This window comes from Mycobacterium sp. 050134 (assembly GCF_036409085.1).
Taxonomy (GTDB): domain Bacteria; phylum Actinomycetota; class Actinomycetes; order Mycobacteriales; family Mycobacteriaceae; genus Mycobacterium.
On the sequence record NZ_JAZGLV010000005.1, the window covers coordinates 168,305 to 281,852 of the forward strand.

General features: G+C 70.1%; 112 protein-coding genes and 5 pseudogenes (2 of these 117 cut by a window edge). 39 read left to right on the plus strand and 78 right to left on the minus strand.

Features of this window, described 5'->3' with window-relative positions:
- The 7 genes from SKC42_RS07965 to mqo form a co-directional block, all read right to left on the minus strand.
- Positions 1–1,279, minus strand: the 5' portion of a protein-coding gene (locus tag SKC42_RS07965) for an MFS transporter (RefSeq protein ID WP_330963759.1). The gene continues 314 nt to the left of window position 1, outside the view; the window shows 1,279 of its 1,593 coding nt (coding positions 1–1,279); the start codon lies at positions 1,277–1,279; its stop codon lies beyond the left edge, outside the window.
- A gap of 22 nt (positions 1,280–1,301) precedes the next feature.
- On the minus strand, positions 1,302–2,546 hold the full coding sequence (cobA, locus tag SKC42_RS07970; RefSeq protein ID WP_330963760.1) for a uroporphyrinogen-III C-methyltransferase: 1,245 nt from the start codon (positions 2,544–2,546) through the stop codon (positions 1,302–1,304).
- A gap of 81 nt (positions 2,547–2,627) precedes the next feature.
- Positions 2,628–4,013 carry a cobyrinate a,c-diamide synthase gene (locus SKC42_RS07975; protein WP_330963761.1) on the minus strand — a complete coding sequence of 462 codons (1,386 nt, stop codon included), beginning with the start codon at positions 4,011–4,013 and terminating at the stop codon, positions 2,628–2,630.
- Entirely contained in the window at positions 4,007–4,621 is a 615-nt protein-coding gene (gene cobO / locus SKC42_RS07980) for a cob(I)yrinic acid a,c-diamide adenosyltransferase (RefSeq protein ID WP_330963762.1), read from the minus strand. The genes SKC42_RS07975 and cobO overlap by 7 nt, the downstream gene beginning before the upstream one ends.
- A 14-nt stretch (positions 4,622–4,635) precedes the next feature.
- Entirely contained in the window at positions 4,636–6,459 is a 1,824-nt protein-coding gene (locus tag SKC42_RS07985) for a magnesium chelatase subunit D family protein (RefSeq protein ID WP_330963763.1), read from the minus strand.
- Complete coding sequence (locus tag SKC42_RS07990) at positions 6,456–6,983, minus strand: GNAT family N-acetyltransferase (protein WP_330963764.1); 528 nt, start codon at positions 6,981–6,983, stop codon at positions 6,456–6,458. Before SKC42_RS07990 ends, SKC42_RS07985 begins: the two co-directional genes overlap by 4 nt.
- Positions 6,980–8,470: a malate dehydrogenase (quinone) gene (mqo, locus tag SKC42_RS07995; RefSeq protein ID WP_442932049.1), complete on the minus strand. Its 1,491-nt coding sequence runs from the start codon at positions 8,468–8,470 to the stop codon at positions 6,980–6,982. The genes SKC42_RS07990 and mqo overlap by 4 nt, the downstream gene beginning before the upstream one ends.
- Positions 8,471–8,605: 135 nt before the next feature.
- Here mqo and SKC42_RS08000 point away from each other — a divergent pair, with 135 nt between their 5' ends.
- Positions 8,606–9,619 (plus strand): alpha/beta hydrolase, encoded by a 1,014-nt coding sequence (locus tag SKC42_RS08000; RefSeq protein ID WP_330963894.1) that lies wholly within the window; start codon positions 8,606–8,608, stop codon positions 9,617–9,619.
- A 9-nt stretch (positions 9,620–9,628) separates the two neighbouring features.
- Entirely contained in the window at positions 9,629–11,011 is a 1,383-nt protein-coding gene (gene mtr, locus SKC42_RS08005; protein WP_330963765.1) for a mycothione reductase, read from the plus strand.
- A gap of 7 nt (positions 11,012–11,018) precedes the next feature.
- Here the strand turns inward: mtr and SKC42_RS08010 are convergent, their stop codons facing one another.
- On the minus strand, positions 11,019–11,480 hold the full coding sequence (locus SKC42_RS08010) for a Fur family transcriptional regulator (protein WP_330963766.1): 462 nt from the start codon (positions 11,478–11,480) through the stop codon (positions 11,019–11,021).
- A gap of 174 nt (positions 11,481–11,654) precedes the next feature.
- Between SKC42_RS08010 and SKC42_RS08015 the strand changes: the two genes are divergently transcribed.
- The 22 genes and pseudogenes from SKC42_RS08015 to SKC42_RS08115 all read left to right on the plus strand — a co-directional run bounded on the left by SKC42_RS08015 (position 11,655) and on the right by SKC42_RS08115 (position 31,758).
- Entirely contained in the window at positions 11,655–12,734 is a 1,080-nt protein-coding gene (locus tag SKC42_RS08015) for a HoxN/HupN/NixA family nickel/cobalt transporter (protein WP_442932050.1), read from the plus strand.
- A 99-nt stretch (positions 12,735–12,833) separates the two neighbouring features.
- Positions 12,834–13,169 carry a hydrogenase maturation nickel metallochaperone HypA gene (locus SKC42_RS08020; protein WP_330963768.1) on the plus strand — a complete coding sequence of 112 codons (336 nt, stop codon included), beginning with the start codon at positions 12,834–12,836 and terminating at the stop codon, positions 13,167–13,169.
- A 29-nt stretch (positions 13,170–13,198) separates the two neighbouring features.
- Positions 13,199–13,729: pseudogene (locus tag SKC42_RS08025) on the plus strand (hypothetical protein).
- Between the two features lie 235 nt (positions 13,730–13,964).
- On the plus strand, positions 13,965–15,020 hold the full coding sequence (locus SKC42_RS08030; RefSeq protein ID WP_330963769.1) for a hydrogenase expression protein HypE: 1,056 nt from the start codon (positions 13,965–13,967) through the stop codon (positions 15,018–15,020).
- Between the two features lie 66 nt (positions 15,021–15,086).
- Positions 15,087–16,886, plus strand: coding sequence for a nickel-dependent hydrogenase large subunit (locus tag SKC42_RS08035; protein ID WP_330963770.1), 1,800 nt, complete (start codon positions 15,087–15,089; stop codon positions 16,884–16,886).
- 11 nt (positions 16,887–16,897) lie between these two features.
- Positions 16,898–17,812: a NifU family protein gene (locus SKC42_RS08040; RefSeq protein WP_330963771.1), complete on the plus strand. Its 915-nt coding sequence runs from the start codon at positions 16,898–16,900 to the stop codon at positions 17,810–17,812.
- A complete protein-coding gene (locus SKC42_RS08045) occupies positions 17,809–18,447 on the plus strand; it encodes a DUF5947 family protein (protein WP_330963772.1) in 639 nt (212 codons plus the stop codon). The genes SKC42_RS08040 and SKC42_RS08045 overlap by 4 nt, the downstream gene beginning before the upstream one ends.
- On the plus strand, positions 18,444–19,085 hold the full coding sequence (locus SKC42_RS08050) for a DUF6084 family protein (RefSeq protein WP_330963773.1): 642 nt from the start codon (positions 18,444–18,446) through the stop codon (positions 19,083–19,085). Before SKC42_RS08045 ends, SKC42_RS08050 begins: the two co-directional genes overlap by 4 nt.
- A pseudogene (locus tag SKC42_RS08055) lies at positions 19,082–20,444 on the plus strand (hypothetical protein); the annotation flags it as partial. The gene SKC42_RS08050 and the pseudogene SKC42_RS08055, both read left to right, overlap by 4 nt.
- The gene (locus SKC42_RS27695) at positions 20,435–20,554 is read left to right on the plus strand and encodes a DUF6893 family small protein (RefSeq protein ID WP_442932038.1); all 120 of its coding nucleotides are present in this window, start codon (positions 20,435–20,437) and stop codon (positions 20,552–20,554) included. The pseudogene SKC42_RS08055 and the gene SKC42_RS27695, both read left to right, overlap by 10 nt.
- A 17-nt stretch (positions 20,555–20,571) precedes the next feature.
- Positions 20,572–21,057 carry a hydrogenase maturation protease gene (locus tag SKC42_RS08060; protein WP_330963774.1) on the plus strand — a complete coding sequence of 162 codons (486 nt, stop codon included), beginning with the start codon at positions 20,572–20,574 and terminating at the stop codon, positions 21,055–21,057.
- Between the two features lie 2 nt (positions 21,058–21,059).
- Complete coding sequence (locus SKC42_RS08065; protein ID WP_330963775.1) at positions 21,060–21,326, plus strand: HypC/HybG/HupF family hydrogenase formation chaperone; 267 nt, start codon at positions 21,060–21,062, stop codon at positions 21,324–21,326.
- Position 21,327: 1 nt separating this feature from the next.
- Positions 21,328–23,664 (plus strand): carbamoyltransferase HypF, encoded by a 2,337-nt coding sequence (gene hypF, locus SKC42_RS08070; protein ID WP_330963776.1) that lies wholly within the window; start codon positions 21,328–21,330, stop codon positions 23,662–23,664.
- Positions 23,661–24,374 (plus strand): HypC/HybG/HupF family hydrogenase formation chaperone, encoded by a 714-nt coding sequence (locus SKC42_RS08075; RefSeq protein ID WP_330963777.1) that lies wholly within the window; start codon positions 23,661–23,663, stop codon positions 24,372–24,374. The genes hypF and SKC42_RS08075 overlap by 4 nt, the downstream gene beginning before the upstream one ends.
- Positions 24,374–25,042, plus strand: a complete 669-nt coding sequence (locus SKC42_RS08080; RefSeq protein WP_330963778.1) for a D-sedoheptulose-7-phosphate isomerase — start codon at positions 24,374–24,376, stop codon at positions 25,040–25,042. Before SKC42_RS08075 ends, SKC42_RS08080 begins: the two co-directional genes overlap by 1 nt.
- A complete protein-coding gene (hypE, locus tag SKC42_RS08085; protein WP_330963779.1) occupies positions 25,039–26,151 on the plus strand; it encodes a hydrogenase expression/formation protein HypE in 1,113 nt (370 codons plus the stop codon). The genes SKC42_RS08080 and hypE overlap by 4 nt, the downstream gene beginning before the upstream one ends.
- Positions 26,152–26,273: 122 nt before the next feature.
- Positions 26,274–26,546 (plus strand): HypC/HybG/HupF family hydrogenase formation chaperone, encoded by a 273-nt coding sequence (locus SKC42_RS08090; RefSeq protein WP_330963780.1) that lies wholly within the window; start codon positions 26,274–26,276, stop codon positions 26,544–26,546.
- Positions 26,547–26,561: 15 nt separating this feature from the next.
- Complete coding sequence (gene hypD, locus SKC42_RS08095) at positions 26,562–27,692, plus strand: hydrogenase formation protein HypD (RefSeq protein WP_330963781.1); 1,131 nt, start codon at positions 26,562–26,564, stop codon at positions 27,690–27,692.
- Positions 27,689–28,432, plus strand: a complete 744-nt coding sequence (locus tag SKC42_RS08100) for a DUF6390 family protein (RefSeq protein WP_330963782.1) — start codon at positions 27,689–27,691, stop codon at positions 28,430–28,432. Before hypD ends, SKC42_RS08100 begins: the two co-directional genes overlap by 4 nt.
- Positions 28,433–28,453: 21 nt before the next feature.
- Positions 28,454–29,572 carry an alkaline phosphatase family protein gene (locus tag SKC42_RS08105; protein WP_330963783.1) on the plus strand — a complete coding sequence of 373 codons (1,119 nt, stop codon included), beginning with the start codon at positions 28,454–28,456 and terminating at the stop codon, positions 29,570–29,572.
- Positions 29,573–30,319: 747 nt separating this feature from the next.
- Entirely contained in the window at positions 30,320–30,748 is a 429-nt protein-coding gene (locus tag SKC42_RS08110; protein WP_330963784.1) for a hypothetical protein, read from the plus strand.
- Positions 30,749–30,876: 128 nt separating this feature from the next.
- Positions 30,877–31,758: a PPE domain-containing protein gene (locus tag SKC42_RS08115; RefSeq protein ID WP_330963785.1), complete on the plus strand. Its 882-nt coding sequence runs from the start codon at positions 30,877–30,879 to the stop codon at positions 31,756–31,758.
- A gap of 6 nt (positions 31,759–31,764) precedes the next feature.
- On the opposite strand, the gene SKC42_RS08120 is transcribed toward SKC42_RS08115, so the two are convergent.
- The 13 genes from SKC42_RS08120 to dxr all read right to left on the minus strand — a co-directional run bounded on the left by SKC42_RS08120 (position 31,765) and on the right by dxr (position 46,450).
- Positions 31,765–32,541 carry a 3-oxoacyl-ACP reductase gene (locus SKC42_RS08120; RefSeq protein ID WP_330963786.1) on the minus strand — a complete coding sequence of 259 codons (777 nt, stop codon included), beginning with the start codon at positions 32,539–32,541 and terminating at the stop codon, positions 31,765–31,767.
- Entirely contained in the window at positions 32,538–33,902 is a 1,365-nt protein-coding gene (locus SKC42_RS08125; RefSeq protein ID WP_330963787.1) for an aldehyde dehydrogenase family protein, read from the minus strand. Before SKC42_RS08125 ends, SKC42_RS08120 begins: the two co-directional genes overlap by 4 nt.
- Positions 33,899–34,780: a gamma-glutamyl-gamma-aminobutyrate hydrolase family protein gene (locus SKC42_RS08130; RefSeq protein ID WP_330963788.1), complete on the minus strand. Its 882-nt coding sequence runs from the start codon at positions 34,778–34,780 to the stop codon at positions 33,899–33,901. Before SKC42_RS08130 ends, SKC42_RS08125 begins: the two co-directional genes overlap by 4 nt.
- Positions 34,767–36,092, minus strand: a complete 1,326-nt coding sequence (locus SKC42_RS08135) for a glutamine synthetase family protein (RefSeq protein WP_442932051.1) — start codon at positions 36,090–36,092, stop codon at positions 34,767–34,769. The genes SKC42_RS08130 and SKC42_RS08135 overlap by 14 nt, the downstream gene beginning before the upstream one ends.
- Before the next feature lie 74 nt (positions 36,093–36,166).
- Positions 36,167–36,718 carry an alpha/beta fold hydrolase gene (locus tag SKC42_RS08140; protein ID WP_330963895.1) on the minus strand — a complete coding sequence of 184 codons (552 nt, stop codon included), beginning with the start codon at positions 36,716–36,718 and terminating at the stop codon, positions 36,167–36,169.
- Positions 36,719–36,820: 102 nt separating this feature from the next.
- On the minus strand, positions 36,821–38,323 hold the full coding sequence (locus tag SKC42_RS08145; protein WP_330963790.1) for a cobyric acid synthase: 1,503 nt from the start codon (positions 38,321–38,323) through the stop codon (positions 36,821–36,823).
- Between the two features lie 25 nt (positions 38,324–38,348).
- Positions 38,349–39,206 carry a type I methionyl aminopeptidase gene (gene map / locus SKC42_RS08150; RefSeq protein WP_330963791.1) on the minus strand — a complete coding sequence of 286 codons (858 nt, stop codon included), beginning with the start codon at positions 39,204–39,206 and terminating at the stop codon, positions 38,349–38,351.
- Positions 39,207–39,252: 46 nt separating this feature from the next.
- Positions 39,253–39,837 (minus strand): DUF1707 SHOCT-like domain-containing protein, encoded by a 585-nt coding sequence (locus SKC42_RS08155; protein WP_330963792.1) that lies wholly within the window; start codon positions 39,835–39,837, stop codon positions 39,253–39,255.
- A gap of 38 nt (positions 39,838–39,875) precedes the next feature.
- Positions 39,876–41,705: a penicillin-binding transpeptidase domain-containing protein gene (locus SKC42_RS08160; RefSeq protein WP_330963793.1), complete on the minus strand. Its 1,830-nt coding sequence runs from the start codon at positions 41,703–41,705 to the stop codon at positions 39,876–39,878.
- 206 nt (positions 41,706–41,911) lie between these two features.
- Positions 41,912–42,766, minus strand: coding sequence for a GNAT family N-acetyltransferase (locus SKC42_RS08165; protein ID WP_330963794.1), 855 nt, complete (start codon positions 42,764–42,766; stop codon positions 41,912–41,914).
- Positions 42,767–42,821: 55 nt separating this feature from the next.
- The gene (ispG, locus tag SKC42_RS08170; RefSeq protein WP_330963795.1) at positions 42,822–43,982 is read right to left on the minus strand and encodes a flavodoxin-dependent (E)-4-hydroxy-3-methylbut-2-enyl-diphosphate synthase; all 1,161 of its coding nucleotides are present in this window, start codon (positions 43,980–43,982) and stop codon (positions 42,822–42,824) included.
- A 22-nt stretch (positions 43,983–44,004) separates the two neighbouring features.
- The gene (locus tag SKC42_RS08175) at positions 44,005–45,219 is read right to left on the minus strand and encodes a M50 family metallopeptidase (protein WP_330963796.1); all 1,215 of its coding nucleotides are present in this window, start codon (positions 45,217–45,219) and stop codon (positions 44,005–44,007) included.
- A gap of 7 nt (positions 45,220–45,226) precedes the next feature.
- Entirely contained in the window at positions 45,227–46,450 is a 1,224-nt protein-coding gene (gene dxr / locus SKC42_RS08180) for a 1-deoxy-D-xylulose-5-phosphate reductoisomerase (protein ID WP_330963797.1), read from the minus strand.
- A 117-nt stretch (positions 46,451–46,567) separates the two neighbouring features.
- Here dxr and SKC42_RS08185 point away from each other — a divergent pair, with 117 nt between their 5' ends.
- Positions 46,568–46,831, plus strand: a complete 264-nt coding sequence (locus SKC42_RS08185) for a DUF2631 domain-containing protein (protein WP_330963798.1) — start codon at positions 46,568–46,570, stop codon at positions 46,829–46,831.
- On the opposite strand, the gene SKC42_RS08190 is transcribed toward SKC42_RS08185, so the two are convergent.
- From SKC42_RS08190 to pyrH, 6 genes are all read right to left on the minus strand, one after another.
- Entirely contained in the window at positions 46,824–47,705 is an 882-nt protein-coding gene (locus tag SKC42_RS08190; RefSeq protein WP_330963799.1) for a cytochrome c biogenesis CcdA family protein, read from the minus strand. The genes SKC42_RS08185 and SKC42_RS08190 overlap by 8 nt on opposite strands.
- 4 nt (positions 47,706–47,709) lie before the next feature.
- Positions 47,710–48,219 (minus strand): protein disulfide oxidoreductase, encoded by a 510-nt coding sequence (locus SKC42_RS08195; protein WP_330963800.1) that lies wholly within the window; start codon positions 48,217–48,219, stop codon positions 47,710–47,712.
- Between the two features lie 88 nt (positions 48,220–48,307).
- Entirely contained in the window at positions 48,308–49,402 is a 1,095-nt protein-coding gene (gene rlmN / locus SKC42_RS08200) for a 23S rRNA (adenine(2503)-C(2))-methyltransferase RlmN (RefSeq protein WP_330963801.1), read from the minus strand.
- Positions 49,403–49,423: 21 nt separating this feature from the next.
- A complete protein-coding gene (locus tag SKC42_RS08205; RefSeq protein ID WP_330963802.1) occupies positions 49,424–50,353 on the minus strand; it encodes a phosphatidate cytidylyltransferase in 930 nt (309 codons plus the stop codon).
- A 32-nt stretch (positions 50,354–50,385) separates the two neighbouring features.
- Positions 50,386–50,943 (minus strand): ribosome recycling factor, encoded by a 558-nt coding sequence (frr, locus tag SKC42_RS08210; RefSeq protein WP_330963803.1) that lies wholly within the window; start codon positions 50,941–50,943, stop codon positions 50,386–50,388.
- Between the two features lie 66 nt (positions 50,944–51,009).
- Positions 51,010–51,798 (minus strand): UMP kinase, encoded by a 789-nt coding sequence (gene pyrH, locus SKC42_RS08215; protein WP_330963804.1) that lies wholly within the window; start codon positions 51,796–51,798, stop codon positions 51,010–51,012.
- 342 nt (positions 51,799–52,140) lie between these two features.
- Here pyrH and mbp1 point away from each other — a divergent pair, with 342 nt between their 5' ends.
- Both mbp1 and SKC42_RS08225 read left to right on the plus strand, forming a co-directional pair.
- Positions 52,141–52,380, plus strand: a complete 240-nt coding sequence (mbp1, locus tag SKC42_RS08220) for a microaggregate-binding protein 1 (RefSeq protein WP_330963805.1) — start codon at positions 52,141–52,143, stop codon at positions 52,378–52,380.
- 230 nt (positions 52,381–52,610) lie between these two features.
- Complete coding sequence (locus tag SKC42_RS08225; protein WP_330963806.1) at positions 52,611–53,357, plus strand: winged helix-turn-helix domain-containing protein; 747 nt, start codon at positions 52,611–52,613, stop codon at positions 53,355–53,357.
- A 32-nt stretch (positions 53,358–53,389) separates the two neighbouring features.
- On the opposite strand, the gene SKC42_RS08230 is transcribed toward SKC42_RS08225, so the two are convergent.
- The 4 genes from SKC42_RS08230 to SKC42_RS08245 all read right to left on the minus strand — a co-directional run bounded on the left by SKC42_RS08230 (position 53,390) and on the right by SKC42_RS08245 (position 55,994).
- Complete coding sequence (locus tag SKC42_RS08230) at positions 53,390–54,325, minus strand: lysophospholipid acyltransferase family protein (RefSeq protein WP_330963807.1); 936 nt, start codon at positions 54,323–54,325, stop codon at positions 53,390–53,392.
- Between the two features lie 111 nt (positions 54,326–54,436).
- Positions 54,437–54,919, minus strand: a complete 483-nt coding sequence (locus tag SKC42_RS08235; protein ID WP_330963808.1) for an MPT63 family protein — start codon at positions 54,917–54,919, stop codon at positions 54,437–54,439.
- 430 nt (positions 54,920–55,349) lie between these two features.
- Positions 55,350–55,529 (minus strand): hypothetical protein, encoded by a 180-nt coding sequence (locus tag SKC42_RS08240; RefSeq protein ID WP_330963809.1) that lies wholly within the window; start codon positions 55,527–55,529, stop codon positions 55,350–55,352.
- Positions 55,530–55,580: 51 nt separating this feature from the next.
- On the minus strand, positions 55,581–55,994 hold the full coding sequence (locus SKC42_RS08245; RefSeq protein ID WP_330963810.1) for a ChaB family protein: 414 nt from the start codon (positions 55,992–55,994) through the stop codon (positions 55,581–55,583).
- A 114-nt stretch (positions 55,995–56,108) separates the two neighbouring features.
- On the opposite strand from SKC42_RS08245, the gene SKC42_RS08250 reads away from it, so the two are divergent.
- Positions 56,109–56,531 carry a MarR family winged helix-turn-helix transcriptional regulator gene (locus tag SKC42_RS08250; protein WP_330963896.1) on the plus strand — a complete coding sequence of 141 codons (423 nt, stop codon included), beginning with the start codon at positions 56,109–56,111 and terminating at the stop codon, positions 56,529–56,531.
- Here the strand turns inward: SKC42_RS08250 and SKC42_RS08255 are convergent, their stop codons facing one another.
- Genes SKC42_RS08255 through rpsB form a run of 3 tightly spaced genes read right to left on the minus strand, consistent with a single transcriptional unit; the run spans position 56,532 to position 59,643 of the window.
- A complete protein-coding gene (locus SKC42_RS08255; RefSeq protein ID WP_330963811.1) occupies positions 56,532–57,938 on the minus strand; it encodes an amidase in 1,407 nt (468 codons plus the stop codon).
- 31 nt (positions 57,939–57,969) lie between these two features.
- The gene (gene tsf, locus SKC42_RS08260; RefSeq protein ID WP_330963812.1) at positions 57,970–58,785 is read right to left on the minus strand and encodes a translation elongation factor Ts; all 816 of its coding nucleotides are present in this window, start codon (positions 58,783–58,785) and stop codon (positions 57,970–57,972) included.
- Between the two features lie 3 nt (positions 58,786–58,788).
- Positions 58,789–59,643 (minus strand): 30S ribosomal protein S2, encoded by an 855-nt coding sequence (gene rpsB, locus SKC42_RS08265; RefSeq protein WP_330963813.1) that lies wholly within the window; start codon positions 59,641–59,643, stop codon positions 58,789–58,791.
- A 238-nt stretch (positions 59,644–59,881) separates the two neighbouring features.
- Between rpsB and SKC42_RS08270 the strand changes: the two are divergent.
- Positions 59,882–60,412 (plus strand): annotated as a pseudogene (locus SKC42_RS08270) (M23 family metallopeptidase); the annotation flags it as partial.
- Positions 60,413–60,658: 246 nt separating this feature from the next.
- Here the strand turns inward: SKC42_RS08270 and SKC42_RS08275 are convergent.
- The 8 genes from SKC42_RS08275 to SKC42_RS08310 form a co-directional block, all read right to left on the minus strand.
- Positions 60,659–61,555 carry a tyrosine recombinase XerC gene (locus tag SKC42_RS08275; RefSeq protein WP_330963814.1) on the minus strand — a complete coding sequence of 299 codons (897 nt, stop codon included), beginning with the start codon at positions 61,553–61,555 and terminating at the stop codon, positions 60,659–60,661.
- A 33-nt stretch (positions 61,556–61,588) separates the two neighbouring features.
- Positions 61,589–62,749: a lactate 2-monooxygenase gene (locus SKC42_RS08280; protein WP_330963815.1), complete on the minus strand. Its 1,161-nt coding sequence runs from the start codon at positions 62,747–62,749 to the stop codon at positions 61,589–61,591.
- A 24-nt stretch (positions 62,750–62,773) separates the two neighbouring features.
- Positions 62,774–63,631, minus strand: a complete 858-nt coding sequence (locus SKC42_RS08285) for a siderophore-interacting protein (RefSeq protein WP_330963816.1) — start codon at positions 63,629–63,631, stop codon at positions 62,774–62,776.
- 34 nt (positions 63,632–63,665) lie between these two features.
- Complete coding sequence (dprA, locus tag SKC42_RS08290; RefSeq protein WP_330963817.1) at positions 63,666–64,811, minus strand: DNA-processing protein DprA; 1,146 nt, start codon at positions 64,809–64,811, stop codon at positions 63,666–63,668.
- Positions 64,808–66,319 carry a YifB family Mg chelatase-like AAA ATPase gene (locus SKC42_RS08295; RefSeq protein WP_330963818.1) on the minus strand — a complete coding sequence of 504 codons (1,512 nt, stop codon included), beginning with the start codon at positions 66,317–66,319 and terminating at the stop codon, positions 64,808–64,810. Before SKC42_RS08295 ends, dprA begins: the two co-directional genes overlap by 4 nt.
- On the minus strand, positions 66,319–66,696 hold the full coding sequence (locus SKC42_RS08300) for a YraN family protein (RefSeq protein ID WP_330963819.1): 378 nt from the start codon (positions 66,694–66,696) through the stop codon (positions 66,319–66,321). The genes SKC42_RS08295 and SKC42_RS08300 overlap by 1 nt, the downstream gene beginning before the upstream one ends.
- Positions 66,697–66,799: 103 nt before the next feature.
- The gene (fdhD, locus tag SKC42_RS08305; protein ID WP_330963897.1) at positions 66,800–67,621 is read right to left on the minus strand and encodes a formate dehydrogenase accessory sulfurtransferase FdhD; all 822 of its coding nucleotides are present in this window, start codon (positions 67,619–67,621) and stop codon (positions 66,800–66,802) included.
- 88 nt (positions 67,622–67,709) lie between these two features.
- A complete protein-coding gene (locus SKC42_RS08310; RefSeq protein WP_330963820.1) occupies positions 67,710–68,690 on the minus strand; it encodes an SDR family oxidoreductase in 981 nt (326 codons plus the stop codon).
- Positions 68,691–68,891: 201 nt separating this feature from the next.
- Between SKC42_RS08310 and SKC42_RS08315 the strand changes: the two genes are divergently transcribed.
- The gene (locus SKC42_RS08315; protein ID WP_330963821.1) at positions 68,892–69,656 is read left to right on the plus strand and encodes a GAF and ANTAR domain-containing protein; all 765 of its coding nucleotides are present in this window, start codon (positions 68,892–68,894) and stop codon (positions 69,654–69,656) included.
- A 9-nt stretch (positions 69,657–69,665) separates the two neighbouring features.
- Here the strand turns inward: SKC42_RS08315 and SKC42_RS08320 are convergent, their stop codons facing one another.
- The 4 genes and pseudogenes from SKC42_RS08320 to rplS form a co-directional block, all read right to left on the minus strand.
- The gene (locus SKC42_RS08320) at positions 69,666–69,971 is read right to left on the minus strand and encodes a DUF2469 domain-containing protein (RefSeq protein WP_085256242.1); all 306 of its coding nucleotides are present in this window, start codon (positions 69,969–69,971) and stop codon (positions 69,666–69,668) included.
- A gap of 48 nt (positions 69,972–70,019) precedes the next feature.
- Positions 70,020–70,791 (minus strand): annotated as a pseudogene (locus SKC42_RS08325) (ribonuclease HII); the annotation flags it as partial.
- 13 nt (positions 70,792–70,804) lie between these two features.
- Positions 70,805–71,668 (minus strand): signal peptidase I, encoded by an 864-nt coding sequence (lepB, locus tag SKC42_RS08330; protein WP_330963822.1) that lies wholly within the window; start codon positions 71,666–71,668, stop codon positions 70,805–70,807.
- Positions 71,669–71,736: 68 nt separating this feature from the next.
- Entirely contained in the window at positions 71,737–72,078 is a 342-nt protein-coding gene (gene rplS / locus SKC42_RS08335) for a 50S ribosomal protein L19 (RefSeq protein WP_330963823.1), read from the minus strand.
- A gap of 334 nt (positions 72,079–72,412) precedes the next feature.
- Between rplS and SKC42_RS08340 the strand changes: the two genes are divergently transcribed.
- Positions 72,413–73,357: a hypothetical protein gene (locus tag SKC42_RS08340; protein ID WP_330963824.1), complete on the plus strand. Its 945-nt coding sequence runs from the start codon at positions 72,413–72,415 to the stop codon at positions 73,355–73,357.
- Positions 73,358–73,367: 10 nt separating this feature from the next.
- On the opposite strand, the gene trmD is transcribed toward SKC42_RS08340, so the two are convergent.
- The 5 genes from trmD to SKC42_RS08365 all read right to left on the minus strand — a co-directional run bounded on the left by trmD (position 73,368) and on the right by SKC42_RS08365 (position 76,125).
- The gene (gene trmD / locus SKC42_RS08345) at positions 73,368–74,057 is read right to left on the minus strand and encodes a tRNA (guanosine(37)-N1)-methyltransferase TrmD (protein WP_330963825.1); all 690 of its coding nucleotides are present in this window, start codon (positions 74,055–74,057) and stop codon (positions 73,368–73,370) included.
- 2 nt (positions 74,058–74,059) lie between these two features.
- Positions 74,060–74,590, minus strand: coding sequence for a ribosome maturation factor RimM (gene rimM, locus SKC42_RS08350; protein ID WP_330963826.1), 531 nt, complete (start codon positions 74,588–74,590; stop codon positions 74,060–74,062).
- A gap of 25 nt (positions 74,591–74,615) precedes the next feature.
- Positions 74,616–74,858, minus strand: coding sequence for an RNA-binding protein (locus SKC42_RS08355; protein ID WP_036354608.1), 243 nt, complete (start codon positions 74,856–74,858; stop codon positions 74,616–74,618).
- A 5-nt stretch (positions 74,859–74,863) separates the two neighbouring features.
- On the minus strand, positions 74,864–75,352 hold the full coding sequence (gene rpsP / locus SKC42_RS08360; RefSeq protein WP_330963827.1) for a 30S ribosomal protein S16: 489 nt from the start codon (positions 75,350–75,352) through the stop codon (positions 74,864–74,866).
- Positions 75,353–75,705: 353 nt separating this feature from the next.
- Positions 75,706–76,125 carry a nuclear transport factor 2 family protein gene (locus tag SKC42_RS08365; protein ID WP_330963828.1) on the minus strand — a complete coding sequence of 140 codons (420 nt, stop codon included), beginning with the start codon at positions 76,123–76,125 and terminating at the stop codon, positions 75,706–75,708.
- Between the two features lie 212 nt (positions 76,126–76,337).
- Here SKC42_RS08365 and SKC42_RS08370 point away from each other — a divergent pair, with 212 nt between their 5' ends.
- On the plus strand, positions 76,338–76,574 hold the full coding sequence (locus tag SKC42_RS08370) for a hypothetical protein (RefSeq protein WP_330963829.1): 237 nt from the start codon (positions 76,338–76,340) through the stop codon (positions 76,572–76,574).
- A gap of 46 nt (positions 76,575–76,620) precedes the next feature.
- The gene (locus SKC42_RS08375; RefSeq protein WP_330963830.1) at positions 76,621–77,508 is read left to right on the plus strand and encodes a D-alanyl-D-alanine carboxypeptidase family protein; all 888 of its coding nucleotides are present in this window, start codon (positions 76,621–76,623) and stop codon (positions 77,506–77,508) included.
- A gap of 9 nt (positions 77,509–77,517) precedes the next feature.
- Here SKC42_RS08375 and SKC42_RS08380 read toward each other — a convergent pair whose 3' ends face one another.
- The 5 genes from SKC42_RS08380 to ffh form a co-directional block, all read right to left on the minus strand.
- Positions 77,518–78,114 carry a TetR/AcrR family transcriptional regulator gene (locus SKC42_RS08380; RefSeq protein WP_330963831.1) on the minus strand — a complete coding sequence of 199 codons (597 nt, stop codon included), beginning with the start codon at positions 78,112–78,114 and terminating at the stop codon, positions 77,518–77,520.
- Between the two features lies 1 nt (position 78,115).
- A complete protein-coding gene (locus tag SKC42_RS08385; protein WP_330963832.1) occupies positions 78,116–79,936 on the minus strand; it encodes an N-acyl-D-amino-acid deacylase family protein in 1,821 nt (606 codons plus the stop codon).
- Positions 79,937–80,037: 101 nt separating this feature from the next.
- Positions 80,038–81,735 carry a serine/threonine-protein kinase gene (locus SKC42_RS08390; protein ID WP_330963833.1) on the minus strand — a complete coding sequence of 566 codons (1,698 nt, stop codon included), beginning with the start codon at positions 81,733–81,735 and terminating at the stop codon, positions 80,038–80,040.
- 53 nt (positions 81,736–81,788) lie between these two features.
- Positions 81,789–82,859, minus strand: a complete 1,071-nt coding sequence (locus tag SKC42_RS08395) for an amidohydrolase family protein (protein WP_330963898.1) — start codon at positions 82,857–82,859, stop codon at positions 81,789–81,791.
- A gap of 13 nt (positions 82,860–82,872) precedes the next feature.
- Positions 82,873–84,429 (minus strand): signal recognition particle protein, encoded by a 1,557-nt coding sequence (gene ffh / locus SKC42_RS08400; protein ID WP_330963834.1) that lies wholly within the window; start codon positions 84,427–84,429, stop codon positions 82,873–82,875.
- A gap of 683 nt (positions 84,430–85,112) precedes the next feature.
- Between ffh and SKC42_RS08405 the strand changes: the two genes are divergently transcribed.
- Positions 85,113–85,853 (plus strand): alpha/beta fold hydrolase, encoded by a 741-nt coding sequence (locus SKC42_RS08405; RefSeq protein WP_442932052.1) that lies wholly within the window; start codon positions 85,113–85,115, stop codon positions 85,851–85,853.
- Positions 85,854–85,892: 39 nt separating this feature from the next.
- Complete coding sequence (locus SKC42_RS08410) at positions 85,893–87,611, plus strand: DEAD/DEAH box helicase (protein ID WP_330963835.1); 1,719 nt, start codon at positions 85,893–85,895, stop codon at positions 87,609–87,611.
- 15 nt (positions 87,612–87,626) lie between these two features.
- On the opposite strand, the gene SKC42_RS08415 is transcribed toward SKC42_RS08410, so the two are convergent.
- From SKC42_RS08415 to SKC42_RS08475, 13 genes are all read right to left on the minus strand, one after another.
- The gene (locus SKC42_RS08415; RefSeq protein ID WP_330963899.1) at positions 87,627–90,059 is read right to left on the minus strand and encodes a [protein-PII] uridylyltransferase; all 2,433 of its coding nucleotides are present in this window, start codon (positions 90,057–90,059) and stop codon (positions 87,627–87,629) included.
- 78 nt (positions 90,060–90,137) lie between these two features.
- Entirely contained in the window at positions 90,138–90,476 is a 339-nt protein-coding gene (gene glnB, locus SKC42_RS08420; RefSeq protein WP_085256223.1) for a nitrogen regulatory protein P-II, read from the minus strand.
- Positions 90,473–91,861, minus strand: coding sequence for an ammonium transporter (locus SKC42_RS08425; RefSeq protein WP_330963836.1), 1,389 nt, complete (start codon positions 91,859–91,861; stop codon positions 90,473–90,475). Before SKC42_RS08425 ends, glnB begins: the two co-directional genes overlap by 4 nt.
- 189 nt (positions 91,862–92,050) lie before the next feature.
- Positions 92,051–93,367 carry a signal recognition particle-docking protein FtsY gene (gene ftsY / locus SKC42_RS08430; protein WP_330963837.1) on the minus strand — a complete coding sequence of 439 codons (1,317 nt, stop codon included), beginning with the start codon at positions 93,365–93,367 and terminating at the stop codon, positions 92,051–92,053.
- A gap of 123 nt (positions 93,368–93,490) precedes the next feature.
- Positions 93,491–97,102 carry a chromosome segregation protein SMC gene (smc, locus tag SKC42_RS08435; RefSeq protein ID WP_330963838.1) on the minus strand — a complete coding sequence of 1,204 codons (3,612 nt, stop codon included), beginning with the start codon at positions 97,100–97,102 and terminating at the stop codon, positions 93,491–93,493.
- Between the two features lie 207 nt (positions 97,103–97,309).
- Entirely contained in the window at positions 97,310–97,603 is a 294-nt protein-coding gene (locus tag SKC42_RS08440; protein ID WP_330963839.1) for an acylphosphatase, read from the minus strand.
- Positions 97,590–98,003, minus strand: coding sequence for an OsmC family protein (locus SKC42_RS08445; protein WP_330963840.1), 414 nt, complete (start codon positions 98,001–98,003; stop codon positions 97,590–97,592). The genes SKC42_RS08440 and SKC42_RS08445 overlap by 14 nt, the downstream gene beginning before the upstream one ends.
- 55 nt (positions 98,004–98,058) lie before the next feature.
- On the minus strand, positions 98,059–98,919 hold the full coding sequence (mutM, locus tag SKC42_RS08450; RefSeq protein ID WP_330963841.1) for a DNA-formamidopyrimidine glycosylase: 861 nt from the start codon (positions 98,917–98,919) through the stop codon (positions 98,059–98,061).
- A gap of 106 nt (positions 98,920–99,025) precedes the next feature.
- Complete coding sequence (gene rnc / locus SKC42_RS08455) at positions 99,026–99,739, minus strand: ribonuclease III (protein ID WP_330963842.1); 714 nt, start codon at positions 99,737–99,739, stop codon at positions 99,026–99,028.
- Positions 99,736–100,335: a YceD family protein gene (locus tag SKC42_RS08460; protein ID WP_330963843.1), complete on the minus strand. Its 600-nt coding sequence runs from the start codon at positions 100,333–100,335 to the stop codon at positions 99,736–99,738. Before SKC42_RS08460 ends, rnc begins: the two co-directional genes overlap by 4 nt.
- 59 nt (positions 100,336–100,394) lie before the next feature.
- On the minus strand, positions 100,395–101,132 hold the full coding sequence (gene sepIVA / locus SKC42_RS08465; protein WP_330963844.1) for a cell division protein SepIVA: 738 nt from the start codon (positions 101,130–101,132) through the stop codon (positions 100,395–100,397).
- Between the two features lie 244 nt (positions 101,133–101,376).
- Complete coding sequence (locus tag SKC42_RS08470) at positions 101,377–101,646, minus strand: hypothetical protein (RefSeq protein WP_330963845.1); 270 nt, start codon at positions 101,644–101,646, stop codon at positions 101,377–101,379.
- Positions 101,647–101,657: 11 nt separating this feature from the next.
- Complete coding sequence (locus SKC42_RS08475; RefSeq protein ID WP_330963846.1) at positions 101,658–102,851, minus strand: hypothetical protein; 1,194 nt, start codon at positions 102,849–102,851, stop codon at positions 101,658–101,660.
- A 296-nt stretch (positions 102,852–103,147) separates the two neighbouring features.
- Between SKC42_RS08475 and SKC42_RS08480 the strand changes: the two genes are divergently transcribed.
- On the plus strand, positions 103,148–104,365 hold the full coding sequence (locus SKC42_RS08480; protein WP_330963847.1) for a permease: 1,218 nt from the start codon (positions 103,148–103,150) through the stop codon (positions 104,363–104,365).
- Between the two features lie 75 nt (positions 104,366–104,440).
- On the opposite strand, the gene SKC42_RS08485 is transcribed toward SKC42_RS08480, so the two are convergent.
- The 6 genes from SKC42_RS08485 to SKC42_RS08510 form a co-directional block, all read right to left on the minus strand.
- The gene (locus tag SKC42_RS08485; RefSeq protein WP_330963848.1) at positions 104,441–104,569 is read right to left on the minus strand and encodes a hypothetical protein; all 129 of its coding nucleotides are present in this window, start codon (positions 104,567–104,569) and stop codon (positions 104,441–104,443) included.
- Between the two features lie 160 nt (positions 104,570–104,729).
- Complete coding sequence (gene coaD / locus SKC42_RS08490; RefSeq protein ID WP_330963849.1) at positions 104,730–105,206, minus strand: pantetheine-phosphate adenylyltransferase; 477 nt, start codon at positions 105,204–105,206, stop codon at positions 104,730–104,732.
- Between the two features lie 24 nt (positions 105,207–105,230).
- Positions 105,231–105,785, minus strand: coding sequence for a 16S rRNA (guanine(966)-N(2))-methyltransferase RsmD (gene rsmD / locus SKC42_RS08495; RefSeq protein WP_330963850.1), 555 nt, complete (start codon positions 105,783–105,785; stop codon positions 105,231–105,233).
- A 10-nt stretch (positions 105,786–105,795) separates the two neighbouring features.
- Positions 105,796–106,443 (minus strand): vitamin K epoxide reductase family protein, encoded by a 648-nt coding sequence (locus tag SKC42_RS08500; protein WP_442932044.1) that lies wholly within the window; start codon positions 106,441–106,443, stop codon positions 105,796–105,798.
- Entirely contained in the window at positions 106,440–107,207 is a 768-nt protein-coding gene (locus SKC42_RS08505) for a DsbA family protein (protein WP_330963851.1), read from the minus strand. Before SKC42_RS08505 ends, SKC42_RS08500 begins: the two co-directional genes overlap by 4 nt.
- A 93-nt stretch (positions 107,208–107,300) precedes the next feature.
- Positions 107,301–108,419, minus strand: coding sequence for an alpha/beta hydrolase (locus SKC42_RS08510; protein WP_330963852.1), 1,119 nt, complete (start codon positions 108,417–108,419; stop codon positions 107,301–107,303).
- Here SKC42_RS08510 and SKC42_RS08515 point away from each other — a divergent pair.
- From SKC42_RS08515 to SKC42_RS08525, 3 genes and pseudogenes are all read left to right on the plus strand, one after another.
- Positions 108,418–108,771 carry an aldo/keto reductase gene (locus SKC42_RS08515; RefSeq protein ID WP_330963853.1) on the plus strand — a complete coding sequence of 118 codons (354 nt, stop codon included), beginning with the start codon at positions 108,418–108,420 and terminating at the stop codon, positions 108,769–108,771. The genes SKC42_RS08510 and SKC42_RS08515 overlap by 2 nt on opposite strands.
- A pseudogene (locus tag SKC42_RS08520) lies at positions 108,708–109,263 on the plus strand (aldo/keto reductase). The gene SKC42_RS08515 and the pseudogene SKC42_RS08520 overlap by 64 nt, the downstream one beginning before the upstream one ends.
- Before the next feature lie 6 nt (positions 109,264–109,269).
- The gene (locus tag SKC42_RS08525) at positions 109,270–110,151 is read left to right on the plus strand and encodes an aldo/keto reductase (RefSeq protein WP_330963854.1); all 882 of its coding nucleotides are present in this window, start codon (positions 109,270–109,272) and stop codon (positions 110,149–110,151) included.
- On the opposite strand, the gene SKC42_RS08530 is transcribed toward SKC42_RS08525, so the two are convergent.
- The 3 genes in view from SKC42_RS08530 to SKC42_RS08540 are tightly spaced (at most 2 nt apart) and all read right to left on the minus strand, a layout consistent with a single transcriptional unit that may run on beyond the window.
- On the minus strand, positions 110,132–110,845 hold the full coding sequence (locus SKC42_RS08530; protein WP_330963855.1) for an HNH endonuclease family protein: 714 nt from the start codon (positions 110,843–110,845) through the stop codon (positions 110,132–110,134). The genes SKC42_RS08525 and SKC42_RS08530 overlap by 20 nt on opposite strands.
- Complete coding sequence (gene recG / locus SKC42_RS08535) at positions 110,842–113,067, minus strand: ATP-dependent DNA helicase RecG (protein ID WP_330963856.1); 2,226 nt, start codon at positions 113,065–113,067, stop codon at positions 110,842–110,844. Before recG ends, SKC42_RS08530 begins: the two co-directional genes overlap by 4 nt.
- 2 nt (positions 113,068–113,069) lie before the next feature.
- Positions 113,070–113,548, minus strand: partial view of a DAK2 domain-containing protein gene (locus tag SKC42_RS08540; RefSeq protein WP_330963901.1) — the 3' end only. Its footprint extends 1,204 nt past the window's final position; only the last 479 of its 1,683 coding nucleotides appear in the window; the start codon falls outside the window, past its right edge; it ends in the stop codon at positions 113,070–113,072.

Consider the following 113,548-nt stretch of genomic DNA (forward strand, 5'->3'; position numbering starts at 1 on the left):
CACCCGCGATCGCCGACAGGGTCAGCGGAACCACACAGATGCCGATGCCGATGCCGCCGACGATGACGGGCAGCACCAGGTTCGGGAAGTACGGGACGCCGCGGTGCATGAAGGCCCAGCCGGAGATCATCGCCCAGAACAGCAGGAGCCCGCCGCCGATGGTCAGCACCCTCGGCGAGAACCGCGACACCAGCTGCGAGGAGATGCCCAGGCCGATGCCCATCGCGATGACGAACGGGATGAAGCCGACGCCCGCCCGCAGCGCGCTGTAGCCGAGGATGTCCTGGACATACAGGCCTATGCACACCGTCAGGCTGAACATGAGCCCGCCGGCCAGGAAGATCGCGGTGAACGTCACCAGCCGGTTGCGGTCGCGGAACAGATCAAACGGGACGACGGGGTTCTCGGCGGTGCGCTCCACGATGATGAAGGCCAGGGCGGCGGCCATCGCGACCGCGCCCGACCCGACGGTGGTGAGCGAGACCCAGCCCTTTTCGGGCCCCATCGAGAAGGCATAGACGGCGGCGGTGCAGGCCAGCGTGGCGAGCATGGCCCCGGTGGCGTCGAGCTTCATCCGCTCGCGGTTGGTCTCCCGCAGCGCGGTGCGGGCGAGGTAGATCATCACCAGCCCGATCGGCACGTTGACCAGGAACGCCAGCCGCCACGACAGCTCGGTCAGGGCGCCGCCGACCACCAGGCCCATCACCGAGCCGACACCGGTCATCGCGGCGAACACCGCCGTCGCGAAGTTACGCGCCGGCCCCTTGGGGAACGTGGTCGCCACCAGGGCCAGTCCGGTCGGCGACGCGATCGCCGACCCGATGCCCTGCAGCAGCCGGGCGATCACCAAGGTCACCTCGTCCCAGGCCACCGCGCACAGCACCGACGAGATGGTGAACAGCGCCACGCCGACGATGAAGGTGCGCTTGCGCCCGATGGTGTCGCCGAGCCGGCCGCCGAGCAGCATCAGGCCGCCGAAGGTCAGCACGTATGCGGTAATCACCCAGCTGCGACCGGCGTCGGACAGGCTCAGGTCGTTCTGGATCTTCGGGAGCGCCACGATGGCGACGGTGCTGTCCATGGTCGCCAGCAGCTGCATGCCCCCGATGGCGATGACGGCCGCAATGAAGCGTCGCGACGGCAACCAGGCCGGGTAGTACTTACTGACGCGCGCTGAGGCGGTCTCCGCCGGCGGCGAGGAGCGCACCGGGGCCGGACGATCGGGGCGCGCGGACGTCCAGTTCTGGGCAGCGCGCTCTGCGTCGTTGAGAGCCGTCATAATGGGTTACCTTACAGTAATCTTAAGAATCGTTTAAAGCCCGAACTTCGCTGAGCCCCACAACGGGGCCGATCACGATGATCGCGGGAGGTCGGATACCCTCTTCGCGGATCTTCTCCGGCGTGTCGGCCAGAGTCGCCCGCAAAGTGTGCTGCGCCGGCGTCGTTCCGTGCTGAACGACCATCACCGCCGTATCCGCAGGTCGGCCCCCCTTCAGGAGCGCATCGACGAAGAGTTCGATCCGTTCGACGGCCATCAGCAAAACGATCGTGCCCGTCATTGCAGCCAATGCGTTCCAATTCACTAACGATTCGGGATGGTCGGGTGCCAGATGGCCGCTGACCACCACGAACTCGTGATTCATCGCCCGGTGGGTGACCGGAACGCCCGCGAGCGCGGGCACTCCTATGGCGCTGGTCACGCCCGGCACGACCGTCACCGGGATGCCCGCGTCGACGCACGCTAAAACTTCCTCGTACCCCCGGGCGAACACGAAGGGGTCACCGCCCTTGAGGCGGACCACGAAGCTGCCGGACCGGGCGCGTTCGATCATCACGTCGTTGATGGCGTCCTGCGCCATGGCCCGGCCGTACGGGATCTTGGCGGCGTCGATCACCTCGACGTGCGGCGGCAGCTCGGCGAGCAGCTCGGGTGGCGCGAGCCGGTCGGCGACCACCACGTCGGCATGGGCGAGGAGCCGACGACCCCGCACGGTGATCAGCTCGGGGTCACCGGGTCCGCCGCCCACCAGCGCCACCCCGCCGCGCACGACGTCGGAGGCCACCGGGGCGCCCGGGCCCGCCGCGCTCTCGGGAGTGATGAGCCCGGTCTGCAACGCCTCACGGATCGCCGAGCGGATCGCCGCGGACCGGCGGTGATCCCCGCCGGCCAGGACCCCGACCGATAATCCGGCGTAGCCGAACGAAGCCGGCGTGACCGCGGTGCCCTCGACCGCGATGTCGGCACGCACGCAGAACAGGTGACGCCGTTCGGCCTCGGCGACCACCGCCGCGTTCACGTGCGGGTCGTTGGTGGCGGCGATCGCATACCAGGCTCCCTGCAGGTCGCCGTCGCGGTATTCGCGCAGCGCCAAGGTGATTCCGGTCATCGCCTCGACCGCCGGGGTGGCGCTGCGGGAGATCACCTGGACATCGGCGCCGCTGGCGATGAGCAGGGGCAGGCGGCGCTGCGCGACATTTCCCCCGCCGACCACGACGACCTTCTTGCCTGCCAGCCGCAATCCGACTAGGTAAGGGCTCTCGGTCACCCGGCAAGCCTAGTGGCTGGCCGTCCCGGCGCCGCGAGCGTAACGCCACGGCGAAATTCCCGGCCGAAATCCGCCGTGGCGTTACGCCCGCGGCACTCGCCGGGCTGCGGCGTGGGCGACGAACCGCGTAATCGCCCCGGGCGCCGCGGCCGGATGGGTGTGCAGGTACGAGGCGTGGACGCGGCCGTGCACGGCGCCGTCCCGGATGGTTTTCCCGTCGTTGGCCCGGTAGGCCCAGGCGGGCTCGTAGGCATCGGCGAATTCCACCGCGGTGCGGTGGAATTCGTGTCCGACCGCCCGCTCGCCGGCGGCGTACAGCGTCGACCCCGTCACCGCGACGGCCTCACGATACGCCAGCGTCAGGTGTGGGGTGAATCGCGCGGAACCGGAGAGCACCCCGCACATCGGGTGGCCGTCGAGCTCCGAGACTAGGTAGATCAGCCCGGCGCATTCGGCGTGCACCGGCCCACCGCCGGCGGCCAGCTCCCGGATCTGGTTGCGGACCACGCCGTTGGCCGCCAGCTCGGCGGTGAACTGTTCGGGAAACCCGCCCGGCAACACGACCGCGTCGGTGCCGTCGGGCAGCGGGTCCACGAGCGGGTCGAACTCGACCACGTCGGCCCCGGCGGCGCCCAGCAGCTCGGCGTGCTCGGCATAGCCGAAGCTGAACGCCCTGCCCGCCGCGACCGCCACGGTGACCGGGATGCCATGTGCGCCCACCGCCTCCGCCGGATCCCACGCGGGGGCCGTCACGCGGCTCGCGGCGACGGCCACGACGGCGGCCAGGTCGACGTGGCGCGCGACCAAGTCGGTCATCGCGTCGACCGCGGCGCGCGCCCGACGGCCGTACTCCACGGCCGTGACCAGACCGAGATACCTTGAGGGAAGCTCTAATTCGGCGGCGCGCGGGACGGCACCCAGCACCGGGACGCCGGCCTGTTCGCAGGCCTGCCGGAGCACCTGCTCGTGCCGGGCGGAGCCGACCCGGTTCAGGATGACCCCGGCGATCCGGGTCGCCGCGTCGAACGTGGAAAAGCCGTGCAGCAGGGCGCCGATGCTTTGGCTTTGGCCGCGGGCGTCCACCACCAGCACCACCGGCGCGCCCAGCAGCCCCGCGACGTGCGCGGTGGAGCCGGGCGCCGGTGTGATCGGCGGGGACTCGGGGGACGCGATGCACCCGTCGAACAGACCCATGACGCCCTCGATGACGGCGATGTCGGTCCCGCCCGCGCCGTGGGCGTAGAGCGGCCCGATCAGCCGCTCCCCCACCAGGACCGGGTCGAGGTTGCGTCCGGGCCGCCCGGCCGCCAGGCCGTGGTAACCGGGATCGATGAAGTCCGGGCCGACCTTGAACGGTGCGACGGCGTGGCCCACCCGCCGCAGCGCGCCGATCAAACCCGTTGCCACCGTGGTCTTTCCACTTCCCGACGCGGGCGCGGCAACGACGACGCAGGGGACGCTCACCATTCGATGCCCTTCTGGCCCTTGCGGCCGGCGTCCATGGGGTGCTTGACCTTTGTCATCTCGGTCACCAGGTCGGCGGCGTCGATCAACCGCTGCGGGGCGTCCCGCCCGGTGATCACGACGTGCTGGTGACCGGGCCGCGCCGCCAGCGCGTCCACCACCTCGCCAACGTCGACCCAGCCCCACTTCAGTGGGTAGGTGAACTCGTCGAGGACATAGAAGTCGTGGCGCTGCTCGGCCAGCCGGCGCGCGATCTCCGCCCAGCCATCGGCCGCGGCGGCGGCGTGGTCGAGGTCGCTGCCGGCTTTGCGCGTCCAGGACCAGCCGGCACCCATCTTGTGCCATTCGACGGGCCCGCCGAGGTGGTGTTCCTGGTGCATGCGACCGAGCGCGGCGAAGGCCGCCTCCTCGCCCACCTTCCACTTGGCGCTCTTGACGAACTGAAACACCGCGACGTCCAGCCCGGTGTTCCACGCCCGCAACGCCATTCCGAACGCCGCCGTCGACTTACCCTTGCCCGGCCCGGTGTGCACCGCCAGCACGGGGGCGTTGCGCCGGGCCTTGGTGCTCAGCCCGTCGTCGGGGACCTGCAGTGGACGGCCCTGTGGCATCGCGGTTACCTCTCTCAGGCCGCCTGGCGCACGGCGCGGGCCAGCTGGTCGGCGTGCAGCTGTTCAAGTCGGACGGCCGGCGCGCCGAGATGGCGGGCCAGCTCCGCGGCCAGCCCGAGCCGCACGTACGACGTCTCGCAGTCGACGACCACCGCCGCCGCGCCCTCGGCGACCAACCTTCCCGCCGCGATTCGGCTGCGGCCCAACGGGTCCGGCCCGCCCGTCGCCCGCCCGTCGGTCAGCACGACCACCAGCGGCCGGCGGGTCCGGTCCCGCGCGCGTTCCCGGACGACCAGTTCGCGCGCGGTCAGCAGACCCTCCGCCAGCGGGGTCCTGCCCCCGGTGTCGAAGCGCGCCAGGCGCCGGGCGGCGATGTGCGCCGACGACGTCGGCGGGAGCAACAGGCGGGCAGCGTCCTGGCGGAAGGTGATCACCGCGATCTTGTCGCGGCGCTGATACGCGTCGCGCAACAGCGACAGCGTGGCGCCGCTGACGGCGGCCATCCGGTCGCGGGCGGCCATCGAACCGGAGGCGTCGACCACGAAAATCACCAGGTTTCCCTCCCGCCCCTCCCGGACGGCCCGGCGCACGTCGTCCGGCCGGGGCCGCAGCGGCCCTGCCCCGCCGCGCTCGGCTGCCGACAGCAACGTGGCGAACAGGTGCAGCCCCCGCGCGCCCGAGCCGGTGTCGTCGCCGTCGGTGGCCGCCACCACGCTGCCCGTCGTGTTGCGGGCGCGGGAGCGCCGCCCCGGTGCGCCCTCACCGACGCCCGGGACGGTCAGCGCCCGCGCGCGGAAGGTTTTCGACGGCGGCGCGCTGGGACGCGGGGGTTGCGGCTTGGGCGAGCGTGAATTCGACTGCGGTTCGGCGCCGTTCGCGGACTGACCGCCGCCCGGGGGGTCGGGCTCGGGCTCCGGCTCGCCGCCGGCCCGGGCCAGCGCCTCGTCGAGCTGCTCGCGGTCGATGCCGGGATCGTCGAACGGGTCGCGCCGGCGCCGATGCGGCAGCGCCAACTCGGCGGCCACGCGGATGTCCTGTTCGTCCACCATCGTCGATCCGCGCCAGGCGGCGTGCGCGACGGCCGTGCGGGCGACCACCAGATCGGCCCGCATGCCGTCCACGTCGAACGCCGCGCACAGCGCCGCGATTCGCCGTAGTTCGCCGTCGGGCAACGCCACCGCGTCGACGAGCGCGCGGGCCCCGGCGATCCGCCGGGCCAGTTCCGCGTCGGCGTCGGCGTAACGCTCGGCGAACCCGTCCGGATCCGCCTCGTAGGCCATTCGCTGCCGGATGACCTCCACCCGCACGTCGACATCGCGCGAGGCGTGCACGTCGACGGTGAGACCGAACCGGTCCAGCAGTTGCGGACGCAGCTCACCCTCCTCGGGATTCATCGTGCCGATCAGCACGAACCGGGCCTCGTGCGAGTGCGAGATGCCGTCGCGCTCGATGTGGACCCGTCCCATCGCCGCGGCGTCCAGCAGCACGTCGACCAGGTGGTCGTGCAGCAGGTTCACCTCGTCGACGTAGAGCACGCCGCCGTGCGCGCGGGCCAGCAGTCCCGGCGAGAACGCGTGTTCGCCGTCGCGCAGGACCCGCTGCAGATCGAGTGAACCGACCACCCGGTCTTCGGTTGCGCCCAAGGGCATTTCGACCAGCTCGCCGCCGCCGGTCGCGGTGGACAGCAGCGCGGCGAGCCCCCGAACGGCCGTCGACTTCGCGGTGCCCTTCTCGCCGCGGATCAGCGCGCCCCCGATTTCCGGGCGCACCGCGCACAGCAGCAGCGCGAGCCGCAGCTGCTCGTGGCCCACGATGGCGCTGAACGGATACGGCCTCACGGCTGTTCCGCCAGACCGGATCCGCCCCCACCCGCCGACGATTCAGGCCGTGCATCGGCCTGAGGTGGGGGCGGGCGATGCGGTTTGAGCATCGGCACGTGCGGGATGCCGTCGTCGATGAAATCGTCTCCGGCGCGGACGAATCCGTGCTGGGCGTACATCTCGGCGAGGTAGGTCTGGGCGTCGATCCGGCACGGGTAGTCACCGACCTCGGCCAGCGCCGCCCGCAGCAGCCGCGTGGTGTGGCCCTGGCCGCGCGCGCTGCGCTTGGTGCACAGCCGGCCGAGGCGGAACGCCTTTTCCCCGCCGGCATGTTCCTCCATCAGGCGCAGCGTACAGATCACCTCGCCGTCGGGCGTTTCCAGCCAGAAGTGCCGGGTCTCGGCCAGCAGGTCGCGCCCGTCCAGCTCCGGGTACGGGCAGGCCTGTTCGACCACGAAAACCTCCACCCGCAGCTTCAGCAGCTCGTAAAGTGTCCGGGCGTCAAGGTCTTTCGCCCAGGAGCGGCGCAGCGACTCGGTCATGCGGCCTCCAGCCCCAAAGCCCGGCTGCCCCAGGACCAGACCTCGTCGAACAGTGCAGGCTCGGACGACAGTTCGGCGCCCAGGGACGGCACCATCTCCCTGAGCGCGGGCAGCCACGCCGCGTATCGGTCGGCGAAGCAACGCGCCAGCACGTCGAGCATGGCCGGCACGGCGGTCGACGCACCCGGGGAACCGCCCAGCAGGCCGGCGATGCTGCCGTCCGCCGAACTCAGCACGGTGGTGTTGAAGTCGAGCACCCCGCCCTTGCGCCGATCGCGCCGGATCACCTGCACCCGCTGCCCGGCCACGGTCAGCTGCCAGTCCGAATCCGCTGCGCTGGGTGCGAATTCGCGCAGCATGCGCATCCGGTCCGACGCGGAGAGCCGCAGCTGGCCCACCAGGTAGTTGACCAAGGCCAGCTCCGCGATACCGACGCCGACCATCGACACGACGTTGTCGGGCTTCACCGACCGGGGCAGGTCGCTGACGTGGCCGTGCTTGAGGAACTTCGGCGACCAGCCGGCGTAGGGCCCGAAGACCAGCCACGACTTGCCGTCGACGAAACGCAGGTCGAGGTGCAGCGCGCCGAGCGGCGGCGCACCCGGCGCCGGCGCGCCGTACACCTTGGCCCGGTGCGCGGCGGCGAGTACCGGATTTCCGGCGCGCAGGAACCGGCCGCCGATCGGGAAGCCGGCGAACCCCCTGACGTCGGCGATGCCGGACTTCTGCAGCAGCGGCAGGGCGTCGCCACCGGCTCCGACGAACACGAATTTCGCGTTGATCCGGTGCTTTTCGCGGGTGCGGCGGTTGCGGATCAGCAGCGTCCAGCTGCCGTCGGACTCCCGGGTCAGGTTGCGGACCTCGTGACCGAACAGCGCGGCGGCGCCGTTGCGCACGCAGTACCCGACGAGTTGTCGTGCCAGCGAACCGAAGTCGACGTCGGTGCCGTGCTCCGCCCAGTTCAGGCCGGTCGGTTCGGAGAAGTCACGCTTGGCGGCCATCAACGGTAGGCGGCGCGCGAACTCATCCGGGTCGTCGACCAACTCCGTCCCGGCGAACAGCGGGTTGTGCGCCAGCGCCCGCTGCCGACGCCGCAAGAAGTCGACGCCCTCGGCGCCGCGCACGAAGCTCACGTGCGGGACCGGATTGACGAACCGGGGATCGGTCAGGATCCCGGTCTCGACCGCGTACGCCCAGAACTGCCGGGTCACCTGGAACTGCTCGTTGATGCGCACCGCTTTGGTGATGTCGATCGAGCCGTCGGGGCGCTGCGGGGTGTAATTCAGCTCGCACAGGGCGGAGTGCCCGGTGCCGGCGTTGTTCCAGGGGCTGCTGCTTTCCGCGGCGACGGCGTCCAGCCGCTCGACGACGGTCATCGACCAGTCCGGCTCGAGCCGCCGCAGCAACGCGCCCAGCGTGGCGCTCATGATGCCCGCCCCCACCAGCACGACGTCCGTCCGCGCGGGTCTGGCTTGCTCGGCCGTCAACGCCACCGGATCGTTCGTCCTTTCCTGGTATTCCTGGCTTGTGCCGTCCCAGGTTATCCCGACGCGAGGCGCACCCTCGCGCCGTGCGCCTCCCCCCACCAGCGCAACCTCTAAGCTGGCCTGGTGACTGGCTGGATGGCCGACGTCCTGCCCGGCTATTGGCGGCAGACGATCCCCCTGGGAACCGATCCCGCCGGTGAGGGCGACATCGCCGCGACCCTGATCCGTCGCGGACCGGACGAAGACGCCCGCGCCGCCGATCACGCGGTCCTCGCGGTCCACGGGTACACCGACTACTTCTTCCACACCGAGCTCGCCGACCACTTCGCCGGCCGGGGGTTCGCCTTCTACGCGCTGGACCTGCGCAAGTGCGGCCGGTCGCGCCGCGACGGCCAGACCCCGCACTTCATCACCGACCTCGCCCACTACGACACCGAACTCGAGCGGGCCCTGGCGGTCGTGGCGGCCCAGACCCGCCCGGCCCAGGTTCTGGTCTACGGCCACTCCGCCGGTGGCCTCATCGTGTCGCTGTGGCTGGACCGGTTGCGTGCGCGCCGGGCCGCCGCGCACGCCGGTGTCGGCGGCCTGGTGCTCAACAGCCCTTTTCTGGACCTGCACGGGCCGGCCGTGCTGCGCCACGCCGCGACCTCCGCGCTGCTCGCCGGCCTGTCCCGGCTGCGGTCCAAGGGCGTGGTCCGTTCGCCCAAGCCCGGCGGATACGGCACCACGCTGCACCGCAACTTCGGCGGCGAGTTCGACTACGACCTGCAATGGAAACCGGTCGGCGGCTTCCCCATCACCATCGGCTGGCTGCACGCCGTGCGGCGCGGCCAGGCCCGGCTGCACCGCGGGCTCGACGTCGGCGTGCCGAGCCTGATCCTGCGCTCGGACCACAGCGTGCGCGAGGTCGCGGACCCGACCGCAATGCATTGCGGTGACGCGGTTCTCGACGTCAGCCAGATCGTCAAGTGGTCCGGCTGCATCGGGGACCGCACCACCGTCGTGCCGGTGGCCGACGCTAAACATGACGTGTTCTTGTCGCTGCCGCAGCCGCGCCGAACGGCCTACCGCCAGCTGGACCGGTGGCTGAATCACTACCTGAGCCCGGACAACAACGTCGACGCCCCGGCGGCGTCGGACCAGGGTTGAGGGCGAGACGTGGAGACCTACGACCTCGCGATCATCGGAAGCGGTTCCGGCAACACCATTCTCGATGACCGCTATGCCGGCAAGCGGACCGCGATCTGCGAGCAGGGCACCTTCGGCGGCACCTGCCTCAACGTGGGGTGCATCCCCACGAAGATGTTCGTCTACGTCGCCGAGGTCGCCGCGACGATCCGCGACGCCGCGCGGTTCGGCATCGACGCGCACGTCGACCGGGTGCGCTGGGACGACATCGTCTCCCGGATCTTCGGCCGCATCGACCCGATCTCGATGAGCGGCGAAGACCATCGGCGCAGTGCGCCCAACGTCGATTTGTACGGCCGCACCCGGTTCGGTCCCGTCCGGCCCGACGGTAGCTACCTGCTGCGCACCGACACCGGCGACGAATTCACCGCCGACCAGGTGGTGATCGCGGCGGGATCGCGTCCGATGATCCCGTCGGCGATCCTCGAGTGCGGCGTCGCGCATCACACCAGCGACACAGTCATGCGCATCCCCGAGTTGCCCGAACACCTGGCGATCGTCGGGAGCGGTTTCGTGGCCGCCGAATTCGCCCACGTCTTCTCGTCGCTCGGGGTGCGCGTGACGATCGTGGCCAGGGGCAGCACCATGCTGCGGCATTCCGACGACACCATCTGCAAACGGTTCACCCGCATCGCCTCGGCAATGTGGGAGGTGCGCACCCATCGCAACGTGGTGGGAGGCTCCAACCGCGGTTCCGGTGTCGTCCTCGAACTAGACGACGGCAGCACGCTGAGCGCGGACCTCCTGCTGGTGGCGACCGGACGGGTGCCCAACGCCGACCTGCTCGACGCCGAGCAGGCGGGCGTCGACGTCGAGGACGGCCGTATCGTGGTCGACGAATACCAGCGGACGTCCGCGCGCGGGGTGTTCGCCCTGGGCGACGTCTCGTCGCCCTACCAGCTCAAACACGTCGCCAACCACGAGGCCCGGGTGGTGCGGCACAACCTGCTGTGTGACTGGGACGACACGGCGTCGATGGCCGTCACCGACCACCGCTTCGTGCCGGCGGCGGTATTCACCGACCCACAACTGGCCGCGGTGGGTCTCACCGAATACCAAGCGCGCGCGCAGGGATTCGACATTTCGGTCGCGATCGAGAACTACGGTGACGTCGCCTACGGCTGGGCGATGGAGGACGGCACCGGGATCGTCAAGCTCATCGCGGAACGCACCAGCGGCCGCCTGCTCGGTGCGCACATCATGGGGCATCAGGCGGCGTCGATCATCCAACCGCTGATCCAGGCGATGAGCTTCGGGGTGACGGCCCAGGACATGGCCCGCGGCCAGTACTGGATCCACCCGGCATTGCCCGAGGTGGTCGAGAATGCGCTGCTGGCGCTGCGCCGACCCTAGCGCGGCGTCAGCTCTGGCAGTCCGGGCAGAGGCCGCGCAGCGTCAGGCCCGCCGCCTCGGACAGCGCGAACGAACTGCCGGCCATCGCGTGCTCGAGCGCCGAGGTGAGCTGACGCGCAGGAACCTCGATGATCGCGCCGCACTGCGTGCACACCGCGTGGTGGTGCGGGGCGGTGGCCAGTCCATAGGTCGTGAGGCCGCCGTCGAGCGTCAGGGCGTGCAACACCCCCTGGTCGACGAGGGTGGTCACCGTGCGGTAGATGGTCGCCACGTCGGGCGGCTGGGCACCCGGCGGCAGGCAGGCCCGGACCCGCTGGTGGATCTCCGCCACCGGCAGGTGACCGTTGACCGGCTCGAGCACCGCCAGGACCTGGATGCGTGACGCCATCCGGCGCAGCCCGCGGGCGCGCAGGAGATCACCGATCCGGGCGGTGACGGAGGGATCCAGAACCGACGGCTTGGGCGTCACCCGTCCAGTGTGGCGCCGGATACCCCGGTGCGCCAGTTTTCGACCAATCCAGACGTGGCGCTCCTGCGACCACCTTGCATCAAACCGGACTCCCCACTTACAGTCGTGCCGGTTGTTCCCGATGCCGGAAGGACCCCAGTGTCCAGTACCGAGCCCGACTGGCGGCCGCCATGGATGGCCAAGCTGACCGGCGCCCTGGCGCCCGCCGAGTGGTGGCGGCTGGGATCGATGCTGGCGGTGATCGTCGCCCTGCACCTGGTCGGCTGGCTCACCCTGGTGCTGTTCGTGGACCCGGGCCAATTCAGCATGGGCGGCAAGGCTTTCGGGGTCGGAATCGGGCTGACCGCGTACACCCTGGGCATGCGGCACGCGTTCGACGCCGATCACATCGCCGCCATCGACAACACCACCCGCAAGCTCATGAACGACGGGCAGCGCCCGCTGGCGGTGGGTTTCTTCTTCTCCCTCGGCCACTCCACGGTGGTCTTCGGGTTGGCGGTGTTGCTGGCCACCGGCGTCAAGACGATCGTCGGGCCCGTCGAGGACGACTCGTCGTCGTTGCACCATTACACCGGCCTGATCGGCACCAGCGTCTCCGGCGTGTTCCTGTACGCGATCGCCCTCATCAACGTCGTCATCCTGGCCGGCATCCTGCGGATGTTCGCCCGGCTGCGCCGCGGCGACTACGACGAGGCCGAGCTGGAACGGCAGCTCGACAACCGCGGGCTGATCAACCGGCTGCTCGGCCGGTTCACCAAGTCGATCACCAAGTCGTGGCACTGCTACCCCGTCGGCCTGCTGTTCGGGCTCGGCTTCGACACGGCCACCGAGATCGCCCTGCTGATGCTCGCGGGAACGAGCGCCGCGGCGGGGCTGCCGTGGTATGCGATCTTGTGCCTGCCCGTGCTGTTCACCGCCGGCATGTGTCTGCTGGACACGGTCGACGGCTCGTTCATGAACTTCGCCTACGGCTGGGCCTTCTCGAACCCGGTCCGCAAGATCTACTACAACATCACCATCACGGCGCTGTCGGTGGTCGTCGCCCTGCTCATCGGCACCGTCGAGCTGCTCACGCTGCTCGCCGACCAGTTCGGCTGGCGCGGCGGGTTCTGGCAGTGGGTCAGCGGGCTCAACCTCAACGCCGTCGGCTACATCATCGTCGGCATGTTCGTCGCCACCTGGGCGGTCGCCCTGCTGGTCTGGCGGTTCGGCCGCATTGAGGAGAAGTGGACCCCGGCCGAGAGCACGGGCTGAACGAGTGCGCCCCCGGCGCTTTCGGGTGTAGAACGGTGCTCATGACCTCCACCGCCCGGGCGGAATGGCCTGGATCCACGCGGACACCGGTGTCCAGCGGTGCATGAGCTGTCGCTGTGCGAAGCCATCGCCGGGGTGGTCAAGACACACGCCGGCGGGCGGCACGTCGACGTCGTGCGCGTGCGGGTCGGGGCGCTGCGCCAGGTGGTGCCCGAATCGCTGTCGTTCTGCTGGACGCTCGTGCGCGACTCCGAGGACATGCCCGACGCCGAGCTGGAACTCGAGTGCGTCGGCGCCGAGGTGCGCTGCCGGCAATGCGGGCGACGATCGGAGATCACGTCGGCGTGGTCAATCTGGTGCCCACGGTGTGACAGCAGCGACGTCGAGGTGGTCGCCGGCAACGAATTCCTGGTGACGTCGCTGGACGTGTCGTGAAGGGGATTCGTCGATGAATCGGGTTGAGCATGGGTAGGTTTCACCGCCACGACGACGGCACCGTGCACAACCACAACCACAACCACGGCGATCACAGGCACTATCGGACGGGCGCACAGCGCATCGAGGTGCTGGAGTCGATTTTCGCCGAGAACGACATCCTCGCCGACGCCAACCGGTCGGCGTTCGAGAGCAGTGGGATCCGCGCGCTCAACCTGATGAGCTCGCCGGGATCGGGCAACACCACCATCCTGCAGACGACGCTCGACGAGCTCGCCGGCGAGTTCGCGATCGGGGTCATCGAGGGTGACATCGCGACCGACCTCGACGCGGCCAAGCTCAGCGGCCGCTCAAGTATCCGGTGATGTTCCGGTCAGTTGATGTGGTGTTGCTCAACAAGATTGACCTGGTCCCACATCTGGACGTCGACGTGGACACCTATCTCGAGCACGTGGCGCGAGGTGAACGCGACAGCGGAGATTCTGCCGGTCAGTGCGCGCCCCGGGGACGGCATGGCCGCCTGGTTCGGCTGGCTTCGGCGATTCGCCGGTGAGAGCTGACCCGCACGATCCCGCTCCTGCAAAACGCTCGCATGACAGTGCGGGCTGGTGGCCCAATTCCCTTGCGGCTGAGTCACACCCGCGGCTCCGACAGATGTTTGACAGGTGACCAATACAGAACACCGTTGACAACGCCCGGCGGCGGGAGTAGACCCAAAAACATCGCTGCGCAAGTGGGCCGACGGTCGACTCCGGCGGCGAAGGGGCCTTCAGCCCGGCCCCGGAAAGCTGCGTCATGCCAACCGAAGCGGCAGTCAAAGCAGAAGAAACGTTAATCCATGTTCTATGGATCAATGCGGGGCTAAGTTGTGATGGCGACTCGGTGGCGTTGACTGCCGCCACCCAGCCCAGCGTCGAGGAGATCGCGCTGGGCGCCCTTCCCGGCCTGCCGAAGGTCGCCGTCCACTGGCCCCTGATCGACTTCGAATGCGGACCCAACGGCGGCGCGGACGACTTCCTCGAGTGGTTTTTCAGGGCCGACCGCGGCGAACTCGAACCGTTCGTGCTGGTCGTCGAGGGATCCATCCCCAACGAGAAGATCAAGGACGAGGGCTACTGGTGCGGGTTCGGCAACGACCCGGCCACCGGTCAGCCGATGACCACCAGCGAGTGGCTCGACCGGCTGGCCCCGAAGGCCACCGCGATCGTTGCCGTGGGGACCTGCGCCACTTACGGCGGCATCCACGCCATGGCCGGCAACCCGACCGGCGCGATGGGTGTTCCCGACTACCTGGGCTGGGACTGGAAGAGCAAGGCGGGCATCCCGATCGTCTGCGTCCCCGGTTGCCCGATCCACCCGGACAACCTGTCGGAGACCCTCACGTACCTGCTGTACATGGCGACCGGCCAGGCGCCGATGATCCCGCTGGACGACGCGCTGCGTCCGCAGTGGTTGTTCGGCAAGACCGTGCACGAGGGGTGTGACCGCGCCGGCTACTACGAGCAGGGCGACTTCGCAACCGAGTACGGATCGCCGAAATGCATTGTCAAGCTTGGCTGTTGGGGTCCGGTGGTCAAGTGCAACGTGCCCAAGCGCGGATGGATCAACGGTGTCGGCGGCTGCCCCAACGTCGGCGGCATCTGCATCGGCTGCACCATGCCGGGCTTCCCGGACAAATTCATGCCGTTCATGGACGAGCCGCCGGGCGGCAAGCTCTCCAGCACGGCGTCGGGTCTGTATGGGGCCGTGATTCGCAACCTGAGGGGTATCACGGCGCGCACCGTCGACAAGGAGCCCCGGTGGCGTCACAACGGCCACCAGTTGACCACCGGAGCGCGCCGCACCTGGTAATCCCCCGGCCAGGTGTTGCGCGCTCCGTCCCCATCTCGACAAGCCCTTGGGCGGAGAGCAGTAGCGATGACAACGATCGTCCCCGAACCGACCACAGCCAAGCGGGAACCCGGCCAGCTCGTCGACATGGCGTGGGACCCGATCACCAGGATCGTGGGCAGCCTCGGCATCTACACCAAGATCGACTTCGAGAACCGGGAGGTCGTCGAATGCCACAGCACCTCGTCGATCTTCCGTGGCTACTCGATCTTCATGAAGGGCAAGGACCCGCGCGACGCCCACTTCATCACCAGCCGCATCTGCGGCATCTGCGGGGACAACCACGCGACGTGTTCGTGCTACGCGCAGAACATGGCGTACGGCGTCAAGCCGCCGCACCTCGGCGAGTGGATCGTCAACCTCGGCGAGGCCGCGGAATATATGTTCGACCACAACATCTTCCAGGAGAACCTGGTCGGCGTGGACTTCTGCGAGAAGATGGTCGCCGAGACGAACCCGAGCGTGCTCGCCCTTGCCGAGAAAACCCCGGCGCCGCAGGCCGGCGCCCACGGCTACCGGACGATCGCCGACATCATGCGGTCACTCAACCCGTTCAGCGGCGAGTTCTACCGTGAGGCCCTGGCCGTCAGCCGGTGGACGCGAGAGATGTTCTGCCTCATGGAGGGTCGCCATGTGCACCCGTCCACGCTGTATCCCGGCGGGGTCGGCACGGTCGCCACGATCCAGCTGATGACCGACTACATGACCCGGCTCATGCGCTACGTCGAGTTCATGAAGAAGGTTGTGCCGATGCACGACGACCTTTTCGACTTCTTCTACACCGCACTGCCCGGTTACGAGAAGGTCGGTCTGCGCCGCACCCTGCTCGGCTGCTGGGGGTCTTTCCAGGACCCCGAGGTGTGCAACTTCGAATACCGGGACATGGAGCGGTGGGGCAACGCGATGTTCGTGACCCCCGGGGTGGTGGTCGACGGCAAGCTGGTCACCCACTCGCTGGTGGACATCAACCTCGGTATCCGGATCCTCTTGGGCAGTTCGTATTACGACGACTGGACCGACCAGGAGATGTTCGTTAGGACGGACCCGCTGGGCAACGCGGTGGATCGGCGGCACCCGTGGAACCAGCACACCAATCCTCATCCGCAGAAGCGTGACATGGACGGCGGCAGGTACAGCTGGGTGATGTCGCCGCGCTGGTTCGACGGCAAGGACCACCTGGCGCTGGACACCGGCGGCGGCCCGCTGGCGCGGCTGTGGGCGACCGCCCTGGCCGGCCTCGTCGACATCGGCTACGTCAAGGCGACGGGCGACTCCGTCAAGATCAACCTCCCCAAGACCGCGCTCAAAGGCCCCGTCGAATTCGAGTGGAAGGTGCCCAAACACGGCAGTAACACGATCGAACGCGACCGGGCGCGCACCTACTTTCAGGCGTACGCGGCCGCGTGCGGGCTGTATTTCGCCGAGAAGGCTTTGGAAGAGATCCGGGCCGGCCGCACCAAGACGTGGGAAAAGTTCGAGGTCCCCGACGAGGGCATCGGCTGCGGCTTCACCGAGGCGGTGCGCGGCGTGCTCAGCCACCATTTGGTGATCCGCGACGGCAAGATCGCCAACTATCACCCGTACCCGCCCACGCCGTGGAACGCCAACCCGCGCGACAGCTACGGCACGCCCGGCCCCTATGAGGACGCGGTGCAGGGACAGCCGATCTTCGAGGAGAACAGCCGGGAGAACTTCAAGGGCATCGACGTCATGCGCACGGTCCGCAGCTTCGACCCGTGCTTGCCCTGCGGCGTCCACATGTACCTGGGGAAGGGAAAGACGCTGGAGAGATTGCACACGCCCACGCAATCCCCCGCCGGGGAGTGACGATCGCACCCATGACGGACCGCCCGCACCCCGACAACGACACGCAGTGGCGCGCGGCGGGCGATCGGATTCAGACCCTGCTGGATTCGTGCGCGGCGGGCGGGACGGCCGCGTACGAGCGTGCGCAGCAGCTGGTCCGCGAGGTGATGGGCCTATACGGAGCCGGGCTGGAACGGATCATGCAGTTGGCCGAGGACGGTCCAGGCCCCGGCCTGGCCGAGCGGCTGGCCACCGACGACCTGGTGGCCAGCCTGCTCCTCGTGCACGGGCTGCACCCCCACGACGTGCACCGGCGGGTGTCCGACGCACTGGACCGGGTGCGCCCCTACCTGGGCTCGCACGGCGGCGACGTGGAGCTGATGGAGATTACCGACGGGCCCGAAGGGGCTGGCCTGCTCCTGGCTTTTCGGGGCAGCTGCAAGAGCTGCCCGTCGTCGGCGGTGACCCTGGAGCTCGCCGTCGAGGACGCCGTCCGGGCGGCGGCCCCGGAGATCACCTCGATCGAGGTGTTGACCGCGGAGCCGGTCGGCGGCCCTACCGTGATCCCGACGGAATCGCTGATGGCCCCGCTCCGTTCGAATGGCCACAACCGTTCGGACGGTCCGGGCTGGCACCCGCTGCCCGAACTGGCCGAGCTGGCGCCGGGTGACGTGGCGGGGTTTCTGGTGGCGGGCGCGGCGTTGCTGGCATGCCGGATCGGCGATCTGCCGCTGGCCTACCGCGACCATTGTCCGGTGTGCGACGACTCGCTGGCGGGCGCACAACTGCGCGAGACGTTGCTGGAGTGTCCGCGCTGCGGCACGCATTTCGACGTCGTGCACGCCGGCGCCGGGCCCGACGGAGCGCACCTCGAGCCCCTACCCCTGCTGCTGCGCGACGGCGTGCCCGCGGTGGCCCTGGCCGAACCGACGGGAGCCCGCACGTGACGACGCCCTACGACGTCCTGGCCCGCATCACCGGCGACCGGGCACCCGAGCCGGCCGGCGAGCGATGCGAGATGTGTGCGGAGTCGATCGCCGACGAGCACCAGCACGTCGTCAATGTGGCCGCCCGCCAGTTGATGTGCGTCTGCCGCGCCTGCTATCTGTTGTTCACCGATGCGCAGGCCGAGCTGCGTTACCGGGCGGTGCCGGATCGGTATCTGGCGTTTCCCGACTTCGCGCTGGACCGCCGCGCCTGGGACAACCTGCAGATCCCCGTCGGCGTCGCCTTCTTCTTCGCGAATTCCGCGCTGGGTCGCACCGTCGCCTTCTACCCCGGCCCTGCGGGCGCGTGCGAGTCCGAGCTCGATCTGGACGCGTGGAACGCCGTCGCCGGTGCGGACCCGCGCGTGGGGCTCCTGGCCGACGACGTGGAGGCGCTGCTCGTCCGGGTGCCCGACGACCAAATGGCCCCGCCCGAAACCTATCTCGTGCCGATCGACGCGTGCTACGAGTTCGTCGGCCGCCTCCGGCTGCTGTGGCGCGGATTCGACGGCGGGCAGGAGGCTCGGGCGTTCGTCGACGGCTTCTTTGCACGGATAGCGGCGCGCGCGGCGATAACCCAGGGGGCACCGACATGAGCGACGCCGGCTTCACGGTCCTCGACGTGACGCCCGAACCGTACACCGTCAGCCCCGTGCTGACGGCCCGGGTCGCCGTCGAGGCGAACGGCGAGGACCCCGTCCACGCCATCGCCCTGCGCTGCCAGGTGCGAATCGAGCCGCTGCGGCGCTCGTACTCCGACGAGGAGGCGGCCGGCCTGCTCGACTTGTTCGGATCCCGCGAACGCTGGGCCACCACCCAGCGCACCTTCCTCTGGCAGCACTGCACCGCCATGGTGCCGGGCTTCACCGGCAACACCACGGTCGCGCTGCCGCTGGAGTGCACCTACGACTTCGAGGTGGCGGCCGCCAAGTACCTGCACGCGCTGCGCCACGGCACCTTGCCGCTGAAGTTCCTGTTCAGCGGAACGATTTTCGTCAGCGGGGAGCGCGGCTTCTCGGTCCAGCAGGTGCCATGGGATCGCGAGTGCCGCTACGACATGCCGGTCGCGGTGTGGCGGGAGCTGATCGCCCAGCACTACCCCGACAGCGGGTGGGTGCGGTTGAGCCACGAGACGGTCGCCGCGCTGGCCGCATACAAGTCGGCGCGCGGGCTGCTCGGCCTCGACCACGCCGTCACCTCGCTGCTGGACGCGCAGCGGGAGGCCGCACGGTGACCGCTTCCGGGACGTCGAGCCGGGACCGGGCCCGCACCGTCGCCGACGCGGTGCTCTACGAGGGCTACCTCCTCTACCCCTACCGGGGCACGTCCACCAAGAACCAATCACGCTGGCAGTTCGGCGTTCTCGGCCCACCCGGCGCCGCCGCTGCGGGGCTCGGCGAGGACGACACCCTGGCGGCGGAGTTCGTGGTGGACGGTAGTCGGGCGATCACGCTCGTGGTGCGGTTCCTGCAGCTGCAGCACCGCCGGGCGGAGCGCGCGCTGGCCGGCGGGCGCTTCGAGGCGGTCGCCGAGTTGACCACCCCGGCGGGGTCGTGGCTGACCTGGGACGAGGCCGTCGAGTGCGAGATGTCGTTCGGCCCCCTGGCGTTTGCCGACCAGCCCTGGACCCTGCCGGTGACGGCCGCCGCCGCCACCGACGTCGAGGCCCTCGACGGTGGGCGCCTGGTCCGCGAGCGCCGGGAAGTGCGCGGGGTCCTGAAGGTCGACAGCGAGGCCGACGGCGGCCTGCGACGGGTGTCGGTGCGGATCGCCAACGTCGGCCCGCCCGCCGTCGACAAGGACGACGCGATCGTGCGCTCCCTGATCGGGACGCACGCGATCGCCGAAGCGGTTGAGGGGCAATTCGTCTCGCTGCTCGAGCCGCCGGCCGAGGCGGCCGACGCCGTGGCGCGGTGCCGGCAACACCGCTGCTTCCCCGTGCTGGCCGGGCCGCCCGGTGCCCGGGACATGCTGCTGATCTCCCCGATTATCCTCTACGACCATCCCGAGGTGGCCGAACAGAGCAGCACCGCGCTCTATGACTGCACGGAGATCGACGAGATCCTCACCCTGCGCGTGATGACGATGACCGACGAGGAGAAGGCCCAGGCGCGCGCCACTGACCCGCGGGCGGCGCGGATCATCGACCGGTGCGACGCCATGTCACCGGACGCCATGGCGCGACTGCACGGCGTGCTGCGTGATCCGCACGCGCTGGACGCGCCGGTCGGTCTGGTCCCCGAGATTCCCGACGGGGTCGATTGGTGGGATCCACAGGCCGACAACGCGGTACGGCCGGAGATCGATGCGGTGCTGGTGAACGGGGTCCGGGTCGCGCGGGGCAGCCGGGTGCGGCTGCGGCCGAGGCGCAACGCCGACGCGCAGGACATCTTCGTGGCCGGCAAGACTGCCCGCGTCACGTCGGTGCACTCCGACGTCGAGGGCAACACGCACGTGGGAGTCGTGGTCGATGACGATCCGGCGGCCGACCTGCACGACTGGTACGGCCGCTACCTGTACTTCTCCCCCGACGAGATCGAGCCGTTGGCAACGCAACACGGGCAGCAGTGAGAGGAGCTCGACATGGAAGTCATGGGCTGGATATTCGTGGCGATCATCGCCCTGGTGGCGGCGGTGGGACTCGCGCTGGGAGTGGTCTCCATTCCCGACGCCCGCCGCTACTTGAAACTGCGGCGGATGTAGCCGCGGCCGGCGGTGCGATGACTGCGCGCATACTGGTGGCCGGGATCGGCAACATCTTCCTGGGCGACGACGGGTTCGGTTCGGAGGTGGTGCGGAACGCCGCCATCTCCCAAGATGATTCGGATGTCCGCGTCGTCGACTACGGGATCCGCGGCATGCACCTGGCCTACGACCTGCTCGACCACTGGGACACGCTGGTGCTCGTCGACGCGGTACCCAGCCGCGGCAACCCCGGCGCGTTGCACGTCTTCCAGGCCGACTGCGACGGGGACGGCGGTGCACCCGGTCTGGACGCCCATGGCATGGATCCCGCGACGGTGTTCGCCAGCCTGCGGGCCCTGGGCGGCACCCCGCCGTACACCGTCGTCGTCGGCTGCGAGGCGGGCAGCGTCGAGGAGGGTATCGGCCTGACCGAGCCCGTCGCCAGGGCCGTGCCCCGGGCGGTGCGGGCGGTCGAGGAGATCGTCGCCGCGCTGCAGGCGCCCGCCGGAGGGGGGCGCTGACCATGTGTCTGGGCATTCCCGGTCAGGTGATCCGGATGCTGGAGGGGTACGAGGGGCAGCTCGCGCTCGTCGACGTCACCGGGGAAGCGCGCCGGATCAACGTCGGCATGCTGCCAGAAGAGAATTTCGCGCCCGGCGACTGGGTCATCATCCACATGGGCTTCGCCGTCGAGAAGACGGACCGCGCCGGCGCGGAGGCCGCGATGGCGGGCCTGGAGCTGATGGGTCGGGGCCGCGCCGACGAAACGGCCGACTGGGGCGGCGGTTGAGATGACCCGATCCACCCGCCTGTTGCTGCGGTCCGGGGAGATCCGGCGGCGCCTCACCGTGACAGGCGTGGTCCAGGGGGTCGGCTTCCGCCCGTTCGTCCACCGGATCGCCGGCGAGCTCGGGCTGGCCGGGTTCGTCGGCAATGATTCCGGCGCGGTCTTCCTCGAGGTGCAGGGGGACCGCGCACGCATCGACGAATTCGCGCACCGCCTGCGCTCGCAGGCCCCTCCCCTGGCGCGGATCGACGCCGTCCTGGCCGCCGACCTGCCTCTGCGGTGTGAGCGCGACTTCCGCATCGTGGCGAGCGAGGCGGTCGCCGGCGCCGCGACGCCCGTCCCGCCCGACGTCGCCGCGTGCGACGCCTGCGTCGCGGAGTTGTTCGACCCGCGCGACCGGCGCTACCGGCACCCGTTCGTCACCTGCACCAACTGCGGGCCCAGGTTCACGATCATCCGCGAGTTGCCGTACGACCGTCCCGCCACCACCATGTCGGCGTTCGCGATGTGCGAGCACTGCGCCGCCGAATACCACGACCCCGCGGACCGCCGGTTCCACGCCCAGCCCATCGCCTGCCCCGACTGCGGGCCGTCGCTGTGGTTCTCGGGGGCGGGCGGGCGCGTGTGTGGGTCGGACGCGGCGCTGGCCGCGGCGCAGCGCGCGCTCGCGGGGGGCGCGGTGGTCGCCATCAAGGGAATCGGCGGCTACCACCTGGCCTGCGCCGTCGACGACGATTCCGCCGTCCGCGCGCTCCGGGCGCGAAAGGCCCGGGGCGACAAGCCGTTCGCGATGCTGGTGCGTGACCTTGGCGTGGCGCGCCGGTACGCCGAGGTCGGCGGCACCGAGGCGGCGGCCCTGTCCGGCCCGGCGCGGCCGATCGTGCTGCTGCGCCGGCGCCCCGGGGCGCCCGTCGCCGACGGGGTGGCGCCCGGCAGCCCGCTGCTCGGCCTGATGCTGCCGTACTCCCCTGTGCACCACCTGCTGCTGGCGCCCGTGCCGGGCGCCGGCCAACGGGCGCCCGACGCCCTGGTGCTCACCAGCGCGAACCGCTCCGACGAGCCGATCTGCTTCACGAACGACGATGCCGCCGAACGGCTCCCGACACTGTGCGACGCGGTCCTCGACCACGACCGGCCGATTCACGTGCCCTGCGACGATTCGGTGGTGCGCGTGGTCGACGGCGGCGAGTTGCCGATCCGCCGTTCCCGCGGCTACGCCCCGCTACCGGTCGACCTCGGGACTCCCGGCCCGGCGGTGCTGGCCGTGGGCGGCGAACTGAAGAACACGTTCTGCCTCACCGACGGACCGCGGGCCTACCTGTCCGGCCACATCGGTGACATGGCCAGCTGGGAGACGCTACGCGCCTTCGAGCGCGCCGTCGACCAACTCGGCGAAATCCGCGGCCGGCCGGAAAGGTTGGCCGCCGACCTGCACCCCGGATACCACACCCGTGAGTGGGCCGAACGCCGCGCGGGCGGCCGGCCGCTGGACCTGGTCCAGCACCACCATGCGCACGTCGTCGCGCTGCTGGCCGAGCACGGGCGCGTCGGCGAACCGATCGTCGGAGTCGCCTTCGACGGCACCGGGTACGGGTGCGACCACACGATCTGGGGCGGCGAGATCCTCACCCTCGGCGCCGACAGCCACCGTTTCGCTCGCGCCGCCCACCTCTTGCCGGTGCCGCTGCCCGGCGGTGACGCCGCCGTGCGCAACCCGTGGCGGATGGCACTGGCCCAGCTGTGGAACGCCGGCCTGGACTGGTCGCCGGAACTCGCCCCCGTCCGGGCGGCAACTCGAAGCGAATTACGGCTCATCCGTTCGCAATTGGACAGCGGGACCGGATGCGTGCCCTGCTCGAGCATGGGCCGGCTGTTCGATGCCGTCGCCTCGCTGCTGGGTGTGCGGCAGCGGATCGGCTACGAGGGCCAGGCCGCCATCGAGCTCGAGGCGCTGGCGGAGTCGGCCGCTGGGAGCGCCGGGCCGTCGCTGCCGCTGACGGTGCGCGCCGACGGCGTGATCGATCCCGCCACCATGGTGCAGACGATGGTCTCGGCCCTGCACGCCGGGACGCCGGCCGCGACGCTCGCCGCGGTGTTCCACCACGCCGTCGCCGCCGCCGTTGCCCTCGCGGTGGCCAACGTGGCCGGCGGCGTTCGGCTGGTAGGCCTGACCGGCGGTGTGTTCCAGAACGTGCTGTTGCTGCGGGCCTGCCGGAAACGGTTGACGGCGGCGGGATTTGAGGTGTTGACCCACCACACCGTTCCGCCCAACGACGGCGGGCTGGCGCTCGGGCAGGCCGTGATCTCGAGGCTGATCGCCGGGGAGGAGGCGCGCCGATGATCACCACCGCGATCGACCGCGGGCTGGGCGCGGATCTGGCCACCGACTTGGCCCGGGCCGCCTTCACCCTCGCCCGCCGTTTCGCCGCGGGCGCCACCATGTGGTCTATAGCGCCCGGCGCCGAACCGCACGCGCTGCACATCGCGGTCGAATTCGTGCATCCGGTGATCGTCGGCAAGCGCGCCCTGCCGGCGGTCGCGCTGACCGAGCCGGACCCGGTGGACCTGGTGCGGGTGTCGGCGCGGCCGGGTGACATCGTGATCGCGGTATCCGGCGCGGACGAACCACACGTGCGCTCGGTGATGCGCCGCGCCCCGGCGTGGGGCGCCACGTCAATCTGGATCGGCAGCGGGCAACGACCGAAACCCGGGGCGGCCGACCACGTGCTGTGGCTGGACGACCCCGACCCGCGCGTGCCCGCGACGGGGAGCTTCGTGCTCTTCTACCACCTGCTGTGGGAGCTGACCCACGTCTGTTTCGAGCACTCCGGGTTGCTCAAACCCGATGCGGCGCAGGAGGTGTGCGTCACATGCGGCGACGAGGGCCGCCTCGGAGAGGTGGTGCGGGCGGGTGGCGGGCCGGCCACCGTGCGCACCGCGCGCGGACTCGAGGACGTGGTGACGACGCTCGTTGATCCCGTCGCGCCCGGGGACCTGGTCGTCGTGCACGCCGGCACGGCGATCTCCCGGCTGGACGAGGCAGGCCTCTGATGGCAGACCAGGAACCCACCAACTTCTTGTACCCGTTCATCGACGCCGAGGAGGACGACCCCGAGTCGCTGCTCGCCGACCTCGCCGCGTCGGCGCAGGCAAAGGCGGCCGAGAGCCTGGCGCTGCGGCGCAGCACGCTGGACGCCAACGCCGACCTGCTGGGCCGGGCCGCCGCCGAGATGGCGCGCCGGTTCGCCGCGGGCGGGCGGTTGTTCACCTTCGGAAACGGCGGCAGCTGCACCGACTCGACCACGCTGGCCGCGTTGTTCGCGCGGCCGCCGGTCGGTACCGGGCTGCCGGCGTGGTCGCTGACCGCCGACCAGGCGATCCTGACCGCGCTGGGCAACGACGTCGGATTCGAGCTGGTCTTCGCGCGTCAGCTGATCGCGCGGGCTCAGGCCGGGGACATCGCGATCGCGATGTCGACCAGCGGCAATTCGCCGAACCTGCTCGCCGGGCTGGCCGAGGCGCACCGGCGCGGCCTGTACACCGTCGGCTTCGCGGGTTACGACGGCGGCGCGTTCGCGAGCGACCCGAACGTGGACGCCTGTTTCACCGTCCGGTCGCAGAGCGTGCACCGCATTCAGGAGTCTCAGGCGCTGCTCGGCTACCAGCTGTGGCTGGCCGTGCACGACCGGCTGCGCGGAAAGGGTTTGGGGGCCGCATGAACAAGCCAGCGGGCGAATACCTGTCGTCGGGCCCGCGGTTCGGCGAGGGCGAGGTGATCGAGCGGATCGAGTCGTTCCGTCGGCGGCGCCCGCGGCTGCTCGACGATCACGTGACCCTGGCGCACGGGGCCGGCGGGAAGGCGTCGGCGGCGCTGGTGGACGCGGTGTTCTTGGAGGCGCTGCGCAACCCGTTGCTGGAGTCCCTGGGCGACGGGGCCGTGCTGAGCCTGCCCGGCGGGGAACGCCTGGCGATGTCGACAGACTCGTTCGTGGTGCAGCCCAGGCGTTTCCCGGGCGGTTCGGTGGGCGAGCTCGCCGTCAACGGGACCTGCAACGACGTCGCCATGGCCGGGGCGGTGCCGGCCTGGATCTCGGCGGCGTTCGTGCTCGAAGAGGGCTTCCCGATCGCCGAACTGAAGCAAATCGTGGCCGACATGGCGGCCGCGGCGGCGGTGGCGGGGGTGCAGATCGTCACCGGAGACACCAAGGTGGTACCCAAGGGCGCGGCCGACGGGGTCTTCATCACCACCACCGGCGCGGGCGTCATTCCGGCGGGCCGGGCGCTGTCGGCGGGAGCGGTGCGCCCCGGGGACCGGGTGCTGCTCTCGGGCTCGATGGGCGAGCACGGGATGGCGGTCATGCTGGCGCGCGGTGATCTGGCCCTCGAGGCCGACATCGCCTCCGACACCGCCTCGCTCAGCCCGCTGGTGGAGGCCCTGCTGGCCGCCGCCCCGTCGACCCGCTGGCTGCGTGACGCCACCCGCGGCGGGGTGGGCACAGTGTGCAACGAACTCGCGCAATCCTGCGGCCTGGGGGTCCTGCTGGAAGAGGAGCGACTTCCCTTGTCGCCCAGCGTCAACGGGGCGTGTGAGTTGCTCGGCATCGACCCGCTGTATGTGGCCAACGAGGGCAAGTTCGTCGCCGTCGTCGCCCCGCGGGAGGCCGAGGCGGGTCTCGCCGCGTTGCGCTCGCACCCCTTGGGCGCCCGGGCGGCCGAGGTGGGGCAGATCGTGGCCGAGCCGGCCGAAAGTGTGGTTTTGCGAACCGGATTCGGCGGCACCCGCATCGTCGACATGCTCGTAGGTGACCCGCTGCCGAGGATTTGTTGACGTGGCGATCGCAAGCGCGGCGAAGCCGGGCGAAGCGGGTCGCCACCAGAAAGGAACGTGGCGATCGCAAGCGCGGCGAAGCCGGGCGAAGCGGGTCGCCACCAGGGAGGAAGGCGCCGCGAATGTGTCTGGGGATTCCGGCCCGGGTCGTGGAGATCACTGACCCGGCAAACTATTTGGCGAAGGTCGACGTGAGCGGCGTGCAGCGCACCATCAGCGTGCGGTTGCTCGAAGATGACCCGCCCACGCCTGACGACTGGGTGCTCGTTCACGTGGGCTTCGCGATGGCCAAGATCGACGAGACCGAGGCTCTGCTGACCCTGGCCGCCATCAAGAAGCTCGGGGACGCCTATGCCACCGAGATGGAAGCCTTCGACTCCTCGTCGATCGTCTGAGTAGGGGAAGCGCCCATGAAGTTCGTCGATGAATTCCGCGACCCCGCGGCGGCGCGTAATCTGCTGGCCGCCATCGAACACCTGGCCGGTGACGACGTGGAGCCGTTAAAGTTCATGGAGGTGTGCGGCGGGCATACCCACACGATTTATCGGCACGGCATCGAACACCTGCTGCCGGCTAACGTCGAACTCGTGCACGGCCCCGGGTGTCCGGTGTGTGTGATCCCGATGGGCCGCATCGATGACGCCATGTGGCTGGCCGCCCAGCCCGACGTGGTCTTCACCTGCTTCGGCGACATGATGCGCGTGCCCGGTTCGGCCGGCAGCCTGCTCGACGCTAAGGCCAAGGGCGCCGATGTGCGATTCGTCTACTCCCCGCTGGACGCGCTGAAGATCGCGGCCGACAACCCGCAGAAACACGTGGTGTTCTTCGCGATCGGGTTCGAGACCACCGCCCCCTCCACGGCCGTCACGCTGGTGCGCGCCCGCGACCTCGGCGTCACCAACTTCAGCGTCTTCTGCAACCACGTCACGATCGTGCCGCCGATCAAGGCCATCCTGGAATCCCCCGACCTACGCTTGTCCGGGTTCATCGGCCCCGGCCATGTCTCCACCGTCGTCGGCAACCGCCCCTACCGATTCGTGCCACAGGTCTACCGAAAACCTTTGGTGGTCGCGGGGTTCGAGCCGCTCGACATCCTGGCGGCCGTGGCGATGCTGCTCACCCAGATCCGCGAGGGCCGCTGCGAGGTGGAAAACCAGTACAAGAGGGTGGTCCCCGAACACGGCAACCCCGCCGCGCTGGCGCTGATGGGCAAGGTCTTCGCGCTGCGCCCCCATTTCGAATGGCGCGGGCTGGGATTCATCTCCCACAGCGCCCTGCGCCTGCACGACGACTTCGCCGACTACGACGCCGAACTGCGGTTCGCGATGCCCGGCGTGCGGGTCGCCGACCCGAAGGCCTGCCAGTGCGGCGAGGTCCTCAAGGGTGTGCTCAAGCCGTGGGAGTGCAAGGTATTCGGCACCGCCTGCACGCCCGAGACCCCGATCGGCACCTGCATGGTCTCCCCCGAGGGCGCGTGCGCGGCCTACTACAACTTCGGGCGCATGCACCGCGACGCGGCGAGGCTTGTGGCCCACACTTGACCACCACGCCGGACACCCGCGGCGCGGACATGTTCGCGCGCTACGCCTACGCCCCCAACGCGCTGGGTTACTGCGGTCCGCCGCTCGGCGCCACCTTGCGCGACGGCTCGGTCGACGAGGTGCGCAGGGCCGCGGCCGGCTTCAGCGGCGCCTGGCCCTACCTGCGGGTGCTGGCGAAACTCACCGGCATCGCCGACCCGCTGGACTTCCGGCTCGTCGAATCCTATTGGCTCGGCGGCGGCATCGGCGCCACCTGCGACCCACGAGACTTCTACCGGGGCCTGCTCGACATCATCGGGCCCCGGGCCGGCCACTACTGGACCCACCTAACCCCAGACCTGGCCGCCGAGGCGGCCGGCAACCACAGCTTCCACGTGTTCGGCGTCTACCCGTGGACGCGGTTTCTGGGCCGGGGCATGGACGAACACCCGCTCGGCGTGCTGGACAATTGCCGGATCGGTTGCGGCACGGTGTTATCCGTCACCGGAGACCGCGTCGAGGTGTCGTGTCGCCGGCTGGTCTGGGCCGACGGGGCGCTATCGCTCTCCGAGCCATCGGCGCGGGTGCTCGACATCTGGGCCGACGGCTACAGCGCCGTGCCCGACGTGGCGCCCGGCGATCGGGTCGCGCTGCACTGGGGCCGGTTGTGCGGCCGGCTGTCCGTGGCGCAGGCCCACACGCTGGCCGACAGCACGGATCGCCAGCTGCGCATCACGAGTGAACGGCTGGCGAACGTCTAGGGTCGTGTCACACTGACGGTCGTGTTCGGTTCACTGTGCGACGTGTTGCCCGCCGCGGCCGCACTGCTCGGCGTCCCGGACGCGCGGGACCGGCTGGCACTGACCGACCACGTCGATGCCGACGGGGTAGATCGCATCGCCGTCGTGCTGGTTGACGGGATGGGCTGGCACCTGTTACCCGAGCTCGCCGGCAGCGCGCCGCTGCTGGCCTCCGTGCTGGCCGGCGACACGGGGCGGTTGCTCGAGCTGGCCTGCACCTTCCCGTCTACCACGCCGACCAGCCTGGTGTCGCTCGGCACCGGCGCGCGGCCCGGGGAGCACGGAATCCTGGGGTTCACCCTCAACGTCCCGGGCACCGACCGGGTGCTCAACCACATCCGCTGGCGTGACGACCCGCCCCACGACGTGTGGCAGCCGCTCCCCACGTGGTTCGAGCGGCTGCAGCGGAACGGGACGAGCGCCCGCGCCCTGCTCCCGGAGTGGTTCATCGGCAGCGGGCTGACCGATGCCGCGTATCGCGGTGCGGAATTCCGCCCGACCGCCGCGACCGAGGACTACGCCCAACGGTTCTCCGACGAGCTGCGCGCGGCGCCCGGCCTGGTCTACGGCTACACCGCCGACCTGGATGCCGCTGCCCACGTGGCCGGCATCGGCTCGCCCCCTTGGCACGAGGCGGCCGCCCGGGTGGACACGCTGCTGGCGCGGCTCGTCGAGTCCCTGCCCCCGACCGCGACGCTGCTGGTGACCGCCGATCACGGCGGCCTCAACGTCCCCGACGCCGCGCGCGTCGACCTCGACGCCGACCCCCAGCTGACCGAAGGCGTGCGGGTGGTCGCCGGCGAGCCGCGGGTGCGCTACCTGCACACCGAGCCCGGTGCCGCCTCGGACGTGCGGTCCGCGTGGAGGGAGGTGATGGGCGGTGCCGCCGAGGTCTACGGCCGCGACGAGGCCGTCGCCACCGGGATGTTCGGTCCGGTCGCGCCGGCGAACCTGGCCCGGATCGGCGACGTCGTCGTGGTGTGCAACGGCGACGCCGCCGTGCTGGCCACCGGCCACGAACCCCCGGAGACCGCCCGCCTCATCGGGTTTCACGGCGCGAGCACACCGGCCGAGATGGCCATCCCGCTGATCGTGCTCTGAGCCCAGCCGGGCCCCCCCAGACGTTCCTGCAGGTCGATCGCATTTATTGTTGCAATCCGATTGCATGAGTTTCAGCGTGTCGTTACCGTCAAGGTGCGACGAACTCGTGCTTCGATTGAGGGCGCTGCGAGGGCGGTCCGGGCGGCATCCGCCGTCACGCGCCCGGCGGCCGAGCTCAGCACCCCAATGTGGTTGCGCGCCAGGACCGCCCGGTGCGCATCACACACCGCCATCGCCACGCCGCGCGAATCGGGCCCCTTGGCCAGACCGTCGATGGCCGACCCTCGAGCCACCTACCGATCTCGTGCTCGATGAAACGCGTTGCAGCGGAATACTTCACCCGCGCACTCCGATAACGCCGACGCGCGTCACAGGCGTGCGCCCACTTCTTCGGGGCGTCCCGGCCCAAAGCCCACTGAACTGGAGCAGTCGATGCGTACCTTCCACGGGCCTCGACGTCGATGGCGGCCGAGCCGATGAGCCCGGCCCCCGCGCCGTTGCCGACCGCGGGACGGTCGCGCCGCCGGCGGCGTCCGGGCTGGCAAATACGCTCGGCGGCGTGCCACTGGCCGGCCCGTCCGGGCGAGGGGTGAGCGATATCCCGCGCTACGGGTTCCGGCCCACCATAGGGGCGCATCCGCCGGCCGCCGGCTGAGCACTCGCACACCGAAACCCATACCGGACTTTGACCGTATTCACAGCTCGCAGACCTTGCCGCTCCAGTCTGTTGTTGTACAGTCAGCCAGCGTGGGGTGGTGGGGCGACGGCAGGCGACGACGTCGCCGGCCCGTGGTGGCGGCCGCCGCGATCCTCGGCGTATTCGTTGCGCTGATCGCGGGATCGGCGCTGCGACCGCAGTTTTCGGCCGCCGCACCACCGGAACCGGCGGCCTGGTCGCACGCACCCGTCAGCGCCACGAAATCGGTGCCGCAGACCGATGCCGCGGTCGCTCATGCTTTTTCGCCGCAGTCCGCGCCCGCCGGCAAGAAGCCGTTCCACAGCATGTGGATGACGCGGGATCGGCCGGCGTCGTGGGCGCGCGTGTCACCACCATGGTTCCGGGCCCCAGTGTTGGCCCCCGACAACGTCATTGAGGCGTCCGGGTACCATCCCGACGCTTCCACCGCCGGCCACGCCCGCACGAATCTCACCCGGCTCTGCGTCGCTCGCCGCTGATCGTTCAGCGCCAGGTCCCCGAATCCTAGATCACACGGCAGTTCGTGAACGGGGCGTGTAACCCCCGCGTTTATGACTTGGAGAGTCCGTTCCGCGAGCGACTCCTAGCGCGTTAGGCAGGCATCACGATGAATTTCGCATTGTTACCGCCCGAGACCAACTCCGGGCGGCTATACGACGGGCCGGGCTCGCAGTCGCTGAGCGAGGCCGCCGCCACCTGGCATCGACTGTCGCAGCGGCTGTGGACCGCGGCGGCGGACTACGCGAAGCTCGCCGCGAGGCTTCCGGCCGCGGATGCGGCCGCGCACGCCGCGGCGTGCGTCGAGTGGCTCGAAGCGACCGCCGCAAGCGCCGAAGACGCGGCCCACGGCGCCGCGGCGTCGGCTCGGGCGCACGACGCGGCGTTGACGGCGACGGTACCCCCACCGGCGATCGAGGCGAACCGGACGCGGCGAAAGTCGCTGGCCGCGGCCAACATTCTGGGCCAGGCCAGCCCGGCGGTCGCGGACACCGACACCGACTACGACGGCATGTGGGTGCGCAACGCGCGGGCCATGGCCGCCTACGCCCGCGCCTCGGCCGCAGCTTCGGTGCTGACGCCGTTCGCCCCGCCGGCCACACCCGCCTGCCGGGCCCCGGCCGCCCCTACCTGGGCCGTGGCATCCGCGCCCCACGTCGTGTCGACGGGCCGGCGGGTGATGTCGAGCATCCCCGACGCGTTGCGGGCGCTCGGTCGGTCACCGTCGACGACGCTCGACGTGCCCCTGGCGTCGGCGACGCCGTCCCTGTCGAGGCTGAGCTCGTTGAGCGCGCCGTCGGGGATCGCGATCAGTCGGCTCAACGCGCTCAACAAGGCGGCCGCTTTGCGCTATCTCTTGCCCGGCAACGGCCAGGCGCCGACGATCCGCGTGCGGCTGGGTCGTGCCAGCTTGCTCGGGGCGCTGTCGGTGCCCCGCGTCTGGTCCGCCGTGGCCACGCCGATCCCCGTCCGCCGCGGAACCGTCGCGTAGGACGGCTCAGAACGGGGTGACGTACGCCGAACTGATGCCGCCGTCCACCAAGAACGTCGAGGCGGTGATGAACGACGCGTCGTCGCTGGCCAAGAACGCGACGGCGGCGGCGATTTCGGCCGGCTCGGCGAAGCGCCCGACCGGCACGTGCACCAACCGGCGGGCGGCCCGCTCGGGGTTCTTGGCGAACAGCTCCTGCAGCAGCGGGGTGTTGACCGGACCGGGGCACAGCGCGTTGACCCGGATGCCCTGGCGCGCAAACTGCACCCCCAGCTCGCGCGACATGGCCAGCACCCCGCCCTTCGAGGCGGTATAGGAGATCTGTGAGGTCGCCGATCCCAGCACCGCGACGAACGACGCCGTGTTGATGATCGACCCCCTGCCGGCGGGGATCATGTGCCGCAGCGCCGCCCGGCAGCACAGGTAAACCGACTTCAGGTTGACGTCCTGAACCCGTTGCCAGGCGGGCAGTTCGGTGTTCTCGATCAGGTTGTCGTCGGGCGGCGAGATGCCGGCGTTGTTGAACGCGATGTCGACCGAACCGTGCGCTTCGGCGGCGGTGTCGAACAGCGCGTCGACCGCGCCTTGGTCGGACACGTCCGTGCGGACGAACAGCCCGGAGAGCTCGTCCGCGGCCGCGGCCCCGGCGTCGGCGTCGATGTCGGCGACCACGATCCTCGCCCCCTCCGCCCGCATCCGCCGGGCCGCGGCCAGCCCGATGCCGCCACCCCCGCCGGTGACCACGGCCACCCGCCCCGCCAGCCGCTGGGTCAGATCCATCACGCCTCCCTCACAGCGATGAAGACGTTCTTGGTCTCCGTGAATTGCAATGGCGCGTCGGGGCCGAGCTCGCGCCCCAGCCCAGACTGCTTGAAGCCGCCGAACGGGGTGTTGTAGCGCACCGACGAGTGCGAGTTGACCGAGAGGTTGCCCGCTTCGACGGCCCGCGACACCCGCAGCGCTCGGGACAGGTCGTCGGTCCAGATGGATCCCGACAGGCCGTATGTCGTGTCGTTGGCCAGCGCGACGGCGTCGTGCTCGTCATCGAACGCCAGCACGGTCACGACCGGGCCGAAGATCTCGTCGATGACGGCGGGGTCGGTGCGGGCCGGCGTCAGAACCGTTGGGGCGAACCAGAAACCCGGGCCGGACGGGGCAAAGCCGCGGAACGCGACGGGCGCGCCTTCGGGCACGTAGGAGGCGACCTTGTCGCGGTGCGCGGCCGAGACCAGCGGGCCCATTTCGGTATCGCGCGAGCCCGGGTCACCGACGACGACGCCGCGGACCGCCGGCTCCAGCAATTCCATGAATCGGTCATACACGTTGCGCTGCACCAGTATCCGGCTGCGGGCGCAGCAGTCCTGCCCGGCGTTGTCGAACACCCCGGCCGGGGCGGTCGCCGCCGCCCGCTCGAGGTCGCAGTCGGCGAAGACAATGTTGGCGCTCTTGCCGCCCAGCTCCAGCGTCACCCGCTTGACGTGCGTGGCGGCGCCGGCCATCACCCGTTTGCCAACGCGCGTGGAGCCGGTGAACACGATCTTACGGACGCCCGGGTGCGTGACGAACCGCTCGCCGACCACCGAGCCCTCGCCCGGCAGCACCTGCAGCAGGTCGCGGTCCAGCCCCGACTCGACCGCCAGCTCACCGAGCCGCAGCGTGGTCAGCGGCGTCCACTCGGCGGGCTTGACCAGCACGGCGTTGCCCGCGGCAAGCGCCGGCGCGATGCCCCAGGACGCGATGACCATCGGGAAGTTCCACGGCGTGATCACCCCGACCACACCCAGCGGTTCGTTGAAGGTGACGTCGATCCCGCCGGCGACGGGAATCTGCCTGCCGGACAGCCGTTCCGGCGCCGCGGCATAAAACTGCAGGACGTCGCGGACCTGACGGGCCTCGGCCTCGGCCGACGCGATCGGATGCCCCGAGTTGGCGACCTCGAGGGCGGCCAGTTCGCCGATGTGGGCGTCGACGGCGGCGGCGAAGGCTCGCAGCGCCTCGGCGCGCTGCGCCGGGGGCACCCGCGCCCAGCGTCGTTGCGCCTCGGCGGCACGCCGCACCGCGTCGTCCACGCCGGCGGCGTCGACGTGCTCAATCGTGCGCAGCGCTTCCCCGGTCGCGGGGTTGACCAGCTGCGCGGCGCTCATCGGCCGTCCGCGTACGCCCGCGCCGCCCCGACGATCGCCGAGAACAGCCGCAGGTCGTCCAGCCGCTCCTCCGGGTGCCACTGCACGGCGAGGGCGAACGCGTCGCCCGGCACCTCGAGCGCCTCGACCACGCCGTCGGCGTCCCACGCGCTGACCACCAGCCCCTCGCCCACCGTCGCGATCGCCTGATGGTGATAACAGCTCGTCTCGACCGACTCCCCCAGCAACGCGGCCAGCCGCGTCCCGGCGACCGTGCGCACCGGCAGTGACGTGAAGACCGCGTTGCCGGCCCGGTGCCCCGAGTGACCGAGGACGTCGGGCAGATGCTGGTGCAGCGTGCCGCCGAGCGCCACGTTGAGGGCCTGCGCGCCGCGGCAAATGCCCAGCACCGGCAAACCCCGCCGCAACGCCCCGCGCAGCAGCGCGAACTCCCACGCGTCGCGCAACGGGGCGGGCTCGTCGGTGTCCGGGTGTGGCTGCTGACCGTAGGCCGCGGGGTCGATGTCTTTGCCGCCGGTGATTACCAGGCCGTCGAGCCGGTCGAGCACCCGGTCGGCGGCGGCCCGGTCGACCGGCTGCGGGGGCAGCAGCACCGCGATGCCACCGGCCCGCGTGACGCCCTGGAAGTAGCTGGCCGGCAGCAGGCCCGCACAGATGTCCCAGACACCCATCTGCGCGCGGTCGAGGTAGGTGGTCAGGCCCACGACCGGGTCGTCGCCACCATCAAACTTCCGTGGCGATCGCGAGCGCGGCGAAGCCGGGCGCTGGGGACCCCGCGGAGCTGGGGAGAGGTCGCCACCATCAAATTCCCGTGGCGATCGCGAGCGCGGCGAAGCCGGGCAAAGCGGGTCGCCACCATCAAACTCAGAGGCGTTCAAAACCCCGCATCCTCTCCCAGTCGGTGACCGCCGCGTTGAACGCCGCCAGCTCCACGCGCGCGTTGTTCAGATAGTGCGCGACGACGTCGTCGCCAAAGGCCTGCCGTGCGAGCGCGGACCCCGCGAACAAGGCCGCCGCTTCGGCCAGCGTGGCGGGCAGCCGCCCGACGCCGGTCGCCTCGTAGGCGTTACCCGTGCACGGCTCGGGCGCCTCCAATCCCTGTTCGACACCGTACAGGCCCCCCGCGATCAGCGCCGCCACCGCCAGGTAGGGGTTGACGTCGCCGCCGGGGACCCGGCATTCGACGCGGATGCTGCGGCCGTGCCCGACGACGCGGAGCGCGCACGTGCGGTTGTCCAGACCCCAGGCGATGGCGGTGGGCGCGAAGCTTCCGTCGACGAATCGCTTGTAGGAGTTGATGTTCGGCGCGTGAAACAGGGTCAGCTCGGGCAGCCCGGCCAGCAGGCCCGCGACGAAACTGCCGAAAGTTCCCGACATGCCGTGCGGCCGGTCGCCGTCGCAGAATGCCGCCGAGCCGTCCGGACCGCGCAGCGACAGGTGAACGTGGCAGCTGTTGCCCTCGCGCTCATCGTATTTCGCCATGAAGGTCAGGCTCTTGCCATGCTGGTCAGCGATCTCCTTGGCGCCATTCTTGTAGATGGTGTGGTTGTCGCAAGTGACCAGGGCCTCGTCGTACCGAAAGCCGATTTCCTGCTGGCCCCTGTTGCATTCGCCTTTGACGGCCTCGAACCGCAGGCCCGCGCCCTGCATACCCTGCCGGATGTCACGCAGCAGCGGCTCCATGCGCGACGACGCGAGCACCGCGTAGTCGATGTTGTAGTCGCTGGCCGGGGTCAGGCCCCGGTAGCCGGCGGCCCACGCCTGGCGGTACGGCTCGTCAAACACCATGAACTCGAGCTCGGTCGCGACGTCGGCGCTCAGTCCCCGCTCGGCCAGCCGGCCGAGTTGCCGTCGCAGGACGGCGCGCGGCGCCACCGACACCGGGCTGCCGTCGGCCCACGCCAGGTCGGCGATCACCAGCGCGGTCGCGGGCAACCAGGGCACCAGCCGCAGGGTGGACAGGTCCGGCGCCATCACCATATCCGCGTAGCCGGTTTCCCAGCTCGACATCGCGTAGCCCGCGACAGTGTTCATCTCGACGTCGACGGCCAGCAGATAGTTGCAGCATTCGGCGCCGTGCGTCGCGATCTCGTCGACGAAAAGCCGGGCCGAGACCCGCTTCCCGACCAGCCGGCCCTGCATGTCGGCGAACGCGACGATGACGGTGTCGACCTCGCCGATACCCACCATTTGGTCCAGGGCACCCAGCGACAGCGGGGCGCCGGCATTCTCCTCACGAGCCATGACGGCTAGTCAACCAGGAATTACCAGGTGCTGGCGCGCAACACGATCTCGGCGGCCAGCTGAGCCGTCGACTCCTGCACGGTGCGGCGCCCCAGCTCCACCACGCGGTACTCGGCGTAGACCAGCCGCTGGCTGTTGCGGGCGATCGCCCGCGCGCCCGGGGAGCTGACCAGCACCGTGGTGCCGACTTCCACTGGCGGGCACTGGTCGTCGGCGACCGCCCCGGCGGGGTCGGGAACCCGGGGATGGCCCCGGTCGATCGCCACGAGCCCGACGAACCGGCCCAGCCTCGTCGCCGCGACCTCCCAGGCCAGCCCGGCCCCGGCGCGGTCACCGACGATCACGGCCCAGCCGATCCCCAGGGCGTCGAGGATGCCGACCACCGACTTGGCGGTGAGGCGGGGGTCGAATCCGACCACGACGGTTCGCAGCGAGGCGGTGTGCAGGCGCTCGCACACCGCGTCGTAGGTGGCGGGGGCGCGCTGCTCGTCACCCAGGAAGAGGACGACGACGCCTTTCTCCGGACCCGCAACGGCCACCGGGACGGGGAAACCGTCGAGCGTCGTCATCATCGAGGTCACTCACGCACGTTACAGCCAATCGGTCCGGGGGCGCGAGGTGCCCTCCACATCGATGCGTCGACTGCCCGGCCGGCGCGGGAGTCGCTCGGCTCCTCAGCGCTGCAACGACGTTGACAGGCACGGCCGTTGCGGTGGCGGACCGTCGAGCAGCCCGAGGACGGCGTCGAGGTCGAGGTGGGCGGCCAACAAGTTGGCGATCGCGTCGAGCTGCGCGTCACGCCGAGCCGCGACGTCGGTGTCGGCGGCTACCACGAAGCCGCGTCGCCCGGCCGCCTCGGCGACGAGGGTCAGCCACCCGCGACGGAACCCGTCGTTATCCAGCAGGCCGTGCCAGTGGGTGCCGAAGACGGCGCCGCGCGCGAGCCCCTGCGGCTCGGCGCCGGCGGCGAACCACGCCTCCTCGCCGCACCGGCGGACCTGGCCGTGATGGATCTCGTAGCCGGTGAGCGGTCGCTGCCAGCGGCGCAGCGTCTTGGCCGCGCGGAACGCGATGTCGGCGTCGAGCAGGCCCAGCCCGGCGACCTCCCCCCGCCCGGATTCCACCGGGTCGTCGATGCGGCGGCACAACATCTGGAATCCCCCGCAGATGCCGAGCACCGGCCGGTCGGCCCGCGCGTGCCGGGTGATCGCGGCCGCCAGGCCCCGCTCGTGCAGCCACGCCAGGTCGGCGACGGTGGCCTTGCTGCCGGGAAGGACGATCAGATCCGCATCGGCCAGGTCGGCGGGGTCGGTTACCCACCGCACCAGCACCCCCGGTTCGCAGGCCAGCGCCTCGACGTCGGTGGAGTTGGAGATCCGCGGCAACCGGACGGCGGCCACGCGCAGCCATTCGCTTCCGCGCGGCGGGGCCGACGTTCCCACCGCGCGGTGTGGGACCACCGACAGCGAGTCCTCGGCGTCCAGCCACAGTTCCTCGGCGTGGGGCAGCACTCCGTACGTCGGGCGGCCGGTCATGGCCCGCAACTGATCGAGCCCGGGCGCCAGCAGCGCCGGGTCGCCACGGAATTTGTTGACGACGAAGCCGGCGATCAGCGCCTGGTCCTCGGGTTCGAGCACGGCGACTGTGCCGAACAGGTGGGCGAGGAGTCCGCCGCGGTCGATGTCGCCCACCAGCAGTACCGGCAGGTCCGCGGCCCGGGCCAGGCCCATGTTGGCCAGATCGGTTGCGCGCAGGTTGATTTCGGCCGGCGACCCGGCCCCCTCACAGATCACCGCATCGAACTCGTCACGCAGGCGGGCCAGGTCGTCCGCGACGATGCCGGCGAGCCGGTCCCGGTGCCGCACATAGCTTGCGGCGGTGACCGATTCCGCCACCTGGCCGCGGATCACCAGCTGTGACGCGCGGTCGCTGCCGGGCTTGAGCAGGATCGGGTTGAACCGGACGCTGGGCTCGAGCCCGGCCGCCCGCGCCTGGATCGCCTGCGCCCGGCCGATCTCCCCGCCCTCGACGGTCACCACGGAGTTGTTGGACATGTTCTGCGCCTTGAACGGCGCAACCCGGGCCCCACCCCGGGCCAGCAGCCGGCACAACCCGGCCACCACGACGGACTTCCCGGCGTCGGAGCTGGTGCCGGCGACCAGCAAGGCCCCGCTCACCGAGCTACGGGTGGCGGGAGAAACCTCATGGGAGCGTGAGGATTTCGGCGCCGGTGTCGGTGACCAGCAGCGTGTGCTCGAACTGGGCGGTCCACTTGCGGTCCTTGGTAACCACCGTCCAGCCATCGTCCCAGATCTCGTAGTCCAGGCCGCCGAGATTGATCATCGGTTCAATGGTGAACGTCATGCCCGGCTGCATGATCGTCGTCACGGAGGGCTGGTCGTAGTGCAGCACGACCAGGCCGTTGTGGAAGGTGGTTCCGATGCCGTGGCCGGTGAAGTCGCGAACCACGTTGTAGCCGAAGCGGTTCGCGTAGGCCTCGATGACCCGCCCCACGACCGACAGCGCGCGGCCGGGTTTGACCGCGTTGATCGCGCGCATGGTCGCCTCGCGGGTGCGCTCGACGAGCAGCCGGTGTTCCTCGGAGACATCGCCGGCGAGGAAGGTCGCATTGGTGTCGCCGTGCACCCCGTCGATATAGGCGGTGACGTCGATGTTGACGATGTCGCCGTCTTCGATCACCGTCGAGTCGGGGATGCCGTGGCAGATCGCCTCGTTGAGCGACGTGCAGCACGACTTCGGGAAGCCCTTATAGCCCAGCGTCGACGGGTAGGCGCCGTGGTCGACCATGTACTCGTGCGCGATCCGGTCCAGCTCGTCGGTCGTCACCCCGGGCGCGACGGCTTTGCCCGCCTCGGCCAGCGCGCCGGCCGCGATCCGGCCGGCGACCCGCATCTTCTCGATCACCTCCGGCGTCTGCACCCAGGGCTCGCTGCCCTCCTGGGCCGTCGATTTCCCGACGTATTCGGGGCGCGGAATGCGGGCGGGCACCGGAAGGGTCGGGGACAACACTCCGGGCGAAAGGGCGGTGCGGGCAGGCATGCCGCCAGCTTAATCGCCGGTGGGGACCAACCTGCTTCTGCGGCCGTCAGGCCCTGCGGCGGCGCAGCGGAGAGCGGCGGGGTCCACGAATGACGACCGACCCGCAGACCACCCGGCCGGTCAGCACCACGTGCGGTCGGCCCTCCCCGGGCGCGTCCTTGCGGCGATCGCTGGCGCTGCCCCCGTAGACCTCGACGTCGTCGAGCGAGGCGCTGGCCCCGTCGGGCAGCCGGACGCGCACGGAGCCGAGCCTCATGTCGAGTTCGATGACGACTACGGGCCCGGCAAACCGGGCCCTGGTGAGGTCGAGGTCGATCGACCCCAGCCGGCGTACCAGGGCCAACCGTGTCGGCACCGTCCACTCCCCGTGGCGCTTGAGCGAGCCCGCCCAGCCGCGCAGTTCCACCCGGTCGGCCGCGGAGGTGACGATGGCGCCCGGGCCGGGCAAGTCGTCGACGACCCCGTCCAGCTCACCCCGGGTCCGCGCGTAGGAGACCCGCGACGAGCGCTGTTCGAACTCGTCGATGTCGATCAGGCCGAGCGCGACCGCGTTGTGCAACCGCCGCATGGTGCCGTTGCGGTCGGCGTCGGAGACGCGCAACGTCACCATGTCCCCGCCGGTATCCGTCATGTTCGCAGGTTACCGCTGCCGCGCCTCGGTGAAAGGCGCTAGGCCAGGTAGCCGGGCGGCATGGCCTCGAACATGAACTTGGTCATCCGGACCGCCCATTCCGAACTGCCACCCCCCACGATCAGCGAGGCGAACGCCAGGTCACCGCGGTATCCGGCGAACCACGAGTGCGAGCCGCCCGGAAATTCGGCCTCGCCCGTCTTCCCGTAGACCTCGCCGCAGCCGGCGATCTCCTTGGCCGTCCCGTTGGTCACCACCAACCGCATCATCGGTCTCAGCGCGTCGACCATCTTGGGCGAGATCGGGGTGTTGTCGCCGTCGACCGTCGTCGGATGCCCCGCGATCAGCTGCGGCACGGGGGTTTTGCCGGCGGCGACGGTGGCCGCCACCAAGGCCATGCCGAACGGGCTGGCCAGCACCCGGCCCTGGCCGAAGCCGTCCTCGGTGCGCTCGGCCAGGTCCACAGTGGGCGGCACGGATCCGGTCACCGTGGTGATTCCGTCCACCGTGTAGTCCAGCCCGATGCCGTACTGGGAGGCCGTCTGCGTCAGGCCGCGCGGCGGCATCTTGCTGCTCAGCTCGGCAAAGGTGGTGTTGCACGAGCTGGCGAACGCCCGCGACATGGACACCACGCCGAGGTCGAAGCCACCGTAGTTGGGGATGGTGCGGTGCCCGATGTCGAGATGGCCCGGGCAGCCGAGCATCGAGTTGGGCGTGGCCATGTCGCGGTCGACGGCCGCACCGGCGGTGACCATCTTGAAGGTCGATCCCGGCGGGAAGAGGCCGTTGGCGGCGGGCAGGCCGTCGGCGTCGGCGCCGCCGTTCTGAGCGATCGCGAGGATCTCCCCGGTCGACGGCTTGATCACGACGATCATCGCCTTGCCGCCCTTGTTATCCACCGCGCGCTGGGCGGCGTTCTGCACCACCCGGTCCAGGGTGATCGACACCGAGGGCGCCGGTGAGCCTTCCACCTCGTGCAGCACCCCGACGTCGACGCCGTTCTGGTTGACGCTGACCACCCGCCAGCCGGCCTGGCCGTCGAGCTGGTCGATCACGGCCTTCTTCACGGCGCTGACCACGGCGGGCGCAAAGTGTGGATCGGTGGGCAGCATGTCGGCGATGGGTGTGACGACGACGCCGGGGAGCTTCCCGATCAACGGGAAAACCTTGTCGTTGTCGTCGGGCTTGAGCGTCACCCCCAGGTCCACCGGCTGGGTCGACGAGCTGGCCTGTTCGGCGAGCAGTTGCGGGTCGCCGAGCGCGTTGTTGAACGGGTGCAGGACGTCCACCACCGCGTGGGCCGTGCCGATCAGGGCCAGGCCTGAGCCGGCCTGGGTCGCGTCCAGCGTGTAGTGGTAGAGGTAGCCGGGCGCCAGGACGTCGCTGCCGCCGAGTTCGTTGACCGACGCGCGGCGCGGCGGGTCGGCCCGCAGCGCGAACGTCTGGTGTTCCCCCAGCCTGGGGTGCAGCCCGTTGGCGGCCCAGCGCACCTCCCAGCGCCCCTCGTCGCGCGCCATCCGTAGCTGGCCGTCGTAAGCCCAGGTCCGGTTCTTCGGCAGGTGCCAGGTGAAGCGGTAGCTGATCGTGCCGGTGTCCTCGGCGTACTTGGCGGTGAGGATCTGGGCGTCCAGGTGGGTCGCCTGCAGGCCGGCCCACGCCGCGTTGAGCGCTTCGCGGGCGTCGTTGGGGTTGTCGGAGAGCTGGGCCGCCGTCGCGGTGTCGCCGATCGACAGGGCATGGAAGAACTTCTCGGCGGCCGGACCCGGCCCGTCGGGCCGCGGCGTGCATCCCGAGAGGGCCAGGGCCGCGACGAGCAGCACCCCGGAGACCACCGACGCGCCTGTTACGAAAGTGCTTCGTGTTGCCATCGTTACAGATGTTATTGAGGGGTCGCGGCCGGCCGGCGGCGACACACCGTGACCCGACCGTGATGTACTCGCCGCCCCCGGCGCGAGCAGACGCAAAAGCCCGCGACACGCCGAGGCAGGGGGGACTTTTGCGTCTGCTCGCGGGCATGGCGCGCCCGCGCACCCGGCCAGCGCCCGGCGGGCCGGGCGCTCAGGGGAAAGGCGACTCAGTCCAGCAGCACCGTGGCGAAGGTGCCGACCTCGGTGAAGCCCACTCGCGCGTACGCCGCGCGGGCGACGGTGTTGAAGCTGTTCACGTAGAGGCTGGCGATCCGCCCGCTGCCGACGGTCACAGCGGCGACGGTCGCGGTGCCGGCGGTCCCGAGCCCCAGGCCACGCCGCTCGGGATGCACCCACACCCCCTGGATCTGACCGACCCCGGGTGACTGCGAGCCGACCTCCGCCTTGAAGATGACCTCGCCGTGCTCGAAGCGAGCCCAGGCCCGGCCGGCGGCGATGAGGCTGGCGACCCGGCGCCGATAGCCGCGGCCCCCGTCGCCCGTGCGCGGGTCGACACCCACCTCACCGATGAACATGTCGACCGCGGCCACCAGGTAGGCGTCCAGCTCGTCCGGCCTGACCTGCCGCACCTCGGGATCGATGTCGCAATTCGGGTGGCGGGTCAGCGCCATCAGCGGCTGGTTGTCCCGCACGTCCCGCGCCGGGCCCCAGGCGGCCTCGAGCCGCTGCCACATCGGTATCACCAGGTCGGCGCGACCAACCAGCGACGAACAGCGGCGCGTCCCGCTCATCGCCTCGTCTGCGAACGCGTGCAGATCGGCCTGCGCGCCGCGCAGCGGAATCAGGTTGGTGCCGGCGAAGCACAGCGACTCGTCCGCGCCGCGGCGCGTCCACAGCTCCCCGCCGATGGAATTGGGGTCGATGCCGTGGTCGGCGACTCGGGCCGCGACCATGCACGAGCCGACCGGATCCTCGTCGAACACGCGCCACACCGCGGCGGCGTCGCGCACCACGGATACCCGCCGATCGCCGACAAGGCGAAAGATAGGCGGAGCCGACATCTGGCGAACCCTCTGTGGTGGCGGGCTGAAAGCCGGCGAAGTGCACCGGCCCCTATCAGCTTACGGTTACAATCGGCGAACCGCTCGTTTCTGTTTCCTGATCGGCGCCCATTTCCGACGCGAGTCGCATGGCCTCCTCGATCAGGGTCTCGACGATTTGCGACTCGGGCACCGTCTTGATGACCTCGCCGCGAACGAAGATCTGGCCCTTCCCATTTCCGGACGCGACGCCAAGGTCGGCCTCGCGGGCCTCGCCCGGGCCGTTCACGACGCAACCCATGACGGCCACCCGCAGCGGCACGTCCAGGCCGTCCAGCCCAGCGGAAACCGCGTTGGCCAGCGTGTAGACGTCGACCTGCGCGCGCCCGCACGACGGGCAGGACACGATCTCCAGTCCGCGCGGCCGCAGGTTCAGCGACTCGAGGATCTGGATGCCGACCTTGACCTCTTCGACCGGCGGCGCGGACAGCGACACCCGGATGGTGTCGCCGATGCCGCGGGACAGCAACGCGCCGAACGCGACCGCGGATTTGATGGTGCCCTGGAAGGCAGGACCGGCCTCGGTGACGCCCAGGTGCAACGGGTAGTCGCACTGGGCGGCCAGCTGCTCGTAGGCGGCGACCATGACGACGGGGTCGTTGTGCTTGACGCTGATCTTGATGTTGCCGAACCCGTGCTCCTCGAAGAGCGACGCCTCCCACAGCGCGGATTCGACGAGCGCCTCGGGCGTGGCCTTGCCGTACTTCTCCATGAACCGCTTGTCCAGGGAGCCGGCGTTGACCCCGATGCGGATCGGGATGCCGGCCGCGGCGGCGGCCTTGGCCACCTCGCCGACCCGGCCGTCAAACTCCTTGATGTTGCCCGGGTTCACCCGCACCGCGGCGCACCCGGCGTCGATGGCGGCAAAGATGTACTTCGGCTGGAAGTGGATGTCGGCGATCACCGGGATCTGGCTCTTCTTGGCGATCGCGGCCAACGCGTCGGCGTCCTCCTGCCGCGGGCAGGCCACCCGGACGATGTCGCAGCCCGCCGTGGTCAGCTCCGCGATCTGCTGCAGCGTCGAGTTCACGTCATGGGTCTTGGTGGTGCACATCGACTGCACCGAGATCGGGTGGTCGCTGCCGACCCCGACGTCGCGGACCATCAACTGACGAGTCCGGCGCCGGGGGGCGAGCGTGGGCGCCGGGGCGTCCGGCATGCCCAGGCCAACAGTCACTGTCGTGGTTTCCTTCGGTCGATTACTGGAAGAGCCTGATGGGGTTGACCAGGTCCGCGGTCACGGTCAGCAGCATGTAGCCGACCACGAACACCAGCACCACATACGTCGCGGGCATGAGCTTGAGGTAGTTCACCGGCGCGGCCGCGACCATGCCGCGGGCCGACCGGATCATGTTGCGGACCTTCTCGAACAGCGCGATGGCGATGTGGCCCCCGTCGAAGGGCAACAAGGGCACCAGGTTGATGGCGCCCAGGATCAGATTCAGCTGGGCGAGAAAGAACCAGAACGCCACCCACAGCCCGTGGTCGACGGTGTCGCCGCCGATGATGCTGGCGCCGACCACGCTCATCGGTGTCTGCGGGTCGCGCTGACCGCCGCCGATGGCGTGCACCAGGGCGCCGACCTTCGTCGGGATCGTCACGAGCGCCTTGCCCACCTCGCCGGTGAGTTGCCCGGCGAAGCCGAAGGTCGCCGGCACCGCGGTGAGCACGTTGTAGTGCGTGGGCGCGACCCGTTGGGCGCCGACGCCGATAGCGCCGACGGTCGCGACCTCGGGCTTGCCGCCCTGACCCTTCGAGACGTAGCGCTGCGTGGGCGTGACGTCGACGTAGGTGGTGACCGGCGCGCCGTTGCGCTCGACGACGACCGGGATGGTGCCGTGCAGCTTGCGCACCGCGGCGGCCATGTCTTCGAAGGACGACACCGGGGTGTCACCGACCTTCACCACGACGTCGCCGCTGCGGATCCCAGCCAGGGCCGCCGGCCCGGGCCCCGTGCAGCCGCCCACTTTACCCGGAGCTACTTCTGGTGCGACACAAGCGGTTTCACCGATGACGGCCCTGGTGTCTGGGTGCAGGTTCGGCAGCCCCCAGATCAGGGCGATGGCATAGATCAGGACCAGGCAGATGCCGAAGTTCATCCCCGGACCGGCGAACAGCACCGCGACGCGCTTCCAGGCCGCCTGCTTGTACATCGCGCGGTCGGTCTCGTCGGGCGCCAACTCCTCGACCGACGTCATCCCGGCGATGTCGCAGAAGCCACCCAGGGGGACGGCCTTGAGCCCGTACTCGGTCTCGCCGCGCCGGGTCGACCACAGGGTGGGCCCGAAGCCAACGAAATAGCGACGCACCTTCATGCCGGTCGCGCGCGCGACCCACATGTGGCCGCACTCATGCAGCGCCACCGAGATCAGGATGGCGAGCGCGAACAGCACAATGCCGATGGCGAACATCATGAGGCTGTTACGACCTTTCTAGAACCATTCCGGCAACCTTCTCGGAGGCTTTCGGTGGGCTCGCTGCTGCGATAGCGCGCTGCGCCCGTTCCCGTGCCCAGCGTTGCGCGTCCAATACCTCATCCACGTTAGCGGGTGAAACGGCCCATTGGTGGGCGGCGTGCAGCACGTCGGCGATGGTTTCGACGATCGCGGGGAAGCTGATCCGGCCCGCAAGGAAAGCCGCCGCCGCCTCTTCGTTGGCCGCGTTGTAGACAGCGGTCAGGCAACCGCCGGCCTCGCCCGCGTGGCGGGCCAGCTCGACGGCGGGAAAAACCGCGGCGTCCAGCGGCTCGAACTCCCAGCTGGTCGCGGTGCTGAAGTCGCAGCAGGCGGCCGCGCCGGGCACCCGGCGCGGCCAGCCCAACGCCAGCGCGATGGGCAGCTTCATGTCCGGCGGGCTGGCCTGGGCGATGGTGGAGCCGTCGGCGAAGGTGACCATCGAGTGAACGATCGACTGGGGGTGCACGACGACGTCGATGCGGTCGTATGGGACGCCGAAGAGCAGGTGGGTTTCGATGAGTTCGAGCCCCTTGTTGACCAGCGACGCCGAGTTCAGGGTGTTCATTGGGCCCATCGACCAGGTCGGGTGGGCGCCGGCCTGCTCCGGCGTAACGTTTTCCAGCTGGGCCGCGGTCCAGCCGCGGAACGGGCCGCCCGAGGCGGTGAGGACCAGCTTGGCGACCTCCTCGGGGGCACCGGCGCGCAGGCACTGGGCCAGCGCGGAGTGTTCGGAGTCGACCGGGACGATCTGGCCCGGCCGGGCGGCGCGCAGCACCAGCGGACCGCCGGCGACCAGCGATTCTTTGTTCGCCAGGGCCAGCCGTGCCCCGGAGTGCAGCGCCGCCAGGGTCGGCCGCAGGCCCAGGGCCCCCACCAGCGCGTTCAGGACGACGTCGGCCTCGGTCTCCTCGACCAGCCGGGTAACCGCCTCCGGCCCGCTGAACCGGACACCCCCCAACCGTTCGGCGGCGTCCTCGTCGGCGACCGCGATGTTGGCCACCCCGGTCTCGGCGCGCTGCCGCGACAACGCGTCGACGTTCGCGCCCCCGGCAGCCAGGCCGACCACCTCGAACCGGTCGGGATTGGCCGCGATGACGTCCAGCGCCTGGGTGCCGATCGACCCGGTGCTGCCCAGCACCAGCACCCGCAGCCGGCCGCCGGCCTGGGCTTCAGCCGTCGCGTTGGTCACCCACTCATTGTGCCGCCCGGCGCCGACGCAAGCTACGGAGCGGGCCATGACCCGCCGTAGCTCGGTATGCCAGAATCTCCGTTTGAGAAGCCGATCCGACGGGGAAAGGGATTCGCCGTGGCAAGTACCGAGGTGGAGCGCTACACCGGCGTCGACGGCGTCGACGTCGCCGAGGTGCCGTCCGCGGCCTGGGGGTGGAGCAAGATCAACATCCGCACCTGGCACATCACCGGCATTGCGATCGTGGTCTTCCTGCTGGCGATGCTGCGCGGCAACCACGTCGGCCACATCGAGGACTGGTACCTGATCGGCTTCGCCGTCGTGGCCCTGTTCGTGCTGGTCCGCGACATGTGGGGCCGTCGCCGCGGCTGGATCAGGTAGTCACCCGTCCGCGTTTTGCCGCCCGCCGCGTAGCGCGCCGCCGCCAGCCACCGCCGCCGGCCACCAGCAGCGACAGCGCCACCAGCCACGGCGCGACGCCGTGCTGGTGCACCCAGCCCACCAGCGCGCCCTGCACGCGGCCGGCCGCCTCGATCACCCGATCGTCGGGGTTCGCCGCGCCACCGAACAGGCGCAACTCGTAGATGCCGTAGTACGCGACGTACGCCCCCACCAGCATCATCAGCGCGCCGCCGACCCGGCTGACGTATGGGAGCGCTCGCCGCAGACGGCCGGCCAACGCCGTGCTCGCCGTCGCGGCGGCGACGGCGGGCACGCCGACCACCACGGTCAGGCCGGCGACATAGGCAAGGTAGACGGATGCGCCCGTGACGAGCGACCCGGCCCGGAGACCGGCCGCGGTCACCGCCAGAAACGGTCCGATGGTGCACGACAGCGAGGCGATCGCGTAGCTGACCCCGTACCCGTACATCGACCCGAGCCGCGCCGTAGGCGCCCAGCGCGGGGCGAGCGGCCGGGGCGTCAGGGCGGTCAACTCCCGGCCCGACAGCAGCCACGCCCCGAGCGCCCCCAAGACCGCGCCGATCACTACGGTCGCGTACGGCAGGTAGCTCTGTACCGTCGAGGCCGCGGAGATCGTCAGCGCGCCGAACAGCCCGAACACCGTCATGAAACCCAGCGCCATCCCGCCGGTCGCCGCCAGGGCACGGCCCAGCGGCGCCGGCCCGTGCCCTTCGCCGGATCGCCGCCCGCGGACCACCAGGAGCAGGTAGGCGGGCAGCATGGCAAACCCGCATGGGTTCAGCGCGGCCACCGACCCCGCGGCGAAGGCCAGGCCGACCAGTCCCTGCTCCACGGCGTCAGGACGTCAGCGCGGCGACCCGGCCGGCCAGCTCCTGCTCGGACATCGCGGACGTCGGGTTGTTGACGAACGTCGAACTGCCGTCCGGCCGGTAGAACACGTAGGCCGGCTGCCAGGGCACGTTGTAGCGGGCCCAGATGGCGCCGTCGGCGTCGTTGAGGTTGGTGAAATTCAGGTTGTACTTGGAGACGAAGCCCTGTATGGCGCCGAGGTCCGAGTGCGCGGCCACCCCCACGAACGTGACGCGCGGATTGCCGGCCGCCACCCGGCCGACGCCCGGGGCCTCGGCGTTGCAGAACGGGCACCACGGCGTCCAGAACCACAGCACCACCGGCTTGCCCTGCAGGCCGGCGCCGTTGAACGGCGCACCGCCGAGTGTGGTGCCCGTGAACTGCAGGCGGTCATCCGACGCTTTCGCGCCGGGCGCATTGGCCACCCCGACGATCAACACGGCGGCGAGCGCGGCCAGTGCAAAGAACTTGAACGAAGACAACGGTCGGAAGATCATGGCGCACCTCGTTTGCTGGCGGTATGCCTTCTAGGACGTGGGCGCGGCTCGGGCGGTTCACACCTTTTCGGCTACCGCCGCCCGCCCGCTAACCGCCTTGACTGGCCAGCTGTCCGCAGGCGGCGCTGATCTCGCGGCCGCGGGTGTCGCGCACCGTGCACGACACCCCGTGCGCCCGAACCCGCCGGACGAACTCCCGCTCCACCGGCTTGGGGCTGGCGTCCCACTCGCTGCCCGGCGTCGGATTCAGCGGGATGAGATTCACGTGCACGAGCGGCCCGAGCGCGCGATGCAGCCGGTCTCCTAGCAGGTCGGCCCGCCAGGCCTGGTCATTGACGTCGCGGATCAGCGCGTACTCGACCGAGACCCGCCGCCCGGTGACGTCGGCGTAGTAGCGCGCGGCGTCGAGCGCCTCGGCGATCTTCCACCGGTTGTTGACGGGGACGAGCGTATCGCGCAGCTCGTCGTCGGGCGCGTGCAGCGACAGCGCCAGCGTCACGGCGAGCCGCTCGTCGGCCAATTTGCGGATCGCCGGCACCAGCCCCACCGTCGACACCGTCACCGAGCGCGCGGAGATACCGAAGCCGTCCGGCGGCGGTTCGGTGATGCGCCGCACCGCCGCCAGCACCCGGGCATAGTTCGCCAGCGGCTCCCCCATGCCCATGAAGACGATGTTCGACAGCCGGTCACCGAACTCGTCCCGCAGGGCCGCCGCGCCGGCACGCACCTGCTCGAGGATCTCGGCGGTAGACAGGTTGCGGGTCAGTCCGCCCTGACCGGTTGCGCAGAAGGGGCAGGCCATGCCGCAGCCGGCCTGTGACGAGATGCACAGGGTGTTGCGGTCCGGGTAGCGCATCAGCACCGACTCCACGGTGGCGCCGTCGCCGGCCCGCCACAGCGTCTTGCGGGTCTGGCCGGCGTCGCAGGTGACCTCGGTCGCCGCCGTCAACAGCGTCGGGAACATCGCTTCGGCGATGCGCTCGCGGACCGCCGCCGGAAGGTCGGTCATCTGGCGCGGATCGGCGATCAGGCGACCGAAGTACTGGTGGGCGAGCTGCTTGGCCCGAAAGGCGGGGAGCCCCAGCTCCGCGACCGCCGACGCGCGGCCGGCCGCGTCGAGGTCGGCCAGGTGCCGTGGGGGGCGGCTCGGGCGGGGTTCGGCGAATACCAGTTGTTGGACCATGACACGTCCAGTATCGGCGCTTCAGGGCACCAGCGTGAGCACCGTCCAGGCGGCGACGGCCGACGGGAGCACTCCGTCGAGCCGGTCCATCAGGCCGCCGTGGCCCGGCAGCAGCCGTCCCATGTCCTTGATTCCGAGATCGCGCTTAACCTGAGACTCCACCAGGTCGCCCAAAATGCAGGTCAGCACCAGCACCACACCCAGCAGTAAACCCACCCACCACGACTTGTGGGCAAGGAAGGTGGCGGTCAGGACGGCCGCGGTGGTCCCGAAGATCATTGATCCAGCGAACCCCTCCCACGACTTCTTGGGGCTGATCGCCGGAACCATCGGGTGCTTGCCGAACAACACGCCGACGGCGTACCCGCCGACATCGGACGCGACCACGGTGATCATCAGGCAGAACACCCGTCCGGCGCCGTCCTTGGGGTAGACCAGCAACGCGCCGAACGACGCGAACAGCGGTACCCAGGCGGCCAGGAAGATCGTGGCCGACGCGTCGCGCAGGTAATTCGCCGACGGGGATCCGTCGAACGGCTCCGGCCGTTTGCTGTTGTCCTGCATGAAGAGTCGCCAGAAGTTGCAAACCACGACCGTGGCGCCGAACCCGGCCAGCGCGCCCGCAGCGTGGAACGGCCACGTCAGCCAGATGGTGACCTGACCCCCGATCAGGAGCGGGATGATCGGGATGAGGTATCCCGCCTCGCGCAGCCGCCGCACCACTTCGTGCGTGGCCACCACGATGGCCACCGCGACGATCGCCACCCAGTAGCGGGGTGCGAACAACAGGGTGACGATGAGGACGGCGCCGATGCTGAGGCCGACCGCGATGGCGGCGGGCAGGTCACGCCCGGCGCGCGACGTCTTCTTGGCCGGCTGCCGCGCCGCCGGCTCAGCCGCTCGCGCCGGCTCGTCGGGCATGCTCCCTGCGCCGGGATCGGTGGTAGCCACGGACTTGATTGGACTGAAGCTGCTGACGGTCGCTAGACCTCCAGCAGCTCTCCCTCTTTGTGCCTGACCAACTCATCGATCTGCGTGACGTACTGATGGGTGGTCTTGTCGAGATCCTTCTCCGCGCGGCCGACCTCGTCCTCGCCGGCCTCGCCGTCCTTGCGAATCCGGTGCAGCTCCTCCATCGTCTTGCGACGGATGTTGCGCACCGACACTTTCGCGTCCTCCCCCTTGCCCTTGGCCTGCTTGACCAGCTCCCGGCGGCGCTCCTCGGTCAACTGCGGCACAGCCACCCGGATCAGCGTCCCGTCGTTGCTGGGGTTGACCCCCAGGTCGGAGTTGCGGATTGCGGCCTCGATGGCGCCCAACTGACCGGCCTCGTACGGCTTGATGACGACGAGCCGCGCCTCGGGAACGTTGATGCTGGCCAGCTGGGTGATGGGGGTGTGGGTGCCGTAGTAGTCGATGGTGATCCGCGAGAACATCCCAGGGTTGGCACGGCCGGTCCGGATGGTCGACAGATCGTCCCGGGCCACGGCCACGGCCTTCTCCATCTTTTCCTCGGCATCGAAGAGAGCCTCGTCAATCATTTGCGCCTCTCCTCCACATCACTGCGCTTTCGCATCGTCGTCGGCGCGGAACATCGCGTCTTCCCCTCAGGTTGTGACCAGCGTCCCGATCTTCTCACCGGCGACCGCGCGGGCGATGTTGCCATTGGTCAGCAGGTTGAACACCAGGATCGGCATGCCATTGTCCATGCAGAGGCTGAACGCGGTCGCATCGGCCACGCGCAACCCTCGGTCGATGACCTCCCGATGGCTGATCGCCGCGATCAGCTCCGCCTCCGGATGCAGACGCGGGTCCTCGGTGAACACCCCGTCGACCGCCTTGGCCATCAAAACCACCTCGGCGCCGATCTCGAGGGCCCGCTGCGCGGCGGTGGTGTCGGTGGAGAAGTACGGCAGCCCCATACCGGCCCCGAAGATCACCACCCTGCCCTTTTCGAGGTGGCGGACCGCCCGCAACGGCAGGTAGGGCTCGGCCACCTGCCCCATCGTGATCGCGGTCTGGACGCGCGTGACGATGCCTTCCTTCTCCAGGAAGTCTTGCAGCGCAAGGCTGTTCATCACGGTGCCGAGCATGCCCATGTAGTCGGAGCGGGTGCGCTCCATCCCTCGCTGTTGGAGCTGCGCGCCCCGAAAGAAGTTGCCGCCGCCGATCACGACGGCAACCTGGACACCATCGCGCACCACCTCGGCGATCTGACGCGCCACCCGGGAAACGACGTCGGGGTCCAGCCCCACCTGGCCGCCGCCGAACATCTCGCCCCCGAGCTTGAGCAAGACCCTCGAGTACTTGGGTCGGCGCACCGGCTGCCCGCCGGCGATGCCGTTCTCGGGTGCAGGTGTCGGCACGCCGCGGGCGGTGATCGGCTCCTCCGTCATCAGACTCCTCGCATGAGAGTGCCATCCCGAACGACTTCATCCGGAACGGCATTTCACATCCTGCCCCATCGCAGCACAATCCCGTGGCGGCGGGGTGCATTATGCGCCTGTCGGCACGCCCGGGCCATCCCCCGTTGCCTGCGCGGGTCGAGGCGACTTCGCTGGCAAAGCGTTTGTTTCGCGTTGCGGATGTTTGAGCGGACGGGGACGACGGGAATAGGGACCAACGCGGTGGGTGACCACGGTCTTGAGAAAGAGGACCACTCTCGCCGCTCTCGGGCCGACCGCTTGGTCGGCGTTGAGCATTGGTCAACCAGGTACGCCACTGAGGAGGAGCTATCCATGGCGGACGACAACAACTCGGGTCCGGCCGAAGCCGTCAAGGGCATCGTCGAGGATGCAAAGGGCAAGGCCAAGGAGGTCATCGGCGCAGTGGCGGGTCGTGACGACCTGACCCGCGAGGGCCAGGCCCAGCAGGACAAGGCCGAGGCACAGCGCGACGCGGCGAAGAAGGAAGCCGAGGCAGAGGCCGCCCGCGGCGGCGCCAAGGCGGCCGAAGAGCGCCAGAAGTCTCACCAGTAGCTCGTAACGACGATGGGTCCGGTCCGTCCTAACGGACCGGACCCATCGGCTTTGCGCATCCTTTTCGGGGTCGCCGGCAAACACCGGCCGGGTGTGCGGCCCATTCGCGAGACGGGAGCGTTTGCATAGTTTTACTCTGAAACGGGTATCCAGCGTGGCGCTGGACGCGCCACTTTCACGCAGTGCCCACGGGGCGGGGGCCGTAGGAGACCCCAACCGAGCCTTTGGAGTTGTCGTTGGACGTTCTATTGCTTACCGACGAGGACGACTTCGTAGCCGCCCTGCCCGCGCTCGAATCGTTCGCTCAGACCACGCGGCGCGCTCCCCTGAGCTGCGACGTCGACGGGCACAACGGCACCGCCGATGTCGCCATCATCGACGCGCGCACCGACCTCACCGCCGCGCGCAGCCTGTGCCGCCGGCTGACCGCCAGCTCCCCCGCCGTCGCGGTGGTGGCGGTCGTGGCGCCCGCCGACTTCACGGCGGTCGACGTCGACTGGCACTTCGATGACGTGATGCTGCCGGCCGCCGGCGCCGACGAGCTGCAGGCCCGCCTGCGGATGGCCGTCACGCGCCGGCGCAGCGCGCTGGATGGCGCGCTGAAGTTCGGCGAGCTCGTCCTGCACCCGGCTCGGTTCTCCGGGGCGCTCGACGAGCGGGACCTGGCCCTGACGCTCACCGAGTTCAAGTTGTTGAATTTCCTTGTCCAGCATGCCGGCCGGGCGTTCACCCGGACCCGGCTCATGCACGAGGTGTGGGGCTACGACTGCAACGGCCGGGTGCGCACGGTGGACGTGCACGTGCGGCGGCTGCGCGCCAAGCTGGGGGCCGCGCATGAGTCGATGATCGACACCGTGCGCGGGGTGGGCTACATGGCCCCGACGCCCCCGCACCCGGAGTGGATCGTCGGCGAGTCGGCGGTGACGCCGTTGTGGACGTCGTCGCCGGCGCCGGCGACGGACGCCCTCTCGCCCTGATCTCGTTGCCCCAGAGGCGCTCCGCACCGGCCTCACCCGAAGAGCGGGAAGGCACGCTTGCGGGCCAGCGCGTCCATACCGGTCTGGATGGTGCCCTGTACCTCGTGGTACTTGCGCTCGACGTAATCGTCATCGTCGGCGCGAGCGGGATCGTGGTCGAGCTCGACGGCGGGCATGAACCGGGTCCTGATCTTGGCCGGCAACGGCAGCTGAGGAAGTGCGGCCGGAGCGATCCCCCATGGCAGCGAGACCGCCATCGGAAAGACTTTGAGCCGCAATAGGCGATCTAGTTGCAGGATCTTGGACAGCCGGTCGCCGCGGATGAGGACGGGCATGGCGTCCGCCCCGCCCACGGTCGCGATCGGGACGATGGACACGCCCGCCCGGATCGCCATCTTGACGAAACCCGTTCGCCCGGCGAGGTTTGCACGGTCACGTTCTGTCCACGGACGTAGCGAATCGACCTCCCCGCCCGGCCACAGCGCAACGTCGCGGCCCTCGGCCAGGGCGGTGGCGATCGCATCCGGGGCGGCCGGGAGGACGCCCATCGCCCGGAAGTAGTGCCCGAAGACCGGGATCGCCATCAATGCGTCATGGGCCGTGCCGTGCAGTTGGCGCTCCTGCCCGAAGCGCCGCCACCACTGCAGCCCCACGGTCCACGCGTCCCACACGAACGGGGCGCCGGAGTGGATCCCCACCAGCAGTGCCGGCGGCGCCGGAATGTTCTCCCAGCCGTCGATCTCCATCCGGAACCAATAGTCGACGAGGAAGTTCCACAGGTATTTCTGCCGCTGCAGGGACGTCTCGTCGAAGCCGCTCAGATCCCATTTGCCGGCCCGGTCGGCCACCCAGCCGCTGAGCCCGCCGTCCTGACCGTTACGCCGCGCCGCCATGGCGGCGCGCGCCTGCTCGGCATGCTTCTGCGCCTGCGCGCGCACCTCCGCGGGCCTGTGATCTTCGCAACTCATTTGGGCCGGGTACCCGATCCGGCCGCAGAAAATGCAACCGGTCGGGCCCCCAAAACGAACCTCCCCGCGCCACATGGACGCGGGGAGGTGGGGGTGGACCGTTCGGGCGACTTAAGCGTTGTTGGTCCAGATCAGGACGTCCTGGACACCGTCGTTGTACACGACGCCGTTCGGCGGTTGACCGGTGACGTCGAAGTAGATGGTGCCGCTGGCCTGCTGACCCTGATTGAGCGGCGCCGGGCTCAGACCGTTCGGGGCGGGGTGCTTGTCAATCACCCGGTATTGCTGGCCGTCCGGCGTGCGGGCGTTGAAGTCAGCGACCAACGGGGTCACGAGCCCGCCGTCCGACCGGGCCGTGACGTCGGCCTGATACAGGCGACCCTTCGGCGTGTAGCCGGGGATCATCGCGTTGCTGGGCTGCAGGTTGCTGACCGTGTAATTAGTCACCAGCGGCCCGTCGATGAGCTGCTCGCTGGTGCCGAAGCCCTGGATGGTCGGTGGCGCGGCGGAAGCGGTCCCCGCGGCGAAGATGCTCGCGGCCGCGATTCCCCCTGCGGCAATGGCGGTCTTTGCGGTCGTCGCATTGAACTTCATGCTCATTCCTTTCGTGTCGAACATTCGCTTCCCCCGGAGGGCGAAAAGCGCATGACCCCCTCATATCCATTCGTCAGGGAAGTTAAACGCGACAATCGCGAAATGCGAAGTGCGCGTGCGTTGCTCTGCGCATGACCGTCTTTCGTTTTGCCCCGCAGACCAATTGGTGCACATCTTTCACATGTGCACCACTCCCCTTACCAGGCCGATTAATTCACGTGCGACGGGGTAGCCGACGCTGCACTACCCGAAACGAAAACGCTTGTACGGCTTCATACGGGTATATCCCCCTTCAGAAAGAGGCACAACACAATGGGCTTTGCGACAACGACGCAAGCTACATCTCGGCGGCACGGGTGGCGGTGACCGGGGGCCGCCCGATTCTCTAGGGGCGGCCACCAGTGTTAATCACGCTGCGGCTGAGGAGGCTTCAGGAGCCCCGGTTCTCGCCCAGCTCGCCGGCGATCGCGGTCGGCGGGCCGATGTCCTTCTCCACGTTCTCGGCCAGCCCGGGCTTGGTATGCGAACGGCGCGCCGCGGCCTGGTCGGCCCGCTTGTTGGCCGGGAAGTCGACCGCGCCGAGGCACCGCCGGAGTTGGGCGGGGGTCATTGATGCAACCACGGCCGACCGGATGCCCGGCGACCGGAGCGCTAAACGAGGTCAGCGACCGCGGACCCGCCGGTTCTCCTTCTTGATCGCGTCGACGAGTTCCGGCTTGCTCATGGTGGACCGGCCGCGCACGTCGAGGCGCCGGGCGACGCCGAGCAGGTGCTTCTTGCTCGCATTGGCGTCGACACCCTCCGCCGAACGCCCGGACGCCTGCGGGCCGCCGCTCTTGGCGCGCTCGTCCGACGGACCCTTCTGCTCCTTGGGCTCCCAGTGGTCGCCCACCTTCTCGAAACTGTGTTTGAGCGCGGAGTAGGCCACCCGATGGGCCCGCTCCTCGTTGCCGTACTCCTCGGCGGCCGAATCATGGGTCTTGGCGAACGTGCGTTGCGCCTTGGCGTCGGAACGCTGCAGGGTGCTGGGCAGCTCGTCCTCCTTGGGCTTGCCGCCCTTCGTCGTCTTCGGCATCACAACTCCCCGTGGCCCGTGTGGTTAGGTGACTCCTGGTCGGTTACCCCCCTGGGCTGCCCGGCAATCACGGTTTGCACATCCCCACGCCCGAGGTATGTAAATATGACTGACATGGTTCAGGCCGAAGACGCCCCGCTTGGCTACCTGCTCTACCGCGTGGGAGCCGTTCTGCGGCCGGAGGTTTCCGCGGTGCTGGGCCCGATCGGCCTGACGCTGCCGGAATTCGTTTGCCTGCGCATACTTTCGCTGTCCCCGGGCCTGTCCAGCGCCGAACTGTCCCGGCACACCAACGTCACACCGCAGGCGATGAACACGGTGCTGCGCAAGCTGGAGGACGTCGGTGCCGTGGCCCGGCCCGAGTCGGTATCCTCGGGGCGGGCACTTCCGGCCACCCTGACTACCCAGGGACGGGCCCTGCTCAAGCGGGCGGAAGCGGCGGTGCGCGAAGCCGACGCCCGCATTATGGACAAGCTGACGCAATCGCAGCAGCGCGAATTCAAACGAATGCTCGAAAAGCTCGGTTCCGACTGCTAGTCAGGCGTCGATCCGGGCCCACGGCCGGGCCTCTTCGAGCTCGTACGCCAGCTGCAGCAGCAGCGCCTCCTGGCCGAAGTCGGCCGAGAACATCATTCCCACCGGCATGCCGTCCGTCGATTGCGCCAGCGGCAGCGACATCGCCGGTTCGCCGGTCACGTTCTGCAGCGGGGTGAACGAGACCCAGTCGATCAGCCGGTCGATGACCTGCCGGTAGTCGGTGGGCGCCAGGTAGCCGATGCGGGGCGTCTCGTCGGCCAGCGTCGGGGTCAGCACCACGTCGTAGGTGCCGAAGAACTTCGCGGTGCGCCGCCGAGTGCGGCGCAGGCGCATGATCGTCAACGGCAGGCGGTGCATGTTGCGACCGCTGTGCCGCTCGAGGCCGAGCGTCAGGCTGTCCAGCCGGGTGCGGTCGAACGTCGCACCGAACACCCGCCGCCCGGCGCGCACCTGGGCGAGCGCGAGGAAACCCCAGTACAGCACGAAGTCGTCCACGAAACTGGCCGGCACCGGGGGTTGGTCGACGTGTTCGACGCGGTGGCCGAGCTCCTCAAGGAGGCCGGCCGATTTCAGCGTCAATTCGCGTACCTGCGGGCTGCACTCCCGCTGCACCGACCGGGTCAGGACGGCGATGCGCAGCCGCTGCTTGCCCGGTCCGGCGACGTCGCCGATCGGAGCGAGTTTGGGGTTACGCCAGACGCGTTCGGCCTCCCGATAGAACGCCGCGGTGTCGCGCACCGAGCGGGTCACCACGCCGTTGGAGACGATGGCGACCGGCATGCGGCGCAGCATCGCGTCGAGTGGGAGCCGCCCGCGCGTCGGCTTGAGGCCGACGAGCCCGTTGCAGGCGGCCGGGATGCGGATCGAGCCGCCGCCGTCGCTGGCGTGCGCGATCGGGACCACCCCGGCGGCGACGAACGCACCCGAACCAGAGGACGACGCACCCGCGCTGTAGTCGGTGTTCCACGGGTTGCGGACGGGTCCGAGCCGGGGATGTTCGGCCGAGGCGCTGAACCCGAACTCCGACAACTGGGTCTTGCCCACCGGTGCCAGGCCGGTGGTCAGGTACAGCTCCGTGAACTCGCTGTCGGAGGTGGCGTTCCAGGGCGTCCATGCGTCGGTGCCGTGCATGGTCGGCTGCCCGGCGATGTCGACGTCGTCCTTGAGGAACGTGGGGACGCCCCCGAAGAATCCCTGCCCGGCGACGTTCCCCTCTGCGGCCTCCCGGGCCTGCCGGAAGGCCGCGTACGCCAAGCCGTTGAGGACCGGGTCGACGGCCTCGGTACGGGCGATGGCCGCCTCGACCGCCTCGGACCTGCTGACGTGGCCGGCACGGATCGCGTCGGCCAGGCCCACCGCGTCCAGGCCACCCAGGGCGTCGTCGCCGAAGGCGTGCACGTGTTGCATGGATCGACGCTAGCCCGCCGCCGCGCGGGGGTTAGGCCTGACCCACCTCAAAGCGGACGAACCGGGTCACGCTCACACCGGCCTCGTCGAGCAGCGCCTTGACGGTCTTCTTGCTGTCGGACACCGAAGGCTGCTCGAGCAGCACCGCGTCCTTGAAGAACCCGTTGAGCCGGCCCTCGACGATCTTGGGCAGCGCCTGCTCCGGCTTGCCTTCGGCCTTGGCGGTCTCTTCGGCGATGCGGCGCTCGCTGGCCACGACCTCTTCCGGCACGTCGGCGCGGGACAGGAACCGCGCCTTGAGCGCGGCGATCTGCAGGGCGACCGCGTGGGCCGCGTTGTTGTCCTCGCCAGTGAACTCCACCAGCACACCCACGGCCGGCGGCAGGTCGGCGGCGCGCTTGTGCAGGTAGGCCTCGACGTTGCCGTCGAAGAACTGCACGCGGCGCAGTTCCAGCTTCTCGCCGATCTTGGCCGACAGGTCGGCGATCGCCTGCTCGACGGTCTTATCACCGATCTTGGCGGCCTTGAGCGTTTCGACGTCGGTGGCCTTCGCGTTCAGCGCGGCGTCGACGACCTGGTCGGCCAGGGCTTGGAATTCGGCGTTCTTGGCGACGAAGTCGGTCTCCGAGTTGAGCTCGACGAGCGCACCGCCCTTGGCGGCCACCAAGCCCTCGGCGGTGGCGCGCTCGGCGCGCTTGCCGACGTCCTTGGCGCCCTTGATCCGAAGCGCCTCAACGGCCTTGTCGAAGTCGCCGTCGCTCTCGGCCAGCGCGTTCTTGCAGTCCAGCATGCCGGCGCCGGTGAGCTCCCGGAGCCGCTTGACGTCGGCGGCGGTGAAGTTCGCCAATGATCAGCCTTCCTGTGCGGGGGTGGATTCGGTTGCGCCCCCGGCGGCTTCGTTGCCGGCGGACGGAGCGGCGGTCGCGGTGGCGGATGCCAGCAACTCCTGCTCCCATTCGGCGAGCGGCTCGGCGGCCGAGTCCGTGGCGTCCGGTTTGCCGTCGGTGCGGCCGGCGCCAGCGCGGGCCTGGAGGCCCTCGGCTACCGCAGAGGCAATCACCTTGGTGAGCAGCGCTGCCGAGCGGATGGCGTCGTCGTTGCCCGGGATCGGGTAGTTCACCTGGTCGGGGTCGCAGTTGGTGTCCAGGATCGCGATCACCGGGATGCCCAGCTTGATGGCCTCCGCGACGGCGAGGTGCTCCTTGTTGGTGTCGACGACCCAGACCGCCGAGGGCACCTTGTTCATGTCGCGGATACCGCCGAGGCTGCGCTCCAGCTTGTTCTTCTCGCGGGTCAGCATCAAGATTTCCTTCTTGGTGCGACCTTCGAAGCCACCGGTCTGCTCCATACCCTCGAGCTCCTTGAGCCGCTGGAGACGCTTGTGGACGGTGGAAAAGTTGGTCAGCATGCCGCCCAACCAGCGCTGGTTGACGTAGGGCATGCCGACGCGGGTCGCCTCGGCGGCGATGGATTCCTGGGCCTGCTTTTTAGTGCCGACGAACAGGATCGTGCCACCGTGGGCGACGGTTTCTTTGACGAACTCGTACGCCTGGTCGATGAAGGTCAGCGTCTGCTGCAGGTCGATGATGTAGATGCCGTTGCGGTCGGTGAAGATGAACCGCTTCATCTTGGGATTCCAGCGACGGGTCTGGTGCCCGAAGTGGGTGCCGCTGTCAAGCAGCTGCTTCATGGTTACGACGGCCATGCTTGTGCCTCACGTGTGTCGGTTGTCGCCCGGCGTCGGGTGATGCCGGGCCCTGGCGCCTGCTGCGATGCCGTACCTCGCCAGGAAACCCCTGGCGGGGACCGCTCGGCATGCGGTGCGAACTCCTGAAGAAGCGGGAGCCGCTGTGCGGACGCGCGAAGTCAGCCCGCGAACGAGCTGCGACCAGGAGTTTACACCGGGTCGCCGGCTGGTTTTTCCACAGCGCCGGTGGCCGTGAGTGGCGCCGCCCGCGGCGCGGCGATGGACTGGGCCGGTGCGCCGGGTTTCTGGGCTGATGCTGGTGCTGGGACTGGCCGCCGCGGCACCGGCGGGGGCCGACGACCCCCGGCTGGATTGGCCGCTGCGCCCGCCGCCGGCCCTTGACCGGGAAGCCCGCGGCTTCGACGCCCCGTCGCCCGACTGGAGTCCAGGGCACCGGGGGGTGGACCTGCCGGGGGCGCCCGGCCAGCCGGTCTACGCGGCCGGCGAGGCGACCGTCGTGTTCGCCGGCGACCTGGCCGGCCGGCCCGTGGTGTCCCTGGCCCACCCGGGCGGCCTGCGCACCAGTTACGAGCCGGTCCGCGCCGCCGTCCGCGCTGGCCAGCCGGTGACGGCCTCGACCGTGCTCGGCTCGCTGGTCGCGGGGCACGCCGGCTGCCGAGCGGCCGCATGCCTGCACTGGGGTGCGATGTGGGGTCCGGCGTCCGGCGCGCGCTACGTCGATCCGCTGGGGCTGCTGAGGTCCACCCCGATCCGGCTCAAGCCGCTTCACCCGTGAGCTTTTGCCACTCGTGTGCCCGCCTCAGCGCGACTCTCGCCGCACAGGACGGGCCGGCCGGCCTCTCCTTCGGCCTCTCCTTCGGCGTTGTCGCTACGAGGCGGGCACTTAGGGGCATCCCCCGCTCCGCAAGGCCCGGTTGTGCGTCCACCGCGTTCGGTGTGCGTCCAGGGCGGTCGCCGGGGCGAATCCGCACCCGGGATGCACACTCGACGCCGCAAGTGCACACTCGACGGCCTACGCGCGGGGGTGGGCCTGGTCGTGCACCGCCCGCAACCGCGACACCGCGACGTGGGTGTAGAGCTGGGTCGTCGCCAGGCTGGAGTGACCCAGCAGCTCCTGAACGACGCGCAGGTCCGCCCCGCCCTCGAGCAGATGAGTGGCGGCGCTATGCCGCAGCCCGTGGGGGCCCATGTCGGGAGCGCCGTCCACCGCGGTGACGGTCTGGTGGACGACGGTTCGGGCCTGCCGCACGTCGAGCCGGCGCCCGCGGGCTCCCAGCAGCAGGGCCGGCCCCGACTCGGGGGTGGCGAGGGCGGGACGCCCGCCGGTCAGCCAGGCGCGCAGCGCCTCGGCCGCCGGCAGCCCGAACGGGACGGTGCGTTGTTTGTTCCCCTTGCCCAGCACGCGCACCAATCGGTGGTGGGTGTCGACGTCGTCGATGTCCAGGCCGCACAGCTCGCTGACCCGGATCCCGGTGGCATACAGCATCTCGACCACGAGACGGTCGCGAAGCGCCAGCGGATCCCCCTGCTCGGCGCCGGACTTCGCGGCCGCCATGGCCTTGAGCGCCTGGTCCTGGCGAAGCACCGAAGGCAGGGTGCGGTGCGCCTTGGGCACCTGCAGGCGGACGGCCGGGTCCTCGGACAGCAGGCCGCGCCGCACGGCCCACGCGGTGAACGCCTTGACCGCAGAGGTCCGACGGGCCAGCGTCGTGCGGGCCGCTCCGGCTCCGGCGGCCGTGGCGAGCCAGGACCGCAACACCGGGAGGCTCAGCCCGTCCAGGCCGATGCCCCGGCCGCCGAGGAACGCCAACAGCGAGCGCAGGTCGCCGAGATAGGCGCGCCGCGTGTGCGCCGAACGACCGCACTGCAGCGACAGGTATTCGTCGAACTCGTCGAGGACAGCCTCCACGCCTGAAACGTTCGCAGGCGCCGCCGCCTCGGGTCAGTCGACGCGCCGAAGCGTGTCCGGGGTGAGATCTTTGAGCGTCGGGTAGCCGTCGACGGCCATGATCAGGTCCGTTTCGGCCAGCAGGCTGCGCAGCACGTGCACGACGCCGTCGACGCCGCCGAGCGCCAGACCATAGGCGTACGGCCGACCGACCCCGACCGCCGTCGCCCCGAGCGCCAGCGCCTTGATGATGTCCGCGCCGCTGCGGATGCCCGAATCGAACAACACCGGCAGGCCGTCGGCCGCCTCGACCACGCCCGGCAGGCAGTCCAGCGCGGGCAGGCCGCCGTTGGCCTGCCGGCCGCCGTGAGTGGAGCAGTAGATGCCATCGACGCCGCCGTCCCTGGCGCGCCGCGCGTCGTCGGGGTGGCAGATGCCCTTGATGATCAGCGGCAGGTCGGTCAGCGACCGCAACCAAGGCAGATCGTCCCAGGTCAACGGGTTGCCGAAGGTGGTGACCCACTGCAGCACGGTGCCCTGCGGGTCCTCTTCGGGCGGGCGCGGCAGGGCGGCGCGGAACACCGGATCGCTCGTGTAATTGCTCAGGCACATCCCCCGCAACTGCGGGAAGTTGCCCGTGCTGAGGTCGCGCGGACGCCAGCCGGGAATCCAGGTGTCGAGGGTGACGATGATGCCCTTGAACCCGGCGGCCTCGGCCCGCTGCACGAGATTGGCGGCGAGCTCACGGTCCTTCGGCGTGTAGAGCTGGAAGAAGCCGGGGGTGTCACCGAACTCCGCGGCGACCTCCTCCATCGGGTCGGCGGTCAGGGTGGAGACGACCATCGGGACGCCGGTGGTAGCCGCCGCACGCGCGGTGCCCAGGTCGCCATGGCCGTCCTGGGCGCAGATGCCGATGACGCCGATCGGCGCCATGAACAAAGGCGACGGCAGGGTCAGGCCGAATAGCTGCACCGAGAGGTCGCGCTCGGCGGCACCGACGAACATGCGCGGGATCAGGCCCCAGTGATCGAATGCCTCCCGGTTGGCGCGCTGGGTGCGCTCGTCACCGGCGCCACCAGCGACGTACGACCACACCGACGGCGACATCGCCCGCTCGGCCCGGGCCTCCAACTCCGCGAATGCCATTGGCAGCGCGGGCGCCACGCCGCCCAGCCCCTTGAAGTAGATCTCGTTCTGGTAATCACCGAATGCCATGGCTTAGACAATGCCAGTCGGCCGTCAGGCCGTGGCCGATTCGGCCTCCGCCTGGGCGAGCTCCTTCTTCCACTGGCGGAAGGTTTCTTCGGTGCGGCCGCGCCGCCAGTAGCCCGAGATCGACGACGCCCACTTGGCGTCGACCCCGCGCTCCTTGCGGATGTACGGCCGGAGGTTGTGCATGACGGCCTGGGCTTCGCCGTGGATGAAGACATGAACCTGCCCGGGCAGCCACTGTGCGGTGGTGACCGCCTCAATCAGCGGCGCGAAGTCGCCGGCCCGGTCTTCGGGCACCAGGTCCGCGCGGCCGCCCCGGTACACCCAGCTGACCTCGACGGATTCCGGTGCGGCGAGCGGGATTTCATCCTCGGGGCCGGCCACCTCGATGAAGGCCTGGCCGACGGCGTTGACGGGCAGGGCTTCCAGCGCCGTCGCGATGGCGGGCAGGGCCGATTCGTCGCCCGCGAGCAGGTGCCAATCGGCGGCCGGGTCGGGGGTGTAGGCGCCGCCGGGTCCCATCAGATAGATGGGCTGACCGGGTTGCGCGGCGGTCGCCCAGGGGCCCGCGACCCCGTGCTCACCGTGCACGGCGATGTCGACGGCGATTTGGCGGGCCGCGACGTCGACGTGACGGACCGTGAATGTCCGCACCGGCGGCCTCTTCTCGGGCGGGAGCCCGGCGAAGCTGTCGAGGCTCAGCGGCTGCGGCAGCCGCGCCACGTCGACGTCCTCGGCGACGAAGGCCAGCTTGACGTAGGAGTCGGTGAATTTGCTCGGCACGAAGGTGTCGAAGTCGCTGCTACCCAGCACCAACCGCACCATGTGCGGGGCGAGTTGTTCCGTGCGAGCAACCTCGAAGCTCTGCAGAGGTCGACCTGCCACATATCCTCCCGTTCGGACCCGAACCCGCCGTCGACTATACGAGCCGCGGCATTGCCGCACCTGGTCGAGCGCGAACGATCCGCCATTGCCCGTCTTTTCGCTGCGCCAACCCGGCCAGCTCCAGCATCGCCAGCGGGCCAAGCGCCTGCTCGGGCGCGAGGCCCGAGGCGACGGCGATCTCGTCGACCGTGGCGGCGCCCCGGCCCGGCAGCGCCTCGTAGACGCGGCGCTCGGCGTCGCTCAACCCGTCCAGTGGGCCCGCCGGGTGGGGCTCGTCTGGCGCCAGCTCACCGATGCGACCGACCAGCTCGACGACGTCGTCCGCGCGGGTGACCAGCTCCGCGCCCTGCCGCAGCAGGGCGTGGCAGCCCGCCGACGCCGACGACGTCACGGGGCCGGGCACGGCGGCCACCACCCGGCCCAACGCCCGCGCCCAAGCCGCGGTGTTCGCGGCGCCGCTGCGCAGGCCGGCCTCGACCACCACCGCGGCGCCGGCGACCGCGGCCACCAGGCGGTTGCGGGTCAAGAACCGGTGCCGCGCCGGCCGGACGCCCGGCGGATACTCGGTGAACACCAGCCCGTGCCGGCCGATCCGGTGCAGCAGTGTGGAATGCCCGGCCGGGTAAGGGATGTCGAGCCCGCCGGCCAGCACCGCCACCGTTATTCCCTCGGCACCCAGCGTCGCGCGGTGAGCCGCGCCGTCGATGCCGTAGGCGCCGCCGGACACCACCGCTACGTCGCGTTCGACGAGTCCGGCCGCGAGGTCGGCGGCCACGTGTTCCCCGTACGCGGTCGACGCCCGGGTCCCCACCAACGCCGCGGCCCGCGGCGTCACCTCGGTCAGCGGCGACGGGCCCACCGCCCACAAGACCAGTGGCGGCCCGCCGCGAGGCCGCGCCACACCGTCGAACGCGGCGAAGGCGAGCCCCGGCCACTCCTCGCTGCCCGGGGTGATCAATCGGCCGCCGCGGCGCGCCAACAGCTCGAGATCTTCGGCCGCGCGGTCGATTTCGCAGCGCGCCTCGGTGTGCCGGGCCACGTCCGGGCCGACCATGCCCCGGCGGACCCGGTCCGCCGCCTCCATCGGGCCGACGCGGCGGACCAGGGCCTCGAGCTCCGCGCAGGGCGGTTCGGCCACCCAGGACAGGTACGCCCATGCGCGCATCACACCGTCGCTCATCGCGCAGCTCCCGCCTGCCGGAAACTGAGCGCGATGCCGACCTCGTCGGGCCCCGGGGATGCTCGGCCGGCCAGGTCGGCGAGGCTCCACGCGACCCGCAACGTGCGATCGAGCCCGCGGATGCTGAGCAGCCCGCGGTCGAGCGCTTTGCGCAGCGGCTCCATCGCGTCGTTGCCCGGGCGGAACTTCCGCCGCAGCAACGTGCCGCTGACCTCGGCGTTGGTGCGAAACCCGTACGGCTTCCAGCGCTCGGCGGCGGTGGAGCGCGCGAGCGCTACGCGCTCGCGCACCTGGGCGGTCGACTCGCCGTCGCTTGCCGAGAACGCCCCGGCGCGCACCCCATGCATCTGGACCCGCAGGTCCACGCGGTCGAGCAACGGGCCCGACAGCTTGCCCAGGTATCGCCGCTTGGCCGCCGCGGCGCAGATGCAGTCCTGGGGATCGGCGGGCGCGCAGGGGCACAGATTCGCCGCCAGCACCAGCTGGAACCGGGCCGGGTAGCAGGCCACCCCGTCGCGGCGGGCTAGACGGATCTCGCCGTCTTCCAACGGGGTTCGCAGCGCTTCGAGCACACTGACGCCGATCTCGGCGCATTCGTCGAGGAACAACACCCCGCGATGCGCCCGGCTGACCGCGCCCGGGCGGGCCATCCCCGACCCCCCGCCGACCAGTGCGGCGACGCTGGAGCTGTGGTGCGGCGCGACGAACGGCGGCCGGGTGATCAGCGGCGTGTCCCCCGACACTAGGCCGGCCACCGAGTGGATCGCGGTGACCTCCAGCGACTCGCCTTCGGACAAGGGCGGCAGCAACCCGGGAAGGCGTTGCGCGAGCATGGTTTTCCCTATCCCCGGCGGCCCGGTGAGCATGAGGTGATGCGACCCGGCGGCGGCCACTTCGACGGCGAACCTCGCCTGTGCCTGACCGACGACGTCGGCCAGCTCGGCCGTCGGTTCGGGCACGGTGACACCGGGCCGGACCCGCTCGGTCAGGGCGGCGGACCCGTTGAGCCAGCTCTGCAATTGGCCCAGGGTGCGCACCCCCCAGACGTCGATGCCGTCGACCAGGCTGGCCTCGGCGAGGTTGTCCACGGGGACGACGACGGCCGGCCAGCCGTCGCGCTTGGCGGCCAGCACGGCGGGCAGCACCCCCCGCACCGGCCTGACCCGCCCGTCCAGCGACAGCTCACCCAGCAGCACCGTCTTCTCCAGGCGCTCCCACGGGTTCCTGCGCTGCGCCGACAGCACGGCCGCCGCGAGGGCGATGTCGTAGACCGACCCCATCTTCGGCAGCGTCGCGGGCGACAGCGCGAGGGTGAGCCGCGCCGTGGGCCAGGTGTTGCCGCAGTTGGCGACCGCCGCCCGGACGCGGTCACGCGACTCCTGGAGGGCGGCATCGGGCAGCCCGACCAGGTGCACGCCCGGGAGGCCGGAGGTGATGTCGGCTTCGATTTCCACGCTCTGCCCGTCCAGCCCGCGCACGGCGACCGAGAAGGCGCGGCCCAGCGCCATCAGCCGACTCCCCGCAGGTGGGTGACCTCGGGGGTGCGCTGGCGACCGATCCGGACGCCGATCACGTCGATGCGGATCGCCGCCCAGCGCCGGTCCTGGCCCGCCAGCCAGAGGCCGGCCAGCCTGCGCAGCCGCCGCACCTTCTGCCCGTTGACGGCGTACGGCAATCCCCCGTACCCGTCGCCGGTGCGCGTCTTCACCTCGACGAACACCACCGTCTCGGTGGCCTCGTCGCAGGCGATCAGGTCGAGCTCTCCGTAGCGGCAACGCCAATTGCGGTGCAGGATGCGCAGGCCCATCCCGGTCAGGTGGTCGGCAGCGAGCGCCTCTCCCAGCGCCCCCAGCTGCCCCCGTGACATTGTCTGTGGGTTCGTCATGGCGCCACGGTGCACCCTGGCCCTGACAGACCGGTCCGTTCAACGGCCCGCGCCGGGCGGTTATCCCCAGCTGTCCGCCTATGCACAGGGCGGGATGGCCGCCCTAGCTGATCCGGTGCGCACCGGTATAGATGTTCATCGAGTCTCCGCGCAGGAAGGCCACCAACGTCATCCCGGACTCCTCGGCCAGCGAGACCGCCAGCGACGACGGGGCCGACACGGCCGCCAGCACCGGCACCCCGGCCAGCACGGCTTTCTGTGTCAGCTCGAACGACGCCCGCCCGCTGACCAGCAGCACCGAGGCGCGCAGCGGGACGAGCCGGTGCTCCAGCCCCCAGCCGATGACCTTGTCGACCGCGTTGTGCCTGCCGATGTCCTCGCGCACGACGAGCATCGTGCCGTCGGCCGCGAACAGCGCCGCCGCGTGCAGTCCACCGGTGCTGTCGAAAACCTTTTGCGCCGACCGGAGTTGATCGGGCAACGCGTTGAGCGTGGCCGCGGCGACGGTGGCCGGATCGTCGCCGACGGCGAAGCGGCCGCTGACCCGCACCGCCTCCAGCGATGCCTTGCCGCAGACCCCGCACGACGACGTCGTGTAGAAGTTGCGGGTGACGTCAGCGTCGGGTGCCCGCACGCCGGGGGCGAGGGTCACGTCGAGCACGTTGTAGGTGTTCGCGTTGTCGTCGTCGCGGCCGTCGCAGTAGCGGATGGTGAGCACGTCGTCGCGGTCGGCGATGACGCCTTCGGTCAGCAGAAAGCCCTGCGCCAGTTCGAAGTCGGATCCCGGTGTGCGCATGGTCACGCTCACCGCCGCGCCGTTCACGCGGATCTCGAGCGGTTCCTCGACCACCAGGGTTTCCCGCCGCGTGGTCGCCTTTTCGGCGGCGAGGTGTTTGACCCGGCGGCGTGCCGTCACCCGGTTCACGGCGTGCCGGGAGACGCGGCGCGCCACGGAAACGTCACGAAGCCAAACTACTCCGGCCACCGGGCGGGCGCCGGGCGCGAATTGGACGTCAAAGCGACGACGCCAGCGCCGCCAGGGTCTCGGCCGACGGATAGAGCGGTCGCCAGCCCAGCTGCGTCCTGGCCTTCGTGGTGTCCATCACCACAGATGTCCGCGCGGTGTGCAACCACTCGAGCATCGACGGGACCTTCGGCACCCGCGAGATCGCGGCCGACGCCGCCGTGGCGGCCACGGCCGGCACCCGCACCGGCCGGCCGCCCAGCGCCTCGACCACCTCCGACACGGTCACCGTGCCGTCGCCGGCGAGGTTGTAGGCCCCCGGTGGCGCCGGCGTGGTGGCCGCGAGCGCGATGGCCGAGGCCACGTCGTCGTGGTGGACCAGCTGCAACGGGATGCCCGGGTCCGGCACGACCGGCTTGAGCACCGGCACGGCGCCGACCACCGCGCGCACCGGGGCGGGCAGCTGGTTCCACGGCATGGCGTCGGCCAGCGCGGTGGCATTCGGTCCGGCGACGATGCACGGCCGCAGCACGAAGACCTCGAGCGGCGAATCGCCGGTGATCTGGGCGAGCAGCGCCTCACACGCCGCTTTCTGAGCGGAGTAGTAGTGCTCGGCGGATCCCCGCGTCGGCACGTCCTCGGTCAGCGGGACGGGATTGTCGGGGTGATAGCCGTAAGCCGCCACCGAGGAGGTGTAGACCAGGCGCCGTGGCCGCTCGGCGGCGACCGTGGCCGCGAACACGTTCCGCGTGCCCTGCAGGTTGATGCGTTCGCTCTCGTCCCGCGAGCCCATGATGATGAAGGCCAGGTGGACCACCACGTCGGCCTGGGCCACCAGCGCGTCGACCGCGGCGCGGTCCAGAATGTCGCCCTGCTGGTAGGTGGTCTTCAGCCAGCCGCGCGTCGACGGGTCGAACGGGCGCCGGGCCATCCCGACGATCCGATCGACCGCGGGCTCACGCTCGAGCGCGGTCACCGCCGAGATGCCGATCTCTCCTGTTGGCCCGGTGACCGCGACGGTGATGCCCATCCGGACATCCTTCCCGGTGGCGCCGCCCGGAAAACGCGGGTCGGCCGAAGACTCGACGCCCGTCTTCGCCCGTGCCGGAAACAGCCTGATCGACGCCGCCTGGGCGGGTAGCGTGTGAAGGTCGTCGGCGACCGATAATCTACGGCGATCGGACGTGGGTTCGATGACCTTCGATGACCACGCGCAGGAGGAGCAGGGACATTGGCAGACGAGCCCGATTCCGACAGCGCCGTGCCCGGCGGGGAGACGGCCGACCCGGGGACGGTCTTCGCGGCACTCGCGGAGATCATCTACCAGGGTTCGGACGCGGGCGAGATGTATGCGGCCATCTGCGTGGCCGCCACGCTCGTCGTGCGCGGCTGTGACCATGCCAGCCTGCTGATGCGCGAGAACGACCGGTACATCACCGTGGGCGCCAGCGACCGGCTCGCGCAGGAGATCGACGAGATCGAGCGCCGGTCGGGCGACGGCCCGTGCATCGACGCGATCGAGGAGGAAACTCCGCAGATCGACCCCGACCTGACCACCCCGTCGCTGTGGCCCAAGCTCGCCAAGGTCCTCGTCGAGGAGACGCCCGTGCGCGGCGCCATGGGCTTCCGGCTGCTCGTCGACAAGCGCAAGGGGGCGGCGCTGAACCTGTTCAGCGAAACCCCCAACATGTTCGACGCCGAGGCGGCCGGCCGCGCGGCCGTGCTGGCCTCCTTCGCCAGCGTGGCCATCAACGCGGTCGCGAAGGGCGAGGACGCCGCGAGCCTGCGCCGGGGCCTGCTGAGCAACCGCGAGATCGGCAAGGCCGTAGGGATGCTGATGCTGCTGCACGACATGAGCGAGGACCAGGCGTTCGACCTGTTGCGGCGGCATTCCCAGGCGCTCAACATCAAGCTGGCCGACGTGGCGCGCGCCGTCATCGAGCAGCGGGGTCAGCTCCCACCCGACACCCAGACCGAGGCCACGTCGAACGCGTAGCCCGCGGGGCTATTCGGGGAGCCGCAACTCGGGCTTCTCGACCTCTTCGATGTTGACGTCCTTGAAGGTGACCACCCGCACGTGCTTGACGAACCGCGCGGGGCGGTACATGTCCCACACCCAGGCGTCGGAGAGCCGCAGCTCGAAGTACACCTCGCCGTCGGCGTTGCGCGGAAACATCTCCACGCTGTTGGCCAGGTAGAAGCGGCGCTCGGTTTCGACGACGTAGCTGAACTGCCCGACGATGTCCTTGTATTCGCGGTAGAGCGAGAGCTCCATCTCGGTTTCGTACTTTTCGAGATCTTCCGCACTCATCTGCTCAGACGTCCTTCTCCACCAGACAACGTTGCCGGCCGCCGGCTCGCGCTGGTCAGCGACAAGCGACCCGCCGGATGAACCCGCGGTCCATCTTCCCTCACCGACATACTCCGCGCCCAGGCGGAGGGTCCGCTTTGCACTCGGCCACCACCCGGGCGCCCGCGCCCGCCGCCACCCGGCGCACGTTGATGAACGAATGCCGGTGCTCGCGGCAGGGGCCCAGCTCGGTCAGCGCCGAGCTGTGGGCGGGGGTGCTGTAGCCCTTGTGGTCGGCGAAGCCGTAGCCGGGGTGCTCGGCGTCCATGGCCACCATGAGCCGATCCCGGCTGACCTTCGCGAGCACGCTGGCCGCCGCGATGCAGGCCGCCACCGCGTCACCGCCGATCACCGGCAGCGACGGCACGGGCAGCCCCGGCACCCGGAAGCCGTCGCTCAGCACGTACCCCGGACGCACGGAGAGTCCCGCCACCGCCCGCCGCATACCCTCGATGTTGGCCACGTGCACCCCGCGGCGGTCCACTTCGGCCGGGGGAATGAACACCACGTGGTAGGCCAGTGCGTAACGCCGGATCAGCGGGAACAGCCGCTCCCGCGCGGCCTCGGTGAGCTTCTTCGAATCATCCAGCGCTGCAAGGCTTTCCAGACGGCCGGGCCCGAGCACACAGGCCGCCACCACCAGCGGGCCCGCGCACGCGCCACGACCCACCTCGTCCACGCCAGCCACCGGCCCCAGGCCGCTGCGGTACAGCGCCGACTCCAGGGTGCGCAAACCCCCGGACTTGCGGATCACCGTCCGCGGCGGCCACGTTTGCGTCAAATTCAAGCCACCGCTACTGGCTCTGCTGGGGGTTTACCGAACTCACACCGCCCCACCGCGTCGGCGGCCACACGATGAACCTGGCCTTGCCGATGACGTTCGCCACCGGCACCGTCCCCGAGTTCGGGTCGCCGGTGCACAGAATTTCCTTGAGCGCGTCGGCGGGAACGCTGTCGCAATGGGCGCGCGAGTCGGCCGAGTGCGTGCGGTTGTCGCCCATCACCCACAGCCGTCCCTGCGGAACGGTGACGGGCCCGAACTGACTGCCCAGGCACGGGTACATCGCCGGGTCGGCGTTCATGGTGGCGGCATTGAGATACGGCTCCTTGAGCGGCTTGCCGTCGACCGTCAACCCGGTGTCCGCGCGGCACTGCACCGTCTGGCCCCCCACGGCGATGACGCGCTTGACCAGGTCGTTCTCGTCGGGAGGCACGAAGCCGATGAAGGACAGGCCGTTCTGGATCCAGCGCAGCACGGTGTTGTTGGACCGGATCGACTTGTAGCCCCGGTTCCAGGAGGGCGGCCCCTTGAACACGATGACGTCGCCGGGGTGGGGAGTGCCGAACCGGTAGGTCAGCTTGTCGACCATGATGCGGTCGCCGACGCATCCCGTGCACCCGTGCAGCGTCGGCTCCATGGACTCCGACGGGATCAGGTACGGCCGTGCGATGAACGTCAGCATGACGTAGTAGAGGACCACGGCGATGAGCGCGAGGACCGCGAACTCCCGCAGCGGTGACTTCTTGGCCTCCGGCTCGGCCGGTCCCGGCTCTTCGGCGGGAGCGTCGAGATCACGGGTCGAGACCTTGGGCTCCGGCTGGCCGGCCTCGGACTGGGGCTTCGTCGAGTCGGCGGCTGAGTCCGGGGTATCGGTCACGAGATCAGCGTAGTCAGCACGGCGTCAGGCCGCCGAGTCGGCCGCAACCGGCCACCGGGGCGCACCGGTCAGCGCTTTTCCTTGATCTTGGCCTTCTTGCCGCGGAGTTCGCGCAGGTAGTAGAGCTTGGCGCGGCGGACATCGCCTCGGGTCACGAGCTCGATGTGGTCGATGTTCGGCGAGTGCACCGGGAAGGTGCGCTCGACGCCCACGCCGTAGCTCTCCTTGCGGACGGTGAAGGTTTCCCGGACGCCGCCGCCCTGCCGACGGATCACCACGCCCTTGAACACCTGGATGCGCTCCTTGGCGCCCTCGATGACCTTGACGTGCACGTTGACGGTGTCGCCGGGACCGAACGCCGGGATGTCCTCGCGCAGCGACGCTTGGTCGACAAAGTCCAGCCGGTTCATGAGAGACACATCCTTGAGGTCGACGGCGTGCGGCAGCCACTCCCACGCGCGTGAGTGCGGTCACCGAGCCGATGGTTTCGGGCGTTCGGCGTATCTCGCAGCAGGCGAGAAGCGGCCCGGACGGCGGCTTCGGCTGGAGACAACTGGTCAATTGTGCCAGACGGCCCGCGTGCGGAGAAAATCACACGAAATCGGCGCGGTTAACGGCGAGCCGAACACGCTGGTGAATGGTACATATGACTGGGGTCGACACGCGTCAGCCAAACCCGAAACCCGCCCCCACTGCACGTCGCAGTGCGCGCTTCTCGCCGGAGGAGAGCTCGGAGGACACATAATGCCGGTACGGCCACGTAGGCTGCTCACCGCCACGGCGGCGGTGGCGTTGCTGGTCGTCGCGGGGTGCGAGGCGAAAGTGCAGGCCAAGACGTACAGCGCGCCGACGCACGCCGCACCCGCCCCGTCGCCGTCGGCCGCGCCTCCGTCACCGCAGCTGGCCGAGCTGCTGTTCGAGGCGATCACCGTGCCGCAGGCGGCGGCCAGCTCTGGGCTCGGCGCGCTGCAGAGCCGCGTCCAGCAGGCGACGGACGAGGCCGCCGCCGCCGGTGCCGCGCTCTCGCTGGCCATCCTCGACCGGTCCACCCACCAGCTGGTCACCAACGGCAACGGCCAGATCATCGGGACGGCGTCGGTCGCCAAGCTCTTCATCGCCGACGACCTCCTGCTGCACGAAGCCGAGGGGAAGACGGTGCTGAGCGCCGACGACCGCCAGGCGCTGGATGCCATGCTGCAGTCGTCGGATGACGGGGCCGCCGAGCGATTCTGGGGCCAGGGTGGCGGCGACGCCATCATCACCGCGGTCGCCGGCCGGTATGGGCTCGCGTCGACCACCCCGCCGAGCGACGGGCGCTGGTGGAACACTATGAGCTCGCTGACCGACATGATCCGCTACTACGACATGCTGCTCGACGGGTCGGGGGGGCTGCCGCCCGAGCGGGCCAAGCTCATCCTCAACGACCTGGCCCGGTCCACGCCCACCGGAATCGACGGCTACCCGCAGCGATTCGGAATCCCGGACGGCCTGTACAACGAGCCGGTCGCGGTCAAGCAGGGCTGGATGTGCTGCATCGGTAGCAGTTGGATGCACCTGTCCACCGGGGTGATCGGCGCCGACCACCGCTACATCATGGTGATCCAGTCGCTGCAGCCCTCCGACGACGCCACCGCCCGGGACACGATCACCCGCGCGGTGAAGACGTTGTTCCCCAGCGGCCGGATCTGAGCCGCGTGCGCTAGTCGCCCAACAGGTCCGGGCGGCGTTCTCGTGTGCGCCGCAGCGAAACCTCCCGCCGCCAGGCGGCAATTCGTGCGTGATCGCCCGAGAGCAGGACGTCGGGAACATCCAGGCCGCGCCAACTCGGCGGCCGCGTGTAACTCGGCCCCTCCAGGAGCCGATCCAGCGCGGGCGAGTGCGAATCTTCGTGCAGCGATGCGGGATTGCCCAGGACGCCGGCGACCAGCCGCAGCACGGCCTCGATCATCACCACTGCCGCCGACTCCCCGCCGGGCAGCACGTAGTCGCCGATCGAGACCTCCTCGACCCGCATCCGGCGAGCCGCGTCGTCGACGACGCGCTGGTCGATGCCCTCATAACGGCCGCAGGCGAACACCAGGTGCGCCTCGCCGCTCCAGCGCTGCGCGGTGGCCTGCGTGAAGAGCGAACCGGCCGGCGTCGGGACCACCAAGACCGTTTCGCCGGAACAGGTTTCGTCCAGCGCGTCACCCCAGACCGGCGCCTTCATCACCATCCCGGGACCGCCGCCGTACGGGGCGTCGTCGACCGAGTGGTGCACGTCGTGGGTCCACCGCCGCAGGTCGTGCACCCGCAGGTCGACCAGGCCGGCGTCGATCGCCTTGCCCGGCAACGATTGTCGCAGCGGCTCCAGGCAGGCGGGGAAGATCGTGATCACATCGATTCGCACGGCTACCCCAGGTCCAGCAGACCCTCGGGCGGATCGATCTCCACGACACCGTCCTCCAGCGATACCGACGTGACGATCGCGGTGACGAACGGCACCAGCGCCTGAGCCACCCCGGGGCCCGCATTCCGGTCGATCGCCAGCAATTCCCCGGCGGCGGTGTGCAGCACCTCGGCGACGACACCGACCTCTTGACCCGTCGTCGTCCGGACCCGGAGACCCTCGAGCTGATGGTCGTAATAGGTGTCCGGCTCGTCTATCGGCGGCAGGTCGCCGGAGTCTACGACGAACAACCGGCCCCGCAACGCGTCGGCCCCGTCACGGTCGTGCACTCCGGCCAACCGCAGCAACATTCGCCCACCGTGCTCGCGCGCCGCCTCCACGACCAAGTCGTGTTCCGGACCACCGCGAGGATTTTTGGCGCGCAACGTGTTTCCGGGTGCGAACCGGGTCACGGGGTCGTCGGTGCGGACCTCGACGACGAGCTCGCCGTGAATCCCGTGGGCCTTCACGACGCGTCCGATGGTCAACTCCAACGGAGTTCCATACCGCAGCGCTCCGCTACTGGTCGGTGTCCACCACGTCGACGCGGATGCCGCGCCCACCGATGCCGGCGACCAGGGTGCGCAACGCGGTCGCGGTACGTCCGCCGCGGCCGATCACCTTGCCCAGGTCGTCGGGATGGACGTGGACTTCCACCGTGCGCCCCCGGCGACTGGTCACCAGGTCCACCCGGACATCGTCGGGATTGTCGACAATCCCGCGGACCAGGTGCTCAACAGCGTCGACGACGACCGTGCTCACGTCAGTCAGCTCTCGGTCGTCGGCTCGGCCTGCTCGGCCGGCGCGGCGTCGGCGCTCGCCTCGGCGGCGGCTTCATCACCGGATTCGGCCTTGGCGGCCTTCTTGGCCGGGGCCTTCTTCTTCGGCTTGGTGGCCTCGGTGGTGGGACCGCCGTCAGCCTCGGCGAGCGCGGCGTTGAACAGCTCCAGCTTGCTGGGCTTGGGCGGGGCGACCTTCAGGCTGCCCTCCGCGCCCGGCAGACCCTTGAACTTCTGCCAGTCGCCGGTGATCTTCAGCAGCTTGAGCACGGGCTCGGTCGGCTGAGCCCCCACCGAGAGCCAGTACTGGGCGCGCTCGGAGTTGATCTCGATCAGGCTCGGCTCTTCCTTGGGGTGATACCGGCCGATGACCTCGATGGACCGGCCGTCGCGGCGCGTCCGCGCGTCGGCGACGGCGATGCGGTACTGGGGATTGCGGATCTTGCCAAGCCGGGTGAGCTTGATCTTCACAGCCATGATTAAGCGATCTCCTGTGGTGTCACGCGGCAATTCAGCGACCCGGGCGGGATGCCGGGGTCCGGTTTTGCCTCGCGTGTGTGACCACCGAGCGATGCGTAATCGCTCAGCGGACAGCCGCCCATTGTGCCAGAACAGGTCACCGCGCCAGAAATCCGTCGGCGATCGCAAGCGCGGCGAAGCCGGGCGCAGCGGGTCACCGCGCCAGAAATCCGTCGGCGATCGCAAGCGCGGCGAAGCCGGGCGCAGCGGGTCACCGCGCCAGAAATCCGTCTTGCCGCGAAATTGCCGTCGTGGCCGCGTTCAGTGCGCGAGCGCAGCCCACACGGCCATCTCGGCGGAGCCGCGCCGCGTCACATCACTTTCTGGAAGACCTTGGTCTCGACGCGGCGGGTCATCCGCCAGCCGTCGGCGGTGCGAAGGAACTCGTCGTCGTACCACAGCCCGCAAAACAGCGCCTGGTCCCCGTCGCCGGGCAGCACCATGGGGTTGAAGCAGACGACCCTCGACGACGCCGTATCCCCCTCGATGCGCACCGAGAAGTTGCCGAGCATGTGGGCGTACACCGGGAAGTTCGGCAACACCTCCGACAGCCACTTCTTGACCTCCGGATAGCGGCCCTCGATGCCGCCCAAAGCGGTGTAGTCGATGTATGCGTCCTGGGTGAACACGCGATCCAGGTCGTCGAAGCGGCGGTTGTCGATGGCGGTGGAGTAGTCGACCAGTAGCTGCTGGATCTCCAACCGGTCCGAGATTTCCTCGAGGCTCAGCATGGGTCGATTCAACACCGCGCCGCGGCCCCGCCGGGGACCGGTGCCGGCGGCATTGGGATCGGTAGCGACGCGGCCCGGGTCCACTTGGCGGGAGACAGCCAGCAACGAAGGGACTGACCATGACCCTGGCGCGAGGATTTTCCCGTTTTCCCAGCCCACGCGGACCGCAGCGGGGGAATAATCCCCGGTATATGAAAGCAGCATGCGCCGGGGTGGCAACCGTCCTGAGCTTGGCGGGCGGTCTGGGTCTGCTCGCGCCGCCCGCGCAGGCCGCGCCATGCCCGGCCGGACACTCCTGCCAACAGTGGTGCCCGGGTGACGCCAACCCCGCGGGGCGCCCGATCCCGTGGGACGGCAACGTCTGCCACGACTACTACTGGGACTACTACGGCGTCCACGACGTCGGCACGGGCGCGTTCTACTCGTGGCGGGACATGCCGTGGCACTGACGCGAAAATAGCCGCCCGACGCGCCCGGAAGCTACTATCTGCGGCCATGCGCAAGCTCATGGCCGCGGCCGCCGCCGCGCTCACGCTCGGCACGTGCGCCGGCACCGCCGGCGTGGTCACCGCGGGGGCCGACAGCATGCAGCCTGTGGGCTCGGTGCCGATCCCCGACGGCCCGGCGCAGACGTGGATCGTGGCCGACCTCGACAGCGGTCAGGTGCTTGCCGGGCGTGACCAGAACGTCGCGCATCCGCCCGCGAGCACCATCAAGGTCCTGCTGGCCCTGGTGGCGCTCGACCAGGTGAGCCTCGACCAGACCGTCGTCGCCGACGCCGCGGACACCGAGGTCGAGTGCAATTGCGTCGGGATCAAACCGGGCCGCAGCTACACGGCGCGCCAGCTGCTCGACGCGCTGCTGCTGGTCTCCGGCAACGACGCCGCCAACACGCTGGCACACCTGCTGGGCGGCCCCGACGCCACCGTGGCCAAGATGAATGCGAAGGCCGCGTCGCTGGGGGCCACGAGCACCCGCGCCGCCACTCCGTCCGGTCTGGACGGTCCGGGAGGCTCCGGCGCGTCGACCGCACACGATCTCACCGTCATCTTCCGCACCGCGATGGCCAACCCGGTGTTCGCGCAGATCACCGCCGAGCCGTCGGCGATGTTTCCCGATCCTGCCACCGGCGTGGAACGCCCGATCACGAACCAGGACGAGCTGCTGCAGCGCTATCCTGGCGCGATCGGCGGCAAGACGGGATTCACCGACGCCGCGCGCAAGACGTTCGTCGGCGCCGCCGCCCGCGGGGGCCGACGGTTGGTGATCGCCATGATGTACGGCCTGGTCAAGGCGGGCGGGCCGAGCTACTGGGACCAGGCCGCCAGCCTGTTCGACTGGGGCTTCGCGCTCAACCCGGAGAACGGCATCGGCACCCTCTGACGACCGCGCTCAGGGGTTGGGCAGCCCGGCGGTCAGCAGCGCCGCGAGCACCGGAATCCGGCGGGCGGCGATGTCCGGCTGGGGCAGGACGCCCTCGACCACGGCCGCCCCGTCGAACACGTTGGTCATCAGAGCCACGAGCACCGGAAACGTCTCCTCCGGGAAGGCTTCGGCCCCCGGCAGGGCGCGGGCCGCGTCGTAGATCTTCGCCGAGTACTGCCCCAGCTCGTGTCGCAGTGTGTCCCTGAGCTTTTCGTCGGTCCGCGCGGCGACGAGCAATTCGTAGATGACGGCGTTGGCCGGGCCGCTGGTGATGTCGCGCAGGATCTCCAGGGCCGTCTGGAGCGCCGGCCGGTCGGCCGGGATCTCGGCGACCCGCTTGGTGAACGACTCCAGCTGGCGGCGCAGCACTTCGGACGCCGTCGCGGCCATGAAGTCGCTCATCGTCTCGAAGTGACGGAACAGCGCGCCCACCGACACCCCCGCACGCTTGGTGATCACGGCGGCGGAAGCCCGGGCGTAACCCACCTCGACGATGCTGGCGATGGACGCCTCGAGGAGCCGGCCGACGGTCTCCTCGCGGCGCTGCTGCTGGGTTCGCGCCACGTCAGACCCCGGCCTCGGCGGCCTGCCGGGCGCCGGTGCGCTCGGCGCCGCGGGCGCCCGGGTGGCGGGCGCCGGCCCGCAGGTACCGGCCGGACCGCACGGTCTCGCCGTAGCCCTCGTGGAAACGGCCGTCCCGGAACACGACCGTGCCGCCCACGCCGGTGGCGACCACGGCGTCGTCGTTGCGGTTGACCATGCGGCGCAGCCCGCCGTAGAAGGGCACCTCTTCCTCGTAGTAGCCGTCCACCGCGTCGTTGAGGCCGGCCGGGTCGATCACGACGAAATCCGCGCGGTCGCCCTGGCGCAGGGTGCCCGCGTCGATGCCGAACCACTCCGCCAACTCCCCGGTGAGGCGGTGCACCGCCCGCTCGGTGGACAGGAACGGCCGGCCGGCGCGGTGGGCGTCCCGGACGCGCTTGAGCATCCTCAGTGGGAAGTTGTAGAAGGCCATGTTGCGCAGGTGGGCCCCGGCGTCCGAGAAGCCCATGTGGATGCTCGGCTCGGCGGCCAGCTTGTTGAGCTGCTTGGGCCGGTGGTTGGCCACCGTCGTCGTCCAGCGGACGTTGCGCTCACCGTTCTCGACGAGCACGTCGAGGAACGCGTCGAGCGGATGCAGCCCGCGCTCGTCGGCGATCGCGCCGAAGCTCTTGCCGATCAGAGATGGGTCGGGGCATTCGACGATGATCGCGTCGTGGAAGTCGCGGTGCCACAGCGACGGGCCCAGTTTGATGCGGTCGAACTCCCGGCGGAACTGGCGGCGGTAGGACTCGTCGGCCAGCAACTCGTTGCGCTGCAACTGGTCTCGCAGGTGGAGGGCGGCGGTTCCCGCGCCGAACTCCTCGAACACCGGCAGGTCGATCCCGTCCGAGTACAGCTCGAACGGGACGGGCAGGTGCTGGAAGCGCACGCTGGAGCCCAGCAGCCGGTTGAGGATCCGGGTGCCCGGCCCGAACGTGCGCACGGCGTACGGCATGGACTTCGCATCGGCGGACACCAGCAGGCTCATCCGAACCCCCTTGCCGCGTCCCAGGATTCGGCTGCTGGAGAGGAAGAAGAGGAGACCGGACAGCGCGCTTTCGATGTTCGGCGCGCTCTGCAGGATCCGGCCGCGCTTGCGCAGCACCTTGATCAGCCGACGCCGCTCCCGCCACGTGGCGAACGTGGACGGCAGAGCTCGCGACCGGAACCGGTCGCCATCGAGCTTATCGATCGCCGCGTCCATGCCGGACATGCCCAGCATCCCGGCGTCCAGCGCCTGCTCGAGCAGCGCCGCCATCTTTTCCAGTTCGGCGTCGGTGGCCCTGACACTCGCGTCGGTGGCGCGATCGAGGCCGAGCACCGCGGCCCGCAGGTCCGAATGGCCAAGCAGCGAGCCAACATTGGGGCCGAGCGGCAGAGCGTCGATCGCCTCGACGTATTCCGCCGCCGTCGACCAGTTCCGGTGCGTGGTCAACGCGTCGTAGACGTATTCGCGGGGCACCGCCTCGACCCGGCTGAACAGGTCGGCGGCGTCCTCGGAACCGGCGTACACCGTGGACAGCGAGCAGTTGCCCAGCAGCACGGTCGTCACACCGTGGCGCACCGACTCCCGCAGCCCGGGATCCAGCAGCACCTCGGCGTCGTAGTGAGTGTGCACGTCGAGGAAGCCCGGGACGACCCACTTGCCCGCGGCGTCGATCACGTCCGGGCAGCCCGTCTCGTCGAGCGGCCGATCGGAAACCGTGGCCAGCACGCCATCACGGATGCCGAGCGTCCGGGTTCGCGGCGCGGCGCCCGTGCCGTCGAACCACAGTCCGTCGCGGATGATCACGTCGTAGGTCATGTCTTCCTCCAGGTGTCCGGTGCGGGAACCGTAACATTGATAGTGATCGCTCGCAATCTTTTCTGGAGGCGAGTCGAACGGACGGCGGCCGGAAGGCTCCGTCAGCGGTGGGGTTCGGTGGCCGGCGGCGCGGGGGCGTCGGCGATCGTCGCGGGGTCCGGCCCGGTGACGGCCGGCGGGACGTCGCCGCTGCGGCGCAGGACCGCCGGGATGCGGATCACGGCCGACCGTTGGGCGCACTCGTTGCTCTGCACGGTGACGGTCTCCTCGCCCACCAGATCGTCCTCCGGCCGGGGCTTCAGCGACAGCACCACCGTCGCCGCCTGCGTCTGCACCGGCCGGTCCGGACCGGCGCACGCGACGCGGGCCTCCTCCGGCTGCGATTGCCAGCGACCGTCCGCGAACCGCATGATCAGCTGGCCGGCGTCGGGCACGGCGGCCCGCTGATGGTCGCCGTCGTCGAGCCGGATCGCGGCCGCGACGCATTCCGCAGGGGCGCACGACGAGCGAAACGCCCACCACGTCGTCACGTCCGGCGGCTGCGGGTCGGCCACATAGTTGAACGTCTGCTTGGCGCGTTGGACCTCGAGGCGGTAGGAACCGTCGAGGGGGACGGGCGCGGCGGACGGGACCGCGGGCGTCGGCGGCTCGGCGGACGGGGCCGGCACCGGTGCGGCGGACCGGGCACCGCTGGTGCCGGTCGTGCGCCCGAGGGCGAAGCCGAGCGCGAGCAGACCGATCACCAGCAGGACGGCCGCGAGCACCAGCAGGATTCGGCGGGGCCTGCGCCGCCTCGGCGGGGGCGCCGGGGGCTGCCGCACCGCCCGCGCGCGACCCAGCGTCACCGGGCGGTGCTTCTCCGGGGGCCGGCGCCCTGACCCGGCGGCGGCCCGAGGCACTCGGGCTTTCCGGACGGGACCGTGGGCTTTGACCGACGCCACGTCTTCCGCCTCGACAGTCTCCGGCCAGGCGTACGCGGGATATTCGGCCACCAGCGGGGCCCCGGCGCTGCGGTCCGCGGTCGAGCCGCCGACCTGCTCGTTGGCCGCCTGGGCGAACTGGCGGCAAGTTTCGAACCGGTCCGCGGGGCTTTCGGCGAGCGCCCGGGCAAAGACGCGATCCAGCCGCACCAGCTCGGGGCGCAGGCTGCTCAGGCTGGGCGGACGTTCTCCCGGCGATGTGCCGGTCAGCAGATGGAACGCGGTGGCCGCCAGCGCGTACTGGTCGGCGCGCCCATCAACCGCAGACCCGGCACCGGCGGGCGCCTGCTCGGGCGCCGCATATTTCCCGGTTGACGCGCCCAGGGCCGGTGCCGTCCCGAAGTCGCTCAGGAGGATCCGCCGCTCCCCCTCCCCGCGACCGGTCAGCAGAATGTTGGCGGGCTTGACGTCGAGATGCAGCATCCCGCTGTCATGGGCGTAATCGAGGGCCTCGGCGACGGCGCTGACCAGGGCGAGCACCTCCCCCGCCGGTGAGACCGCCGGGAAGCGGTCGGCCATCAGCCGGGCAGCGTCGATGCCCTCGACGTATTGCATCGCTACGTAGAGGCGGCCGTAGAACTCGCCGCGCTCGTGGACCTCGACGATGTGCGGGTGGGTGAGGCTTGCCGCGGCCGGCGTCTCCGCCTGAAATCGCCGGCGGAATTCTTCGTCCGCCGACAACTCGGCGGAAAGGACCTTCAACGCCCGCCAGACGGCCGAGCTGCGGTCCTGCACCAGGTAGACGTCACCGGTCGACCCGGAACCCAGCCTTCGCGCGATCACGTATCCGGCAAACGTCGCGCCGCTGGCCAACGCCATGCAGCGATCCTATCCGCGATCCCGACCTCGCGCCCGCCGGTGCCCGGCCGGGACTAGGGCCGAAACACCTTGCCCCGCAAGATCACCAGATCGGGGTGGTTGAGCACTTCGGAACTCAGGCGCGGATCCTCCGAGTAGCACAGCAGGTCGGCCGACGCCCCGTGGTCCAGGCCGGGCCGCCCCAGCCAGCGGCGCGCGTCCCAGCACGCCGCGCCGAGCGCGTCGGTCGGGCTCATGCCGATGCCCTTGAGCGCCTCGACCTCGTCGGCGATCCGCCCGTGCGCGATCATGGTGCCGGCGTCGCTGCCGGCGTAGATCGGCACGCCCGCCTCGCGCGCCGCGGCCGTGCGCGCCCGGCAACGGGCGTGCAGGTCGCGCATGTGTGCGGCGTAGGCAGGGTAGCGCGCCGCGGCGTCCCCAATGCCTTCGAAGTTTTCCAGGCTGTTGATCAGCGTGGGGACGAGCGCGGTCCCGTGCTCGACCATCAGGGCGATGGTGTCGTCGGTGAGGCCGGTGCCGTGTTCGATGCAGTCGATGCCGGCGTTGATCAGGCCGGGCAGCGCGTCCTCGCCGAAGACATGCGCGGTGACCCGGGCGCCGTGGGCGTGCGCGGCGCCGATCGCGGCCTCGAGCACGTCGTCGGACCACAGCGGGGCGAGGTCGCCGACTCCGCGGTCGATCCAGTCGCCGACTAGCTTCACCCAGCCGTCGCCGCGTCTCGCCTCCCGGGCGACCGCGCCCGGCAGCTCGGATTCGTCCTCGAGTTCGTCGGCGAAGCCCCGCGAGTACCGCTTGGGCCTGGCCAGGTGTTTGCCGGCCCGGATAATGCGGGGCAGGTCGTCACCGTCGTCGAGGCTTCGCGTGTCGGTGGGCGACCCGCAGTCGCGCAACAGCAGGGCGCCGGCGTCGCGTTCGGTCTCGGCCTGTCCGATGGCCTCCTCGATCGGGATCTCGCCGTCGTCGCCGAGCCCGACGTGACAGTGTGCGTCCACTAGCCCGGGCACGATCCAGCCGCCCTCGAAGACGGTGCCGGCGCCCGCGACCCGTTCGGTACTGATGCGGCCGTCGACGATCCACAGCTCGATCTCGGTCTCGCCGGGCAGCTCCAGACCCCGCAGGCGCATCCGCACGGCGCGGTTAGTTCTTGCCCGGGTTGCCAGGGAACTTGAGCTTGGACAGGTCGAAGTCGGCCAGGCCGGGTGGCAGCTCGTCGAGGCCCTTGGGCATCTGCGACAGGTCGGGGAACCCGGCCGGCATGCCCGGCATGAGCGGGTTCCTGGCCTTGGGCGGCGTCGGTCCCCGTCCCCCCTTCTTGCCCTTCTTCCCCTTGGCGCCTTTGGCTTTACGTGTGGAGGACTTGCGCCCCATGCCGGGGATGCCCATGCCGCCGAGCATGGACGACATCATCTTGCGGGCCTCGAAGAAGCGGTCGACCAGCTGGTTGACCTCCGACACCGTCACTCCCGAGCCGTTGGCGATGCGCAGCCGCCGCGACGCGTTGATGATCTTCGGATCGGCGCGCTCCTGGGGCGTCATCCCGCGGATGATGGCCTGCAGCCGGTCGAGTTGCTTGTCGTCGACCTCGGCGAGCGCGTCCTTCATCTGGCCGGCGCCGGGCAGCATGCCCAGCAGGTTGCCGATCGGGCCCATCTTGCGGATCGCCAGCATCTGCTCGAGGAAGTCCTCGAGCGTCAGCTCGCCGGTGCCGATCTTGGCGGCGGCCTCCTCGGCGCGCTGCGCGTCGAAGACCTGCTCGGCCTGCTCGATGAGGGTCAGGACGTCGCCCATGCCGAGGATCCGGCTCGCCATCCGGTCGGGGTGGAAGACGTCGAAGTCCTCGAGCTTCTCGCCGCTGGAGGCGAACAGGATCGGCACACCAGTGACCTCGCGGACCGACAGCGCCGCGCCACCGCGGGCGTCGCCGTCGAGCTTGGTGAGCACCACCCCGGTGAAGCCGACGCCCTCGCGGAACGCCTCGGCGGTGGTCACGGCGTCCTGACCGATCATCGCGTCCAGGACGAACAGCACCTCGTCGGGGTCCACGGCGTCGCGTATGGCCGCGGCCTGGGACATCAGTTCGTCGTCGATGCCCAGCCGTCCGGCGGTGTCGACGATGACGACGTCGAAGTGCTTGGAGCGGGCCTCGTCCAGGCCGGCCGCCGCGACGGCGACGGGGTCGCCGGGGCCGGAGTCGGGCGACGCGCCCGGGTGCGGGGCGAACACCGGGACGCCGGCGCGTTGCCCGACCACCTGCAGCTGGTTCACGGCGGCGGGCCGCTGCAGGTCGCAGGCCACCAGCAAAGGCGTGTGCCCCTGCCCGCGCAGCCACGCGGCCAGCTTGCCCGCCAACGTCGTCTTACCCGAACCCTGCAGACCGGCGAGCATGATCACGGTCGGCGGCGTCTTGGCGTGCGCCAGCTGGCGCGTCTGCCCGCCCAGGATGCCGATGAGCTCTTCGTTGACAATCTTGACGACCTGCTGCGCCGGGTTGAGGGCACCCGAGACCTCGACGCCCCGGGCCCGCTCCTTGATCCGGCCGACGAACGCGCGCACGACGGGCAGCGAAACGTCGGCTTCCAGGAGCGCCAGGCGAATCTCGCGGGTGGTCGCCTCGATATCGGCGTCGGTCAGTCGACCCTTGCCGCGCAGCCCCTGAAGGGCACCGGTCAACCGGTCAGACAGCGATTCAAACACCCGACCAGCCTAGTGGTATCGCAAGCGCGGCGAAGCCGCGCGCAGCGGGTACCACGTATTGACCTCGTGGTATCGCAAGCGCGGCCGCGCTGGCGACGACGCGCGCCCCGCAGGGGCGCGAGGAGGAGGCGCGCCATCGGCGAAGCCGCGCGCAGCGGGTACCACGTATTGACCTCGTGGTATCGCAAGCGCGGCCGCGCTGGCGACGACGCGCGCCCCGCAGGGGCGCGAGGAGGAGGCGCGCCATCGGCGAAGCCGCGCGCACCCACCCGCGACACGTAAACGTCTGCGACGACACGCCGTGGCGGGTCGCAGAGGTTTATGTCTGGCGGCGGCTCGAGGCCCGGCGGCTCGAGGCCCGGCGGCTCGAGGCCCGGCGGCTCGAGGGCCGGCGGCTCGAGGCCCGGCGGCTCGAGGCCCGGCGGCCCGAGGCCCGGCGGCTCGAGGCCCGGCGGCTCGAGGCCCGGCGGAGACCGCCCGCACCCCTGGCGGCCAAAGGACGATTCGGTCAGACGACCGGGGGCTCGGGTGCGGTCACAAGAGCGCCCATCAGCCGTTATTGTGATTGCGGTCACAACGGAAGCAGCACGAGGGGCCATGCTCGAGGTCATCGACAACGGGGCCTGCACCGACGCCCATCCCGTCCCGCTGTTGTTCGTTCACGGCGGGCGGCACAGCGCGTGGTGCTGGCAGAACTTCCTGGACTTCTTCGCCGGTGCGGGCTATCGCGCGGTCGGGTCAGCCTGCGCGGGCATGGCGAAAGCCCGACGGCCAAGCCCCTGCACCAGGTGTCCATCGCCGACTACATCGACGACGTCCGCGCGACGGCCGACGAGCTGGGTAGCGAACCGGTGCTGGTCGGCCATTCGTTGGGCGGCTTTGTGATCCAGCGCTACCTCGAAGACCGGACCGCCCCCGCGGCGGTGCTGGTGGGCTCCGTCCCGCCGCAGGGCGTCCTCACGCTGGCGTCGCGAGTCTGGCGCCGCCGTCCGTCGATGACCCTGGAAGCGTGGGAGCGATCCGACGCTGCTGAGATTCCTGGCCACCCCGGCGCCGGCGCGCGAATACCTGTTTTGCGCCGCCACGCCCGAGGCGATCGTCGAATCCTGCCGGCGGCGCGCCGGAGCGGAAAGCGCTCGAGCCGCCATGACCGATCCGATGCTCCGCCGCGTCCGGACCCGCCGGGTGAGGACGCCGATGCTCGTGCTGGGTGCCGAGCACGACGGGTTTGTCAGCGTCGGCGAGGTGCGGGCCACGGCTCGCTCCTACCGCACCGAGCCGGAATTCTTCAGCATGGGTCACAACATGATGCTCGAGCCCGGGCGGCTGGGCGCCCGCGACCTGGTACGTCGCGCCGGATAACCCGTTTGAGTCGCTGCTGCGACGAAAACCATTGGCGTGCTAGATTTTACCGCCACCACTGAGGACCTGGCCGAGTCAGAAGCGCAACTACGGGGGAGAACTTGTCTGTGCAACCGGCCACCCGCGCGGAGCCCGGGGTGCTACGTGGCTGGCAGCGCCGGGCGCTGGTGAAGTACCTGGCCGGCCAGCCACGCGACTTCCTGGCTGTCGCCACCCCCGGGTCCGGGAAGACGACGTTTGCGCTGCGGGTGGCGGGCGAACTGCTCACCCAGCGCGCAGCCGAGCAGATCACCGTCGTGGTTCCGACCGAGCACCTCAAGACCCAGTGGGCGCTGGCCGCGCAGCGGCACGGTCTCGCGCTGGACCCCAAGTTCTCCAATACCAACCCCCAGACCTCCTCGGAGTACCACGGGGTGATGGTGACCTACGCCCAGGTGGCCGCTCATCCGACGCTGCACCGGGTGCGCACCGAGCAGCGCAAGACGCTGGTCATCTTCGACGAGATCCACCACGGCGGCGACGCCAAGACGTGGGGCGAGGCGATCCGCGAGGCGTTCGGCGACGCCACCCGCCGCCTGGCGCTGACGGGTACGCCATTTCGCAGCGACGACAGCCCGATCCCCTTCGTCAACTACGTCGCCGGCCCGGACGGGGTGCTGCGTTCGGAGGCCGACCACACCTACGGTTACGCCGAGGCCCTGGCCGACGGTGTGGTCCGCCCGGTGGTGTTCCTCGCCTACTCCGGTGAGGCGCGCTGGCGCGACAGCGCCGGCGAGGAACACGCCGCCCGGCTGGGCGAGCCGCTGTCGGCCGAGCAGACCGCGCGAGCGTGGCGCACCGCCCTCGATCCCGCCGGACAGTGGATGCCCGCGGTGATCACGGCCGCCGACGAGCGGCTGCGCCAGCTGCGCACCCACATACCGGACGCCGGCGGGATGATCATCGCCTCCGACCGCACGGCGGCCCGCGCCTACGCGGCCCTGCTGAAGCGGTTGACGGCGGAGGAACCCACGGTGGTGCTCTCCGACGACCCCGGCTCCTCGGCGCGGATCAGCGAATTCTCCGACGGCACCAGCCGATGGCTGGTCGCGGTCCGGATGGTCTCGGAGGGTGTCGACGTCCCGCGGTTGTCGGTGGGCATCTACGCCACCAGCGCCTCCACTCCGCTGTTCTTCGCCCAGGCCATCGGCCGGTTCGTGCGGTCGCGCCGGCCGGGCGAGACCGCCAGCATCTTCGTGCCGTCCGTACCGAACCTGCTGCAATTGGCTAGCGAGCTGGAGGCCCAGCGCAACCACGTCCTCGGCGAACCGCACCGCCCGGACGAGGACCCCCTGGACGGTGACCCCGCCACCCGGACGCAGACCGAAAAGACCTACCTCGACAACGGTTTCACCGCGCTTGGCGCCGACGCCGAGCTCGACCAGGTGATCTTCGACGGGTCATCGTTCGGGACGGCGACCCCGGCGGGCAGCGACGAGGAGGCCGACTACCTCGGGCTGCCGGGCCTGCTCGACGCCGAACAGATGCGGGCCCTGCTGCACCGGCGCCAGGACGAGCAGTTCCAGAAGCGGGCCGAGAAGCAGGCGGCCCAGGGATCGCCGCCCCTGCCGCCGCCGTCCATGCACGGCCAGCTGCGCGAATTGCGCCGCGAACTCAACACGCTGGTGTCGATCGCGCACCACCGCACCGGCAAACCGCACGGCTGGATCCACAACGAGCTGCGCCGCCGGTGCGGGGGGCCGCCGATCGCCGCGGCGACGCGGGATCAGCTCAAGGCGCGCATCGACGCGGTGCGGCAGCTCACCGCCGAGCAGGCGTAGCGCGCGGACCGGTCGCTAGTCGCCGACGGGTTCGTCAAGGACCTCGACGGCGGGCCCGCCCAGGACAGCCAGCAAGTGCTTCTCGACGGCGGCGCGGGCGTCCTGTTCCTCGCCGGGGGGCACGGCCATCGAGAAGACGTCGGCCGCCGTCGACCCGAACGTGTTGACCTTCGCCCACTGGATGTCGGCCTGGGCGCGTTCCAGCGCCTGGGCTAGTAGCGCGAGCAGGCCCAGCCGGTCCATGGCGCGCACTTCGGCGACGAGCTGGCCGGGCGCGGCGGCGTCGAGCCATAGGATGCGGGGCGGCGCCGTCGACCGGGTGACGGGAACCCCGACCTGGACCTCACCGGCGCGCGCACTCACCGCGCTGACGGCGTCGCTGTCCCGTTTCTCCAGAGCACCCACGACGTCGACGTCCCCGTTCAGCGCGCCGGTGAACTGCTGGCGCAGCAGGCCGGCTTCGGGCGGCGAACCGAAAACCGGCGACGCGACGAATTCGATGATCGCGACGCCTTCGTGAAGGTTGGCCGTCGCCGAGTGGATGCGCAACGAGTTCAGCGCGAGCACGGCGGCGGCCTTCGACACCAACCCCCGCTGGTCGGGCGCGAGCATCACCACTTGCAGGCGCTCACTGCCGCTAGGCGTGATCTGCACGTGCACGCCGTGATCGGCCGCCAGCGAAAGATACTGTGGTGCAGTCGGATTCGCCTGAGGCAGCGGTTCGCCGGCCATCACCAGCCGGCAGCGGCGCACCAGGTCCTCGATCAGCGAGGCCTTCCATTCGCTCCACACTCCGGGACCTGTGGCCTTCGAATCCGCCTCGGCCAAGGCGTGCAGCAGCTCGAGCAGGTGGGGGTCGCCGCCCAGCGCCTCGGTCACGTCCTCGATGGTCTTGGGGTCGTTCAGGTCGCTCCGGGTGGCCGTGACCGGTAACAGCAGATGGTGGCGGACCATGCCGGACACCGTGTCGACGTCGGCCGGCGGCAGGCCCAGCCTTTCGCAGATCGGGATCACCAGATCGGCCCCGAGCACGCAGTGGTCGACGCCGCGCCCCTTTCCAATGTCGTGCAGCAGCGCGCCCAGCGTGAGTAGGTCCGAACGCGCCACGCGGGTGGTCAAAGGCGCTGCGTTGACGGCGGTTTCGACGATGTGCCGGTCCACGGTCCACTTGTGCGAGACGTCGCGCGGCGGCAGGTCGCGCACGGCGTCCCACTCCGGCAGCAACCGGCCCCACAGCCCGGTCCGGTCGAGCGCCTCGACCGTCGCGACGGTGGTCGGGCCGGCGGACAGGACGACCAGCAGGTCATCCAGGGACTCGCGCGGCCATGGCGTGGGCATGTCCGGTGCACTCGCGGCCAGCCGCGCGAGCGTCCCGGCGCCGATCGGTAGACCCGTGTCGGCCGACGCCGCGGCCACCCGCAACACCAACCCCGCGTCCCGGTCGGGGTGGGCGTCGCGGGCGAGCACGATTTCGCCGCCGTACTCGACGACGCCCTCATCCAGCGGCCGGCGCTTGGGCCGCCGCACCAGCGCCGTGAGGCCACGGCGTGGCAGGGCGTTCTCGGCCGTCCGCAGCCCGGTCTCGGCGTGGTACGCGATGGTGCGGCTGGCACCGGAAAGCTTGCGCGACAAGTCGAATCGGTCCCCGATGTGCAGCGCCGCGCTGATCTCGTCCGCGAACTGGGCCAGCAGCTGGTCGCGTCCGCGCCCGGAGACCCGGTGGAGTTCTGTGCGCACGTCGAGCAGGGTGAGGTAAGCGGTGTCCAGCGACCCCCCGGGCATGTTGGGGTTGGCCATGCCATGCCGGTCGATCAGCTGGGCGACGCCCAACGCGTCGAGCAGCTGGACGTCGCGCAGGCCGCCGCGTCCGGATTTGAGATCCGGTTCGGCACGTTGGGCGATCCGGCCGCACCGCTGCCAGCGGGCGTTGGTCATCTCGATGAGCTCGTCCATGCGGGAGCGAATCGCGCTGCGCCACTGGCGTCGTGCACCGGCGATCAATTCCTCCGACAGCGTGGCGTTACCGGCGATGTGACGGGCGTCCAACATGCCCAGCGCGGCGATCATGTCGTTGTTGGCGACGCCGAGGGCCCCGGAGACGGTGCGAACGCTGTGGTCCAGCCGAACGTTGGCGTCCCACAGCGGATACCATAGCCCGTCGGCCACCCGCTGCAGGACTTCCGCGGATTGGTTGTCGTGCAACAACATCAGATCGAGATCGGAATACGGCAACAGCTCTCGGCGGCCCAGGCCGCCGATCCCGACGATCGCGAAACCGCTGTCCGCGGTGATTCCGAGCTCCGCGGCCTTGGCGGCGAGCCACGACTCGTGCAGCTCCAGCCACGCCTGGCGCAGCGCCGCCGCGTCGAGTTCGGCCCCCTCAGACAGCAGTTTGCGCCGCGAGGCAGCCAAATCGGCTGCCCCGCAGGCGCTTCCTGTCCCCGACATGTCCCCGGAGGGCTCGGGCCGGTCGGGCGTCACGCCCTCCCGGCCCGCCCGGGTTGGTTCAGCAATCGGCGGCCGGTGTCATAGCGCATCGGTTCCGCGCTCACCGGTGCGCACGCGCACGATGGTTTCGACGGGGCTCACCCAGACCTTGCCGTCACCGATCTTGCCGGTGCGCGCCGCCCGAACGATGCTGTCCACCACCTTGTCGACGATGGAGTCGTCCACGACGACCTCGATCCGCACCTTTGGGACGAAGTCCACCGAGTACTCCGCACCACGGTAGACCTCGGTGTGGCCCTTCTGCCGTCCGTAACCCTGGATCTCGCTGACCGTCATCCCGAGGACGCCCGCGTCCTCCAGGCTGGTCTTGACATCGTCAAGGGTGAACGGCTTCACGATCGCGGTGACTAGCTTCATGACTGCTCTGCCTCCACTTTGTCGCCCGCCCGGTCTTCAAGACCGTTACGGTCATCCGCGGGGATCCGCGCCGCCGGAAGAACCGACCCCTGCCCGCCGATCGTTCCAAAATCGTAACTGCTCTCAGCGTGCTCAGCCTCGTCGATACCCGAGGCTTCTTCCTCGGCCCCGACACGCAACCCGATTGTGTACTTCAGGATCAGCGCCAAGATAAGGGTAACGATGCCGGAGTAGAACAGGACAGCGAACGCGCCGACCGCCTGTCGTTCGAGCTGCGACCAGCCGCCGCCGTAGAACAGGCCCTTCGACACCCCGGTCACCCCGTTGATCGCGGGCGATTCGGGCGCGGCGAGCAGACCCACCAGCAACGTGCCGGTCAGACCGCCGATCATGTGGACACCGACCACGTCGAGCGAGTCGTCGTAGCCGAGCTTGAACTTCAGCCCGACCGCCAGCGCACACACCACACCGGCGACCGCGCCGATCACCAGGGCGCCCAGCACGTTGACCGACGAGCAGGACGGCGTGATCGCGACCAGCCCGGCGACGATGCCCGACGCCGCTCCCAGCGTCGTGGGCTTGCCGTCGCGGATGCGCTCCGTGAGCAGCCAGGCCAGCATGGCCGTCGCGGTCGCGATGGTCGTGGTCATGAACGTCGTCCCGGCGGAGCCGTTGGAGCTGGTGGCCGAACCGGCGTTGAACCCGAACCAGCCGAACCACAGCAAGCCGGCGCCGAGCATCACGAACGGCAGGTTGTGCGGCCGGAACAGCGTGGTCGGCCAGCCCTTGCGCTTGCCCAGCACGATGGCGAGCGCCAGACCGGCAACACCGGAGTTGATATGGACCGCGGTTCCTCCTGCGAAGTCGATCGCGTGCAGCTTGTTGTTGATCCAGCCGCCCTTCTCGGAGGCGAAACCGTCTGCGGCGAAGACCCAGTGCGCGACGGGGAAGTACACCAGCGTCGCCCACAATCCGGCGAACACCAGCCACGCGGTGAACTTCAGCCGGTCGGCCACCGCGCCCGAGATCAGCGCGACGGTGATGATGGCGAACATCAACTGGAAGGCCACGAAGACCGTGGCGGGCATGGTGCCGGCCAGCGGGATGTCGGTGGCCGAAATGCCCTTGGTCGGGTCGGCCTTGACGGCGTTGCCGCCGATCAGGCCTTTCAGGCCCCAGTAATCACCCGGGTTACCTACGACTCCACCTTTGTCGTTACCGAATGACATCGAGTAGCCGTAGAGCACCCACAGCACGGTCACCACGCCCATCGCGCTGATGCTCATCATGATCATGTTGAGCACGCTTCTGGTGCGGACCATGCCGCCGTAGAAGAACGCCAGCCCCGGCGTCATCAAAAGCACCAAGGCGGAACTAGCCAACATCCATGCGGTATCGCCGGTATCAGGTTGGCCCAATTGCGGGAAACTCACTCGCTTTCACCTCCGGTCGGCCCTGTCCTGGCCGTCAGACGTATGCCTGATGACCTGCCGAGAACACTGCGCAATGGTTGTTTCTGCAATGAAGCAACCATGTTTCGTGAGGATTAACGTCGCGCTCCCCCGTGTAATGGGTCAGCCAAGCAGCGCGTCGACGAATGCGGCCGGTTCGAACGGCGCCAAATCGTCGGGACCTTCGCCGAGCCCGACGAGCTTCACCGGCACGCCGAGTTCCTGTTGCACGCGGAACACAATGCCGCCCTTGGCCGTTCCGTCCAGCTTGGTCAGCACCGCACCGGTGATGTCGACAACCTCGGCGAACACGCGGGCCTGAGCCAGCCCGTTCTGCCCGATCGTGGCGTCGAGCACCAGCAACACCTCGTCGACCTCGGCCCGCTTGCTCACGACGCGCTTGACCTTGCCGAGTTCGTCCATCAGCCCGACCTTGGTGTGCAGCCGCCCGGCGGTGTCGATGAGGACGACGTCGGCGCCCGTGGCGATGCCCTTGTCGACGGAGTCGAATGCCACCGACGCGGGATCGGCGCCCTCGGGCGCGCGCACCACCTCGGCGCCGACCCGGGACGCCCAGGTCTGCAGCTGGTCGGCCGCCGCGGCCCGGAAGGTGTCGGCCGCGCCGAGGACCACACGCCGGCCGTCGGCCACGAGCACCCGGGCCAGCTTGCCGACGGTGGTGGTCTTGCCGGTGCCGTTCACCCCGACCACCAGCAGCACCGACGGGCGATCCGCGTGCGGCAGGGCACGGATCGAGCGGTCCATGCCGGGTTGCAGTTCCTTGATCAGCACATCGCGCAGCGCGGCCTTGGCGTCGGCCTCGGTGCGGACATCGCTGCTGGCCAGGCGGCTGCGCAGCTGCGCCATGATCGACTCGGTGACCACCGGACCCAGGTCGGCGATGAGCAGGGTGTCCTCGACGTCCTGCCACGAGTCTTCGTCGAGGTCTCCGCCGCCGATCAGGCCAAGCAGGCTCCGCCCGAACGCATTCTGCGACTTAGCCAGGCGGCCGCGGAGCCGTTCCAGGCGGCCTTCGGTCGGTTCGATGGCCTCGATCTCGGGCGCCGCCGCAGCCTCGGGCGGGGCTTCCGGCGCCGCGGGGGCTGAGGGCGCCGGGTGCGCCTCGGGCTGGGCTTCGGGCGCCGGCTCCGGCAGCTCAACGTCGGAGATCGTGCGTCGCGGCGCGTCCCGGGGCACGGTCGCGTCGTCGCCCACCGACGGCAGCCCAGTCGTGTCGATCCGCTCGGCCGGCTGGACGGTCTGGCTGAACGTGATGCTTGACGACGCGGTGTACCCCTTGGGGCGGTCCAGGCTGCCGGGCTCCGGCCGCGAGGCCAGGCTGATTCGCCGCCGGCGGTACCGCACCAGGCCCAGGACCAGCACCGCGATGACGACCAGGACAGCTACGACCGCGATGGCGATCCAAAGACCCTGTGACACGCTGACATTGTTTCAGGGACACCGCGCGCGCCGGTCGGCGCGGGGTCGATGGCGCCGACCCGCTTCACCCGGCCACGCCGCGCTCGCGATCGCCGCGAGGTCGATGGCGCCGACCCGCGGGGACTAAGGCGACGAGGCCGAGACGAGCTGTTCCACCTGCTGACCCCGCATCCGCTGGGAAATGACCGCGGTGATGCCGTCGCCCTGCATGGTCACGCCGTACAGCGCGTCGGCGACCTCCATCGTCGGCTTCTGGTGCGTGATGATCAGCAGCTGCGAGCGCGCCCGCAGCAGCTCGAACAGGCTGATCAGGCGGCGCAGGTTGGTGTCATCGAGCGCGGCCTCGACCTCGTCCATGATGTAGAAGGGTGACGGGCGCGCCCGGAAGATCGCCACCAGCATCGCCACCGCCGTCAGCGCCTTCTCGCCGCCGGAGAGCAGGGACAGCCGCGTGACCTTCTTACCCGGCGGCCGCGCCTCGACCTCGATGCCGGTGGTGAGCATGTCGTCCGGATTCGTCAGCCGCAACCGCCCTTCCCCACCGGGGAACAGCACGGTGAAGACCTCCCGGAACTCGCGCTCCACGTCGACGAACGCGTCGCTGAACACCTGCAGGATGCGGGCGTCGACGTCGGCGACGACGTCGAGCAGGTCCTTGCGCGCGGCCTTGACGTCCTCGAGCTGCGTCGACAGGAAGTTGTAGCGCTCCTCTAGCGCGGCGAACTCCTCGAGGGCCAGCGGGTTGACCCGGCCGAGCTCGGCCAGTTCACGCTCGGCCCGTTTGGCCCGCCGCTCCTGGGTGGGGCGGTCGTAGGGCATGGGCGCCGGCGCCACCACCTGCTCGCCGCGCTCCCGGGCCTGCTCGAACTCGGCCATCTCCAGCTCGGTCGGCGGGAGGCCGACGTGGGGCCCGTATTCGGCGATCAGGTCGACCGGAGCCATCCCGAACTGCTCGAGCACCATCTGCTCGAGCTGCTCGATCCGCATCGCCGCCTGCGCATTGGCCACCTCGTCGCGGTGCAGCGAGTCCGTGAGCGTGGCGACCCGGGCGCTCAGCACGTTCACCTCGTCGCGCACGGCCGTCATCGCCGCCGACCGCTCCTGGCGTTCGGCCACCAGCGCATCGCGAATGTGCGACGCCGCGGCGACCACCCCGTCCAGCCGCTGCGCCAGCAGCCGCCCGGCGTCGGCCACCGCCGCGGCCACCGAGGCCGCGCGCAGCCGCGCCTCGCGCGCCTGTTGGGCCCGCACCCTGGCTTCACGTTCGGCCGCGGCCGCGCGGCGCAACGAGTCGGCCCGCCCACGCACCGCGTTGGCTCGTTCCTCCGCGGTCCGCACGGCCAGCCGGGCCTCCACCTCGACGCCGCGGGCGCCCTCGGCGGCGGCGGCGATCCGCTGGCGGACCTCCGCATGGCTGGGGTCTTCGGCGTGCACCTGCTGGGTCTCCTGGGCGTTGCGCAGCCGGGTCTCGAGTTGGGTGACCTCGTCGACGGTCTGGGCCCGCCCCACCTCCAACTCCTCACGCTGGCGCAGCAACCTGCCCCACTCGTCGTCGGCCGCCCGGGCCTCCTGGCCGAGCCGGCCGAGCTGCTCGTACATCGCCGAGATGGCGGTGTCGGATTCGTTGAGCGCGGCCAGCGCCTGCTCGGCGGAATCCTGGCGCGCGGTCTGCTCGGTCAGCGCGCCGGAGAGCGCCGCCGTCAGCTGCTCGACCTGCGCCTCCGCCGCCGCTAGCTCGGCGCCGGCCTTATCGATCTCCGAGGTGACCTCCAGCGTGGAGAGCTTGCGGTCCGAACCGCCGCTCACCCAGCCGGCGCCCACCAGGTCACCGTCGAGCGTGACGGCCCGCAGCTCGGGCCGCGAGGCGACCAGGTCCAGCGCCGCCCGCAGGTCGTCGACCACCACGACTCCCGACAGCATCGCGGTCATGGCGCCGCGGAGCCGGGCCGGGCTGTCGATGAGGTCGAGCGCCCACGACGCGCCGGCGGGCGGATCATCGTGCGGTTCCTGCTGCGCGGCCGGCCAGTCGCCGAGCACCAGCGCCGCGCGGCCGCCGTCGGCCTCCTTGAGCGCGGCCACCGCGGAGTGCGCCGCGCCGAAGCTCTCGGCGGCCAGCGCGTCGGCGGCCGACCCCAGCACCGCGGCCAGGGCCGCCTCGTAGCCGTTGCGAACCTTCACCAGCTTCGCGATCGGCCCCAAAAGCCCAGGACCGGAATGGTTTTGGGCCAACCACGCGGCGCCGTCCTTGCGCTCCAGGCCCACCGCGAGGGCGTCGATGCGCGCGCGCAGCGACGCAACCCGACGCTCGGCGTCCCGCTCGGCCGCCTGCAGCTCGGCGACGCGGGCGTCGGCCAGCCGCAGCGCGGCCACGGTCCGCTCGTGGTGCTCGTCGAGGCCCACCTCGCCCTGATCGAGTTCCCCGACGCGGCTCTGCACGGTTTCGAATTCCGCCCGGGTGTGCTGCGCGCGGGTGGCCGCCTGTTCGATGCGTTCGGAGAGCCGCGCCACGCTGTCGTCGATCGATTCGACGCGGGCCCGCATGGTCTCCACCTGACCGGCCAGCCGGGCCAGGCCCTCGCGCCGGTCCGCCTCGGCCCGGACCGCCTCCAGGTGGGCGCGATCGGCCTCGGCTGCCTCGCGCTCGCGCTCGGCCAGCTCGGCGCGGGCGGCGTCCAGCCGGCCGCGCGCCTCGGCGAGCTCCGAGAGCAGCCGCTGCTCGGCGACGGCCACCCGCTCGGCCTCGGCGTCCAGCGCGTCCGGATCGGTGTCGCCGGTTGCCACGGGCTCGACATCGAGATGCTGCGCACGTTCGCTCGCGATCCGCACGGTCGCACCGACGCGCTCGGCCAGCGCGGAGAGCGAGAACCAGGTGTTCTGGACCGACTCGGCGCGGACCGACAGCTCGGCCAACGCGGCCTCGTGCGTGGTCAGCTCGTCGGAAGCGACGGCCAGGCGGGCGGCGGCCTCGTCGTGCTCGCGGCGCATGGCGGCCTCGGCCTCCAGGATGGCGTCGCGCTGCGTCTGGCGGTTGACGAGGTCGTCGGCGGCCAGCCGCAACCTCGCGTCGCGCAGGTCGGCCTGGATGGTCTGCGCGCGACGGGCCACCTCGGCCTGGCGGCCCAATGGCTTGAGCTGGCGGCGCAGCTCGGTCGTCAGGTCGGTGAGCCGGGCGACGTTGGCCGCCATCGCGTCGAGTTTGCGGAGGGCCTTCTCCTTGCGCTTGCGGTGCTTGAGCACGCCGGCGGCTTCCTCGATGAACGCGCGACGATCCTCGGGCCGCGACTGCAGGATCTCGTCGAGCTTGCCCTGCCCGACGATGACGTGCATCTCGCGGCCGATGCCCGAGTCGCTCAGCAGCTCCTGCACATCCATCAGGCGGCAACTGCTGCCGTTGATTTCGTACTCGCTCGCGCCGTCGCGGAACATTCGGCGGGTGATCGACACCTCGGAGTATTCGATTGGCAGCGCGTTGTCGGAGTTGTCGATGGTGACGGTGACCTCGGCGCGGCCCAGCGGGGCCCGCGACGAGGTGCCGGCGAAGATGACGTCTTCCATCTTCCCGCCGCGCAGGGTCTTCGCCCCCTGCTCCCCCATGACCCAGGCCAGGGCGTCGACGACGTTCGATTTACCCGAACCATTAGGCCCGACGACCGCGGTGATGCCCGGCTCGAAGCGCAAAGTCGTCGGCGAAGCGAAGGACTTGAAGCCCTTCAGCGTCAGACTCTTGAGGTACACGGCGTGCCAGACTACCGCTCAAATCGCCGCGCCCAGGCTCCCCGCGGAGTGTCGGAGCGCCCGAAAATCCCTGGTCGACGCACAGGCCACACAGGTCACACCAGTCACTGGGCCAGCGGGCACCTCGTCGTGAAACGCGATAGCGCCGGCGGTATCGCGTTCGAAGGAACACCATGGGCGGCCCCCTGGGGCCCCAGTGACCTGTGATTACCGCTCGACGAAGCCGTCGAACCGGTCCCGCGGCTCGGACCAGTCGGCGATCACCTTGTCGACGCACCCCGGCCTGGGCGGCCACGAATCGCCGCCTTCCAGCGCCTCGAGCAGCTTCTCGCAGCCCGCGCGCGGTCCCTGGGCGACCACCAGCACGCGGCCGTCGTCCTGGTTGGCCGCGTAGCCGGTGAGCCCCTGCTCGAGCGCCCGGGAACGGGTCCACCAGCGGAAGCCGACGCCCTGGACCTTGCCGTGCACCCAAGCGGTGAGCCGCACGTCAGGATCCGACATCGGCAACCCCGAACTTGACCGTGGTGCCCGACTCGAGGGTGCGCCCCACCGTGCACACCTGGTCGATCGCGCGGTCAACAACCAGCAGCAGACGTTCCCTTTCCTCGTCGGACAACCCCGACAGGTCCAGCTCCAGGGATTCCTCCAGCAGCGGATACCGTTCCTGCTCACGGTCGGCGGCGCCGGTGACCCGGACGACCGCCTTGTAGTCGTCGCCGAGGCGGCGGGACAGCGGCGCGTCGCTGGACATGCCACTGCACGCCGCGAGCGCGATCTTCAGCAATTCGCCGGGGGTGAACACCCCCTCGACATCCTCGGAGCCGACGCGCACCTGCGCACCGCGCGAGCTGTATCCGGTGTAGCGGCGAGTTCCGGTGCGTTCCACCCACAGTTCGGTCATGGCTCATTTCTACCGGGCGGAATCGCCCACCGAGATCGACGGGACCGCGGCGCACTCAAACCCGCGGACGGGGTTGGCATTTCGGGCAATAGAAGGACGAGCGATTCATGAACTTCTCCCGCCGCATGACCGCGCCGCAGCGTCGGCAGCTCTGGCCCTCGCGGCCGTAGGCGTCCAGCGACCGGTCGAAGTAGCCCGATTCCCCGTTGACGTTGATATACAGCGAGTCGAACGACGTCCCGCCCTGCGCGAGCGCGTCGCGCATCACGTCGGCGGCGGCGGCGAGAATCGCACCCAGCTTCCGGCGGCTCAACTCCGCGGCGATCCGGGCGCCGTTGACCCTGGCCCGCCACAGCGCCTCGTCCGCGTAGATGTTGCCGATGCCCGAGACCACGGTCTGGTCGAGGAGCTGTCGCTTGATCTCAGAATGCTTGTGCCGCAACACATCTACCACGGCGTTCCGATCGAAGAGGGGATCCAGCGGGTCGCGAGCGAGGTGCGCGACGGGGGCCGGGACCACGCTGCCGTCGACGCTCACGAGGTCGGCAAGCATCCAGCCACCGAAGGTGCGTTGGTCGGCGAAGCTCAGCACGGTCCCGTCGTCGAGCAGCGCGGAGATGCGCACGTGGTCGGCGCGGGGCACCTGGCCCAGCAGCATCTGCCCGCTCATGCCCAGGTGCACGACGAGCGCCGTGTCCGGCTGGTCGGGACCGTCGAGCAGCAGCCACAGGTACTTGCCGCGCCGGTCGGTACCGGTGATCCGTGCGTCGAGCAGGCGGGCGGTCAGGTCGGCGGGCCCGGCCTCGTGCCGGCGCACCGCGCGGGGGTGGTGCACCCGGACGGCGGTGATTGTCCTGCCCACCACGCGGGCCTGTAAGCCGCGGCGGACCACCTCGACCTCGGGCAGCTCGGGCATTCAGTGATGATCGCAAGCGCGGCGAAGCCGGGCGAAGCGGGTCATCACCAAGACTGATCGCAAGCGCGGCGAAGCCGGGCGAAGCGGGTCATCACCGCAACATCAGTCAGACGGAAGTTTTCCCGGCGCGGTCCAACTCTTCCAGCGTCTTCCAGGTGGCGGCGGCGGCCTTCTGCTCCGCCTCCTTCTTGGAGCGGCCGACGCCCGACCCGTATTCGGTGTCCATCACGACGACGACCGCGGTGAATTCCTTGTCATGGTCGGGGCCGGTCGAGGTCACCACGTACGACGGCGGGCCCATGCCGCGCGCGGCGGTCAGCTCTTGGAGGCTCGTCTTCCAGTCCAGCCCGGCCCCGAGCGTCGGCGCGGCGTCGAGCAGCGCGCCGAACAAGCGCAGGATCACCTCGCGCGCGGTATCGATCCCGTGCTCGATGTAGATCGCGCCCAGCAGCGACTCCATGCCGTCGGCCAGGATGCTCGACTTGTCGGCCCCTCCGGTGTTGGCCTCGCCGCGCCCCAGGAACAGGTGAACACCGAGGCCCTCGTCGGAGAGGTTGCGCGCGACGTCGGCCAGCGCCTGGGTGTTGACCACGCTGGCGCGCAACTTGGCGAGGTCGCCTTCGGATCGATCGGGGTGACGGTGATACAGCTCATCGGTGATGGTCAGACCCAGGACGGCGTCGCCCAGGAACTCCAGGCGCTCATTGGTCGGCAGGCCGCCATTCTCGTACGCGTAGCTGCGATGGGTCAGGGCCAGCGTGAGCAGCTCCTCGGGTAAGGCGACCCCCAGCGCGTCCAGCAGCACCTCGCGCGCCGTCAACGCTTGCCCCCGGAGGCGTCCGAGTCCGGGGCGAACATCCCGGCGAGCTTGGACCAGCGGGGATCGATGCGGTCGTGCTGATGATCCGGCTCAACGGCAAGGGAGACCCCGCAGTCCGGGCACAACCCCGGGCAGTCCGGGCTGCACATCGGCGCGAACGGCAGCTCGAGCCCGACGGCGTCGACGATGGGCTGCTCGAGGTCGACGGTGTCGTCGACGACGCGGCCGACCTCGCCCTCCTCGGTAGTCGCCTCGGTTGTGCTGTCGGGGTAGGCGAACAGTTCGGTCAGCGCGACCTCGATGCGGCCGTTGACCGGCGTCAGGCACCGCGCGCACTCGCCGACGGTGGGCGCACCCACCGTGCCAGTCACCAGCACGCCCTCGGACACCGACTGGATCTGCAGGTCCATATCCAGCGGGGCGCCCTGTTCGATGGCGATCATGTCCAGACCGATGCGCGACGGGGCGGGGACCGTCTGGCGCAGGGTGACCATCGCGCCCGGGCGACGTCCCAGCCGGGTGATGTCGATGGCCATCGGCGAGGTCGCGCGTGATGCTGCGTTGCGGGCCCACGATGTGCTGTGCTGCCGCTTCATAGAAGAAATCCTACGGCCCGGGCCGCGCGACGCCAGGGCCGAACCGGCGCCTTTGAGGGCTACCGCGTCGCGTAGTCGTGCGTGCCGGCCGCCGTGCGGAGCTGGTGACGACCACGCCCCACCGAGCGCAGGGTGCCGTTGAGGAACTCCTCGAACTCGGCAAGCTTGTTGTCGACGTAGATGTCGCATTCGCCGCGCAGCCGGTCCGCCTCGGCGTGAGCGGTGTCGATCAGCCGGGTGGCTTCCGCGTTGGCCGCCTGCACCACCTCGTTCTGCGACACCAGGCGCTGCTGTTCCTTGATGCCCTCCTGGACGGCCTTCTCGTAGGAGATGTTGCCGTTCTCGATCAGCCGATCGGCTTCGGACTGGGCACGGCCCACGCTCGCCTCGTACTCGCGCTTGGCCGCGGTGGCGATGCGGATCGCCTCCTCGCGCGCCTCGCCAACCATCCGCTCGCAATGCTGGCGGGCCTCGTTCACCATGCGGTCTGCCTGCGCTTTCGCGTCGGACAGGATCCGGTCCGCCTCGGCGCGGGCGTGGTTGAGCATGGACTCCGACTCCGTGGTCGCCGAGGACACCATCGAGTCGGCGTGCGATTTGGCGTCGTGCAGCATCGAGTCCCGCGCGTCGAGCACGTCCTGGGCGTCGTCGAGCTCGCCGGGTATCGCGTCCTTGATGTCGTCGATCAGTTCGAGAACGTCACCGCGCGGCACCACGCAGCCGGCCGTCATCGGCACGCCACGGGCTTCTTCGACGATGGCGCTCAATTCGTCCAGCGCTTCAAAGACTCGATACACGGCCAATACCTCCTGGCGTTTGCCAAATCACTGTTGTTACCAGTGTGCCTGGTGTTACTTCTGTGGCTGCGGTGGTCGAGTCGGTGTGTCGGGTATTCGTTGCGGCGGCCTTCGCGCGTCCGGCGAGCGCCGCCGGCGAGCACCTCCGGCAGATTCGGTTCGGCCCATCCAACAGCCCATTAAGGCCATTCAACACCGCGCCGAGCAGCGGCGGCCGGCGAATTGCCTGTTCGGCCGCCCGCGGCTACAGCCACCGGCGGAGCGCACCGCCCCCGGGATCGTCGCCGGGGGGCTCGGACAGCGACCGCTCGACCACCCACTCGGGCTTGGGCGTCGGAGCCACCCGGCCGCGATACAGGCTGAGGTACCCCTCGGCGTTGGGGTCGGACTGCGGGCCGAGGCCGCCGGGCGGACGTTTGCGCAGATAGGTCACGAGCAAGACGGTGCAGCCCGCGACCAGGAAGCCGACCAGCGCGATCTTGCCGAGCAGCACGAGGGTCGCACCAGTGAGCACGTTCACTCCTTTCAGACGACGCTGATGATCGGGCGGATCGGCGCCGGAGCGTTCCGTGGGGCGATGGACGTTCCGAACTCGGAAGGGACGGCGGTGGCGCGCAACCACGCCGGAAACGGATCCGGCAGGTCCGCGAGCTGGCCGCGGTCGGCCGGGTTCTCGGTCGGGACGTACAGGACCCCCTCGTTGTAGCAGGTTGTCCGCTCGGGCGGCAGGTAAGTGCGGACCAGCGGCAGGTAATCCTGACCGAGCCACGTCCACCAGATAGCGTTGGCCGGCAGCCCGAGGATCCCGTCGGGGCCGCGCAGCGAGCCGCTCAGGTCGCAGCTGCCGTCCACGGGGCCCGCGAGCTTGTGGTTGCGCAGCACCTCTCCGGTGGCCAGGATGCTGCGGCGCCGGCGGGCGTACTCGACGAAGAAACGCCGCACGGTATTGCGCCAGCGCGGCTCTTCGAGCGGGTCGACCACGAGTCTGAGCCTGTCGACCAGAACGCCGTCCCACTCGTTCGGATACAGCCCCCCGTCCAGGCAGGGGTACGTCCCGTCGAACCAGGCGACATCGCAATAACTCGAGATGAAGCGGTCACCGCCGTCGCGGTCCAGCCGATGCGCCAGCGGATAGACATTCCCGAAGCGTCGTGGGAGTGCCTCCGGCAGGAACTTCTTGGCGGTTTCCACCCACTCGGCGGGCGCATTGGGCGCCGACGCCGGCGAGTACCAGCGCAAGTCGAGGATCCGGACGGTCGCGGCGGCGGGGCGCGGGGTTTTGCGAACCGGCTTGCGGCCCGGCAGGTTTTCGGTCTGCTCGTCGACCACCACGCCGCCCGTCGCGAGCGCCAGGGCCTTGGCGAACCGGCGAGCGCACCGCACGTGGGCGGGGTCGTTGCCCGCGACGGTCACCCGCCAGCTGGCGGTTGGCGCCACGACGCGCGACGAGACATGGTCGCGGACGTCGCGCGCGGCGATCGCGCGGGGGTCGGTGACGGTGAACGCGTGGATCTTCCGCTTTCCGCGCAGCACGACCAGCTCCTTACCGACGTCGCCGGCCGACAGACCCGGGACGGATTCGACGATCGCCAGCAGTTGGCGTTCGGGCACGGCGCGCCCGGCGTACACCGTCAACCCGTGCGACTTCGCCTGCGCCCGGGCGCTCAGCGCCGCGGATCCGTGCGTGCACCCGACCCCGGGTTCGTGGTGAACCGACATCGCGCCCCCATTTCGTTCGCTCACTCGATGCTACGTATGAAAACACAGACAGACGTAGCGCTGCAACAACTGATTTGATTTCACCCTCCAACCTTCGCTCAAGCCGTGGACGCCACACCGCGACACGTAAACCGCCTTGACTAGGCGATACATCGGGATGCCGGCCGTTGTCGCGGATGGGGCACGCGCGCAGCGAGGCGCCACCGCCCAACACGCACGTGCTGCGTCTTTGTTTCTATTGCTTCGAACCGGCGGTGGCGTCACACCGGTTGACCGATACCCCCTCCGGGTATAGGTTGGAGCGGAAAGGGCGTGACGAGACGGAGGACGCGGTGGCGGTGCTGGCAGCAATCGGACACGCCCTGGCGCTGGCCGGGTCGATGACGTGGGAAATTCTCTGGGCGCTGATTCTCGGTTTCGCGCTGTCGGCCGTGGTGCAGGCGGTGGTGCGCCGCTCGACGATCGTGACCCTGCTCGGCGACGACCGGCCCCGCACGCTGGCGATCGCCGCCGGGCTCGGGGCGGCGTCGTCGTCGTGCTCGTATGCGGCCGTGGCATTGGCCCGCTCCCTGTTTCGCAAGGGCGCAAACTTCACCGCCGCGATGGCGTTCGAGATCGGTTCGACGAACCTGGTCGTGGAACTGGGCATCATCCTGGCCCTATTGATGGGGTGGCAGTTCACGGCGGCGGAGTTCGTCGGGGGCCCCCTGATGATCGTCGTCCTGGCCGTCTTGTTCCGGCTCTTCGTGCGCAGCCGGCTGGTCGACGCCGCCCGCGAGCAGGCCGAGCTCGGAGTCGCCGGATCGATGGAAGGCCATGCCGCGATGGACATGTCGATCCAGGGGGAAGGGTCGTTCCGGCGGCGACTGTTCTCAGCGCAGGGCTTCACCTCCGTTTCACACGTGTTCGTCATGGAGTGGTTGGCGATCCTGCGCGACCTCGTCCTCGGCCTGCTGATCGCGGGCGCGATCGCGGCCTGGGTGCCCGAAAAGTTCTGGCAGGCGTTCTTTTTGACCGATCACCCGGGTCTGTCGGCGCTGTGGGGACCGATCGTGGGACCCCTCGTGGCGATCGCATCCTTCGTCTGCTCGATCGGGAACGTGCCACTGGCCGCCGTCTTGTGGAATGGGGGCATCAGCTTCGGCGGTGTCGTCGCCTTCATCTACGCCGACCTGCTCATCCTGCCGATCCTGAACATCTACCGGAAGTACTACGGCACCAAGATGATGCTGACGCTGCTTGGCACCTTCTACGCCGCGATGGTCGCCGCCGGATACCTGGTCGAGTTGCTCTTCGGCGCAACGCATCTCATCCCTACGCAGCGCAACGCCACCGTGATGACCGCGAGCATTTCGTGGAACTACACAACCTGGCTCAACATCGCCTTTCTGGTGGTCGGTGCGGTTCTCGTCGCCCGGTTCGTCACGTCGGGGGGTCTGCCGATGGTGCGGATGATGGGCGGCCCACCCCCGACGGGGGACGGGTCGCACGACCACAGCGGTCACCACCACTGACGACCGTCACGGCGTGGGCGGGCGCAGGCCTCCGGACCCTCCACCCTCGCGGTTCTCCCTTGGGCGGTTGCAGTTTCAGATCTTCAGGATGCGTTCGGCGTTGGCGTGCGCGATGTTCTCGCCGTCCCCGGGGCTCAGCGTGGTGCGCTCGAACCCGTCGACCGCCTCCTGCGAGGACTCGTAGAGATAGTCGACGGAGAACATGATGGCGTCGGCCCCGCGAGGCCGCGTTCCGGGTGGCCGCCGAACGCGCGCTGGCCGGGGCGAACCCGTTGCCGCAAAACGGATTCAAGGTCGATCTCGCCAAGCATTGCGTGGTGCACGCGCTTACCCGGGCGGTGACACCGCGCTGAGCCGACCTGGATCAGCCGGAAAGCTTCTCGCGCAGCCGGCGATTGACCGGTTCGGGCAGCAGCTGCGAGACGTCACCGCCGAGCATCGCGACCTCTTTGGCCAGCGACGACGAGACGAACGAATACTGCGGCGCCGTCGCCACGAAGAAGGTGTCCACGCCGGCGATGTGCTTGTTCATCTGCGCCATCTGCAGCTCGTATTCGAAGTCGGTGCCGGTGCGCAGACCCTTCACGATCGCCGTCATTCCGCGGGCCGTGACGAAGTCGACCACCAGGCCCTTTCCGACCTCCACCCGCAGGTTCGGCAGGTGGGCCGTCGACTCCTCGATCATCGCGATCCGCTCGTCGACGTCGAACAGGCCCTTCTTGGAGGGATTGCTCAGAATCGCCACTACGACCTCGTCGAATTGGGCCGACGCGCGCTCGAAGACGTCGATGTGGCCCAACGTCACCGGGTCGAACGATCCCGGGCACACCGCCCCGCTCATACGGCATGACGGTACACGCCTGGATCAGAGCCGCTCGGCCAACTCCAGCCGGGTGTCCCCGTAGACGCGGTGCGGCCACGCCGACCAGCCGTCCGGCCACGCCAGTGGCGCGCCGCCCGCCGGGCGCTCGATGACGGCGACGGCTCCCTCCCGCACCCAGCCGTGCTCGGTGAGCGCGGCGAGGACGGCGCCCACGTCGTCGGTCCCGACTTCGTAGGGCGGGTCGGCCAGCACGAGGTCCACCGGCGACGCGGCGCCGCCGGCCAGGACGCTCGCCACAGCACCGCGGCGCAGCGTCGCCCCGCTCAGCCCGAGCGCCCCGATGTTGCGCGCGATAACCGACGCGGCGCGCGGGTCGGACTCCACGAACAACGCCGACGCCGCCCCGCGCGACAGCGCCTCGAGCCCCAGCGCGCCGGAACCGGCGTACAGGTCCAGCACGGCGAGCCCGGTCAGGTCGCGGCGGGCGGCCAGGATGTTGAATAGCGACTCACGGACCCGGTCGGTGGTGGGCCTGGTGCCCCGCGGGGGGACGGCGATGCGCCGGCCGCCGGCGACACCGCCGATGATGCGGGTCACCCGGCGCCGCCTAGATCAGCGTCGACCAATAGTCCCAGAACCGCGCCATGATCAGCAGGATCACCGCCGTGAACCACAGCACGGCGATCGACCACCGCCATTGATAGACCACCTGAGCCAGGCCGCTTGCCCGGCGTCCGAGCGCGGGACGAAAGATGATGGAGGCGACGACGACCACCAGCGAGATGTCCATCGCCCACACCACCATGCAATACGGGCACAACGCCCCGATCCGATACAGGCTCTGGAAGATCAGCCAGTGCACGAACACCGCACCGATCAGGACTCCGACCGCCAGGCCGACCCAATACCATTGCGGCAAGGGCACTTTCGCCAGCGCCAGCACGCCCGTGACCACCACCACGGTGAAGCCCACGATGCCGATCAGCGGGTTGGGAAAGCCCAACACCGACGCCTGCGGGGTGACCATCACCGATCCGCAGGCCAGGATCGGGTTGAAGTTGCACGACGGCACGTAGGCCGGATCGCGCAGCAGTTCGATCTTCTCGATCGTCAGCGTCATCGACGACACCAACCCGATCACCCCCGCGATCAGCACCCACCAGGCGCTCGCCACGGCCACCGGGGTTCCCGGACCGGAAGCCGGTGCGGGGTCGCCGCCCCGCTCGCTGGGTTGCGCCGACGCCGGGGTGGTCACGCCGCGGCGGGGGTGGCGGCGGTGTCCAGGCCCGGGATGTCGCCGACGATTTCCTTGATCTTGCTCACCAGCGCGTCCGGGGTCGACGCGTCGTAGTCGGCGCCGTTGATCCGGACGGTGGGTGTCGCGCTGATCCCGGCGGCCCCCGCCTCCGCGGTCACCTTGGGCACGTACTTCCCGCTGTTGATGCAGTCCGGCACCTTGCCCACGACGCCGGCCTCGCGGGCCAGCTCGATCAGCTTCGCGTTGTCCGGGAAGCTGGTGGCGCGCTCGTCGGGCTGGATGCTCTTGCTGTAGAGGGCGGCGTGGAAGCGGCGGAAGGCGTCGACGGACTCATCCGCCACGCACAGGGCCGCCGCGCCCGCGCGGGACGAGTAGTTCTGGGTGCGCGGGCTGTCCAGGATCGACACCACCGAGTAGTCGGCCGCGATGGCGCCGATGTCGATCAGCTTGGACACCGTCGGGCCGAACGTCCGCTCGAAGTTGCCGCACGCGGGGCACAGGAAGTCCTCGTAAAACGTGACGACGGCCTTGGGATTGCTGGTGCCGGGCTGGGTGACCAGTTTGCTCGAGGTCACCCGCACCGTGTCGCCGCCGCCCGCGGCGACCGCGCCCTTCTTGTGGTGGGTGGCCACGATGTAGGAGACGAGCGCGACCAGGAAGATGACGATGACTGCGGTGCCGCCGATCTGGACCAGTCGGCCGGATTTGCGGTCGCCGGACTTGAGGTCGAAGCGCGGGGGACGTTTCGGTGTGTCGGCCACGGGTTCGCTGATCCTTCGGTGCTCGGGGTCGTCCGGTGGTCGGACGGTCGTCGGACGGGACCTTCAGATTACCGGCGAAGACGCCCGGAGAGATCAGACCCGGCTCAGGTGTGCGCGCAGCGCCGAGATGAGCTCGCCCGTCCCCGCGGCGCTGTCGCCACCGAGCTGGAACGTGTTCACGAAGCCGTGGGTGAGCGAACCCAGGCACCGCAGGTCGACGGCGTTGCCGGCGGCCCGCAGCGCCGCCGCGTAGCTCTCCCCCTCGTCGCGCAGCGGGTCGAAGCCGGCGATCGCGATCAGCGCGGGCGCCAGCCCCGCCAGCGACTCGGCGAGCAGCGGCGAGGCGCGCGGGTCGGTCCGGTCGACGGGGGAACCCCTCAGGTACTGCGCCTCGAACCAGTCGATGTCGCGCTTGGTCAACAGGAAGCCGCGGGCGAACAGGCTCAGCGACCGCGTGGGCGTCGTGAAGTCGGTGCGCGGATAAAGCAGCCACTGCAGCACCGGGGCCGGCCCGCCCTCCTCGCGGGCCAGCTGGCACACGACGGCGGCCAGGTTGCCGCCCGCGCTGTCCCCGCCGACGGCGACTTTCCCCGGCGCGGCGCCGAGCTCCGCGGCGTGTTCGTAAGCCCAGGTGAATGCCGCGTACGCGTCCTCGATGGCCGCCGGGGCGGGATGCTCGGGAGCCAGGCGGTAGTCGACCGACAGCACGTGGATCCCCGCGTCCCGGCACGTCAGCCGGCACAGCGCGTCGTGGGTATCCAGGTCGCCGATCACCCAGCCACCACCGTGGTAGAAGACCAGCAGGGGCGCCGCGCCGCCGTGGGGCGGCCGGTAATGCCGCGCGGCGATCTGCCCCGCCGGGCCAGGCAGCGAGAGCTCGTCGACCTCGACGTGGATCTGCGGGCCCGGAAGCTCGGTACACATGCGGTGCATCTGTGCGCGGGAGGCGGCCGCATCGTCGTCGACGACCAGACCGTCGATGCCGACGGCCCGGGAACTCGAGAGCATCAGCTGCAACGTCGGATCCAGCGTGTTTCCGTCGATGATGACGGCCCGACCACCGCACAGGGCCCGCTTGGCGGGGGCCGGGATCCACGGGATGACCTTGAGCCCGACGCCGATCGCCGTACCCCGCGCGCGACTCGTCAGGCGCATCGGCGCGGCTTTCGCTCCCGAATGGAGGTCCGGCGCGCCTGGCAGACTCTTGGTCATGGGTAGTTCCCTCCGACAAGCCTTCGTCACCCTCAACGACGGCAATGCGATTCCCGCCGTTGGGCTGGGAGTCTTCCAGGTTCCGTCGGCGGACACCGATCGGGCGGTCGGCGCCGCGCTGCGGGCCAGCTACCAGCACATCGACACCGCCGCGGCCTACCGCAACGAACGGGAGACGGTGCGGGCGATTGCCGACTCCGGCGTGCCCCGCGCACAACTGTACGTGGTGACCACATTGTGGAACGCCGACGAGGGCTACGACAGCACGCTGCCGCGTTCGACGCGAGCATGGAACGGCTCGGACCCGACTACCTGGACCTCTACCTCATCCACTGGCCCACGCCGGCCCTGAACAAGTTCGTCGACACCTTCAAGGCGTTCGCCCACCTGCGCGGCCAGGGCCGGATCCGGTCCATCGGCGTCAGCAACTTCGAGCCCGAGCATCTCACCGTCCTCATCGACGCCACCGGGATCGTTCCCACGGTCAACCAGGTCGAACTGCACCCGCGGTACCCCCAGAAGGAGTTGCGCGAGCTGCAGGCCCAGCGCGGCATCGCCACCGAGGCGTGGGCACCGCTGGGCCAGGGAGCGCTGCTCGCGGCACCCGACGGTCACGGCCGTCGCCGAGGCACGTGAGCGAACGCCCGCGCAGGCGTTGATTAGGTGGCATATACAGCTCGGTAATATCGTGATCCCCGAGTCGGTGAACCCCTCAAGGATTGCGAGCAACTTCGACGTGTTCGATTTCGAACTCAGTGCCAAAGAAATGGCGTCGATCTCCTCGCTCGATGACGGAAAGCGGCTTGGCCCGGATCCACGAACCTTCAATTTCACAGGCAGGTGACAGACGTTGACTGACGAGTCGGGCGTTGCCATACCGTCCATAGCTCTCAATGACGAGAACACGATGCCCGTGCTCGGCCTAGGCGTCGCGGAGCTGTCGGACGACGAGACGGAACGCGCGGTGTCGGCGGCCCTGGAGTTGGGCTGCCGGCTCATCGACACCGCTTCCGCGTACGGCAACGAGGCCGCCGTCGGCCGCGCAATCGCGGCCTCCGGCATCCCCCGCGCGGAGCTGTTTGTCACCACCAAGCTCGACATCCCCGACCAGGGGTTCACGAAGGCGCAGGACGCCTGCTCGGCCAGCCTCGAGCGTCTCGGGCTGGACTACTTGGACCTCTACCTCGTTCATTGGCCCGCACCCGCGCTGGGCCGCTACGTCGACGCCTATGGCGGCATCATCCAGTCGCGGGGCGAGGGGCACGTCCGCTCGATTGGTGTCTCCAACTTCACCGCGGACCACGTGGAGACGGTCATCGACCTCACCTTTGTCACCCCGGCGGTCAACCAGGTCGAGCTGCACCCGCTGTTCAACCAGGCCGACCTGCGCAAGGCCGACGCTCAGCACAACGTGGTGACGCAGGCCTACACCCCGCTGGCGTTGGGCAAGCTGATGGACAACGCGACGGTGACGTCGATCGCCGGCGAGTACGGAAAGACCGCGGCACAGGTTTTGCTGCGATGGAATGTGCAGCTGGGCAATTCGGTGATTTTCCGGTCGGCCAAAGCCGAGCACATCTCCGGCAACCTGGATGTCTTCGATTTCGAATTGGCCGCCGAGCACATGGACGCGATCAACGGGCTCAACGACGGGACCCGGTTACGTCCGGACCCTGACACCTTCAACGGGCCCGACGAGCCGATCGGCCCTGTCAGCTCGTCGGGCAGGTAGCCGCGGCGCGGCGCAGCACGCCCACCGACGCCTGGTCGACCGGCAGCTGGTATCCGCGCAGCACCGCGATGAACTGCATGGCGTATTGGCACGCGAACGCGGCGTTGGGCGGCATCCACTGCGCCGGCGGCGAATCGCCCTTGTCCTGGTTGGCCTGGCCGTCGACGGCGAGCAGGTTGGCCGGGTCGTTGGCGAACCTCAGGCGCTCGGGGTCCGGCCAGCCGAACGCCCCCATGTCCCAGGCGTAGGCCAACGGGACGATGTGATCGATCTGGACCGATTCCCCGACCTTGGGACCGCGGGCGAAGGCTATGGTCTTGCTGGTGTACGGGTCGTGCAGCGTGCCGGTGGCCACGGCGTCCGGGCAGCGCTTGACCCAGACGTAGCTCTTGTCGACGAGGTCGCGGTTGAGGATGTCGTCCCGGGTGTCGCATCCGTTGTGCCCCAACGGGGCGTCGTTGTCGTCGTCCCAGGCCTCCCCGAACGCGGCCCGGCGGTAGTCGTAGCGGTGTTGCCGCAGCGGGAGCACGGCGACGCCCGCCAGCACGTCGACGCCGGGCTGCACCGTCGGAACCTCGGCGCGCGCGGCGTACTGGTCGGCGCGGCGGGCCGCCGACGATCCCAGCGTCTGGTAGGCGACCAGGACCGCGACGATCGCCGCCGCCGTCAACCACAGCAGGAGCTTGCGGTTCATGCCTTGTCGAGGTATTCGATGCGGTCGGTATCGGTGAATCGCGCTGCCAGCGCTGCCAGCCCGGCGTTGGTGGCGTCCTCCTCGTAGGCGGAGACGCAGAAGGCGCGGGCCCCGTCGATGACGTCGAGATGGTCGGCCAGCGAGAGCAGCTTCAGATTGATGGCGCGGCCGGACTGGTTGCGGCCCAACACGTCTCCCTCACGCCGCTCCTTGAGGTCGAGGTCGGCCAGCGCGAACCCGTCCAGGGTGTTGGCGACGGCGCGCAGCCGCTCGCCCGCCCCCGAACCTGGCGAGACCCAGCTGGCCAGCAGGCAGAGACTCGGGTGCCGGCCGCGCCCGATGCGGCCGCGCAGCTGATGCAGTTGGCTGATCCCGAAGCGGTCGGCGTCCATCACCAACATGACGGTCGCGTTCGGGACGTCCACGCCCACCTCGATGACGGTGGTGCAGACCAGCACGTCGGTCTCCCCCGCGCGGAACGCGGCCATCGCGGCGTCCTTTTCGTCCGCGGACAACCGTCCGTGCATCAATCCGAGGCGCACGCTCGCCAACTCACCCGATCGCAGCCGCGCGTAGAGCCCCTCGGCGGTCTCCGAGGGCTTGGCGTTCTGCTCCTGCTTTTCCTTCTCAGGATCGTCGTTCTCGTCGATCCGGGGCGTCACCACGTAGGCCTGGCGGCCGGCGGCGACCTCTTCGAGGATCCGGCGCCACGCGCGGTCGAGCCAAGCGGGCTTGTCCTTGACGAAGATGACGTTGCTGGTGATCGGCTGGCGTCCGCGCGGAAGTTCGCGCAGGGTCGAGGTTTCCAGGTCGCCGTAGACCGTCAGCGCGACGGTGCGGGGTATTGGCGTCGCCGTCATCACCAGCAGGTGCGGTGTGACGCCCGGACGGGCCTTGGCGCGCAACTGGTCTCGTTGTTCGACACCGAACCGGTGCTGCTCGTCGACCACCACCATGCCCAGGTTGTCGAACTCCACGGCGTCCTGCAGCAGCGCGTGGGTCCCGACGACGATGCCGACCTGACCGCCGGCGATCTCCGCCCGGACTTGCTTCTTCTGCGCCGCCGTCATCGAACCGGTCAGCAGGGCGACGCGGGTGGCACGGTCGGCGCCGCCCAGCTGGCCCGCCATGGCCAACGGTCCGAGCACATCGTTGATCGACCGCAAGTGTTGGGCCGCAAGGACTTCCGTCGGTGCCAGCAGCGCACATTGGTATCCGGCATCGACCAGCTGCAGCATGGCCAGCACCGCGAGGATCGTCTTCCCGGAACCAACCTCGCCCTGGAGCAGGCGGTTCATCGGCCTGGTGGCCGAGAGCTCCTGGGCGAACACGGCGAGCACCTCGCGTTGGCCCGTCGTCAGCTCGAAAGGCAACCGCGCCAACAGTTCCGCCGACAGGCCGTCGGGACGCGGCGGCGCCGGTGGTCCAGATTCCGACAGCTCGCTGTGCCGCCGGGCGACCAGCGCCCACTGCAGCCCCACGGCTTCGTCGAACGTCAGGCGCTGCCGTGCCCGTCTGCGCGCCGACTCGTCCTCCGCCAGATGGATGTCGCGCAACGCGCGGTCCTCGGAGACCAGGCCGTGCCGTTCGCGCAGGTCGGCGGGCAGCGGGTCGTCGATCGGATCGAGGACGTCGAGCACCTGGCGCACGCACCTGAAGATGTCCCAGCTCTGCAGCTTCGTGGTCGCCGGGTAGATCGGGAAGAAGGCCCGCTCGAACGCGGACATCTGCACCTCGCCGGTGCTGGCCTTGGAGGCGAGGGCGATGTTCTTCAGGGAGCTGGTGCCGCGGTCCCTGCCGTCCGGCGAGTCGAGGATGAGGAACGCCGGGTGCGTCAGCTGGATGACGTTGTTGAAGAAGCCCACCTCCCCGGAAAGCATCACCCGGGTGCCTTCGGTGAGGTCCTTCTTGAGGTAGTTGGCGTTGAAGAACGTCGCGGTCACCTTGTTACGGCCGGCGCCCAGGGTGATGCGATGGCACAGCTTCTTCGGGGTCTTCTTCATGGGCCAGGTCTTGGTTTCGGCGATCGTGTCGACGATCGTGATGTGCTCGCCGGCCGGCGGGCGCCGACCGTCGGCATCCCAGCGGGTCGCGCCCTCGGTGTAGCTGCGGGGGTAGTGGCGCAGCAGGTCGTCGACGGTCCGGATGCCGAGCTCCTCGTCGAGCTGGTCGGCCGCCTTGGCGCCCACCACGAAGTCCAGCCGATCGCCCAGCGACGCCACGGCTACTCGACCCCGATCAACAGCGCGTCGCCGCGATGGCCGGTGCGGTAGGTCATCAGCTCGGTCCCCGGGTGGTGGTCGTGCATGTGTTCTTCCAGGATGTCGCCCAGCGCCTCGGCGTCGATATCGTTCTCGAACCCGGCGCCGACCAGGACCGTCACCAGGTCACCCCCCGACGCGAGCAGGAGGTCGAGCAGGCCGATCGCCGCCCCCACCGCGTCGGCGGCCACGATCAGCACCTCGTCGCCGGCGATGCCCAGCCCGTCGCCCGGCTGGCAGCGGCCCGCCCAGGTCAGCGCGCTCTCGGTCGCGATGCGCACCGAGCCGTGCCGGGCGGCGCCGGCCGCGCGGGCCATCGTGTACCCGTCGTCGACGGCCGGCCGGTCCGTCTCGTGCACGGCCAGCGCGGCCAGGCCCTGCACCATCGAGCCGGTCGGTATCGGCACCACGTCGATGCCCCAGCCGATGGCCGCGGTGCAGC

Excerpts from the sequence above, each read along its gene's own strand:
- SKC42_RS07975 (WP_330963761.1), bottom strand. The coding sequence starts at position 4,013 with ATGGTGAGCGTCCCCTGCGTCGTCGTTGCCGCGCCCGCGTCGGGAAGT.
- cobO (WP_330963762.1), bottom strand. The coding sequence starts at position 4,621 with ATGCCACAGGGCCGTCCACTGCAGGTCCCCGACGACGGGCTGAGCACC.
- SKC42_RS07990 (WP_330963764.1), bottom strand. The coding sequence starts at position 6,983 with ATGACCGAGTCGCTGCGCCGCTCCTGGGCGAAAGACCTTGACGCCCGG.
- SKC42_RS08000 (WP_330963894.1), top strand. The coding sequence starts at position 8,606 with ATGGCCGACGTCCTGCCCGGCTATTGGCGGCAGACGATCCCCCTGGGA.
- SKC42_RS08015 (WP_442932050.1), top strand. The coding sequence starts at position 11,655 with ATGGCCAAGCTGACCGGCGCCCTGGCGCCCGCCGAGTGGTGGCGGCTG.
- SKC42_RS08030 (WP_330963769.1), top strand. The coding sequence starts at position 13,965 with ATGCCAACCGAAGCGGCAGTCAAAGCAGAAGAAACGTTAATCCATGTT.
- SKC42_RS08035 (WP_330963770.1), top strand. The coding sequence starts at position 15,087 with ATGACAACGATCGTCCCCGAACCGACCACAGCCAAGCGGGAACCCGGC.
- SKC42_RS08040 (WP_330963771.1), top strand. The coding sequence starts at position 16,898 with ATGACGGACCGCCCGCACCCCGACAACGACACGCAGTGGCGCGCGGCG.
- SKC42_RS08050 (WP_330963773.1), top strand. The coding sequence starts at position 18,444 with ATGAGCGACGCCGGCTTCACGGTCCTCGACGTGACGCCCGAACCGTAC.
- SKC42_RS27695 (WP_442932038.1), top strand. The coding sequence starts at position 20,435 with ATGGAAGTCATGGGCTGGATATTCGTGGCGATCATCGCCCTGGTGGCG.
- SKC42_RS08060 (WP_330963774.1), top strand. The coding sequence starts at position 20,572 with ATGACTGCGCGCATACTGGTGGCCGGGATCGGCAACATCTTCCTGGGC.
- SKC42_RS08065 (WP_330963775.1), top strand. The coding sequence starts at position 21,060 with ATGTGTCTGGGCATTCCCGGTCAGGTGATCCGGATGCTGGAGGGGTAC.
- hypF (WP_330963776.1), top strand. The coding sequence starts at position 21,328 with ATGACCCGATCCACCCGCCTGTTGCTGCGGTCCGGGGAGATCCGGCGG.
- SKC42_RS08075 (WP_330963777.1), top strand. The coding sequence starts at position 23,661 with ATGATCACCACCGCGATCGACCGCGGGCTGGGCGCGGATCTGGCCACC.
- SKC42_RS08080 (WP_330963778.1), top strand. The coding sequence starts at position 24,374 with ATGGCAGACCAGGAACCCACCAACTTCTTGTACCCGTTCATCGACGCC.
- hypE (WP_330963779.1), top strand. The coding sequence starts at position 25,039 with ATGAACAAGCCAGCGGGCGAATACCTGTCGTCGGGCCCGCGGTTCGGC.
- SKC42_RS08090 (WP_330963780.1), top strand. The coding sequence starts at position 26,274 with ATGTGTCTGGGGATTCCGGCCCGGGTCGTGGAGATCACTGACCCGGCA.
- hypD (WP_330963781.1), top strand. The coding sequence starts at position 26,562 with ATGAAGTTCGTCGATGAATTCCGCGACCCCGCGGCGGCGCGTAATCTG.
- SKC42_RS08115 (WP_330963785.1), top strand. The coding sequence starts at position 30,877 with ATGAATTTCGCATTGTTACCGCCCGAGACCAACTCCGGGCGGCTATAC.
- SKC42_RS08125 (WP_330963787.1), bottom strand. The coding sequence starts at position 33,902 with ATGAGCGCCGCGCAGCTGGTCAACCCCGCGACCGGGGAAGCGCTGCGC.
- SKC42_RS08135 (WP_442932051.1), bottom strand. The coding sequence starts at position 36,092 with ATGGTGGGTATCGGCGAGGTCGACACCGTCATCGTCGCGTTCGCCGAC.
- SKC42_RS08140 (WP_330963895.1), bottom strand. The coding sequence starts at position 36,718 with ATGATGACGACGCTCGACGGTTTCCCCGTCCCGGTGGCCGTTGCGGGT.
- map (WP_330963791.1), bottom strand. The coding sequence starts at position 39,206 with ATGCCTGCCCGCACCGCCCTTTCGCCCGGAGTGTTGTCCCCGACCCTT.
- SKC42_RS08155 (WP_330963792.1), bottom strand. The coding sequence starts at position 39,837 with ATGACGGATACCGGCGGGGACATGGTGACGTTGCGCGTCTCCGACGCC.
- SKC42_RS08160 (WP_330963793.1), bottom strand. The coding sequence starts at position 41,705 with ATGGCAACACGAAGCACTTTCGTAACAGGCGCGTCGGTGGTCTCCGGG.
- SKC42_RS08165 (WP_330963794.1), bottom strand. The coding sequence starts at position 42,766 with ATGTCGGCTCCGCCTATCTTTCGCCTTGTCGGCGATCGGCGGGTATCC.
- SKC42_RS08175 (WP_330963796.1), bottom strand. The coding sequence starts at position 45,219 with ATGATGTTCGCCATCGGCATTGTGCTGTTCGCGCTCGCCATCCTGATC.
- SKC42_RS08195 (WP_330963800.1), bottom strand. The coding sequence starts at position 48,219 with ATGATCTTCCGACCGTTGTCTTCGTTCAAGTTCTTTGCACTGGCCGCG.
- rlmN (WP_330963801.1), bottom strand. The coding sequence starts at position 49,402 with ATGGTCCAACAACTGGTATTCGCCGAACCCCGCCCGAGCCGCCCCCCA.
- frr (WP_330963803.1), bottom strand. The coding sequence starts at position 50,943 with ATGATTGACGAGGCTCTCTTCGATGCCGAGGAAAAGATGGAGAAGGCC.
- pyrH (WP_330963804.1), bottom strand. The coding sequence starts at position 51,798 with ATGACGGAGGAGCCGATCACCGCCCGCGGCGTGCCGACACCTGCACCC.
- mbp1 (WP_330963805.1), top strand. The coding sequence starts at position 52,141 with ATGGCGGACGACAACAACTCGGGTCCGGCCGAAGCCGTCAAGGGCATC.
- SKC42_RS08230 (WP_330963807.1), bottom strand. The coding sequence starts at position 54,325 with ATGAGTTGCGAAGATCACAGGCCCGCGGAGGTGCGCGCGCAGGCGCAG.
- SKC42_RS08235 (WP_330963808.1), bottom strand. The coding sequence starts at position 54,919 with ATGAAGTTCAATGCGACGACCGCAAAGACCGCCATTGCCGCAGGGGGA.
- SKC42_RS08240 (WP_330963809.1), bottom strand. The coding sequence starts at position 55,529 with ATGACCCCCGCCCAACTCCGGCGGTGCCTCGGCGCGGTCGACTTCCCG.
- SKC42_RS08245 (WP_330963810.1), bottom strand. The coding sequence starts at position 55,994 with ATGCCGAAGACGACGAAGGGCGGCAAGCCCAAGGAGGACGAGCTGCCC.
- SKC42_RS08250 (WP_330963896.1), top strand. The coding sequence starts at position 56,109 with ATGGTTCAGGCCGAAGACGCCCCGCTTGGCTACCTGCTCTACCGCGTG.
- SKC42_RS08255 (WP_330963811.1), bottom strand. The coding sequence starts at position 57,938 with ATGCAACACGTGCACGCCTTCGGCGACGACGCCCTGGGTGGCCTGGAC.
- rpsB (WP_330963813.1), bottom strand. The coding sequence starts at position 59,643 with ATGGCCGTCGTAACCATGAAGCAGCTGCTTGACAGCGGCACCCACTTC.
- SKC42_RS08280 (WP_330963815.1), bottom strand. The coding sequence starts at position 62,749 with ATGGCATTCGGTGATTACCAGAACGAGATCTACTTCAAGGGGCTGGGC.
- dprA (WP_330963817.1), bottom strand. The coding sequence starts at position 64,811 with ATGAGCGACGGTGTGATGCGCGCATGGGCGTACCTGTCCTGGGTGGCC.
- SKC42_RS08295 (WP_330963818.1), bottom strand. The coding sequence starts at position 66,319 with ATGGCGCTGGGCCGCGCCTTCTCGGTCGCCGTGCGCGGGCTGGACGGG.
- SKC42_RS08300 (WP_330963819.1), bottom strand. The coding sequence starts at position 66,696 with ATGACGAACCCACAGACAATGTCACGGGGGCAGCTGGGGGCGCTGGGA.
- SKC42_RS08310 (WP_330963820.1), bottom strand. The coding sequence starts at position 68,690 with ATGGGCATCACCGTCGCGGTCACCGGGCCAACAGGAGAGATCGGCATC.
- SKC42_RS08320 (WP_085256242.1), bottom strand. The coding sequence starts at position 69,971 with ATGAGTGCGGAAGATCTCGAAAAGTACGAAACCGAGATGGAGCTCTCG.
- rplS (WP_330963823.1), bottom strand. The coding sequence starts at position 72,078 with ATGAACCGGCTGGACTTTGTCGACCAAGCGTCGCTGCGCGAGGACATC.
- SKC42_RS08340 (WP_330963824.1), top strand. The coding sequence starts at position 72,413 with ATGCCGGTACGGCCACGTAGGCTGCTCACCGCCACGGCGGCGGTGGCG.
- rpsP (WP_330963827.1), bottom strand. The coding sequence starts at position 75,352 with ATGGCTGTGAAGATCAAGCTCACCCGGCTTGGCAAGATCCGCAATCCC.
- SKC42_RS08365 (WP_330963828.1), bottom strand. The coding sequence starts at position 76,125 with ATGCTGAGCCTCGAGGAAATCTCGGACCGGTTGGAGATCCAGCAGCTA.
- SKC42_RS08375 (WP_330963830.1), top strand. The coding sequence starts at position 76,621 with ATGCGCAAGCTCATGGCCGCGGCCGCCGCCGCGCTCACGCTCGGCACG.
- SKC42_RS08385 (WP_330963832.1), bottom strand. The coding sequence starts at position 79,936 with ATGACCTACGACGTGATCATCCGCGACGGACTGTGGTTCGACGGCACG.
- SKC42_RS08390 (WP_330963833.1), bottom strand. The coding sequence starts at position 81,735 with ATGGCGTTGGCCAGCGGCGCGACGTTTGCCGGATACGTGATCGCGCGA.
- SKC42_RS08395 (WP_330963898.1), bottom strand. The coding sequence starts at position 82,859 with ATGCGCCTGCGGGGTCTGGAGCTGCCCGGCGAGACCGAGATCGAGCTG.
- SKC42_RS08415 (WP_330963899.1), bottom strand. The coding sequence starts at position 90,059 with ATGTCGGGGACAGGAAGCGCCTGCGGGGCAGCCGATTTGGCTGCCTCG.
- glnB (WP_085256223.1), bottom strand. The coding sequence starts at position 90,476 with ATGAAGCTAGTCACCGCGATCGTGAAGCCGTTCACCCTTGACGATGTC.
- SKC42_RS08425 (WP_330963836.1), bottom strand. The coding sequence starts at position 91,861 with ATGTTGGCTAGTTCCGCCTTGGTGCTTTTGATGACGCCGGGGCTGGCG.
- SKC42_RS08440 (WP_330963839.1), bottom strand. The coding sequence starts at position 97,603 with ATGTCGGATCCTGACGTGCGGCTCACCGCTTGGGTGCACGGCAAGGTC.
- SKC42_RS08445 (WP_330963840.1), bottom strand. The coding sequence starts at position 98,003 with ATGACCGAACTGTGGGTGGAACGCACCGGAACTCGCCGCTACACCGGA.
- mutM (WP_330963841.1), bottom strand. The coding sequence starts at position 98,919 with ATGCCCGAGCTGCCCGAGGTCGAGGTGGTCCGCCGCGGCTTACAGGCC.
- SKC42_RS08460 (WP_330963843.1), bottom strand. The coding sequence starts at position 100,335 with ATGAAGCGGCAGCACAGCACATCGTGGGCCCGCAACGCAGCATCACGC.
- SKC42_RS08475 (WP_330963846.1), bottom strand. The coding sequence starts at position 102,851 with ATGTCGGTTCACCACGAACCCGGGGTCGGGTGCACGCACGGATCCGCG.
- SKC42_RS08485 (WP_330963848.1), bottom strand. The coding sequence starts at position 104,569 with ATGTTCTCCGTCGACTATCTCTACGAGTCCTCGCAGGAGGCGGTCGAC.
- coaD (WP_330963849.1), bottom strand. The coding sequence starts at position 105,206 with ATGAGCGGGGCGGTGTGCCCGGGATCGTTCGACCCGGTGACGTTGGGC.
- SKC42_RS08515 (WP_330963853.1), top strand. The coding sequence starts at position 108,418 with ATGGGTAGTTCCCTCCGACAAGCCTTCGTCACCCTCAACGACGGCAAT.
- SKC42_RS08510 (WP_330963852.1), bottom strand. The coding sequence starts at position 108,419 with ATGACCAAGAGTCTGCCAGGCGCGCCGGACCTCCATTCGGGAGCGAAA.
- SKC42_RS08530 (WP_330963855.1), bottom strand. The coding sequence starts at position 110,845 with ATGAACCGCAAGCTCCTGCTGTGGTTGACGGCGGCGGCGATCGTCGCG.